Source organism: Rhodovulum iodosum (genome assembly GCF_041020385.1).
GTDB classification, from domain to species: domain Bacteria; phylum Pseudomonadota; class Alphaproteobacteria; order Rhodobacterales; family Rhodobacteraceae; genus Rhodovulum; species Rhodovulum iodosum.
This window is the reverse complement of sequence record NZ_JBEHHI010000002.1, coordinates 276,147-387,545: the sequence shown is the minus strand read 5'-3', so window position 1 is coordinate 387,545 and position 111,399 is coordinate 276,147. Positions and strand designations below refer to the sequence as shown.

The 111,399-nt window shown below is 68.0% G+C and carries 103 protein-coding genes, 1 tRNA gene and 1 pseudogene (2 of these 105 running past the window's edge); 64 read left to right on the top strand and 41 right to left on the bottom strand.

Annotated elements, in window-relative coordinates:
* Positions 1–942: the 3' portion of an Nramp family divalent metal transporter gene (locus tag Ga0609869_RS11010; protein ID WP_125407179.1), read on the top strand. It extends 348 nt beyond the left edge of the window; the window shows 942 of its 1,290 coding nt (coding positions 349–1,290); its start codon lies beyond the left edge, outside the window; it ends in the stop codon at positions 940–942.
* Positions 943–949: 7 nt separating this feature from the next.
* On the opposite strand, the gene Ga0609869_RS11005 is transcribed toward Ga0609869_RS11010, so the two are convergent.
* The gene (locus Ga0609869_RS11005) at positions 950–2,608 is read right to left on the bottom strand and encodes an NAD+ synthase (protein ID WP_125407177.1); all 1,659 of its coding nucleotides are present in this window, start codon (positions 2,606–2,608) and stop codon (positions 950–952) included.
* Between the two features lie 151 nt (positions 2,609–2,759).
* Between Ga0609869_RS11005 and Ga0609869_RS11000 the strand changes: the two genes are divergently transcribed.
* A complete protein-coding gene (locus tag Ga0609869_RS11000) occupies positions 2,760–4,208 on the top strand; it encodes an MORN repeat-containing protein (RefSeq protein ID WP_125407174.1) in 1,449 nt (482 codons plus the stop codon).
* Positions 4,209–4,739: 531 nt separating this feature from the next.
* Here the strand turns inward: Ga0609869_RS11000 and Ga0609869_RS10995 are convergent.
* The 3 genes from Ga0609869_RS10995 to Ga0609869_RS10985 all read right to left on the bottom strand — a co-directional run bounded on the left by Ga0609869_RS10995 (position 4,740) and on the right by Ga0609869_RS10985 (position 8,354).
* Positions 4,740–6,011: an NAD(P)/FAD-dependent oxidoreductase gene (locus tag Ga0609869_RS10995; RefSeq protein WP_125407171.1), complete on the bottom strand. Its 1,272-nt coding sequence runs from the start codon at positions 6,009–6,011 to the stop codon at positions 4,740–4,742.
* Positions 6,012–6,159: 148 nt separating this feature from the next.
* Positions 6,160–7,686, bottom strand: coding sequence for a cryptochrome/photolyase family protein (locus Ga0609869_RS10990; RefSeq protein WP_211336831.1), 1,527 nt, complete (start codon positions 7,684–7,686; stop codon positions 6,160–6,162).
* Positions 7,683–8,354 (bottom strand): SDR family oxidoreductase, encoded by a 672-nt coding sequence (locus Ga0609869_RS10985; protein ID WP_125407168.1) that lies wholly within the window; start codon positions 8,352–8,354, stop codon positions 7,683–7,685. The genes Ga0609869_RS10990 and Ga0609869_RS10985 overlap by 4 nt, the downstream gene beginning before the upstream one ends.
* 346 nt (positions 8,355–8,700) lie before the next feature.
* On the opposite strand from Ga0609869_RS10985, the gene Ga0609869_RS10980 reads away from it, so the two are divergent.
* The 7 genes from Ga0609869_RS10980 to Ga0609869_RS10950 all read left to right on the top strand — a co-directional run bounded on the left by Ga0609869_RS10980 (position 8,701) and on the right by Ga0609869_RS10950 (position 17,053).
* The gene (locus tag Ga0609869_RS10980) at positions 8,701–10,260 is read left to right on the top strand and encodes a 2-isopropylmalate synthase (protein ID WP_125407165.1); all 1,560 of its coding nucleotides are present in this window, start codon (positions 8,701–8,703) and stop codon (positions 10,258–10,260) included.
* Positions 10,261–10,526: 266 nt separating this feature from the next.
* Positions 10,527–11,564 (top strand): rod shape-determining protein, encoded by a 1,038-nt coding sequence (locus Ga0609869_RS10975; protein ID WP_125407162.1) that lies wholly within the window; start codon positions 10,527–10,529, stop codon positions 11,562–11,564.
* A gap of 34 nt (positions 11,565–11,598) precedes the next feature.
* Entirely contained in the window at positions 11,599–12,507 is a 909-nt protein-coding gene (gene mreC / locus Ga0609869_RS10970) for a rod shape-determining protein MreC (protein WP_125407159.1), read from the top strand.
* Complete coding sequence (locus Ga0609869_RS10965; protein WP_125407156.1) at positions 12,500–13,039, top strand: rod shape-determining protein MreD; 540 nt, start codon at positions 12,500–12,502, stop codon at positions 13,037–13,039. The genes mreC and Ga0609869_RS10965 overlap by 8 nt, the downstream gene beginning before the upstream one ends.
* A complete protein-coding gene (gene mrdA / locus Ga0609869_RS10960; RefSeq protein WP_125407154.1) occupies positions 13,036–14,982 on the top strand; it encodes a penicillin-binding protein 2 in 1,947 nt (648 codons plus the stop codon). The genes Ga0609869_RS10965 and mrdA overlap by 4 nt, the downstream gene beginning before the upstream one ends.
* The gene (gene rodA / locus Ga0609869_RS10955; RefSeq protein WP_125407152.1) at positions 14,979–16,124 is read left to right on the top strand and encodes a rod shape-determining protein RodA; all 1,146 of its coding nucleotides are present in this window, start codon (positions 14,979–14,981) and stop codon (positions 16,122–16,124) included. The genes mrdA and rodA overlap by 4 nt, the downstream gene beginning before the upstream one ends.
* Positions 16,121–17,053, top strand: coding sequence for a 2-hydroxyacid dehydrogenase (locus Ga0609869_RS10950; protein ID WP_125407150.1), 933 nt, complete (start codon positions 16,121–16,123; stop codon positions 17,051–17,053). The genes rodA and Ga0609869_RS10950 overlap by 4 nt, the downstream gene beginning before the upstream one ends.
* Positions 17,054–17,195: 142 nt before the next feature.
* Here Ga0609869_RS10950 and Ga0609869_RS10945 read toward each other — a convergent pair whose 3' ends face one another.
* The gene (locus tag Ga0609869_RS10945) at positions 17,196–17,975 is read right to left on the bottom strand and encodes an SseB family protein (protein ID WP_125407146.1); all 780 of its coding nucleotides are present in this window, start codon (positions 17,973–17,975) and stop codon (positions 17,196–17,198) included.
* Positions 17,972–18,580 carry a uracil-DNA glycosylase family protein gene (locus Ga0609869_RS10940; RefSeq protein ID WP_125407143.1) on the bottom strand — a complete coding sequence of 203 codons (609 nt, stop codon included), beginning with the start codon at positions 18,578–18,580 and terminating at the stop codon, positions 17,972–17,974. The genes Ga0609869_RS10945 and Ga0609869_RS10940 overlap by 4 nt, the downstream gene beginning before the upstream one ends.
* A 78-nt stretch (positions 18,581–18,658) precedes the next feature.
* On the opposite strand from Ga0609869_RS10940, the gene Ga0609869_RS10935 reads away from it, so the two are divergent.
* From Ga0609869_RS10935 to Ga0609869_RS10845, 19 genes are all read left to right on the top strand, one after another.
* On the top strand, positions 18,659–19,003 hold the full coding sequence (locus Ga0609869_RS10935; RefSeq protein WP_125407140.1) for an ArsR/SmtB family transcription factor: 345 nt from the start codon (positions 18,659–18,661) through the stop codon (positions 19,001–19,003).
* Positions 18,996–20,042, top strand: coding sequence for a permease (locus Ga0609869_RS10930; RefSeq protein WP_125407138.1), 1,047 nt, complete (start codon positions 18,996–18,998; stop codon positions 20,040–20,042). Before Ga0609869_RS10935 ends, Ga0609869_RS10930 begins: the two co-directional genes overlap by 8 nt.
* Before the next feature lie 79 nt (positions 20,043–20,121).
* Positions 20,122–21,399, top strand: coding sequence for a Na+/H+ antiporter NhaA (locus tag Ga0609869_RS10925; protein ID WP_125407135.1), 1,278 nt, complete (start codon positions 20,122–20,124; stop codon positions 21,397–21,399).
* Between the two features lie 208 nt (positions 21,400–21,607).
* Positions 21,608–22,261, top strand: a complete 654-nt coding sequence (locus Ga0609869_RS10920; protein ID WP_125407133.1) for an ABC transporter ATP-binding protein — start codon at positions 21,608–21,610, stop codon at positions 22,259–22,261.
* Complete coding sequence (locus Ga0609869_RS10915; RefSeq protein WP_125407130.1) at positions 22,245–23,936, top strand: KpsE/RkpR family capsule polysaccharide export protein; 1,692 nt, start codon at positions 22,245–22,247, stop codon at positions 23,934–23,936. The genes Ga0609869_RS10920 and Ga0609869_RS10915 overlap by 17 nt, the downstream gene beginning before the upstream one ends.
* A 1-nt stretch (position 23,937) precedes the next feature.
* A complete protein-coding gene (gene kdsA / locus Ga0609869_RS10910; RefSeq protein ID WP_125407127.1) occupies positions 23,938–24,771 on the top strand; it encodes a 3-deoxy-8-phosphooctulonate synthase in 834 nt (277 codons plus the stop codon).
* Positions 24,772–24,853: 82 nt separating this feature from the next.
* A tRNA-Gln gene (locus Ga0609869_RS10905) sits at positions 24,854–24,928 on the top strand.
* 286 nt (positions 24,929–25,214) lie between these two features.
* Complete coding sequence (locus Ga0609869_RS10900; RefSeq protein ID WP_211336830.1) at positions 25,215–27,890, top strand: cation-translocating P-type ATPase; 2,676 nt, start codon at positions 25,215–25,217, stop codon at positions 27,888–27,890.
* Between the two features lie 89 nt (positions 27,891–27,979).
* Complete coding sequence (locus Ga0609869_RS10895) at positions 27,980–28,444, top strand: YbhB/YbcL family Raf kinase inhibitor-like protein (RefSeq protein ID WP_125407123.1); 465 nt, start codon at positions 27,980–27,982, stop codon at positions 28,442–28,444.
* A 43-nt stretch (positions 28,445–28,487) separates the two neighbouring features.
* Positions 28,488–29,069 carry an HPF/RaiA family ribosome-associated protein gene (locus Ga0609869_RS10890; protein WP_125407121.1) on the top strand — a complete coding sequence of 194 codons (582 nt, stop codon included), beginning with the start codon at positions 28,488–28,490 and terminating at the stop codon, positions 29,067–29,069.
* 118 nt (positions 29,070–29,187) lie between these two features.
* Complete coding sequence (atpD, locus tag Ga0609869_RS10885; RefSeq protein ID WP_125407118.1) at positions 29,188–30,609, top strand: F0F1 ATP synthase subunit beta; 1,422 nt, start codon at positions 29,188–29,190, stop codon at positions 30,607–30,609.
* Complete coding sequence (locus Ga0609869_RS10880) at positions 30,606–30,995, top strand: F0F1 ATP synthase subunit epsilon (RefSeq protein WP_125407115.1); 390 nt, start codon at positions 30,606–30,608, stop codon at positions 30,993–30,995. The genes atpD and Ga0609869_RS10880 overlap by 4 nt, the downstream gene beginning before the upstream one ends.
* Complete coding sequence (locus Ga0609869_RS10875) at positions 30,992–31,285, top strand: AtpZ/AtpI family protein (RefSeq protein WP_125407112.1); 294 nt, start codon at positions 30,992–30,994, stop codon at positions 31,283–31,285. The genes Ga0609869_RS10880 and Ga0609869_RS10875 overlap by 4 nt, the downstream gene beginning before the upstream one ends.
* On the top strand, positions 31,278–31,568 hold the full coding sequence (locus tag Ga0609869_RS10870) for an N-ATPase subunit AtpR (RefSeq protein WP_125407109.1): 291 nt from the start codon (positions 31,278–31,280) through the stop codon (positions 31,566–31,568). Before Ga0609869_RS10875 ends, Ga0609869_RS10870 begins: the two co-directional genes overlap by 8 nt.
* Before the next feature lie 3 nt (positions 31,569–31,571).
* Positions 31,572–32,264: a F0F1 ATP synthase subunit A gene (locus Ga0609869_RS10865; protein WP_125407106.1), complete on the top strand. Its 693-nt coding sequence runs from the start codon at positions 31,572–31,574 to the stop codon at positions 32,262–32,264.
* A 1-nt stretch (position 32,265) separates the two neighbouring features.
* Positions 32,266–32,553 carry a F0F1 ATP synthase subunit C gene (locus Ga0609869_RS10860; protein WP_125407103.1) on the top strand — a complete coding sequence of 96 codons (288 nt, stop codon included), beginning with the start codon at positions 32,266–32,268 and terminating at the stop codon, positions 32,551–32,553.
* A gap of 5 nt (positions 32,554–32,558) precedes the next feature.
* Entirely contained in the window at positions 32,559–33,338 is a 780-nt protein-coding gene (locus Ga0609869_RS10855; RefSeq protein WP_125407101.1) for a F0F1 ATP synthase subunit delta, read from the top strand.
* A gap of 2 nt (positions 33,339–33,340) precedes the next feature.
* Positions 33,341–34,909, top strand: coding sequence for a F0F1 ATP synthase subunit alpha (locus tag Ga0609869_RS10850; protein ID WP_125407098.1), 1,569 nt, complete (start codon positions 33,341–33,343; stop codon positions 34,907–34,909).
* On the top strand, positions 34,896–35,786 hold the full coding sequence (locus Ga0609869_RS10845; RefSeq protein ID WP_125407095.1) for a F0F1 ATP synthase subunit gamma: 891 nt from the start codon (positions 34,896–34,898) through the stop codon (positions 35,784–35,786). Before Ga0609869_RS10850 ends, Ga0609869_RS10845 begins: the two co-directional genes overlap by 14 nt.
* Positions 35,787–36,062: 276 nt before the next feature.
* On the opposite strand, the gene Ga0609869_RS10840 is transcribed toward Ga0609869_RS10845, so the two are convergent.
* The 5 genes from Ga0609869_RS10840 to dctP form a co-directional block, all read right to left on the bottom strand.
* The gene (locus Ga0609869_RS10840) at positions 36,063–37,586 is read right to left on the bottom strand and encodes a malonate--CoA ligase (RefSeq protein WP_125407092.1); all 1,524 of its coding nucleotides are present in this window, start codon (positions 37,584–37,586) and stop codon (positions 36,063–36,065) included.
* Positions 37,587–37,598: 12 nt separating this feature from the next.
* Positions 37,599–38,846, bottom strand: a complete 1,248-nt coding sequence (locus tag Ga0609869_RS10835; RefSeq protein ID WP_125407379.1) for a malonyl-CoA decarboxylase — start codon at positions 38,844–38,846, stop codon at positions 37,599–37,601.
* Positions 38,843–40,159, bottom strand: coding sequence for a TRAP transporter large permease (locus Ga0609869_RS10830; RefSeq protein WP_125407089.1), 1,317 nt, complete (start codon positions 40,157–40,159; stop codon positions 38,843–38,845). The genes Ga0609869_RS10835 and Ga0609869_RS10830 overlap by 4 nt, the downstream gene beginning before the upstream one ends.
* Complete coding sequence (locus Ga0609869_RS10825; RefSeq protein ID WP_125407086.1) at positions 40,159–40,704, bottom strand: TRAP transporter small permease; 546 nt, start codon at positions 40,702–40,704, stop codon at positions 40,159–40,161. Before Ga0609869_RS10825 ends, Ga0609869_RS10830 begins: the two co-directional genes overlap by 1 nt.
* A gap of 65 nt (positions 40,705–40,769) precedes the next feature.
* Positions 40,770–41,756, bottom strand: coding sequence for a TRAP transporter substrate-binding protein DctP (gene dctP, locus Ga0609869_RS10820; protein ID WP_125407083.1), 987 nt, complete (start codon positions 41,754–41,756; stop codon positions 40,770–40,772).
* A 135-nt stretch (positions 41,757–41,891) separates the two neighbouring features.
* On the opposite strand from dctP, the gene Ga0609869_RS10815 reads away from it, so the two are divergent.
* The gene (locus Ga0609869_RS10815; RefSeq protein WP_125407081.1) at positions 41,892–42,548 is read left to right on the top strand and encodes a GntR family transcriptional regulator; all 657 of its coding nucleotides are present in this window, start codon (positions 41,892–41,894) and stop codon (positions 42,546–42,548) included.
* 201 nt (positions 42,549–42,749) lie between these two features.
* Here Ga0609869_RS10815 and speB read toward each other — a convergent pair whose 3' ends face one another.
* Positions 42,750–43,784, bottom strand: coding sequence for an agmatinase (gene speB, locus Ga0609869_RS10810; protein WP_125407078.1), 1,035 nt, complete (start codon positions 43,782–43,784; stop codon positions 42,750–42,752).
* The gene (locus Ga0609869_RS10805) at positions 43,781–44,317 is read right to left on the bottom strand and encodes a polysaccharide deacetylase family protein (protein WP_125407075.1); all 537 of its coding nucleotides are present in this window, start codon (positions 44,315–44,317) and stop codon (positions 43,781–43,783) included. The genes speB and Ga0609869_RS10805 overlap by 4 nt, the downstream gene beginning before the upstream one ends.
* Between Ga0609869_RS10805 and Ga0609869_RS10800 the strand changes: the two are divergent.
* Together Ga0609869_RS10800 and Ga0609869_RS10795 are read left to right on the top strand one after the other, a co-directional pair.
* Positions 44,309–44,818 (top strand): annotated as a pseudogene (locus Ga0609869_RS10800) (amidohydrolase family protein); the annotation flags it as partial. The gene Ga0609869_RS10805 and the pseudogene Ga0609869_RS10800 sit on opposite strands and share 9 nt — an antisense overlap.
* 188 nt (positions 44,819–45,006) lie before the next feature.
* Complete coding sequence (locus Ga0609869_RS10795) at positions 45,007–45,450, top strand: histidine phosphatase family protein (RefSeq protein ID WP_369022856.1); 444 nt, start codon at positions 45,007–45,009, stop codon at positions 45,448–45,450.
* 143 nt (positions 45,451–45,593) lie between these two features.
* Here Ga0609869_RS10795 and Ga0609869_RS10790 read toward each other — a convergent pair whose 3' ends face one another.
* From Ga0609869_RS10790 to Ga0609869_RS10740, 11 genes are all read right to left on the bottom strand, one after another.
* Positions 45,594–47,129: a UxaA family hydrolase gene (locus Ga0609869_RS10790; RefSeq protein WP_125407070.1), complete on the bottom strand. Its 1,536-nt coding sequence runs from the start codon at positions 47,127–47,129 to the stop codon at positions 45,594–45,596.
* An 80-nt stretch (positions 47,130–47,209) separates the two neighbouring features.
* The gene (locus Ga0609869_RS10785; protein WP_125407067.1) at positions 47,210–48,427 is read right to left on the bottom strand and encodes a mandelate racemase/muconate lactonizing enzyme family protein; all 1,218 of its coding nucleotides are present in this window, start codon (positions 48,425–48,427) and stop codon (positions 47,210–47,212) included.
* Positions 48,428–48,441: 14 nt separating this feature from the next.
* Positions 48,442–49,338, bottom strand: coding sequence for a dihydrodipicolinate synthase family protein (locus Ga0609869_RS10780; protein WP_125407064.1), 897 nt, complete (start codon positions 49,336–49,338; stop codon positions 48,442–48,444).
* A 43-nt stretch (positions 49,339–49,381) separates the two neighbouring features.
* The gene (gene araD, locus Ga0609869_RS10775; protein WP_125407061.1) at positions 49,382–51,115 is read right to left on the bottom strand and encodes an L-arabinonate dehydratase; all 1,734 of its coding nucleotides are present in this window, start codon (positions 51,113–51,115) and stop codon (positions 49,382–49,384) included.
* A gap of 14 nt (positions 51,116–51,129) precedes the next feature.
* Positions 51,130–51,252, bottom strand: coding sequence for a dihydroxy-acid dehydratase (locus tag Ga0609869_RS10770; protein ID WP_125407059.1), 123 nt, complete (start codon positions 51,250–51,252; stop codon positions 51,130–51,132).
* 13 nt (positions 51,253–51,265) lie between these two features.
* Positions 51,266–53,341, bottom strand: coding sequence for a TRAP transporter large permease subunit (locus Ga0609869_RS10765; protein WP_125407056.1), 2,076 nt, complete (start codon positions 53,339–53,341; stop codon positions 51,266–51,268).
* Between the two features lie 134 nt (positions 53,342–53,475).
* A complete protein-coding gene (locus Ga0609869_RS10760; protein WP_245972348.1) occupies positions 53,476–54,516 on the bottom strand; it encodes a TRAP transporter substrate-binding protein in 1,041 nt (346 codons plus the stop codon).
* 113 nt (positions 54,517–54,629) lie between these two features.
* Positions 54,630–56,033 (bottom strand): hypothetical protein, encoded by a 1,404-nt coding sequence (locus Ga0609869_RS10755; RefSeq protein ID WP_125407054.1) that lies wholly within the window; start codon positions 56,031–56,033, stop codon positions 54,630–54,632.
* Positions 56,034–56,037: 4 nt separating this feature from the next.
* Positions 56,038–56,994, bottom strand: a complete 957-nt coding sequence (locus Ga0609869_RS10750) for a 2-hydroxyacid dehydrogenase (protein ID WP_125407051.1) — start codon at positions 56,992–56,994, stop codon at positions 56,038–56,040.
* Positions 56,995–57,145: 151 nt separating this feature from the next.
* A complete protein-coding gene (locus tag Ga0609869_RS10745; protein ID WP_125407049.1) occupies positions 57,146–57,862 on the bottom strand; it encodes a ribonuclease activity regulator RraA in 717 nt (238 codons plus the stop codon).
* Positions 57,862–59,016 (bottom strand): L-talarate/galactarate dehydratase, encoded by a 1,155-nt coding sequence (locus Ga0609869_RS10740; RefSeq protein ID WP_245972346.1) that lies wholly within the window; start codon positions 59,014–59,016, stop codon positions 57,862–57,864. Before Ga0609869_RS10740 ends, Ga0609869_RS10745 begins: the two co-directional genes overlap by 1 nt.
* A gap of 114 nt (positions 59,017–59,130) precedes the next feature.
* Between Ga0609869_RS10740 and Ga0609869_RS10735 the strand changes: the two genes are divergently transcribed.
* The 12 genes from Ga0609869_RS10735 (at position 59,131) to Ga0609869_RS10680 (ending at position 70,714) form a co-directional block, all read left to right on the top strand.
* Positions 59,131–59,862, top strand: coding sequence for a GntR family transcriptional regulator (locus Ga0609869_RS10735; protein ID WP_125407046.1), 732 nt, complete (start codon positions 59,131–59,133; stop codon positions 59,860–59,862).
* 308 nt (positions 59,863–60,170) lie between these two features.
* Positions 60,171–61,277, top strand: a complete 1,107-nt coding sequence (locus Ga0609869_RS10730) for a 4Fe-4S dicluster domain-containing protein (protein ID WP_125407044.1) — start codon at positions 60,171–60,173, stop codon at positions 61,275–61,277.
* Positions 61,274–61,741, top strand: coding sequence for a cyclic nucleotide-binding domain-containing protein (locus Ga0609869_RS10725; protein ID WP_125407041.1), 468 nt, complete (start codon positions 61,274–61,276; stop codon positions 61,739–61,741). The genes Ga0609869_RS10730 and Ga0609869_RS10725 overlap by 4 nt, the downstream gene beginning before the upstream one ends.
* Positions 61,725–62,567, top strand: coding sequence for an FAD/NAD(P)-binding protein (locus tag Ga0609869_RS10720; protein ID WP_125407038.1), 843 nt, complete (start codon positions 61,725–61,727; stop codon positions 62,565–62,567). The genes Ga0609869_RS10725 and Ga0609869_RS10720 overlap by 17 nt, the downstream gene beginning before the upstream one ends.
* Positions 62,568–62,569: 2 nt before the next feature.
* The gene (locus Ga0609869_RS10715; RefSeq protein WP_211336828.1) at positions 62,570–63,337 is read left to right on the top strand and encodes an NADH-quinone oxidoreductase subunit B family protein; all 768 of its coding nucleotides are present in this window, start codon (positions 62,570–62,572) and stop codon (positions 63,335–63,337) included.
* A complete protein-coding gene (locus tag Ga0609869_RS10710) occupies positions 63,330–64,616 on the top strand; it encodes a Ni/Fe hydrogenase subunit alpha (protein ID WP_125407035.1) in 1,287 nt (428 codons plus the stop codon). Before Ga0609869_RS10715 ends, Ga0609869_RS10710 begins: the two co-directional genes overlap by 8 nt.
* On the top strand, positions 64,609–65,046 hold the full coding sequence (locus tag Ga0609869_RS10705; protein ID WP_170168849.1) for a hydrogenase maturation protease: 438 nt from the start codon (positions 64,609–64,611) through the stop codon (positions 65,044–65,046). Before Ga0609869_RS10710 ends, Ga0609869_RS10705 begins: the two co-directional genes overlap by 8 nt.
* 415 nt (positions 65,047–65,461) lie before the next feature.
* Positions 65,462–66,439, top strand: a complete 978-nt coding sequence (locus tag Ga0609869_RS10700) for a UDP-glucuronic acid decarboxylase family protein (RefSeq protein WP_125407030.1) — start codon at positions 65,462–65,464, stop codon at positions 66,437–66,439.
* The gene (gene galE / locus Ga0609869_RS10695; protein WP_125407027.1) at positions 66,439–67,437 is read left to right on the top strand and encodes a UDP-glucose 4-epimerase GalE; all 999 of its coding nucleotides are present in this window, start codon (positions 66,439–66,441) and stop codon (positions 67,435–67,437) included. The genes Ga0609869_RS10700 and galE overlap by 1 nt, the downstream gene beginning before the upstream one ends.
* Positions 67,421–69,289 carry a glycosyltransferase family 2 protein gene (locus Ga0609869_RS10690; protein WP_125407024.1) on the top strand — a complete coding sequence of 623 codons (1,869 nt, stop codon included), beginning with the start codon at positions 67,421–67,423 and terminating at the stop codon, positions 69,287–69,289. Before galE ends, Ga0609869_RS10690 begins: the two co-directional genes overlap by 17 nt.
* A gap of 1 nt (position 69,290) precedes the next feature.
* Entirely contained in the window at positions 69,291–70,199 is a 909-nt protein-coding gene (locus Ga0609869_RS10685; RefSeq protein WP_125407021.1) for a glycoside hydrolase family 26 protein, read from the top strand.
* 215 nt (positions 70,200–70,414) lie between these two features.
* On the top strand, positions 70,415–70,714 hold the full coding sequence (locus Ga0609869_RS10680) for a hypothetical protein (RefSeq protein ID WP_125407017.1): 300 nt from the start codon (positions 70,415–70,417) through the stop codon (positions 70,712–70,714).
* Positions 70,715–70,732: 18 nt separating this feature from the next.
* On the opposite strand, the gene Ga0609869_RS10675 is transcribed toward Ga0609869_RS10680, so the two are convergent.
* Positions 70,733–72,172: a tetratricopeptide repeat protein gene (locus tag Ga0609869_RS10675; protein WP_125407014.1), complete on the bottom strand. Its 1,440-nt coding sequence runs from the start codon at positions 72,170–72,172 to the stop codon at positions 70,733–70,735.
* A 269-nt stretch (positions 72,173–72,441) separates the two neighbouring features.
* On the opposite strand from Ga0609869_RS10675, the gene Ga0609869_RS10670 reads away from it, so the two are divergent.
* From Ga0609869_RS10670 to Ga0609869_RS10655, 4 genes are read left to right on the top strand one after another with little or no spacing between them, the layout of a single operon-like run.
* A complete protein-coding gene (locus Ga0609869_RS10670) occupies positions 72,442–73,434 on the top strand; it encodes a TRAP transporter substrate-binding protein (RefSeq protein ID WP_125407012.1) in 993 nt (330 codons plus the stop codon).
* A 58-nt stretch (positions 73,435–73,492) separates the two neighbouring features.
* Positions 73,493–73,990, top strand: coding sequence for a TRAP transporter small permease (locus Ga0609869_RS10665; RefSeq protein ID WP_125407009.1), 498 nt, complete (start codon positions 73,493–73,495; stop codon positions 73,988–73,990).
* A complete protein-coding gene (locus tag Ga0609869_RS10660) occupies positions 73,987–75,261 on the top strand; it encodes a TRAP transporter large permease (RefSeq protein WP_125407006.1) in 1,275 nt (424 codons plus the stop codon). Before Ga0609869_RS10665 ends, Ga0609869_RS10660 begins: the two co-directional genes overlap by 4 nt.
* Before the next feature lie 4 nt (positions 75,262–75,265).
* A complete protein-coding gene (locus Ga0609869_RS10655) occupies positions 75,266–76,132 on the top strand; it encodes an isocitrate lyase/PEP mutase family protein (protein ID WP_125407003.1) in 867 nt (288 codons plus the stop codon).
* A 32-nt stretch (positions 76,133–76,164) separates the two neighbouring features.
* Here Ga0609869_RS10655 and Ga0609869_RS10650 read toward each other — a convergent pair whose 3' ends face one another.
* From Ga0609869_RS10650 to Ga0609869_RS10640, 3 genes are all read right to left on the bottom strand, one after another.
* Positions 76,165–77,121, bottom strand: coding sequence for an NAD-dependent epimerase/dehydratase family protein (locus Ga0609869_RS10650; RefSeq protein WP_125407000.1), 957 nt, complete (start codon positions 77,119–77,121; stop codon positions 76,165–76,167).
* 274 nt (positions 77,122–77,395) lie between these two features.
* A complete protein-coding gene (locus Ga0609869_RS10645; protein WP_245972344.1) occupies positions 77,396–78,097 on the bottom strand; it encodes a GntR family transcriptional regulator in 702 nt (233 codons plus the stop codon).
* Positions 78,094–81,018 (bottom strand): FAD-binding and (Fe-S)-binding domain-containing protein, encoded by a 2,925-nt coding sequence (locus tag Ga0609869_RS10640; protein WP_245972342.1) that lies wholly within the window; start codon positions 81,016–81,018, stop codon positions 78,094–78,096. The genes Ga0609869_RS10645 and Ga0609869_RS10640 overlap by 4 nt, the downstream gene beginning before the upstream one ends.
* A gap of 165 nt (positions 81,019–81,183) precedes the next feature.
* Here Ga0609869_RS10640 and Ga0609869_RS10635 point away from each other — a divergent pair, with 165 nt between their 5' ends.
* The 10 genes from Ga0609869_RS10635 (at position 81,184) to Ga0609869_RS10590 (ending at position 90,306) form a co-directional block, all read left to right on the top strand.
* Positions 81,184–82,371, top strand: coding sequence for a pyridoxal-phosphate-dependent aminotransferase family protein (locus Ga0609869_RS10635; protein ID WP_125406995.1), 1,188 nt, complete (start codon positions 81,184–81,186; stop codon positions 82,369–82,371).
* 101 nt (positions 82,372–82,472) lie between these two features.
* Positions 82,473–83,456: a TRAP transporter substrate-binding protein gene (locus Ga0609869_RS10630; protein WP_211336827.1), complete on the top strand. Its 984-nt coding sequence runs from the start codon at positions 82,473–82,475 to the stop codon at positions 83,454–83,456.
* 212 nt (positions 83,457–83,668) lie between these two features.
* Positions 83,669–84,238: a TRAP transporter small permease gene (locus tag Ga0609869_RS10625; RefSeq protein WP_125406992.1), complete on the top strand. Its 570-nt coding sequence runs from the start codon at positions 83,669–83,671 to the stop codon at positions 84,236–84,238.
* Positions 84,238–85,518: a TRAP transporter large permease gene (locus Ga0609869_RS10620; RefSeq protein WP_125406990.1), complete on the top strand. Its 1,281-nt coding sequence runs from the start codon at positions 84,238–84,240 to the stop codon at positions 85,516–85,518. The genes Ga0609869_RS10625 and Ga0609869_RS10620 overlap by 1 nt, the downstream gene beginning before the upstream one ends.
* On the top strand, positions 85,515–86,291 hold the full coding sequence (locus Ga0609869_RS10615; protein ID WP_125406988.1) for an enoyl-CoA hydratase/isomerase family protein: 777 nt from the start codon (positions 85,515–85,517) through the stop codon (positions 86,289–86,291). Before Ga0609869_RS10620 ends, Ga0609869_RS10615 begins: the two co-directional genes overlap by 4 nt.
* Positions 86,288–87,541 carry a CaiB/BaiF CoA transferase family protein gene (locus Ga0609869_RS10610; RefSeq protein WP_245972340.1) on the top strand — a complete coding sequence of 418 codons (1,254 nt, stop codon included), beginning with the start codon at positions 86,288–86,290 and terminating at the stop codon, positions 87,539–87,541. The genes Ga0609869_RS10615 and Ga0609869_RS10610 overlap by 4 nt, the downstream gene beginning before the upstream one ends.
* Positions 87,538–88,341 (top strand): 2-keto-4-pentenoate hydratase, encoded by an 804-nt coding sequence (locus Ga0609869_RS10605; protein WP_125406982.1) that lies wholly within the window; start codon positions 87,538–87,540, stop codon positions 88,339–88,341. Before Ga0609869_RS10610 ends, Ga0609869_RS10605 begins: the two co-directional genes overlap by 4 nt.
* 200 nt (positions 88,342–88,541) lie before the next feature.
* Positions 88,542–88,955 (top strand): DUF7282 domain-containing protein, encoded by a 414-nt coding sequence (locus Ga0609869_RS10600; protein WP_125406979.1) that lies wholly within the window; start codon positions 88,542–88,544, stop codon positions 88,953–88,955.
* 122 nt (positions 88,956–89,077) lie between these two features.
* The gene (locus tag Ga0609869_RS10595) at positions 89,078–89,620 is read left to right on the top strand and encodes a sigma-70 family RNA polymerase sigma factor (protein WP_125406976.1); all 543 of its coding nucleotides are present in this window, start codon (positions 89,078–89,080) and stop codon (positions 89,618–89,620) included.
* A complete protein-coding gene (locus tag Ga0609869_RS10590) occupies positions 89,617–90,306 on the top strand; it encodes an anti-sigma factor (RefSeq protein WP_125406973.1) in 690 nt (229 codons plus the stop codon). Before Ga0609869_RS10595 ends, Ga0609869_RS10590 begins: the two co-directional genes overlap by 4 nt.
* 69 nt (positions 90,307–90,375) lie before the next feature.
* Here Ga0609869_RS10590 and Ga0609869_RS10585 read toward each other — a convergent pair whose 3' ends face one another.
* The 6 genes from Ga0609869_RS10585 to Ga0609869_RS10560 form a co-directional block, all read right to left on the bottom strand.
* Positions 90,376–92,175: a TRAP transporter permease gene (locus Ga0609869_RS10585; RefSeq protein WP_125406970.1), complete on the bottom strand. Its 1,800-nt coding sequence runs from the start codon at positions 92,173–92,175 to the stop codon at positions 90,376–90,378.
* Positions 92,176–92,238: 63 nt separating this feature from the next.
* Positions 92,239–93,189 carry a TAXI family TRAP transporter solute-binding subunit gene (locus tag Ga0609869_RS10580; protein ID WP_125406967.1) on the bottom strand — a complete coding sequence of 317 codons (951 nt, stop codon included), beginning with the start codon at positions 93,187–93,189 and terminating at the stop codon, positions 92,239–92,241.
* 450 nt (positions 93,190–93,639) lie between these two features.
* Positions 93,640–94,299 (bottom strand): hypothetical protein, encoded by a 660-nt coding sequence (locus Ga0609869_RS10575; RefSeq protein ID WP_125406964.1) that lies wholly within the window; start codon positions 94,297–94,299, stop codon positions 93,640–93,642.
* 3 nt (positions 94,300–94,302) lie between these two features.
* Entirely contained in the window at positions 94,303–95,703 is a 1,401-nt protein-coding gene (locus Ga0609869_RS10570) for a selenium-binding protein SBP56-related protein (protein ID WP_125406962.1), read from the bottom strand.
* Positions 95,704–96,222: 519 nt separating this feature from the next.
* Entirely contained in the window at positions 96,223–96,510 is a 288-nt protein-coding gene (locus Ga0609869_RS10565; RefSeq protein ID WP_125406958.1) for a sll1863 family stress response protein, read from the bottom strand.
* Between the two features lie 320 nt (positions 96,511–96,830).
* Positions 96,831–98,024, bottom strand: coding sequence for an MFS transporter (locus Ga0609869_RS10560; RefSeq protein ID WP_125406955.1), 1,194 nt, complete (start codon positions 98,022–98,024; stop codon positions 96,831–96,833).
* A 473-nt stretch (positions 98,025–98,497) separates the two neighbouring features.
* On the opposite strand from Ga0609869_RS10560, the gene Ga0609869_RS10555 reads away from it, so the two are divergent.
* A complete protein-coding gene (locus Ga0609869_RS10555) occupies positions 98,498–99,787 on the top strand; it encodes an MFS transporter (RefSeq protein ID WP_125406952.1) in 1,290 nt (429 codons plus the stop codon).
* Between the two features lie 248 nt (positions 99,788–100,035).
* On the opposite strand, the gene Ga0609869_RS10550 is transcribed toward Ga0609869_RS10555, so the two are convergent.
* On the bottom strand, positions 100,036–100,764 hold the full coding sequence (locus Ga0609869_RS10550) for an FkbM family methyltransferase (RefSeq protein ID WP_125406949.1): 729 nt from the start codon (positions 100,762–100,764) through the stop codon (positions 100,036–100,038).
* 245 nt (positions 100,765–101,009) lie between these two features.
* Between Ga0609869_RS10550 and Ga0609869_RS10545 the strand changes: the two genes are divergently transcribed.
* Both Ga0609869_RS10545 and Ga0609869_RS10540 read left to right on the top strand, forming a co-directional pair.
* Positions 101,010–101,465 (top strand): TolC family protein, encoded by a 456-nt coding sequence (locus Ga0609869_RS10545; protein WP_125406946.1) that lies wholly within the window; start codon positions 101,010–101,012, stop codon positions 101,463–101,465.
* A gap of 191 nt (positions 101,466–101,656) precedes the next feature.
* The gene (locus tag Ga0609869_RS10540; protein ID WP_125406943.1) at positions 101,657–102,862 is read left to right on the top strand and encodes a PQQ-dependent sugar dehydrogenase; all 1,206 of its coding nucleotides are present in this window, start codon (positions 101,657–101,659) and stop codon (positions 102,860–102,862) included.
* Between the two features lie 294 nt (positions 102,863–103,156).
* Here the strand turns inward: Ga0609869_RS10540 and Ga0609869_RS10535 are convergent, their stop codons facing one another.
* From Ga0609869_RS10535 to Ga0609869_RS10510, 6 genes are read right to left on the bottom strand one after another with little or no spacing between them, the layout of a single operon-like run.
* The gene (locus Ga0609869_RS10535) at positions 103,157–103,951 is read right to left on the bottom strand and encodes an HpcH/HpaI aldolase family protein (protein ID WP_125406941.1); all 795 of its coding nucleotides are present in this window, start codon (positions 103,949–103,951) and stop codon (positions 103,157–103,159) included.
* On the bottom strand, positions 103,948–104,730 hold the full coding sequence (locus Ga0609869_RS10530; protein ID WP_125406938.1) for an FAA hydrolase family protein: 783 nt from the start codon (positions 104,728–104,730) through the stop codon (positions 103,948–103,950). The genes Ga0609869_RS10535 and Ga0609869_RS10530 overlap by 4 nt, the downstream gene beginning before the upstream one ends.
* Before the next feature lies 1 nt (position 104,731).
* Complete coding sequence (locus Ga0609869_RS10525) at positions 104,732–106,243, bottom strand: tripartite tricarboxylate transporter permease (protein WP_245972337.1); 1,512 nt, start codon at positions 106,241–106,243, stop codon at positions 104,732–104,734.
* Positions 106,244–106,250: 7 nt separating this feature from the next.
* Positions 106,251–106,709 (bottom strand): tripartite tricarboxylate transporter TctB family protein, encoded by a 459-nt coding sequence (locus Ga0609869_RS10520; protein WP_125406935.1) that lies wholly within the window; start codon positions 106,707–106,709, stop codon positions 106,251–106,253.
* A gap of 27 nt (positions 106,710–106,736) precedes the next feature.
* A complete protein-coding gene (locus Ga0609869_RS10515; RefSeq protein ID WP_211336826.1) occupies positions 106,737–107,264 on the bottom strand; it encodes a GlcG/HbpS family heme-binding protein in 528 nt (175 codons plus the stop codon).
* A 32-nt stretch (positions 107,265–107,296) separates the two neighbouring features.
* Positions 107,297–108,289 carry a Bug family tripartite tricarboxylate transporter substrate binding protein gene (locus tag Ga0609869_RS10510; protein WP_125406930.1) on the bottom strand — a complete coding sequence of 331 codons (993 nt, stop codon included), beginning with the start codon at positions 108,287–108,289 and terminating at the stop codon, positions 107,297–107,299.
* A gap of 301 nt (positions 108,290–108,590) precedes the next feature.
* Between Ga0609869_RS10510 and Ga0609869_RS10505 the strand changes: the two genes are divergently transcribed.
* The 4 genes in view from Ga0609869_RS10505 to Ga0609869_RS10490 are tightly spaced (at most 31 nt apart) and all read left to right on the top strand, a layout consistent with a single transcriptional unit that may run on beyond the window.
* The gene (locus tag Ga0609869_RS10505) at positions 108,591–108,968 is read left to right on the top strand and encodes a carboxymuconolactone decarboxylase family protein (protein ID WP_211336825.1); all 378 of its coding nucleotides are present in this window, start codon (positions 108,591–108,593) and stop codon (positions 108,966–108,968) included.
* Positions 108,969–108,993: 25 nt separating this feature from the next.
* On the top strand, positions 108,994–109,938 hold the full coding sequence (locus Ga0609869_RS10500; RefSeq protein WP_170168847.1) for a Bug family tripartite tricarboxylate transporter substrate binding protein: 945 nt from the start codon (positions 108,994–108,996) through the stop codon (positions 109,936–109,938).
* 31 nt (positions 109,939–109,969) lie between these two features.
* Positions 109,970–110,476, top strand: a complete 507-nt coding sequence (locus Ga0609869_RS10495) for a tripartite tricarboxylate transporter TctB family protein (RefSeq protein ID WP_170168846.1) — start codon at positions 109,970–109,972, stop codon at positions 110,474–110,476.
* A gap of 12 nt (positions 110,477–110,488) precedes the next feature.
* Positions 110,489–111,399 carry the 5' portion of a tripartite tricarboxylate transporter permease gene (locus Ga0609869_RS10490; protein WP_125406922.1) on the top strand. 583 nt of this gene lie beyond the right edge of the window, so only the first 911 of its 1,494 coding nucleotides appear in the window; its start codon is at positions 110,489–110,491; its stop codon lies off the right edge, out of view.

Below are 111,399 nucleotides of genomic sequence, written 5' to 3'. Positions count from 1 at the left end.
GACCTGGCGGAATTCCTGGGCGGGGCGATCGGGCTGGCGCTGTTGTTCGACCTGCCATTGATCGTCGGCATGGCGATCACGGCCATCGTGACCTATGCCATTCTCATCCTGGAGCGGCAGGGATTTCGGCCCATCGAGCTGATCATCGGCGCGCTCGTCGGCGTGATCGGCCTGTGCTACCTGGCCGAGGTGATCATCGCGCCGGTCGACTGGCAGGCGGCCGGCCTGGGCATGCTGCAACCGGCCCTGCCCGACAGTGCGGCGCTGACCATCACCGTGGGGATCATCGGCGCGACGGTCATGCCCCACGCGATCTACCTGCATTCCGGCCTGACCCAGGCGCGCGCCGTGCTGCGCGACGACAACGACCGCCGCAAGGTGCTGAAATTCTCGAATACCGAGGTGGTTCTGGCGCTGTCCGTGGCGGGCATGGTCAACATGGCGATGGTGATGATGGCCGCCAGCGCCTTTCACCAGGGCCATTCCGAAGTGGCCGAAATCGAGACCGCCTATCACACGCTCACGCCACTGCTTGGGGCCGCCGCGGCGGGCATGTTCCTGGCCTCGCTCATCGCCTCGGGCATTTCCAGCTCGGTCGTCGGCACGATGGCCGGACAGATGATCATGCAGGGCTTTCTGCACGTCCGGGTGCCGATCTGGCTGCGCCGCCTCGTCACGATGCTGCCCGCCTTTGCCGTGGTGGCCGCGGGCGTCAACGCGACCCAGGCGCTGGTCTACAGCCAGGTGGTCCTGTCGATCGCGCTTCCGGTGCCGATGATCGCCCTGATCGTGTTTTCCGGCCGGCGCGACATCATGGGTGCGTTCACCGTCAACCCGGTCCTGCGCGTTCTGACCGTGATCGGCGCCTGCACCGTGCTGGGGCTGAATTTCGTTCTGCTGGCCGACACGTTCGGCGTGGCGGTCCCGTTCCTGGACGAATGACGCGCCCTCAGCCAGGATCGCGCCAGCGGTTGACGATGGGATAGCGCCGGTCCAGCCAGAACGCCCGGTCGGTCAGCCGCGCCCCGGGGGCCGACTGGAAGCGCTTGTACTCGCTGATATAGATCAGGTGCTCGACCTTCTTCACCATGTCCCGGTCGAACCCCTCCGCCACCAGTTCGGCCACCGATTTCTCGTCGTCGATCAGCCCCACGAGGATACCGTCCAACACGTCGTAGGGCGGCAGGCTGTCCTCGTCCTTCTGGTCGGCGCGCAGCTCGGCCGAGGGCGGCTTGTCGATCACGCGGGGCGGGATCACCTCGCCCGCCGGGCCCATCATCCAGTCGCGGTGGTTGGCGTTGCGCCAGCGGCAGGTCTGGAACACGCGGGTCTTGTAGAGATCCTTGATCGGGTTGTAGCCGCCGGCCATGTCGCCGTAGATCGTGGCATAGCCCACCGCCACCTCCGACTTGTTGCCGGTGGTCAAGAGCATCTCGCCGAACTTGTTGGAAAGTGCCATCAGGATCAGCCCGCGCAGGCGGGACTGGATGTTTTCCTCGGTCACGTCGGGGGCGGTCCCCTCGAACAAGGGCGCCAGCGCCTCGGTCACCGCGGCCCGCGCGCCCGAAATCGGCACCTCGTCCAGCCGGCAGCCCAACGCCTTGGCCACCGCCGCCGCATCCTCCAGCGAGTGTTCCGAGGTGTATTCCGAGGGCAGCATCACGCAGCGCACGTTTTCGGGGCCGATCGCATCGGCCGCGATGGCGGCGACCAGCGCGCTGTCGATCCCGCCCGACAGCCCCAGCAGAACCTTGGGAAAGCCGGTCTTGCCCAGGTAGTCGCGCAAGGCCGTGACCATCACCCGGTAATCCTGCTCCCACATGTCGGGCACCGCGGCCTTGGCGCCGGCCTCGGCGCGCCAGCCCTCTTGGGTGCGGGCGAAATCGACATGCGCGATGCCTTCGTCGAAGAGCGGCATCTGCAGCGCCAGCGCACCGCCGGGGTTCAGCACGAAAGACCCGCCGTCGAAGACCTGGTCGTCCTGCCCGCCCACGAGATTGAGATAGGCCAGCGGCAGCCCGGTCTCGACCGTGCGCGCCACCATCAGCGACAGCCGCGTGTCGAACTTGACCCGATGATAGGGCGACCCGTTGGGCACCAGCAAAATCTCGGCGCCGGTTTCGGCCAGCGCCTCGGCCACGTCCTCGAACCAGGCGTCCTCGCAGATCGGCGTGCCGATCCTGAGCGGCCCGACCGAATAGGGCCCATTGATCGGCCCGCTGTCATAGACGCGCTTTTCGTCGAAGACGCCGTCGTTGGGCAGGTGATGCTTGAACACCCGCGCCGTCACCTCGCCGTTCTGGCAGATGTAATAGGCATTGTAGAGATGGCCGTGGGCGGCAAAGGGCGCGCCGATCCCCAGCGCCGGGCCCTGCGCGCAGTCGCGCGCCAGGGCCTCGACATGCGCCATCGCGTCGGCGGTGAAGGCGGGCTTCATCACGATGTCCTGCACCTGGTAGCCCGTCAGGAACATCTCGGGCAGCGCGACCATGTCGGCGCCGGCGCGCCGGCCTTCGTCCCACGCGGCACGGGCGGCGCGGGCATTGTCTGCCAACGCCCCCATCGTGGGGTTGAGCTGGGCAAGTGTCAGGCGAAACCGCTCGGCCATGGGCGCTCCTTGTCTTGCTTGTGGTCTTAGCAGTTTGTCGGGCAAGGGAAAGACGCAAGGGCGCGAAAACCGTTGTAAGCGCGCGGAGGCTCAATTACGGTTTGCCCGCCTTCGGAACAAGCAGCAACAGGTGGGGCGGAACGTGGCGCGGATGCGAAAGGCCGAGTTTGCGATCAGGGGAGCGGCGCTGGCCGCGGCAATCGGGCTGGCCGGCGGGCCGGCCGCGGCGCAGGACCCCGGCGAGGTGATCACCAAGCAGTACGACGACGGCGGCATCTACGAGGGCACCTTCAAGGACGGCAAGCAACACGGGCGCGGCACATACCGGCTGCCCAACGGGTATGAATACACCGGCGACTGGGTCGACGGCGAGATCCGCGGCCAGGGCGTTGCGCGCTTTCCCGACGGTTCGGTCTACGAGGGCCAGTTCGCGGCCGGCAAGCCCGAGGGCAAGGGCAAGATCACCTTCGCCGACGGCGGCACCTACGAGGGCGACTGGACCGACGGCAAGATCACCGGCGAGGGTGTCGCGGTCTATGCCAACGGGGTGCGCTACGAAGGCCAGTTCCGCAACGCGCTGCACCACGGCACGGGCATGATGACCAGCCCCAACGGCTACAGCTACCAGGGCGACTGGGTCGACGGGGTGAAAGAGGGCGAAGGCCGGATCACCTATCCTGACGGCACCATCTACGAGGGCGGCATGGTCGGCGGCCAGCGCGACGGCCAGGGCACGCTCATCATGCCCGACGGGCTGGTCTATGCCGGCGCCTGGAAGGATGGCCAGATCAACGGGCTGGGCAAGCTGACCCAGACCAATGGCGACGTCTACGAGGGGCTCTTCGTCAACGGCGAGCGCCAGGGCGAGGGCAAGGTCACCTATGCCAACGGCGACACCTACGAGGGCGCCTTCGAGGCCGACAAGCGCCACGGCCAGGGCACCTTCCGCGGCACCGACGGCTATGTCTACGAGGGTGCCTGGGTGGCCGGCCGGATCGAGGGCGAAGGCACCGTGACCTATCCCGACGGGTCGGTCTACGAGGGCCAGTTCCGCGACGACCTGGCCGACGGCCGGGGCACGATCACCTATCCCGACGGCACCACCTACGAAGGCGACTGGGTGGCCGGCGTGATCGAGGGCGAAGGCATCGCCCGGCACGCCAACGGCGATGTCTACGAGGGCGAATTCAAGGACGCCAAGCAGCACGGCCAGGGCACGCTGACCAAGCCCGACGGCTATCGCTATACCGGCCAGTGGCAGGACAACGCCCCCCATGGCGAGGGCGAGGCGCGCTATGCCGACGGCTCGACCTATACCGGCCAGTTCGTGAACGGCGTGCGCGAGGGCCAGGGCCGGTACGAAGCGCCCGACGGGTTCAGCTACCAGGGCGCCTGGTCCGAGGGCCAGCCCGACGGGCGGGGCGTGGCGACCTATGCCAACGGCGATGTCTACGAGGGCATGTTCGCCGAAGGCAAACGCCAGGGCGAGGGCGTGATGCGCTACGCCACCGGCGAAGAGGACCGGGGCGTCTGGCAAAGCGGCGTGCTGACCACCCAGGAATCCGCAGAAGGCGACGAAGCCGAGAGCGCGACCGAGTGAGGGCGGCGCGGTCGCGCGGACCGTTCCACCCGGCCGGCCCGTAGCTGCGTTCGGGCGTTCACCCATGCGCGGAGCCGGGCCAACGCCGGCCCTTGGGATGGCGCCACGGCACGCCCGAGCGGCGCGCTTTATGGCGGCAAAGCCCCTCTAAGATCCGAACGTCGCACTGGCGTTACCAGAGCGCCAGCCCGCCGGAACGGGCCGGCGCCCTCGCGCGGCCCTTGAGGGCCGGGCCGCAATGCCGCTTTCGCGTACGGCGTCAACGATCATCCGATTGCGGGGCCGGAAACATGCCACAACTCCACGGGGTCCGGCGGGGAGTTCTGACCTCCGTAAGTCGTTGAAAGCACGCTCCAATTGTCAGAGGGCGCAAACGACCGTTTCTGCCTCGACAGAACACGTTGCTCATTACAGGCAGCAAGTCGACACGACTGCTTTTCCACCTTTGGAATAGAAACCGTGAAGCTCCGACAAAAGGTCCACCGCCACTCCGCCCGCCGGGCGCCCCATGGGCGCAGCGGCGGCGTCAGATCACGCCTTCAGCTTGGTGATCTTCAGCGTCTTCATGACGAATTTCTCGTAAAACGGCTCTGAGATACCGCTGCGCACCTTGCGCATGAAATACCACTCGAAGGCCAGCTTGGCCCAGTGCACCCAGCGCCCCTTGGACGCCCAGTTGACGTTGCGCGGCGGGTTCTGCGGCATCGCCAGAAACGCCGCGCCGCGGTCGCCGAAATCGGCCAGGCAGAGCGCGTTCCAGGTGGGTTCCTCGTAGGGTTCGCCGCCGGCGATGATCCGCGGCAGGTTGTGCGCCGTGGCCGTCACCATGCTCTCGATCATGAAGCCGGTCTTGGGCACGCCCGTGGGCACCGGGGTCGCCACCGGGGGCGCGATGGCGATGCACACGCCGATGGCGAAGATGTTGGGGTATTTCGGGTTGCGCTGGAATTCGTCGGTCAGGATGAAACCGCGCGGGTTCACCAGCCCCTCGATGCCCCTCACCGCCGGGATGCCGCGGAACGCGGGCAGCATCATCGCGTATTTGAACGGGATCTCGTGCGTCTTCTTCTCGCTGCCGTCCTCGTTCACCTCGGTGACATGGACGGCGTTCTCGTCGAACCGGTTCACCTTGGCGTTGGTGACCCAGTTGATGTCACGGTCGCGCATGATCGATTCCAGCAGGCCCTTGGTGTCGCCCACCCCGCCGAGGCCCAGATGCCCGATATAGGGCTCCGAGGTCACGAAGGTCATCGGCACCTTGTGGCGGATCTTGCGCTTGCGCAGGTCGGTGTCGATGGTCATCGCGTATTCGTAGGCCGGCCCGAAGCACGAGGCGCCCTGCACCGCGCCCACGACGATGGGGCCGGGGTTGGCGCAGAACGCCTCCCACTTGTCGCCCGACATCTCGGCGTGCTCGATCTGGCAGACCGAGGCGGTGTGCGCCTCGGGGCCGAATCCCTCGATCTCGTCAAAGGCAAGCTCGGGGCCGGTGGCGATGACGAGGTAATCGTAGGACACCTCCCTGCCGCTGGCCAGAATCACCTTGTTCTCCTCGGGCAGCAGTTTTTCGGCGCCGTCGCAGATAAAGCCGATGTCGCGCCGGGCCATGACGGGGGCAAGCTCGACCGTGATGTCGCTCTTCTTGCGCCAGCCGACACCGGCCCAGGGATTCGAGGGGGTGAACTGGAAATAGGGCTTGTTCGAGATCACGGTGATCCGGTCTCCGGCGCCCAGCGTTTCCTTCAACTCGTAGGCCTGAAGCGTGCCGCCCAGCCCCGCGCCCAGTACAACGACATGTGCCATGGATGTCTCCTCCGCAATCCTCGGCCCGTACCATGTCGGCCCTTTTCGGGCTCTCGGCGGGCACGCCGGCAATATATTCAATTTCCAGAATGGACCCTCGGCGCGCAAACACCAAGAAGTATTTTCACCCGGCCCGGTTTCAAGGGTTTCAGACGATTTTGCCCGCTGACAGCCGGTCGAGAACCGCCTCGGCCTCGCGCAGCACCGTGGCGCGGCGCTCGGCGTCCATCCGGTCCCAGGTGCGATAGATCTGCGCCATGCGCGGATTGCCCGAGAACCGCTCGCGGTGGCGGTCGAGGAAGGACCAGTAAAGCAGGTTGAACGGGCAGGCCCCCGGCCCGGTCTTGCGGCTGACCGTGTAGGCGCAGCCCCGGCAATAGTCCGACATGCGAGAGATATAGGCCCCCGACGACACGTAGGGCTTTGACGCGACGATGCCGCCATCGGCGAACTGGCTCATCCCCACCGTGTTGGGCGCCTCGACCCATTCGTAGGCGTCGGCATAGACCGCGAGGTACCATTCGTGCAGCGCGGTCGGATTGACGCCGGCCAGCAGGCCGAAATTGCCCGTCACCATCAGCCGCTGGATGTGATGGGCGTAGGCCTCATCCCGGGTCTGGGCGACCACGCGCGAGAGGCAGTTCATCTTCGTCTCCGCCCCCCAATAGAGGGCGGGCAGGCCGCGCTGGTGGTTCAGCGCATTGCGCCTCGGGTAGCCGGGCCCCTCGCGGAAATAGATGCCCCGCACGAATTCGCGCCAGCCGAGGATCTGGCGGATGAACCCCTCCACCGCGTTAAGCGGCGCGCGGCCCGCGCGATATTCCGCCTCGGCGCGCGCGCAGACGTCGCGCGCGTCCAGGAGCCCGACGTTGAGGTAGGGCGAGATCACCGCGTGATAGAGAAACCGATCGCCTGCAAGCATCGCGTCCTGGTAATCGCCGAACGCGGGCAGACCGTGTTTCAGGAAATGGGCAAACGCCGCCTCGGCCTGGGCGGCATCGGTGGCAAACCAGAACGGCCTGAGCGCGCCGAAATGCTCGGCAAAGCGGTCTTTCACGAGGTCCAGCACCTCCGCGACCGTCTCATCCGGCTCGAAATGCGGCGGGCCCTTGCGGAACAGGTCGTCCGCGGCGGGCTTGCGGTTCTCGTGGTCGTAGTTCCACTTGCCGCCCGCAGGCTTGTCCCCCTCCATCAAAAGCCCCGTTTCGCGCCGCATCTCGCGGTAGAAATATTCCATCCGCAGGCTCTTGCGCCCCTCGGCCCAATGGTCGAACCGGTCGCGGGAACAGAAAAACCGCGTGTCGGGGCAAAGCGTCACGTCGAGCGGCATCTCCTCCAGCGCCGCGATCAGCCGCCATTCGCCGGGCTCGGTGGCGATGACCTCGCGCGCGCCCTCCGCCGCGGCGCGGCGCTGCAATTCGCCGGTTATCGACTGGGCGTTGTCCCCGTCATCGAGCCGGGCATAGGCCACGCGCCAGCCATCGGCCTCCAGCAGGGCCGCGAACTTGCGCATCGCTGCAAAGACAAAGGCGATCTTCTTGGGGTGGTGGCGGACATAGGACGCCTCGTCCGTCACCTCGGCCATCACCACCAGGTCGCGCCCCTTGTCGGCCGCCTTGAGCGCCGAGAGATCGCGCGACAGCTGATCGCCCAGCACCAGGACCAGACGGCTCACCAGGGCACCGCCTGTCCGGCCCAGTCGAAAAAGCGCCCCGACTCTTCCGGCCCCAGCCCGTCGATCACCCCCAGCAGGTTCTCGGCGGCCACCTCGGGCGGCACCGTCTTGTGCCGCCCCGCGTAGGCCGCGGTAAAGGGCGTGGCCACCGTGCCCGGATGCAGCGCCACGCAGACGCAGTGACGGTGGCTGCGCCCAAGCTCGATCGCCGCCGTGTGCAGCCCCTGGTTCAGCGCCGCCTTGGCCATGCGGTAGGCATACCACCCCCCCAGCCCGTTATCGCCGATCGAGCCCACGCGCGCCGAGAGAACGGCGACAACCGCCCGCCTGTCGCGCGGGATCAGCCGCGCGGCATGTTTCAGCACCAGCAAGGGCCCCATCGCGTTGACCGCGAACTGCGCCGCCAGCGCCTCGGGCGTGACCTCCTTCAGCGCCTTCTCGGGCGGATGGCCCGCACCCTCCAGCGCCCCGGTCGCCACCACCACCAGGTCGAACGGCCCCTCCAGGGCCCCAAGCGCGCGCACCACGCTGGCCTCGTCGGTGACGTCCAGCCCGTCGCGCCGGCGCGACAGGCCGACCACGGCCCCCTGCCCCAGCCGCGCGCGCAAGGCGGCGGCCAGCGCCGCGCCGATCCCGCCGCTTTCTCCGATCACCAGCGCCCGTTCCATCGCCACCCCCTGGCTCGCGCAGTTAGGGCCCCGCGCCCACGCGCCCAGTTCTTCTGGCCGAAAATATCCCCGCCGGAGGCAAGAAAACTCCGTCTCGACGCCCGCCAGGGGCGCGAGCGAATGGGCGGCAAAACGCGCTTTCCCTTTGCGCGCACTGCCCTTATAGTGCCGGCTCATGGACCGCCACGGACATATCGCACCCTTGCCCGCGCCCCGCGGCGCGCGCGCCGTCGGCCTTCTGCTTCTTCTTAGCCGCCTCTGAGCGTGCCGTCCCGGCGCGACCGCTCAGAGGAATGTGCCCGCGCCCCTTCGCACCCAGGCTAAGACCCAGACAAAGAGACATCCCATGACCGACACATCCGAACAGGACCGCGTCCTGATCTTCGACACCACCTTGCGCGACGGCGAACAAAGCCCCGGCGCCACGATGACCCATGACGAAAAGCTGGAAATCGCCGCCATGCTCGACGAGATGGGCGTCGATATCATCGAGGCGGGGTTTCCAATCGCCTCGGAGGGCGATTTCGAGGCGGTACGCGACATCGCCAGGCAATCGCGCAATTCCGTGATCTGCGGGCTTTCGCGCGCGAACCCCAAGGATATCGACCGCGCGTGGGAGGCGGTAAAGCACAGCGCCCGCCCCCGCATCCACACCTTCATCGGCACCTCGCCCTTGCACCGGGACATCACCAAGCTGACCCAGGACGAGATGGCCGAGCGTATCCACGAGACCGTGACCCACGCCCGCAACCTCTGCGACAACGTGCAGTGGTCGCCGATGGACGCCACCCGGACCGAGCACGATTATCTCTGCCGGGTGGTCGAGATCGCGATCAAGGCCGGCGCCACCACGATCAACATCCCCGACACGGTGGGCTATACCGCGCCCCGCGAAAGCGCCGACCTGATCCGGATGCTGATCGAGAAGGTTCCCGGCGCCGACGAGATCGTGTTCGCCACCCATTGCCACAACGACCTCGGCATGGCGACCGCCAACGCGCTGGCCGCGGTCGAGGCGGGCGCGCGGCAGATCGAATGCACGATCAACGGGCTGGGCGAGCGTGCCGGCAACACCGCGCTGGAAGAGGTGGTAATGGCGCTCAAGGTGCGCCACGACATCATGCCCTACGACACCGGCATCGACACCACCAAGATCATGGGGCTGTCGCGCAAGGTCGCGGCGGTGTCGGGGTTCCCGGTGCAGTACAACAAGGCCATCGTCGGCAAGAACGCCTTCGCCCACGAATCCGGCATTCACCAGGACGGCGTTCTGAAAAACGCCGAGACCTTCGAGATCATGAAGCCGGAGGATATCGGGCTCTCGGCCACCAACCTGGTGATGGGCAAGCATTCGGGCCGCGCCGCGCTGCGCGCCAAGATGAAAGAGCTGGGCCACGACCTGGCCGACAACCAGCTCAACGACGTCTTCGTCCGGTTCAAGGCGCTGGCCGACCGCAAGAAGGAGGTCTACGACGACGACCTGCTCGCGCTGATGCGCGACAGCGCCGCCGACGAGGGCCACGGCCGGCTGCAGGTGAAATTCCTGCGGGTGATCTGCGGCACCGAGGCGCCGCAATCGGCCGACCTGACCCTGACCATCGACGGGGTCGACCACCAGGTCACCGCCACCGGGGACGGGCCGGTCGATGCCACCTTCAACGCGGTCAAGGCGCTGTTCCCGCATGGCGCGCATCTTAAACTCTACCAGGTGCACGCGGTCACCGGCGGCACCGACGCGCAGGCCACCGTCAGCGTGCGGATGGAGGAAGACGGCAAGATCGCCACCGGCCAGTCCTCGGACACCGACACGGTAGTGGCCTCGGCCAAGGCCTATGTGAACGCGCTGAACCGCCTGCTGGTGCGGCGCGAGAAGGGCAAGCCGGCAGAGGACCGCGCCGCGGTCTGAGCACCGCTCAGCATTTCGGCCAGGGCCGGGCGCAACGCGCCCGGCTTTTTACGTTTCAGGGGTGAATGTTCGAAAAGTATAATTCCTGGAAGTTATCTTGAGTAATGATGATCGCTTTTGCAGGATTATTACAAGAAGCGGAGACTCGCCAACCGCCTGATATTGTGCCCTTTACCGCGCCCCCGCCCAGCGCCTATAACCATCAGCGGCCTGATCGCCCCGAGTCGGGGTCCGGGCCCTGTGGCAATTTTGCAAGGCATCTCGATATGGCAGGATTTGGCGGTCTGTTCTCGTCCGACATGGCGATCGACCTCGGCACGGCGAACACGCTGGTCTACGTCAAGGGGCGCGGGATCATTCTCAACGAGCCCTCGGTGGTCGCCTTCCACGTCAAGGACGGGCGCAAGCAGGTGCTCGCGGTGGGCGAGGACGCCAAGCTGATGATCGGCCGGACGCCCGGCTCGATCGAGGCGATCCGGCCGATGCGCGAAGGCGTGATCGCCGATTTCGACGTCGCCGAAGAGATGATCAAGTACTTCATCCGCAAGGTCCACAAGCGCACCACCTTCACCAAGCCCAAGATCATCGTCTGCGTGCCCCACGGTGCCACCCCGGTCGAAAAACGCGCGATCCGCCAGTCGGTGCTGTCGGCCGGTGCCCGGCGCGCCGGGCTGATCGCCGAACCCATCGCCGCGGCGATCGGTGCAGGCATGCCGATCACCGACCCCACCGGCAGCATGGTCGTCGATATCGGCGGCGGCACCACCGAGGTGGCGGTCCTCAGCCTCGGCGACATCGTCTACGCGCGCTCGGTGCGCGTCGGCGGCGACCGGATGGACGAGGCGATCATCAACCACCTGCGCCGCCAGCAGAACCTTCTGATCGGCGATTCCACCGCCGAGCGGATCAAGACCTCGATCGGCACCGCGCGGATGCCCGATGACGGGCGCGGCGCCTCGATGCAGATCCGCGGCCGCGACCTCTTGAACGGCGTGCCGAAGGAGATCGAGATCAACCAGGCCCAGGTGGCCGAGGCGCTGGCCGAACCGGTGCAGCAGATCTGCGAGGCGGTGATGACCGCGCTCGAGGCCACGCCGCCCGACCTCGCCGCCGACATCGTGGACCGTGGCGTCATGCTGACGGGCGGCGGCGCGCTGCTGGGCGAGCTGGACCTCGCGCTGCGCGAACAGACCGGGCTGGCCATCTCGGTGGCCGACGAGTCGCTGAATTGTGTAGCGCTCGGCACCGGCAAGGCGCTGGAATATGAAAAACAGCTTCGGCATGTGATAGATTACGAAAGCTGAGGCTAGGCGGCCCTGCGCCTGAGGAAAGGCAGACGTGGCCACGGACAGAAACGCATCGCTCGACTACACCCGCCCGATCCGGCGTATCGTGATCGGCACGCTCGTTTTGTGCCTGATGGCGTTGTTCCTGCTCTGGCGGATCGACAGCCCGCGGGTCGAGCGGATGCGCGCGGCGCTGGTCGACCGGGTGGTGCCCAGCTTCGACTGGGCGCTGGTGCCGGTGACCAAGGTCGTTGGCATGGTCGAGGGCTTCCAGTCCTACGCGCGGATCTACGAGCAAAACCAGGAGCTGCGCCGCGAGCTGCGCCAGATGAAGGCGTGGAAAGAGGCCGCGCTTCAGCTGGAACAGGAAAACGCCAAGCTGCTGGACCTCAACAAGGTGCGCCTCGACCCGCAGCTGACCTATGTCACTGGCGTGGTGATGGCCGATAGCGGCTCGCCCTTCCGGCAGTCGGTGCTGCTGAACGTCGGCGCGCGGGACGGCATCGTCGATGGCTGGGCCACGACCGACGGTCTGGGGCTGGTGGGCCGCATATCGGGGGTGGGCGCGCGCACGTCGCGGGTGATCCTGCTGACCGATTCCAACTCGCGCATCCCGGTGACGATTCAGCCTTCGGGCCAGCGCGCGGTTCTGACCGGCGACAACTCCCCGGTTCCGCCCATCGAATTCGTCGAGACGCCCGAACTGGTGCGCCCGGGCGACCGGGTGGTTTCGTCCGGCGACGGCGGCGTGTTTCCGGCCGGATTGCTGGTGGGCCAGGTCGCGCTGGGCTCCGACCGCAGGCTCAGGGTGCGGCTGGCCGCCGATTACGAACGGCTGGAGTTCCTGCGCGTGCTGCGCAGCCATTCCAACGAGGTGATCGAGGACCCCGGCGCGCTGATCGCGCCCGCCCCGATCGGCCCGCCGGACCCGGCCATGGTGCAGGGGGCCGGCAATGGTTGACCCGCTGACGACGCGGCGCTGGCTTTATCGCGCCCTGTTCGCCGCGCTGGCCACGCTCTTGCTGTTCCTGCGGCTGCTGCCGCTCGACACGATGCCGCGCACCATCCCCGGCCCCGATCTGTTGATGTGCCTGATCTTCGCCTGGGTCCAGCGCCGGCCCGACTACATCCCATGCTGGCTGCTGGTCGGCGCGGTGCTGGTCTTCGACATGATGCTGATGCGCCCGCCGGGCGTGTGGACCGCGCTGGTGCTGCTGGGGGCCGAATTCCTGCGCTCGCGCCAGCAGGTCTCGGCCGAGATGCCGTTCGGGGTTGAATGGCTGATGGTCGGCGCGGTCACGGTCGTTGCGACGCTGGCCTACGGGACGATCCTGGCCATCGCCGTGGTCGACCATGCGAGCCTGGCCAAGTTGCTGGTGCAGGCCGTCACCACGCTTGCCGCCTATCCGCTGGTGGTGTTCCTGTCGGCCTTCGTACTGGGCGTGCGGCAGGCCAGCCTGGGCGAGATCACGCGGAGGGCCCCGGCGCGATGAGACGCACGCCCAAGGACACCGAGGAAAGCGCCCGCCGCATCTCGCGCCGCGGCGTCATTCTGGGCGGCACGCAGCTGGCCGTCATGGGCATACTGGCCTTCAGGATGCGTTTCATGCAGGTCGAACGCGCCGACCAGTTCCGCCTCCTGGCCGAGGAAAACCGGATCAACATCCGCCTGATCCCGCCGGCCCGCGGCCTGATCTTCGACCGTTACGGCGTGCCGCTGGCCGGCAACGAACAGAATTACCGCATCGTCGTGGTACGCGAGGATACCGGCGATGTGGACGAGGCGCTGGCCAAGCTCGCCCGCATCGTGCCGCTCGAGCCCGACGAGATCGAGCGCGCGCGCAAGGAAATCGCCCGGCGCAGCCCCTTCGTGCCGGTGACCGTGGTCGACCGGCTGAGCTGGGACGACGTGGCCCAGGTGGCCGTCAACGCCCCTGCCCTGCCCGGCGTGACGCCCGAGGTGGGGCTGTCGCGCGTCTACCCGCTGGGCTCTGATTTCGCCCATATCGTGGGCTATGTCGGCCCGGTCAGCGACTACGACCTGTCCAAGCTCGAAGACCCCGATCCGCTGTTGCAGATCCCGCGCTTCCAGATCGGCAAGACCGGCGTCGAGGCCAAGATGGAGGGCGACCTGCGCGGCAAGGCGGGCACCAAGCGCATCGAGGTCAACGCGGTGGGCCGGGTCATCCGCGAACTCGACCGGATCGACGGCCAGCCCGGATCGGACCTGCAACTGACCGTCGACGCGGGGCTGCAAAACTTCATGGAGGCGCGGATGGCGGGCGAAAGCGCCGCGGCGGTGGTGGTCGACACCATCGACGGCGACGTTCTCGGCATCGCCTCGGCCCCCAGTTTCGACCCCAACAAGTTCGTCCGCGGCATCTCGTTGGCCGATTACCGGGCGCTGACCGAAAACCCGTACCGGCCGCTGGCCAACAAGACCGTGCAGGGCGCCTACCCGCCGGGCTCGACCTTCAAGATGGTCACGGCGCTTGCCGCGCTGGAGGCCGGGGTGCTCAGCCCCGAGGAAACCGTCTGGTGCCCCGGCTTCAAGGAGGTCGGCGGGCGGCGCTTTCACTGCTGGAGGCGCGGCGGGCACGGCCATGTCAACCTGCACGAAAGCCTCCAGCAATCCTGCGACGTGTTCTATTATGATGTCGCCGAACGGGTGGGCATCGAAAAGATCACCGAGGTCGCCAACCGGCTGGGGCTGGGCATTCGCCACGATCTGCCGCTATCGGCGGTCAGCCAGGGGCTGACCCCCAACAAGGCCTGGAAGCGCGCCTACCGCGATGCCGAATGGGTGGTGGGCGACACGCTGAACGCGGCCATCGGACAGGGCTTCGTGCTGGCCTCGCCGCTGCAACTGGCGGTGATGACGGCGCGCATCGCCTCGGGGCGCAGCGTCACGCCGCGCCTGGTGAAATCCATCGACGGCATCGAACAGCCGTCGGGCGCGGGCGATCCGCTGGGCTTGAGCCCGGTGCACCTCGCGCGCATCCGGCGCGGCATGGACGCGGTCAGCAACAGCCGGCGCGGCACCGCCTACCGCTCGCGCGTGGTCGACCCCGGCCTTGCGATGGCCGGCAAGACCGGCACCAGCCAGGTACGCAGCATCACCGCCGCCGAACGCGCCGCGGGCGTGTTCCGCAACGAGGACCTGCCCTGGGAACGGCGCGACCACGCGCTTTTCGTCTGCTTCGCGCCCGTCGAAGCACCGCGCATCGCCGTGTCGGTGGTGGTCGAGCATGGCGGCGGCGGTTCGACGGCGGCCGCGCCCATCGCCCGCGACATCGCGCTGCGCGCGCTCCATGGCGATCTGCCGCCGCTCTCGGCCTATCCCGAGCGCCAGCGCTGGGAAGTGGAAGAGCGTTTCGACAAGCTGCCCCTGCGCCCCTCGGAGCCGCCGAAAAACACCGGGCGAAGCCGCGCATGAGCTATCTCGAATATACCGTCAAAACCGTCCCCACCGGCCTTCGCAAGGTGTTTTACCTCAACTGGGCGCTGGTGCTGTTGCTGACCGCCGTGGCCGGCGTGGGGTTTTTGATGCTCTACTCGGTCGCCGGCGGGTCGCTGACGCCCTGGGCCGAGCCGCAGATGAAACGCTTCGGGCTGGGCCTGGCCGTAATGTTCTTGGTCGCCTTCGTGCCGATCTGGTTCTGGCGCAACATGGCGGCGCTGGCCTACGGGCTGTCGGTGCTGCTGCTGGTGCTGGTCGAACTGATGGGCGCGGTCGGCATGGGCGCGCAACGCTGGATCGACCTCGGCTTCATCCGCCTGCAACCGTCGGAGTTGATGAAGATCACCCTGGTGATGATGCTGGCCGCCTATTACGACTGGCTCGATATCAAGAAGGTCTCGCGCCCGCTCTACGTGATCGTGCCGGTGGCGATCATCCTGCTGCCCACGGTGCTGGTGCTGAAGCAGCCCGACCTCGGCACCGCCCTTTTGCTGTTGATGGGCGGCGGCATCATGATTTTCCTGGCCGGCGTTCACTGGCTTTATTTCGGCGCATTGGCGGCGGTTGGGGGTGGGCTGGTGACCGCCGTCTTCACCTCGCGCGGCACCACCTGGCAGCTGTTGAAGGACTACCAGTATCGCCGCATCGACACCTTTCTCGACCCCGCCTCAGACCCGCTGGGGGCGGGCTATCACATCACCCAGTCGAAAATCGCGCTTGGCTCGGGCGGCTGGGCCGGCCGGGGCTTCATGCAGGGCACGCAGAGCCGGCTGAACTTCCTGCCCGAGAAACACACCGATTTCATCTTCACCACCCTGGCCGAGGAATTCGGCTTTCTCGGCTCGATATCGCTGCTGACGCTTTACGCGCTGATCGTCCTGTTCTGCATCGTCTCGGCGGTGAACAACAGCGACCGGTTTTCGTCGCTGCTGACACTTGGCATCGCGGCCACGTTCTTCCTGTTCTTCGCGCTCAACATGTCGATGGTGATGGGGCTGGCGCCGGTCGTCGGCGTGCCGCTGCCGCTGGTCTCTTACGGCGGCTCGGCGATGCTGGTGCTGATGGCGGCCTTCGGACTGGTGCAGAGCGCGCATATCCACCGTGCGAGGTCGAGATGAGCCTGACCGTGCTTTTTTCCGCCCCCGAGGCGTACTGGGAAAGATATCGGGAGACCCTGCCGCGGGCCTTTGCCGAGGCCGGGCTCGACGTGACGCTGACGCGCGCGGCGGCGCCCGAGACCGTCGACTTCATCGTCTTCGCGCCGAAAGGGCCGGTCTCGGATTTCGGGCCATATTCGAACTGCCGGGCGGTGCTCAGCCTCTGGGCGGGCGTGGAAACCATCGTCGGAAACGCGACGCTGACCCAGCCGCTCTGCCGGATGGTCGATTCGGGGCTGGAAGAGGGCATGGTCGAATGGGTGACGGGCCATGTGCTGCGCCACCATCTCGGGATCGACCGTCAGATCCTCAGCCAGGACGGGGTGTGGGCCCCGGTCGTGCCGCCGCTGGCGCGCGACCGCCGCGTCGCGATCCTCGGGCTCGGCGCGCTGGGGCGCGCCTGCGCCGAGGCGCTGGCCGCGCTGCGCTTTGACGTTATGGGCTGGAGCCGCACGCCGCGCGACGTGCCCGGCGTGGCCTGCCAGCATGGCGCGGCAGGGCTGCGCGCCGTGCTGGAGGCCGCCGAGATCGTCGTGCTGCTCTTGCCGCTCACGCCCGAGACCGACACCCTGATAAATGCCGAACGGCTGGACTGGCTGCCCGACGGCGCGGTGCTGATCAACCCCGGCCGCGGCGCGCTGATCGACGACGACGCGGTGCTGGCGGCCCTCGATGCGGGCCGGCTGGGCCATGCCACGCTCGACGTGTTCCGCACCGAGCCCCTGCCGCCCGAGCACCCTTTCTGGGCGCATCCCAAGGTGACGGTCACGCCCCATATCGCGTCCGAAACCCGCCCCGAGAGCGCCGCAAGGGTGATCGCCGAGAATATCCGCCGCTCGGTGGCGGGCGCGCCGCTGCTCTTTCTGGTGGACCGCGACCAGGGGTATTGAGCGCAAGGCCGCCCCCCGGCGCAGCGGGTTTTGCAAAACCGCCGCGGTTGGCCCGGCATCGGTAACGGCTGCGGTTGTTTGCACCTCGGCCCTGGCGGGCAACGCGGCGCGCCATGGGGACATGCCGGAGCAGGGCCGTGCGCTACCGCAGGCGCGGCGGGGCGTCGGGGTCGCGGTCCACAACCAACGCCTCGGGGCGCTCCGGTTCCGGCAGGTCGAAGCGCAGGCCGACCCGGCCCAGCGGCCCGGCCAGCGGGTCGTCGGGGCCGATGAAGGCCACGTCGAGCGCGCCGGTCTCGGCGCCGCTGAAGCCAAGCGCCTCGCCCACCGCCCGCGACAACACCGCCTCGGCCCCCGGCGCGGCGTCGACAAAGGCCAGCATATGCCCCGCCCGGCCGCCGGGATAGATCACGCCGGCCAGCCAGGCGTGGCGCGCCAGCCCCCCGGCCCGCGCCAGCCGCGCGTCGAGCGCGCGCAGCACCTGCTCGGGCACGTCGCTGGGCGGGCGCAGTTCCTCGGGGCGGGCCTCGACCGCCTCGGGCCGCGCGGCCAGCAGGCCGGCCAGCCAGTCGACCGCCCCCGACGGCAGCAGGATCGCGGCGTCCTGCCCGAGGTTGACGCCCAGCCCCAGCCCCTGCCCGGCCAGCATCGCCGCCAGATCGCGCCCCGGCAGCGCGGCGTAGGGCGCCGGCGCGCCGGTGAAGGCCGAAAGACGCTCTTCGGCGTCGAAGACCAGCACCACCGGCCCATCCTCCAACGCAAAGACCTGCGGCGCGATCTCGTCGCCCGCGGGCTCGGCCTCCAACAGCAGGAACAGCTCTGCCTCGGCCAGCCGCGCGTAAAAGGCCAGCCGTGCCGCGCCGTCCTCGGGCGCGGCGGCCATCGCACGGTGGGCCGCGTCCAGCACTGTCTCGTCGTTCATTCCAGGACCTCCCGCACCCGCGCCCTCAGCGCCGGCAGTACCTCTTGCTCGAACCAGGGGTGGCGCTTCAGCCACGCGGTGTTGCGCCACGACGGGTGCGGCAGCGGAAAGACCCGCGGCGCATGGGCGCGCCAGGCCGCCACCGTCTGCGTCACCCCGCCCCGTGCATCCGGGCCGAGATGCCATTTCTGGGCGTATCCGCCGATCAGCAGCGTCAGCGGCAGCTCGCCCAGATCGGCCATCACCCGGTCGTGCCATGTCTCGGCGCAGACCCGTGGCGGCGGCAGGTCGGACCCCTTGGCATCGTAGCCCGGAAAACAAAACGCCATGGGCAGCACCGCCACCCGCGAAAGGTCGTAGAACACCTCCGGCGCGATGCCCATCCAGCCCCGCAGCCGGTCGCCCGACGGGTCGAGAAAGGGTTTGCCCGCCTGGTGCACCCGCATCCCCGGCGCCTGCCCGGCCACCAGGACACGCGCGCCGGGCGCGAACCATGGCACCGGGCGGGGCGCGTGGGCAGTCGCCGTGCCGGCAAAGCGCGCGGCACAGAGCCGGCAGGCGGCGATCTCGGCGCTGAGGCCGGTCCGGGGCAACGGCGGGGTCATGCCCATCCTCTAGCGGCAGCCCGTCGCGGGTGCAAATTGCCACTTGCGAATCCTCTATATTTCGAGAACAATGAAAATATGAAGCATGACACGCCCTCCGGCCTCGCCCTTGCCCGCTATGCCTCGGCCTTCGCCGCGCTCGGTTCGGAGCAACGGCTGAGCGTGCTGCGCACCCTGGTGCGGGCCGGCCCCGGGGGCATCCCCATCGGGGTGCTTGGCGAACGCTCGGGCATCACCGGCTCGACCCTGACGCATCACATGAAGGCGCTGGCCCAGGCCGGGCTGGTGACCCAGGTGAAACAGGGCCGGTCGATCATCTGCGCCGCCGCGGCCTACCCGGAAATGAAGGCGCTCTCGGATTTCCTGCTGTCGGAATGCTGCGCCGACGCCTCTTCGCCCCACCAGGAGCACAGCCATGACTGACACCTCCCTGCCCACCCCGCGCCCGCTTGCCCTTTGGCGCTGGATCGACAAGGCGGTGCTGGCGATGATCGCGATCCCGCTGGTGCTGGCCGTGGCCGACCCGGCGCAGGTGGGCCCGACCATCGGCTTTGCCGCCGGCGCGCTGGCGCATACCGCGCCCTTCATCGTCTTCGCGGTGCTGGCCGTCGGGTATCTCAAGGCCACGGGCAGCGAGGCTCTGCTGGCCCGCGCCTTCGAGGGGCGCACGGCGCGGATGATCGTGCTGGCCGCGCTGCTAGGCGGGCTTTCGCCATTCTGCTCTTGCGAGGTGATCCCCTTCATCGCGGCGCTTCTGGCCGTGGGCGCGCCGCTGGCGGCGGTCATGGCCTTCTGGCTGTCCTCGCCGCTGATGGACCCGGCGATGTTCCTGATCACCGCGGGCACGCTGGGCGCACCGTTTGCCGTGGCCAAAACCGGGGCGGCGATCTCTATCGGGCTGCTGGGCGGCTTTGCCACCCACGCGCTGTCGCAAAGCGCGCTTTTCTCCGATCCGCTGCGGCCCAGGGGCGGCGGCTGTTCGTCCTCGGGCTGCGGCTGCGGCGACAAGCCGGCCTTTTCCGGCCGCCCGGCCTGGCAATTCTGGCACGAGGCCGAGCGCCGCCAGACGTTCCGCACGGCGGTGGTCGAAAATGCGCTCTTCCTCGGCAAATGGCTGGCGCTGGCCTACATGATCGAGGCGCTGATGCTGCACTACGTCCCGGCCGAGGCGGTGGCCTCGATCCTCGGCGGCGAGGGGCTGCGGCCCGTCCTGCTGGGCGCCGTGATCGGCGGGCCGGCCTATCTGAACGGCTATGCCGCGGTGCCGCTGGTCGACAGCCTGCTGCAACAGGGGATGAGCCCGGGCGCGGCGATGTCCTTCGTCATCGCGGGCGGCGTCAGCTGCATCCCGGCGGCCGTCGCCGTCTGGGCGCTGGTCAAGCCGCGGGTCTTTGCCGCCTATATCGGCTACGCGGTCGTCGGCTCGGTGCTGGCGGGGCTGGCCTGGGGCGCCTTCGCATGAGGCACCCGGCGCAGTTGCCCCATGCGGGCCGATCGACTATCCAACCGGGAAAAATGATGCCGGTTGGGGATGGTCGGGCATGTATCGGGTCTGGAATTTCGTTACCAATTACTCGCTGCTCCTGATCGGCGGGGCGGTGACGGCCCTGGTCTGGGTCAACATCCACCCCAATTCGTACCACGACGTTGTCGAGTTCGTGCTGCTCGACAATGCCATTATCGGCCACGCCCACGAGGTGAACGGCCAGATCTACCGCACCCTGACGCTCCACTACCTCGTCAATGACGTGCTGATGGCATTTTTCTTCGCCGTCGCCGCAAAGGAGGTGTGGGAGGCGGTGATCCTGCGAAACGGCGCGCTGCGCGGCAAGAAGGCCGCCACGCCGCTGATCGCCACGCTGGGCGGCATGGCCGGCCCGGTCGTCGTCTATCTGGGGCTCGCCGCGATCCTGGGCTCGGACACCTACGACGCCGTGGCCAAGGGCTGGGCGGTCCCCACGGCGACCGACATCGCCTTTTCCTATATCGTGGGGCGCATCGTGTTCGGCGCCGGGCACCCGGCGGTGCGGTTCCTGCTGTTGCTGGCCATCGCCGACGACGCGGCGGGCCTCTTCATCCTGGCGGTCTTTTACCCCTCGGGCGCGCTGGCACCGGTATGGCTGCTGCTGTCGGCGGGCGCCTCGGCGGCGGTGTTCGTCCTGTTCAACTGGCTGCCCCGGATACTGGACAGGGGCGACCAGGCGCGCCCGAATTCGAGCTGGGTACGCAAATACCTGTCCTTCTGGCCCTATCTCGCCGCCGGCGCGGCCAGTTGGTACGGCTTTCAGGAAAGCGGGCTGCACCCGGCGCTGGGCCTTTTGCCCGTGGTGCCGGCGATCCCCCATGCCGACCGGGCGTTCGGCATCTTCGCCGAGGCCGAGCAATACCTCACCGACCTTTTGAACCATATCCAGCGTTTGCTGAAACACCCGGTCGAGGTGATCCTGTTCTTCTTCGGCCTGCTCAACGCGGGGGTCGAGTTTTCGTCGATCGGCACGCCCACCTGGCTGGTTCTGGCGGGCCTGCTGATCGGCAAGCCCGCGGGCGTTCTGCTGTTCGGCTGGGTGGCGGCACGCCCGCTGCGGCTGGGCCTGCCCGTGGGAATGCGCATGGCCGATCTCTTCGTGGTGGGCTGCGTCGCCGCGATCGGCTTTACCGTGTCGATCTTCATCGCATCGGTCGCCTTCGACGGCAGCGCCACGATCGAGGGCATCCGGATACAGGATGCAGCCAAGATGGGCGCGCTCTTCAGCTTTGGCGCGGCGCTGATCGCCATCGCCGCCGGCCGGGCGGTCGGGGTGCGAAAACAGCGCGCCTGACCGGCCAATCGGCGGGCACCGGCGGGTGCAGCCTCGCCTCACTTCTTCGACAGCGCCATGTAATGGCCCGATTGTTGCCGGGAACGTTGTCAATCAGCCGTAGACGGCGACATAATATAGTCCCAATGGATGAATAGCCTGCCGACAATCGAAAAGTCCGCCCGACATCCCGGACGGGCGCGACCTGCGGCAGTATCGGGACCAGTGAATGCTCGAGTTCAGCGAAGTCAGTAAGTCCTTCTGGACCGGCAAGCAGCGCAAGATCATCCTCGACAGGGTGTCCTTTCGCGTCGAGCTCGGTCATTCGCTTGGCATTCTGGCGCCCAACGGCACCGGCAAGACGACGCTGATCAACATGATGGCGGGGCTGGAAAAACCCGACGAGGGCGAGATCACCCGCACCTGCCGCATCTCGTTCCCGCTGGGCTTCATGGGGGGCGTGGTCAACCGCCACACCGGCACCGAAAACGCCCGCTACATCGCGCGCCTCTACGGGCTCGACCCCGATTACGTCGAAGCGTTCGCGCGCTGGCTGTGCGGGATCGAGGAGTATTTCGACATGCCGGTCGGGACCTATTCGACAGGCATGCGCGCGCGCTTTACCTTTGCGCTGATGCTGGCGCTCGATTTCGACATCTACCTGATCGACGAGGGGATGCCGGCCACCACCGACGTGGAATTCAACCGCAAGGCCGGCGCGATCCTGCGCGAGCGGCTGGAGACGACCACGGTGGTGGTCGTTTCGCACCAGGCGGCCACGCTGGAAAAATTCTGTCGCTCGGCCGCAGTGCTGCGCGATGGACAGATTTTCATGTTCGACACTTTGGAAGAGGCGAAGCGGCTCTATGACTACCAAGCCTAAGGCCAAGAAATTCCGCATCCGCCGCAGCGCCGCGTTGAGCCAGGGCCGGTCGCGCGCCGCGCTGCCGCCCAAGGTCGAGGCGCCCCGGATCGCCGCGGCCGCGCCGGCCAACGCGGCTGCCGCACCCGAACCCGCCGCACCCCAAACCGCCGCGCGCGGCACCGCTGGGCCCGGCACCGCTGCGCCCGAGCCCACCGCGCCCGGCACCGCCGCAACCGCGGTCGCGCAGCAAACCGACCTGCGCACCGACGAGGCGATCGACGCGATCCGCAAGGAGGGGCTGACAGGCCGCCAGTTGCGCATGGCCCGCCGCATCGCGCACAAGCACGGGCTTGCCCCCACCTCGGACTACGACGCGGTGCGCCTCTTGCGCCGCCAGGGGGTGGACCCGTTCCAGCATTCGCAGATGCTCGAACTCGTCGTCGGCGAGGGCCCGCAGGACCGGCCGCAACAGCCGCAACTGCCCCGCACCCTGCCCGCGACGCGCCCCGTCAACCTGCCCTCGACCGAGGTGCAGGGCGAAGCCACCCGCCTAACCGAGATCCGCCGCATCCAGAAAGACCTCGCCCGCCGCCGGCGCCGCGCCATGGCGATGCTGACGCTGCGCCTGTTCGCCTTCGTGGCGCTGCCCACGATCCTGGCGGGTTACTACTATTTCTCCATGGCCACGCCGATGTACGCCACCAAGTCGGAATTCGTCATCCAGCAGGCCGACGCCCCCTCGGCCGGCGGCCTCGGCGGCATGTTCGCCGGCACCGGGCTGGCCGTGCAGCAGGACTCGATCGCGGTGCAAAGCTATCTGCAATCGCGCGACGCGATGCAGAGGCTCAACGCCGATCTCGGTTTCAAGGGCCATTTCACGCAGGAATTCATCGACCCGATCCAACGCCTGCCCGCCGACGCCAGCAGCGAAACCGCCTACAAGGTGTACCAGCGCAACGTGAAGATCGGCTACGATCCGACTGAGGGCATTCTGAAAATGGAGGTTGTGGCCGCCGACCCCGAGACCAGCCAGGCGTTTTCCAATGCGCTGATCTCTTACGCCGAGCAGCGGGTCGACGGGTTGACCCAGCGCCTGCGCGAAGACCAGATGGCCGGGGCGCGCGAGAGCTTCCGCGAGTCCGAACAAAAGGTCGAAGACGCGCAGCGGCGCGTGCTCGACCTTCAGGAAAGGCTCGGCGTGCTGGACCCCGCCACGGAAACCAGCGCGCTGATGGGCCAGATTTCCACCTTCGAAACCCAGCTGCGCGAAAAGCGGCTGCAACTCCAGCAGTTGCTCGACAACACGCGGCCCAACCAGGCCCGCGTGGCCGGTGTGCAGGGCGATATCCGCCGGCTTGAGGCGCTGGTATCCGAGCTGCGCTCCTCGATGACCGAAAGCGGCACGGGCGGCGAGTCGCTGGCGCGCGTCTCGGCCGAACTCAGGATCGCCGAGGCCGATCTTGCCAATCGGCAGCTCTTGCTGCAACAGGCGCTGCAACAGCTCGAAACCGCGCGGATCGAGGCCAACCGCCAGGTGCGCTACCTCTCGCTCGGCGTCACGCCGGTGGCCCCGGACGATCCCACCTATCCGCGCGCGTTCGAGAATACGGCACTGGCCTTCCTGATCTTCGGCGGGATATACCTGATGGTGTCGCTGACTGCCTCCATCCTGCGCGAACAGGTCTCTGCCTGACATGAAAGACGTACCCATCGGCGGGCTGACCGTCGGCAACGATCGCCCGCTCACCGTCATCGCCGGGCCCTGCCAGCTGGAAAGCGCAGAGCACGCGCTGACCATCGCGCGCGCGATGAAATCCGCCTGCGACGCGGCCGGCGCCGGCTATGTCTTCAAGGCCAGCTTCGACAAGGCCAACCGCACCTCGCTCTCGGGCAAGCGCGGGGTCGGCATGGCCGCCGGGCTGGAGATGCTGGACAGGGTGAAATCCGAGCTTGGCGTGCCGGTACTGACCGACATCCACGAGGCCGCCCAATGCGCGCCCGTGGCCGAAGTGGCCGATATCCTGCAGATCCCCGCCTTCCTGTGCCGACAGACCGACCTGTTGCTGGCCGCAGGCGCCACCAAGGCCGCGGTGAACGTGAAGAAGGGCCAGTTCCTCGCGCCGTGGGACATGGACAACGTGGTAGCCAAGCTGGAAACGACCGGCAATGCCCGGATCCTGCTGACCGAGCGCGGCACCTCGTTCGGCTACAACACCCTTGTGGCCGACATGCGCGCCCTGCCCCGGATGATGCAGACCGGCTGGCCGGTGGTGATGGACGCCACCCATTCGGTGCAGCAGCCCGGCGGCCAGGGCGGCGCCAGCGGCGGCCAGCGCGAATTCGCCCCGGTGATGGCGCGCGCCGCGGTCAGCCTCGGCATCGCCGCGGTCTTCATCGAAACCCACGAAGCGCCGGACACCGCCCCCTCGGACGGGCCCAACATGGTGCCGCTCGACCGGATGCCCGCCCTCGTGGCCTCGCTCATGGCCTTCGACCGGCTCGCCAAGACCGACCCGATCCGGCTGTGACAAGGCGCCCCCGCGGCACGCCTTTTTTTGCCATTTCGGTCTTGAAGCGCCGCGCCCGTCAGCGTATTTAGCTCGCCACCGTTGGGGTGTAGCCAAGTGGTAAGGCAGCGGTTTTTGGTACCGTGTATCGTAGGTTCGAATCCTACCACCCCAGCCATTTTTTCACTTATAAGATGTCGAAAACTGCAGGCGCCGCGCGCGGACTGCGGCATGCCGGACGTGATCCGCGGCACCGCCGACGCGCGTCTCGATGGATGTGGGAACGACGAAACTTGCTTCCGAATGACGCGGCGCGCCTTGGCTAAACCGGTCGTCTTCGAGTACCTCTCCGGCAGTCCGGGCGCATCCGGTCGCGGCTCGATTCCGATTAGGGCGCGCGGCATGGCCGGCGCGAGTACAGTGCGTGGGGGCGCCACCGCACGCCGGGACCGATAGGGGAACACGTGGCCAGGCTCATCGCGGACGCCCATGCACATGAGATCGACAAGGTCGCCGCAACGCTTCGGACGGACCTGCGATCGGGGCTCGCCCAGGCCGAGGCGGCTGCCCGTCTGCGCAAGCTCGGCCCGAACAAGCTGCGGCAGCAGCGCAAGAAGGGTCTGCTCACGATCCTGCTGCACCAGTTCGAGAGCTTCATCGTCTGGCTGTTGGCCGCGGCGGCCGCGATGTCGTTTTTCCTCGGGGATACGGTCGAGGGGCTGGCCATCGTCGTCGTCCTTCTGATCAACGGCGCGATCGGTTTTTCCACCGAGTTGCGCGCCGCGCGCTCGATGGAAGCGCTGTTGAAGATCGCCGAGGTGCGCACCCGCGTGCGCCGCGGCGACGCCGAGCGGATGGTCGACGCCCGCGAGTTGGTGCCGGGCGACATCGTGGTGCTGGAGGCGGGCGATGTGGTGACCGTCGATCTGCGGCTCACGCAAGCCTCGAATCTGCACTGCGACGAGTCGGTTCTCACCGGCGAGTCCGCGCCGGTGCCCAAGGGCTGCGCGCCCGGTCCCGCGGATGCTGCGCTCGGCGACCGCCCGGCGATGGCCTACAAGGGCACCGCGATCACCCGGGGCGCGGGCGAGGGCGTCGTCGTGGCCACCGGCATGGACAGCGAACTGGGCCGGATCAGCGACCTCGCACAAAGCGCCGAGGGCGCGGCCGCGCCGCTGGAACGCCGGCTCGACCGGCTGGGCCACAGGCTGGTCTGGCTGACGCTTGCGCTGGCGGCGGCGACCATGGCGCTGGGCGTGCTGCGCGGCCACGATTGGGCCGACATGTTCCAGACCGGCGTCGCGCTGGCGGTGGCGGCGGTGCCAGAGGGCCTGCCGGTCGTGGCGACGCTGAGCCTGGCGCGCGGCATGTGGCGCATGGCGCGGCGCAACGCATTGATCACCCGGCTGTCCTCGGTCGAGACGCTGGGGGCGACGACGCTGATCCTCACCGACAAGACCGGCACCCTGACCGAGAACCGCATGACAGCGGTGCGCTACCTGCTGGCCGGGGCGGATGTCGAGGCCACGCGCGACGACGGCAGGCTGCGGTTTACCGCCGATGGCACCGCCCCGACGCCGGACTCCGACGCGCGCCTGGCCTGGGCGCTGCGGATCGGGGCGCTGTGCAACAACGCGGCCCTCGGCGACGGGCCCCAGGCAGCGCCGGCCGGCGACCCGATGGAGGTTGCACTGCTGTCCGCCGCCGACGACGCCGGGATGTCGCGCGCGCGGCTGCTCGAACGTTGTGCCGAGGTGCGCGAGCATGCCTTCGACCCCGACCGCCAGATGATGGCGACGGTCCACGCCGCCGGCGAGGATCACGTCTATGCCGTGAAGGGCGCGCCCGAATCCGTGATCCCGCTTTGCCGGACCGAACTCGGCCCCGAGGGTCCACGCCCGCTGGGCGATGCGGGACGGGCCGACTGGGCGGCCCGCAATGCCGGGGCTGCAAAAGAGGGGTTGCGGCTGCTGGCGCTGGCATTCAAACGGGCACCGGGCGACGAGGACGACCCCTATGACGGCCTGACGCTTGTCGGCCTCGTCTGCCTGCTCGACCCGCTTCGCGGCACGGTGCGCGAGGCCATCGACGCCTGCCGGTCCGCCGGGGTCCGGGTGATCATGCTGACCGGCGACCACGCCGACACGGCGCAAACCATCGCACGCCATGCCGGGCTGGGCGACGGGGCGCTGAGGGTGATCGAGGGGCGAGAGCTGCGCGGCCTCGACCCCGCGGCGCCGGACGACGCGACCCGCGACCGCATCCTCGCTGCCGACGTTTTCGCCCGCGTCGACCCCGAGACCAAGCTGTCGCTGGTCAGGATCTACCAGGACGCGGGCCACGTTGTGGCGATGACCGGGGACGGCGTGAACGACGCGCCCGCCCTGAAAAAGGCCGATATCGGCATCGCCATGGGCCAGCGCGGCACGCAGGTCGCGCGCGAGGCCGCCGACATGGTGCTGAAGGACGACGCCTTCGGCACGATCATCGTGGCGATGCGCCAGGGCCGGGTGATCTTCGGCAATATCCGGGCCTTCGTGGTCTACCTGATGTCGTGCAACCTCAGCGAGGTCCTGGTGGTCGCGCTGGCGGTGGGCGCCGGCTTGCCCGCGCCGCTCCTGCCGCTTCAGATCCTCTTCCTGAACCTTGTCACCGACGTGTTCCCGGCCTTTGCCCTGGGACTGGGCCGCGGCGACGGAAAGATCATGCGCGCACCGCCGCGTGACCCGGAAGAGCAGATTGTCGACCGCCCGCGCTGGGTGCTGATCGGGGTACTTGGCGTGGCGATCACGCTGGCGACGCTGGGCGCCTTCGGCATCGCGCTGTTCGGCCTCGGCCTCGATGCAGGGCGGGCCGTGACGGTGGCCTTTCTGACGCTCGGGCTGGCGCAGCTTTGGAACGTCTTCAACATGCGCAGCCCAGCGGCCGATCCGATCCGGAACGACGTCACGGCCAACGCCTATGTCTGGGGCGCGCTGGCGTTTTGCCTGGGCCTGATCGCGCTTGCGCTGGTCTTGCCGGGCCTGTCGGCCCTGCTGTCGCTGCCGGCGCCGGGCGGCGCCGGACTGGGCGTGGCAATCGGCATGAGTTTCCTGCCCCTTGTCATGGGCCAGGTCTTTCTTGCCTGGACGAAGCGGTGAGAACATGCACGCCGGATTGATTCACGTCAACGACGCGGCGGCGGCCAGCATGTCCACTGCAAGTGAGCTGTCTGAGCGGGAGGTCAAACATGCTCATGCTCACAAGTCCCGACTTCAACCCCGGTGAGACGATCCCGGGTCGTTTCACCTGCGACGGTCAGAACGTTTCACCCGCTTTGCGCTGGACCGGCGTGCCCGAGGGCACGCGCGAGTTGCTGGTGGTCTGCACCGACCCCGACGCGCCGGGCGGCGTGTTCCACCACTGGGCGGCCTACGCGATCCCACCGGGCTGGCAATTCCTGCACGCCGGCTTCGGCCCCGAAACGCTGGAGCCGGGGTTTCGCCAGGCGCTGAACGATTTTGGTAAGCCGGGCTACGCCGGCCCCTGCCCGCCCAAGGGCGACGCCCCGCATTCCTACCATTTCCGGCTCAGCGCCCTGAGCGAGCATATCGTCTCGGCCGCACCCGGGGCCACCTGCCCGGAGGTCATCCGGCTGGCCGCGCCGAACGTGATCGAGTTTACCGAGATCGTGGGGCTTTACGGCCGCACCTGACCGCGCCGCAGACGCGCGAAAAGACAAAAAGAGGAGAAGGACCATGCAAGTCCCGCTGGAGCTGTCATTCACCGGCATCGACACGAGCGATTCGATCAAGGCGCTGGTTCAAGAAAAGGTCGATCACCTGGAAACCCTTTTCGACCGGATCACCAGTTGCCATGTCTACATCCGCGCGCCGCACCGCAGCCAGCGACAGGGCAACCTCTACGAGATCACCGTCGAGGTGCGGGTGCCCGGAGACGAATTGGTGGTGCACCATCGCCAGAACGACGCCGCCGCGCACCAACATCTGCCGGTGGCGGTGCGCCATGCCTTCGCCGCGATGGAACGAGAGGTGAAGCGCTGGAAGGACAAGGCCGGCGGCGACGTGAAGGTTCACGATGGGCCGCTGCAGGGCCGGATCGTCGAGATCCGCCATGACGAGGGCTTCGGACGCATCGCCGCGAATGACGGCCGGCTGGTCTATTTCCACCGCAACAGCGTGGTCGACGGGCGTTTCGAGGACCTCGCGCCGCGCGACACGGTAGATCTCGTGGTCCAGAGCGAGGAAAGCGAGATCGGTCCGCAGGCCAGCACGGTGCGCCCCGTCGGGGCGCTGAAATACGACCCGGAGGCGCGCTGAGGCCGCCGGCCCGGCCGGCGCGGCGCAAGGCCGTACCCGCTCGCGGCCGCGGAAATGAACCCTTGCGGGCCTGCCTGCGCGGCACGATCATCGAGACGGGTCAAGCGAGGGGCCGCCCATGACGGACGTCCAATGGACCGCATCGCCCGAGCCGGCAGAGGGGCCGACCGGCCGCATCACCGCCATCCGCGGCGCCGTGGTCGAGGTACGCTTTTCCGGCCCCGCCCCCGCAATCAACACGCGCCTGCTGGCCGGCCCCGAAGGCCGCTCGGTGATCGAAGTCGCCGACCTGATCGACGGCCACACCGCGCAGGGGCTGCTGCTGAACCCCGGCGCGCGGGTCGCCCTCGGCATGGCGGTGACCGACACGGGCGGGCCCTTGACCGCGCCTGTAGGTGCGGGCGTGCTGGGCCGGATGATCGACGTGTTCGGCGCGCCGCTCGACGGCAAGGGGCCGCTGAAGGACGTCGATTACCTGCCGATCCACCGCCCGCCCGTGCCCCTCACCCGCCGCCGGCCGGGCGGCGAGATCTTCCAGACCGGGATCAAGGCGATAGACCTGCTCTCCCCAATCGAACGCGGCGGCAAGGCCGGGCTCTTCGGCGGCGCCGGCGTGGGCAAGACCGTGCTGATCACCGAGATCATCCACAACATGGTGGCCGAATACGAGGGCGTGAGCCTGTTCTGCGGCATCGGCGAGCGGAGCCGCGAGGCCGAGGAGCTGTACCGCGAGATGCAGGCGACAGGCGTGCTGGAGGGGGCGGTGCTGGTCTTCGGCCAGATGAACGAAAGCCCCGGCGCGCGCTTTCGCGTCGCCCACACCGCGCTGACCATCGCAGAGCATTTCCGCGACGCACAGAACCGCGATGTGATGGTGCTGATCGACAACATCTTCCGCTTTGTCCAGGCGGGGGCAGAAGTGTCCGGGCTGCTCGGTCGCATCCCCTCGCGCGTGGGCTACCAGCCGACGCTGGCCTCCGAACTCGGCGCGCTGGAGGAACGCATCTGCAATACCGACGCCGGCGCGATTACCTCGATCCAGGCGGTTTACGTGCCCGCGGACGATTTCACCGACCCCGCGGCGACGCATGTCTTCTCGCACCTCTCGGCCTCGGTCGCGCTGTCGCGCAAACGGGCGAGCGAGGGCCTGTACCCGGCCATCGACCCGCTGAAATCGGCCTCGAAGATGCTGACGCCCGGCACCGTGTCCGACCGGCACTATCGCATCGCGCGCGAGGTGCGCCGGGTGTTGGCGGAATACGAGGCGCTCTCGGACATCATTGCGATGCTGGGCCTGGAAGAGCTGTCCGAGGCGGACCGCGCCACCGTCGCGCGGGCCCGGCGGCTGGAACGGTTTCTGACCCAGCCCTTCTTCACCACCGAGCAGTTCACCGGCCTCGGCGGTCGCTTCGTCCCGCTGGAAGAGACCCTGACCGGGTGCGCGCGTATCCTGTCGGGCGAAATGTCGGGCCTGCCCGAAAGCGCGTTCTACATGGTGGGCGCCATCGACGAAGTCGGCAAAAGGACAGAGGCGGCATGAGGCTGACAGTTCTCACCCCCGATGAGAGGATGTTCGACGCCCCGGTTGCCAAGGTGCTGGCCGAGGCCACGAACGGCGCTTTCGCCCTCCTGCCCCGCCATATCGACATGACCGCCCCGCTGCAGCCCGGCGTGCTGAGCTATGTGACCGCCGAGGGCGAAACCGGCCATTTCGGCATCGACGAGGGCATCCTCGTGAAATGCGGCGCAGATGTTTCGGTCGCCGTGCGCCGGGCGGTGCGCGGCCGCGACATGGCCGAGATCCGCCGCCGCGTCGCGCACGAGTTCGTGGCCGTCGACGAGCAGGAGAAGGTGGCGCGCAGCGCACTGGCAAGGCTCGAAGCCGGGGTCGTCCGGCGCATGCTCGAACTGGAGCGGCAGAGATGAGCGACCAAAACGGGGACAAGGCCGCGGCCATCGCGCGCAAGGCCGCGCGAAAAGAGGCCGCCGAAAAGCGCGGCGAGGGGCGCGGGGTGTGGTTCGGCCTGGGCATGTTCGGGCTGGTGGGCTGGGCCGTGGCGGTGCCGACGCTTCTGGGCATTGCGCTGGGCGTCTGGCTGGACCGCGTCGCGCCGGCGGGATTTTCCTGGACCCTCGCGCTGCTGCTGGGCGGGGTCGCGCTGGGATGCCTCAACGCCTGGTGGTGGGTCAGCAAGGAGAGCCGCGGCGATGACTGAAGGATGGGGCCTTGTTGCGGCGCTGGCGCTTTCCCTCGCGTTGGGGGCGGCGTTCGGCGCGCTTTACCTATGGCTCGTGTGGCGCGCGGCGCGCGGGCTGACCGGCGCCGAGGGCGGCGCCGGGCGGCTGGTGCTGGGATACGCCGCTCGGATGGCGCTGGTGCTGGGGGCGCTGGCGCTGGCGCTCCGGGCCGGGGCGGGCGCGCCGCACCTGCTGGCGGGGGTCTTCGGGTTCACCCTTCTGCGGCAGGCGGTGCTGCGGGGAACGGCGCGAAAGGAATAACCCATGGAGATCAGCCCCGACGCCTGGATCATGTTCCATATCGGCCCCGTGCCGATCAACGCCACCATCGTTTTCACCTGGGGCGTGATGGCGTTGCTTACCCTCGCGGGGCTGCTGGTCCGCCTGCGGCTGTCGGCCAGCGGCGAACTGACGCGCGCCCAGAATTTCTGGGAGGCCGTCGTCGAGACGATCAGCGACCAGATCCGCCAGGTCAGCGGGCAGGAGTCGGGCCGGTACCTGCCCTTTGTCGGCACGATCTTCCTGTTCATCGCGGTCTGCAACGTGCTGGCCGTCGTGCCCGGTTTTCGCCCGCCCACCGGGTCACTGTCGACCACGACGGCGCTGGCGCTGTGCGTGCTGATCGCCGTGCCGCTCTTCGGGCTGGCCGAGCGCGGCGTGCTGGGCTACCTGGGAAGCTATGCCCGCCCGTCCCCGCTGATGGTGCCGTTCAACGTGATCGGGGAAATTTCGCGCACCATCGCGCTGGCGATCCGGCTTTACGGCAACGTGATGAGCGGCACCGTGATCGCGGGTATCCTGATCTCGATCGCGCCGTTCTTCTTCCCCGTGCTGATGCAGCTTCTGGGTCTGCTGACGGGGGTGATCCAGGCCTATATCTTTGCCATCCTCGCGATGGTCTACATCGCCTCGGCCACGCAGGCAGCGCCCGGGGCGGACACGTCGAAAGGAAACTGACATGGTGGACGCGACCCTGATCGGGCTGATCTCGATTTTCACCGCGGGGCTGACCATCGCCATCGGCTCCATCGGGCCGGCGCTCGGCGAGGCGCGGGCGGCGGCGCAGGCGCTGGCCTCGATCGCGCAGCAGCCCGACGAGGCGAACACCATCACCCGGACACTCTTCGTCAGCCTTGCGATGATCGAATCCACCGCGATCTACTGTTTCGTGGTGGCCATGATCCTGATCTTCGCCAACCCGTTCTGGGACGCCGCCATGCAGGCGGGGGCCGCCGGCGGGGGCTGAGCGCCATGCAGATCGACTGGATCACCGTCGCGGCGCAGATCGCCAACTTCCTGGTCCTGGTCTGGATCCTTCAGCGGCTGCTCTACCGCCCGGTGACGCGCGCCATGGCCCGGCGCAAGGCGGCGATCCGAGACCGGTTCGCCGAGGCCGAGCGGCGCGAGGCAGAGGCGGCGCAGCAGGCCGAACGCCTGCGGGCCGAACAGCAGGCGCTGCAGGACCGGCGCGACGCGTTTCTGCGAGAGGCCCAGCAAGACGCCCATGCCCTGCGCCAGCGGCTGGAGGCAGAGGCCCGCGACGCGGTGGCCGAGCGGCGGCAAGCCTGGGAAGACCAGCTCGACCGCGAACAGAGCGCCTTCCTCGACACGTTCAGCCGCGACGCCGCCGATCACGTCACGCGCCTGGCCCGGCGGGTGCTCAGCGATCTGGCCGGCGCGCGGCTGGAAGAGGCGATCGCCGACAGTTTCATCGCGCGGCTGCACGGGCTGCCGGAAAAGACGCGCGACGCGCTGCGCGCCGAGGCGCGGGCGGCGGACGGCGCGATGCGCGTGACCAGCGCCTTCGACCCGCCCGGCGCGATGCGCGCCCGCCTGAGCGAGGCGCTTCGCGCGACACTCCACCAGGACGCGCAGGTGGCATTCGTCCACGATCCCGGCCTGATCTGCGGGATACGGCTGAAGATCCGCGGTCAGACCCTGCAATGGAGCGTGGACGCCTATCTCGACGACCTGAACGACGCGCTCGCGGCGACGTTGCAGCGCGACGGCCCGGCCGAGGCGGCCGAATAGCCATGGGTGTGCTGGACAGGCTCGGCCGCGATGTGATGGACAGCCTCGACGCGGGGCTCGACGCGCACCGGCCCGCCCTTCGCAACGAGCAGATCGGCACCGTCACGCGGGTCGGTGCGGGCATTGCCGAGGTCGAAGGCTTCACCGAGCTTGACGCGGACGAGTTGATCGCCTTTCCCGGCGGGTTGATGGGCGCGGCTTCGGACATCGACGAGGACCGCACCGGCGTGATCCTGTTCGGCCCGGCCGAAACGCTGGCGGTCGGGGCCGAGGCGCGGCGCACGCGCCGGGTGATCGACGTGCCGGTGGGCCGGGCGATGCTGGGCCGGGTGGTCGACGGGCTGGGCCGCCCGCTGGACGATCGCGGCCCGGTCCGCGCCGCGACCCGCTGGCCGGTCGAGCGGCCTGCCCCGGCCATCCTGGACCGCGCACCGGTCGAGGTGCCGCTGGAGACCGGAATAAAGGCCGTCGACGCGGCCATTCCGGTCGGGCGCGGCCAGCGCGAACTGATCATCGGCGACCGGCAGACCGGCAAGACCGCCATCGCGGTCAGCGCGCTTCTCAACCACCAGGCGGGGCGCCCGGGCGGCGAGGGTCCGGCGGCCAGGCCGGGCCTGTGCGTCTATTGCGCGGTGGGGCAGCGGGCCTCGGCCGTGGCGCGCGTGATCGACCGGCTGCGCGGCGAGGGCGCGCTGGAACGCACCGTGGTCGTGGTCGCCGGCAGCGAGGACGCGCCGGGGCTGCAATTCGTGGCGCCCTATGCCGCGACCGCCATCGCCGAATGGTTCATGGCTCGTGGCGAGGACGTGCTGGTCGTCTATGACGATCTGACCCGCCATGCCCGCGCCTACCGCGAACTGTCGCTGCTCTTGCGCCGGCCGCCGGGGCGCGAGGCGTATCCGGGCGATATCTTCTACATCCATTCGCGCCTTCTGGAACGCGCCACGCATCTGCGGCCGGGCAAGGGCGGCGGCTCGCTGACCGCGCTGCCGATCATCGAGACCCAGGCGCAGAACATTTCGGCCTATATCCCGACCAACCTGATCTCGATCACCGACGGGCAGATCTACCTTTCGCCCGACCTGTTCGAGAAGGGGCAGTTGCCGGCCATCGACCTTGGCCGCTCGGTCAGTCGCGTGGGGGCCAAGGCGCAACTGCCCGCCTACCGCTCCGTGGCGGGTGATCTGCGCCTGTCCTTTGCCCAGTTCGAAGAGCTGGAGGTGTTCTCGCGCTTCGGCACGCGGCTGGACGAGGACACCAGGCTCAAGCTCGCCCGAGGCCGCCGCGTGCGCGAGGCGCTGAAACAGCGAGAAGACGCGCGGCCCGCCCCGGCCGACCAGATCGCCGTTCTGCTGGCCGCCACGCACGGCCTCATGGACGAGGTGCCGCTCGATCGCGTGGCAGAGGCCGAACGCGCGATCACCGAGGCGATCCGCGCACGCTTAGGCATGGTGTGCAACAAGATCGAGAGCGGCGCACCCTTCGACGAGGCTGAGCGCGAGGCCCTGATCACCACGCTGCGTTCGACGCTCGCCCGGCTGGAAACGGAGGCTGCCGATGGAGACGCTTGAGGTGCTCGGCCGCCGGATCTCGACGACGCGCGACCTGCAATCCATCGTGCGCACGATGAAGACCCTCTCGGCGGTCACCATCCGGCGCAGCGAACGCGCCGCTCAGGCGGTGCGCGCCTATGACGAGTCCATCGACCGCGGCCTGCAGATCGTCCTGCGCGACGCGCAGGTGGCCGCGTCCGCCATCGCCGCCTCGCAGGATGCCAGGGCGACCGGGCCAATGGGCCTGATCGTCCTGGGCTCGGACCACGGGCTGTGCGGGCGCTTCAACGACGTGGCCGTCGCCGCGGCGCTGGACGACATCGCCGCCAACGGGCGCGGCGACGTGCGCGTGGCCGCGGTTGGGGCGCGCGCGGCCGACCTGCTGACCGGCGCCGGCCACGCGCCGGCGGTGGTCTACGGCACCCCCGGTTCGGTGGCGGGGCTGCGCGCCACCACCGGGGCGCTGCTGGCCCTGGCCGACACCTGGCGCAGCGAGATGGGCATCGCCCGGCTGCGCATCGCCCACGCGGTGCAGACCGCCGAGGCCCCGGCGCGCCCTGTTGCGATGCCGCTGCTGCCCGTGTCGCCCGCCTATCTGCGGCACCAGGCCAGCCGCCCCTGGCCGTCGCGTCGCCTGCCCACCTATACCGAGGCACGCGAGGTGATGCTGGCCCGCCTGATCCGCGAGCATGTCTTCGTGCGCATCTACCGCGCGCTGGCCGAGGCGCAGACCTCGGAACACGCCTCGCGGCTGGCGGCCATGCAATCCGCCGAGCGCGGCATCCGCGATCACCTGGCCGAGATGGACGCGGCCTTCCGCCAGCGCCGGCAGGAACAGATCACGACCGAAATGCTGGACGTGGTGGCCGGGGCCGCCGCGCTGGCGCGCCGATGAATGGGGCATGGCCGATCGCGACCGGCGAACAGCATGAGCGCACCGTTTCCCGACTGCCGGACCGCCACGGCCGGACCTTTGCCGCCGAGTTGGGCCCGGCCGTCGCCCACCCGATGCGGCCGGCGGCGTTCGCGGAGCCTGCGCCGGGCTGCTGATGCCGGGGCGGCGCGACGTATTCCGGGTCTGGCCCCGGGCAGTGCTTTCGGAAGGTTGCGACGACCTGCCTGGCCCGGTCGAGACTGCCGACAAGAGCTCTTGTCGCCCTGCCCCGGTCCTTCAGCCGCCGACCGGAGCGAAGGTATCCGCGTAGGCCTCGCGCAAGAGGTTCTTTTGCACCTTCGCCATCGTGTTTCGCGGCAATTCGTCGACGACGATCAGCTTGCGCGGATGCTTGAACCGCGCCAGCGAGGCCGCCACCGCCTCGGAAATCGCGTCGAGGTCGGGCATCTCGCCGGGTTTGGGCACGATGATGCCCAGCACCGTTTCCCCGAAATCGGGATGCGGCACGCCGATCACCGCGCTCTCCAGCACGCCGGGCTGCTCGTCCAGCACGATCTCGACCTCCTTGGGGTAGATGTTGTAGCCGCCGGAAATGATCAGGTCCTTGTTACGGCCGACGATGTGGACATAGCCCTCTTCATCGATGCGGCCGAGATCGCCGGTGATGAAGAACCCGTCGTCGCGCAGCTCTTCGCGGGTCTTTTCGGGCATCTGCCAGTAACCCTTGAAGACATTGTCGCCGCGCACCTCGATCTGGCCGACCTCGCCCGGAGCCACGGTTTCGCCCGTCGCCGGATCGGTGATTTTCAGCTCCACCCCCGGCAGCGGGAAGCCCACGGTGCCCGCGCGGCGCTCTCCGTCATAGGGGTTTGAGGTGTTCATGTTGGTTTCGGTCATGCCGTAGCGTTCGAGGATGCGGTGGCCGGTGCGCTCTTCGAACTGCCGGTGGGTTTCGGCCAGAAGCGGCGCGCTGCCCGAGATGAAAAGACGCATATGGCTGGCCAGGTCGCGGGTAAAGCGGGCGTCGTCCAGAAGGCGGGTGTAAAAGGTCGGCACCCCCATCATGGCGGTCGCCCGCGGCATCCACCCGATGATGGCGTCGAGATCGAATTTCGGCAGGAAGACCATCGCCCCGCCGGCGGCGAGCGTCACGTTGGTGGCCACGAAGAGACCATGGGTGTGAAAGATCGGCAGCGCGTGCAGCAGCACGTCGTCGGCGGTGAACCGCCAGTATTCGACCAGCGTCTCGGCATTCGACAGCAGGTTCGTCTGGGTCAGCATGGCGCCTTTCGACCGGCCCGTCGTGCCCGAGGTGTAGAGAAGCGCCGCGAGGTCCTCCTCCGTCCGCTCCGCGGTGGCAAAGCTCGCCGGCATCCCGGCCATGTCGCCCGTCAACGAGCCCGACCCGTCGGCGTTCAGCGTCTTCAGCCCTGCGCCCAGCCGGTTGCAGACCGGGGCCAGCGCCGTCGCACCCGGCCCGTCGCAGACCACCAGCGCGGCGCCGCTGTTTTCGATGAAATAGGCCAGTTCGTCGACCGTGTAGCCTGTATTGAGCGGCAGGAACACCACGCCGGCCTGCACGCAGGCGGCGTAAAGCGCCAGCGCCTCGGGCGATTTCTGCACCTGCGCGGCCAGCCGGTCGCCGGGGCGCAGGCCGAGCCCGGTCAGCACATGCGCGAGGCGGGCCGCCATTTGCAGGAAGGCATCATGGGTGAGGACCGCGCCGTCGGGCAGGTGCAAAAACGGCGTGGGCTTGCCGGCATGCTTTCCGAAAAGGCGGTCGTAAAGCGGGTTCGCCATGGCTCGGGCTCCTTATGCGAGGGCTTTTTCGGCCGCCGCGCTCAGCGAGCGGACTTCGGACGACGCCGCGATTTCTCGTGTCGCGGCGAAACGTTCCTGGTTCTGCGAGACCTTGTTGATGTCGTAGAGATAGTTGACCATCACCCCGGCGGATTGCCGCAGACCCTTGTCGGAAATGTCGGCGCGGGCGTGGATCTGGTGCACCTGGGCCCCGTTGCCGAGATGGAACCGGGCCACCGGATCGCGCGGCAGGCCCTCGGGCTGGCGCGCCCCGATCAGGTAGCGGGCGGCGAGGGCGCGCATCGCCTCGTCATCGTTCGGGTCATAGCTGTGCGCCTCGGACTGGAGCCAGCGCAAGAGCCCCGGGATCGGCGACAGGGTGACGAAGGTCTTGAGGCCGGGAAATTCCAGCGAGAGGTCGGCGGCCACCTGCTTGATCAGCGAGTTGCCGAAGGAGATGCCGGCAAGCCCCGACTGGCAGTTGGTGATCGAGTAGAAGACGGCGGTGTTCGCATCTTCGCCCGCGATCTGCGTCCGCTCCTCGCTCAGCAGCCCCTGGACCGATCCGGGCACGCCGCGCGTCAGCGCCACCTGAACGAAGATCAGCGGCTCGTCCGGCATCGCGGGGTGGAAAAAGGCAAAACAGCGCCGGTCGGGCGGCTCCAGCCGGCGCCGCAGGTCGTCCCAGCTGTCGATGGCATGGACAGCCTCGTAGGCGATGATCTTTTCAAGGATATGGGCCGGGCTTTCCCAACTGATCGGGCGCAGCACCAGAAAGCCGCGGTTGAACCAGCTTGCAAAGAGATGACGGAAATCGAGATCGAGCGCCAAAAGCGCGTCGTCCTTCCGGCCCAGCCTGAGCAGGTCGGCGCGCATCGCCACCAGTGCCGAGGTCGCGCCGGGCACCTGGTTCAGCCGGCGGAACAGCTCTTGGCGCGGGGGCTCTGCGGCGGTCATGAAGGCGCGGTAGGTGGCCCGTGTCTGGGCGGCCTCGTAGGCGTCGAGCGCGGCGCGCACCTCGGGCGGCGAAATCGTCATCTCCTCGGCAAGGTAGCGAAAGAAGTCGAGCTTGGCCTCGTCGTCCATGTCCGCGTAGGTGTCGAGCATGGTCCGCGCCAGCGTCAGCCCCGAAATCTCGCCCGTCGCGCCGATCAGGTCGGTGGCCAGCTCCGGCATCGGCCGGGTGTCGGCCCGCCCCTGCCCGCCCGCGCGGTAGGTGCGCTGCAACAGCGTCGACAGCATGTCGGCCAAGAGCGTCACAGCCCCACCCCCATCACCGCGTTCGGCAGCCATGTCGCCAGCCCCGGAAACAGGCAGAGCAGCACGATGGCCAGCACCATGCAGGCGACGAAGGGCAGCGACCCCGTCAGGATCGTGCGCAACGAAATGTCCGGCGCGATCCCGTTGATGACGTAGAGGTTCAGGCCCACGGGCGGCGAGATCAGCCCGATCTCCATGTTGATCGTCAGCACCACGGCGAACCAGATCGGATCGAAACCGGCCGTGGTGATGATCGGCAAGAGGATCGGCGCGGCCATCAGGATCACCGCCACGGGCGGCAGGAAGAACCCTGCGATCAGCAGGAAGATATTGATCGCGCCCATCAGCACCCAGCGGTTCACGTCGAGCGTTCCGATCCATTCGGCAATCGACTGGGTGATGAAGAGCGAGGACAGCATGTAGGAAAACACGCCCGCCGCCGCGATGATGAAGAGGATCATCACCGATTCCTTGGTGCTGTCGCGCAGCACCACCCAGATCGCGCTGGGATGCCAGAGCTTGTAGATGATGATCGCGATCAGCAGGCACAACAGCGCGCCGACGGCGGCCGTCTCCGAGGGCGTGGCGACGCCGCCATACATCGCGTAGAGCACGCCCAGGATGATGATCAGAAAGGGCAGCACCCGCGGCAGGATCTGCACCTTCTCGCGCCAGGAATACTTCACGGCCGACAGCACCGCGGCATTGCCAGAGCGCCAGGTCGAATAAAGCGACCACGCCATGAACAGGATGACCAGCAGCAACCCCGGAATCACGCCGGCCAGAAACAGCCGTCCGATCGAGGTCTCGGTGGCGATGCCGTAGACGATCATCGTGACCGAGGGCGGGATCAGGATGCCCAGCGTGCCGCCCGCCGCGATCGAGCCTGCGGCCACCCCGTCGGGATAGCCGCGCTTGCGCATCTCGGGGATGCCCATCTTGCCGATGGCCGCGCAGGTGGCCGGGCTCGACCCCGACATCGCCGCGAAAAGGGCGCAGGCCCCGAGGTTGGAGATGACGAGGCCGCCGGGCACTCGGGTCAGCCAGCGTTCCAGCGCCTCGTAGAGGTCGGCCCCCGCGCGCGTCGAGGCGATGGCCGCCCCCATGATGATGAACATCGGGATCGAGAGCAGCGCGAAATTGTCGAGCTTGCCGAAGAAGATCTCCGGCATCAGCTCCAGCGAGCGCATCCCGTCGAAGACGATCAGAAAACCGGCCGAGACGATCAGCAGGCCGATGGCGACCGACACGCCGGAAAACAGCACCAGGATCGTGGCGAGGGCGACGAAGCCGCCAAGGACAAGCGGATCCATTACTTCTCCTCCAGACCGAAGGGCCTGTCGACCCCGAGAACGACGGCCACCAGGTCAGCGACAAGCTGGAGCAGCAGAAGGCCGAATCCGACCGGGAGCGCAAGGTAGGGTATCCAGAGCTTCACCCCCCAAACGGTATCGGACCGCCAGCCCCTGTCCCACGCGAAGTGCCAGAATTCGAACCCGTAATAGAACATCACGCCCACGATCAGGATCGAGACGGAAAGCGTGAGAACCGCGAGCGCGCGGCGCGCCGTGCGCCCCAGCGACAGCGGCACGAGATCGACATTCACGTGCCCGCGCAGGCGTTGAACGTAGGGCAGCCCGACCAGCGTCGCCGCGATCACGAGGTAGACGACCGCCTCGGTCTGCCAGATGGTGGAGCCGTTCAGCACGAACCGGATGAAGATCATCTGGCAGGTGATCAGCACGGCGGCCACGATCATCCCCGCGGAACACCATCCCGCCACGGTCGATATGGCAGCTACGGCGCGCAGAAAAGGGTTCTTGCCCGTAACCGCGACGGCAACGCTCTGGACCGTCATCGGGTCCTCCTTGTGGCTGGCTGGTCGTTGCGGGGCGGCGCGGGTGGCGCCGCCCCGGCCGCGCGTCATTCGACGTCGAGCGCGAGGTCCAGAAGCTGCTGGCCGTCGGGCGTTTCGTCGACGAAGGCCTTGTAGGAAGTTTCCTTGGCCAGGTCGCGCCAGGCGTTGAACTCTTCCTCGGTCATCGCCGCGATCTCGACGCCGGCCTCTTCGAAGACCCGGCGCGATTCCGCGTCTTCTTTCTTGGCCTCGTCGAGGTAGAAGGCCTGGGCCTTTTCGGCCGCGGCCAGAAGCGCGCTCTGCTGCGCTTCGTCGAGACCGTCGAAGGTGGACTTGTTCATCAGGAGCGGCTGGTACATGAACCACAGCGCGTAATCGCCCGCGGGCGTGTAGCACGACACCTGCTCGTAGATGCGGTAGCTGACGAAGGACGAGGACGAGGTGTTCGCCGCGTCCAGCACGCCGGTCTGCATCGCGTTGTAGATCTCGGACGACGCCATCGAGGCGATGGACGCACCCGCACCGGCCAGCATCTGCTCGAACGCCTTGCCGGCCGCGCGCATCTGCTTGCCCTCGACATCCTCGGGCGCGGTGATGCAGTCTTCCTTGCCGGCGAAGCCGCCCGCCAGGTAGCCGTGCACCAGGACCATGACGTCATCGTCGGCCATCTTGGCCTCGATCGCCTCCATGAACGGGCTTTCGTTCATGCGCGCCGCATGGTCGTGGTTCTTCACCAGGCCGGGCATCAGGGTCAGGTTGTAGGCCGGCTGTTGCCCGCCCGCGTAGGACAGCGGCAGCACGGTCATGTCGAGCTGACCGCGCGACAGCGGGGTATATTGCTCGCGCGCCTTGAACAGCGACTGGGTCGGAAAGATCCGGATGTCGAGATCGACATCCGCGGCGGCCACCTCGTCGGCCACGATCTTGGCGACCTGGTGGCGTACGTCCTTGTCGGACCATTGATGCGACAGGCGCAGGTCCGTTGCACCGGCGCTCAGCGCACCGGCCATAAGCGCCAGCGACGCGACGGCTGTTGTGATTTTCACGTTCATGAAGTCCTCCCATTGGCATTTCGGTCTTTTGCCGAGCCTCAGCGTGTTTCGCATCGGCTGTTTTTTAAGTCAACTTTTTTGTATACAAGACGTGTTTTCTTGCGCACAAAGAATGCCCCATGCTACAGGCGGTGCATGGCGCGCAAACGATCTGACATCATCGCGGACGAGCTGGAAAGCCTGATTTTCGACGGCACCTTCGCGGGCGGCGCGCGGCTGGACGAGGTCCAGCTCGCCACGCGGTTTTCGGTGTCGCGGACCCCGATCCGCGAAGCCCTGCAGCGCCTCACGATCTCGGGCCTGGTCGAGCAGATCCCCCGGCGGGGCGTGTTCGTGCGCCAGCCCGGCCTCGCCGAACTGGTCGAGATGTTCGAGGTGATGGCCGAGCTCGAGGCGGTCAGCGCAAGGCTTGCGGCCCGGCGCATCGCCGAGGACGCGCTCGACGACCTGCGGTCCACGAACCGGCGATGCCAGCTTGCCGTCGAGGCCCAGGACGCCGACGGATATTACCGCGAGAACGAAAGGTTTCACGCGATCGTTTATCGGCAGTCCGGCAATACGTTTCTGGAACAGGAATGCCTTCGGCTGCATCACCGCCTTCAGCCGTTTCGCCGTTTGCAGCTGCGCCTGCGTGGGCGGCTGCGGCAATCCATGGCCGAGCACGAGGCGATTGTCGACGCGCTGGAAGCGGGCGACGGCGAGGCGGCCGCGGCCGCGATCCGCAAGCATGTCGCCGTGCAGGGAGAGAAATTCCACTACCTGATGTCGACCTTGAAACCGGCCGCAGAGTAGCCCCGACGCCCCATCCTGGCCTCGGCGCTGGACGTGGCGTCGGGGGCTGCCGTCATTCCCGGAAAAGCGGCGAGGCTGGCATAGCAGGTCACCTCGAAACCTGCCCGGTTGCTGTCTTGTTCGCCGCTCCGCCCCCCCACCCCTGCAAAGCGGCGCGACGGCCCGACGCGCCGACGAGGCCCTGATACCGACCGGCGCGTCCTAATTTGGCCCGGTGCCCCCGAGGGCGCCGGCCTCTGGAATGGCGTCGCAGACGATGGTCTTGCGGCCATGCCGTCGTGCGGTCGCACCTGCGACGATACAAAGTATCTCGAATAGCAGCGAGGCGCCGATCCAGGCGGTCGTGCCCGACGGGTCGAAGGGCGGCGCGACCTCGACCAGATCGGCCGAGACGATATCGAGGCCGTCGAGCGTGCGCAGCATGTGTTGTGCCTCGTAGGCGGTGAAGCCCCCGATCTCGGGCGTGCCGGTGCCCGGCGCCAAGGCCGGGTCGATGGCATCAATATCGAAAGAAAGATGCACGCGCGTGCCGCCCACGATGTCCCGCGCTTCGGCCATCACGTCATCGGCGCCGCGCGCGCGGAACTCCTCGATCGAAACGATGCGAATGCCGTTCGCGGCGGCAAAGGCGCGGTCCTCGCCGTCATAGGTCGTGCCGCGGATGCCGATCTGGACCATCCGCGACGGGTCGAGCAGCCCCTCTTCCACCGCGCGGCGAAAGGGCGTGCCATGCGTGTAGCGCACGCCCCCGAAATAGCTGTCGAAGAGATCCGTATGCGCGTCGAAATGGACGAATCCGAGCGGGCCGTCCTTGGCCATGGCGCGCAGCAGGGGCAGGCTCATCAAATGGTCGCCGCCCATCATGACCGGCGCCACGCCGGCCGCGTCCAGGCGGGCGAACTGATCGGCGACGAGGGCCAGCGTGTGTTCAATATCGGTCAGGTTGACCGTGGCGTCGCCGAAATCGGCGCAGCGGGCGGTGTGGAACGGGGCGACGCGCGTGGCCTGGTTGACCATGCGGATCATGGTCGAGGCATCGCGCAAGGCCCGCGGCCCGTGGCGCGCGCCCGGGCGGTTCGTAGTGCCACTGTCCCACGGCACGCCGAGAAACCCGATCTCGGCCGCTTTGGGCGCGTCCAGCCGGCGCAGCGGCAGCCGCATGACCGAGGCGATGCCGGCGAAACGCGGCACCTCCAGCCCCGAGACGGGCAGGTAATCGGGATCGATGGGGATCATGGGTTCACCTCCGAGATGTCATCCACCCGCTGCAGATCGTGGTGGTCCCGGGCGTGGCGGGCGATCTGCTCCATCGGGGCGAGCCAAGTATCGCCCTCGGCAAGGACGTTTTCCAGCCATTGCTCCATTGCCGCCCAGCGGGCCAGCCGGTCGGTCAGGAACGGATGCAGCACCGGCATCCAGAACCCGCCGACCGCGCGCGTCGCATCGAATTCATCGGCAAACCCGCGAATGCCGTCCGCGAGCGCGCGGACCGGCATCAGGTATCCGATTTCCTCGAAATGGGCAAAGGGCGGCCAATCGTCGTTGCCCCAATGCGCCGGCAGCTCGATCAGCTCGCCCCCCGGCGCCGTCAGCAGATAGGGCATCTCGTCGGCCGTCAGGCGGCCGATCACGGCGGGCGTGGCGTTGTAGACCGGCGCGCGGTAGCCCCGCGGCTTGCGGCCGGTCATCCGCACATGGGCATCCATCGCCCTGAAAAAGAGCTCGGCCTCGCGCTCGTCCGAATGCCCCACGCGAAGGGATCGTCGCACGCGATGGACAATTTTTACGTCGCCAAGCTGATCCCGCTGATCGCAGAGGCCAGGGTCGCGGCCATTCCCACCCCGCCGACCAACATCACCCTCCAGGGCCGGATGGACAGCTACCCCAAGCGGCGCGGCCTGACCCGCGTGTCCGAACTGCGCGCGGCGGGGGTGACGGTGGCCTTGGGGCAGGATTGCGTGCGCGACCCGTGGTATCCGCTAGGCTCTGGCGACATGCTGGAGGTGGCCCATATGGGGCTGCACGTGGCGCTGATGACCGCGCCCGACGCGATGCGCGCCGCCCTCGACATGGTCACGCGCACGCCGGCCGAGATCATGGGGCGGGATTTCGGACTGGCACCGGGCAAGCGGGCGAGCCTCGTCATCCTGGACGCACCCGACCCGATCGAGGCACTGCGCCTCAGGCCGTCGCGGCTCTGGGTCATTTCGGGCGGCCGGGTCGTGTGTCGGGCACAGCCCGAAACCCGCGGTCTCGACGCCGGGTTCTGATCGCGGCCCATGGCCCTGAAGACCTGCCGCGCCTGTCCGCGCGGCCGCCTCGCGCGGCCACTGGACGTGCGCACCGCGCGGCATAGCTCTTCGGCATGCGACATTTCCTTTTTCTGCTTTGCCTTGTTCCCGGGCTTGCCTGGGCCGACGATTGGGACGCCCTCGCGCAGCCGGGGTCGATCGCGATCATGCGGCACGCCCTGGCCCCCGGCACCGGCGACCCGGCCGATTTCGACCTTCAGGATTGCGCGACACAGCGCAATCTCGACGCGCAGGGCCGCGCCCAGGCCCGCGCCGTCGGCGAGGGGTTTCGCGCGCGCGGGGTTTCTTTCGACGTGGTGCTGACAAGCCAGTGGTGCCGCACGCGCGAGACCGCCGAACTCCTCGACCTCGGCCCGGTCGTCGAAGCGCCGCCGCTCAACTCTTTTTTCGGCGATTTTTCCAGCCGAGACCGACAAACAGCCGAGACCCGCGAATTGATCGCGGCCACCGAAGGCCGCCTGATGCTGGTCACCCACCAGGTCAATATCGCCGCGCTGACCGGGCGAACGACCCGGTCGGGCGAGGTTCTGGTGATCGTGCCACGGGGCGGGCGCATCGACGTTCTGGGCAGCATCGCCATCGCGCCATAGCGTTCGCGCGGACATGCGCATGCCGACAACAGCGGCGGCACGCTGTTTCACGGGACCAACGGACCGAACCCCGGACCGTCCGCGACCTGCCCCACGCGGGGGCCGGACGCCACGTGGCCCGCGCTTTTCCGGCATGAGACCTGTCAGGCAAGCACGCCGATCTGCCAGGGGGCGAATTCTTCCTCGCCGACGCCCAGCGCCTCGGATTTCGATTGCGCGCCGCTTGCGACGGCGAGGATCGTGGCGAAGATCGCCTCTCCCATCTCGTCGAGCGTCATCTCACCGTCGACCACGGGGCCGCAATTGATGTCCATGTCGCCCTGCATCCGCTGAAACATCGGCGTATTGGTCGCCAGCTTGACCGTCGGCGCGGGGTAAGAGCCGAAACAGGACCCCCGCCCTGTCGTGAAGCAGATCAAATTCGCCCCGCCCGCGATCTGGCCGGTGGCCGAAACCGGGTCGTAGCCGGGCGTGTCCATGATCACGAGGCCCTTTTCCGTGACCGGGCAGGCATATCGATAGACCGCGTTGATGCCGGTCGATCCGCCCTTCTTGGAGCCGCCCAGCGCCTTTTCGATGATGTTGGCCAGCCCGCCGGCGTTGTTGCCCGGGCTGACGCGGCCGTTGATCTGGGTATCGCGCCCCTCGCTGTAGTCCAGCCACCAGCCGATGCGGTCGAGAAACGCCTGCCCGACCGCTTTTGATTTGGCGCGCGCGGTCAGGGTGTGTTCCACCCCGTAAAGTTCCGGCGTTTCAGACAGGATCGCCGTTCCGCCATGGCGCACGAGGATATCGACGGCCTTGCCAAGGGCTGGGTTGGCCGACAGCCCCGAAAACCCGTCCGACCCGCCGCATTGCAGGCCGATCGTCAGATGCTCGGCGCTGCATGCCGTGCGCGCGATGCGGTTGGCCTCTTCCAGCATCTCGCGGATGACGGCCTTGCCCTTTTCCACCGCGGCGCGCGTGCCGCCGATGTCCTGCATCGTCACCGTGCGCAGCATCTTGCCCGTCTCAAGGCCCTGCTCTTCGAAAAAGACGCCGAGATTGTTGCGCTCGCAGCCGAGCGAACAGACCAGCGCGCCCGCGATATTGGGATGGCGGATATAACCGGCAAGCGTGCGCCGCAGCAGGTCCATCGGTTCGCCCGTCATCTCCATGCCGCAGCCCTGCTGGTGGATGAAGGCCACCACGCCGTCGACATTCGGGTAATCGGCCAGGCGTTCGTCGTCGAAATAGGCGCTGATCTTGCGGGCCACGGTGGCCGCGCAGTTCACGGTGATGAAGATGCCGATATGGTTGCGCGTGCCCACGCGCCCGTCGCTGCGCCGGTACCCCATGAAGGTGGCCCGCTCATCGGGCGCCAGCAGATTGGGCGCGATGTAGTCCTCGGCAAAGCGGTAATCCTTCTGGAACGCGTCCATCAGCACGTTGTGGCTGTGAAGCCAGGTTCCCGGCACGATATCCGCGCCGGCAAAGCCGATGATGGTGTCGTATTTCTTCACCGCCTCGCCCTTGGCGATCGGACGGGTCGCGATCTTGTGGCCGAGGGGGATGTCCTGCAACGCGGTCACCCGCTCCGCCGCGATCTGCGTGCCCTTCGCAATATCCGCCCGCGCCACGACCACGTTGTCGGCGGCATCCAGGCGGATGGTCGGATTGGGGCTCGGTGTATCGGTCATCGTGATCCTATGGTCTGCAAGGTCGCGGGGGTTTGCGCCCCATCAATTGCGTCGCACCTTCTCTCACCGGCGATCCGGTCTCATCCATGCGCGCGCACGACGGCATCGGGCCGTTGTGCCACCGCGGGCGAAAGCGCCGTGCCGAGGCCGGGTGCCGTGGGGGCCTTGACCATGCCGTTTTCGATGACCGGCAGCTCCGTCACCAGCTCGCGGTACCAGGTCGAGAGCGTCGCGCGCACCACCTCCTGGTAGATCGCCGTGGGCGCGTGCAGCGCCAGGTGCAGCCCGGCCATCAGCGCGACCGGCCCGGTGCAATCGTGCGGCGCCAGCGGCTTGGCGTAAACCTCGGCCAGCGCCGCGATCTTGCGCGCCTCGGTCAGCCCCCCGCACCAGTCGATATCGACCATCACCACGTCGAGCGCCCCCGCCGCCAGCAGGTCGCGGAACCGAACCGCCCCGCCCAGGGTCTCGCTGCCGCAGATCGGCGTGGACGTGGCCCGGCGCAGGTCGGCCAGCGCGGCGGCGTCGTCCATCTTTCCGATCGGGTCTTCGGCCCAGAAGACGTTGTAGTCCTCCAGCGCGCGGCAGATGCGGGTCGCGGCATGGCTGCCCCAAAGGCTGTGCAACTCGCACATCACCTCGATATCGTCGCCGACCGCCTTGCGGATCTTCGCAAACGGCGCGAGCCCGGCCTTGAGATCGGGCAGCGAGATCATCTGCCCGCCGGTCGCCGCGGCGTAGATGTCGAAGGGCCAGATCTTCATCGCCCTGTACCCTTCCGAGACAAGGCTCTCGGCCAAGGCCCCGGCGTCCCGCATGAAGGCGAGCTGGTCGTCATAGGGGCCTTGCGACACGTCCCCCGCGCCGATCTGCCGGTTGCCCATCACCCGGCCGCCGCGCGTGCCGCCGCTGTTGTAGCTGTAGCCCGCGCAGGTGTTGTAGGCCGGTATTTCGAGGCGCGAGGCCCCGCCCAGCGCCTCATGCACCGGGATGCCGTGGCGCTGGCCGGCGAGATCCCACAGCGCCATGTCGATGGCCGCCGCGCCCCGCACCTCGGCGCTGGAGCTGTTAAAGCCCACGGTCGGCGTCAGCATGTGGCGCGCGATCGCCTCGATATGGCGGCTGTCGCGGCCCATCAGCCACGGTGCAAGCTGTTCGTGGATCACCGCCTCGATGGCCTGCGTGCCGCGAAACCCCTCGCCCAGACCGGTCAGCCCCTCGTCGGTGTCGATCTCGACCCAGATCAGGTTGGGCCGTTCGTCGATGCGTATGGTGCGGATGCAGGTGATCGCAGACATGGTCGGCCCTCAGTTCAAAACCCGTTGGCTTCAAGAAATGCCCGCAGGCGTGCGCCCTGCCCTTCGCTGAGCGGCCAGGCGCCGGGCGGGCGCACGGCGCCGCAATCCTGCCCGATCAGCGCCAGCGCCGCCTTGACGCCGGTCACGTTTGCGCCGCCCATCTCTTCGGCGCGGATATCCTCGAAGGTGCGCATCCCCGCGATCAGGCGGTTGGCCTCGCCGAAATCCCCCGTCCTCAGCGCGTCGCGGATGGCGACCGACCGCTCGGGCCAGACATTGATCAGACCCGAGGTGAAGCCCTGCGCCCCCACCGCGCAGAGCGGCGGCGCCCAGACCTCGGCCAGCCCCCCGACCCAGATCACCGACGGGTCCGACGCGGCGATGGCGCGGGCCAGCGTCATCGGGTTGGGCGTGGCCCATTTCACGCCGGCGACGCCCGCGATGCCGGTCAGCCGGGCGATGGCGTCGGGCCCCATCGCGTCGTTGCGCAGATACAGCATCGCGGGCAGCCCGTCGCCCGCATCGACCACGCGGCGCACGTATTCTTCGTACCCGCGCGGGGCGACAAAGGGGTCCGGCGTCTGGTGGATCATCAGTGCATCGGCCCCGGCGGCGCGGGCATGGCGCGCGGCGCGCCCGGCCTCGGCGATGCCGCGCCCGATGCCGGCGAAGACCGGCACCCGGCCGTCCACCCGGTCGACGATCGCGGCGCACATCGCCGCCGCCTCGGCCTCGTCCAGCGCGTAGAACTCGCCGGTGTTGCCGTTGGCCACCAGGATATCGACCCCGGCGCCGATGGCCCTGTCGATCACCGGGCCGAGGCGGGCGGGCGCGACGGCGCCGCCGGCGTCATAGGGGGTGACGAGGATACCGGAAATGCCGGTCAGGGCGGTGCGGATGTCATGGCTCATGCGGTGCCCTCCTGGCTGGGTTAGGTCGTCGCGGCCCCGCGCGTCAATGGATTTCCGGCTCGGGCGCCGGGCCGCCGTAATCGGTGCGCAGAAAGTCGAAATCGCAGCCCTTGTCGGCCTGTTCCACGTGGCGGGCGAACATCGCGCCATAGCCGCGCTCATAGCGCGGCGGCGGCGGCGTCCAGGCGGCGCGGCGGGCGGCGATTTCTTGCGCGCTGACCTCCATGTCGAGGCGGCGTCCGGGCACGTCGAGGGTGACGCTGTCGCCGGTTTTCAAGAGCGCCAGAGGCCCGCCGATATAGGCCTCGGGCGCCACATGCAGGATGCAGGCGCCGTAGCTGGTGCCCGACATGCGCGCATCCGACAGGCGCACCATGTCGCGGTGCCCCTGTTTCAGCAGCGCCCGTGGCATCGGCAGCATGCCCCATTCGGGCATCCCCGGCCCGCCCTGCGGACCGGCGTTCCTGAGCACCAGCACGGTGTCGGGCGTCATCGGGTGGTGCTCGTCGTCGACGATGGCCTTCAGCTCGTCATAGCTGTCGGCGACCAGCGCGGGGCCGGTATGGCTATAGAAATCGGGGGTCATCGCGGCGGGCTTGATCACCGCGCCATCGGGCGCAAGGTTGCCCTTCAGCACCGCGAGCGATCCCTCGTGATAGACCGGGTTCGAAAGCGGCCGGATCACATCGGGGTTGAAGTTCTGCGCCTCGTCCAGCCCCTCGCCGATGGGCCGTCCGGTCACGGTGATCGCGCCCAGATGCAGCTTGTCGCCCAGCTCTTTCATCAGGGCGCGCAAACCGCCGGCGTAGTAGAAATCCTCCATCAGGTAGCCCTGCCCCGAGGGGCGTACATTGGCGATGACCGGCGTGGTGCGGCCGATGGCGTCGAGATCGGCAAGCGTCAGGGCAATGCCGGCCCGGCGCGCCATGGCGATGAGGTGGATGATGGCGTTGGTGGAACAGCCCGTGGCCATGGCCACGGTCACGGCATTGCGCACCGCGGCCTCGGTCAGCACCTTGTCGGGCGTCAGGTCCTCCCACACCATCTCGACCGCGCGGCGGCCGCAGGCGGCGGCCATGCGCTGGTGGCCCGCATCCGGCGCAGGGATCGACGAGGCCCCGGGCAGGCAAAGGCCCAGCGCCTCGGCAATCGCGGTCATCGTGCTGGCGGTGCCCATCGTCATGCAATGCCCGTAAGAGCGCGCGATGCCGCCCTCCACGCCATGCCACTGTTCGTCGGTGATGGTGCCCGCGCGGCGCTCGTCCCAATACTTCCAGCCATCGGTGCCCGAGCCCAGCGCCTGACCCGCAAAATTGCCGCGCAGCATCGGCCCCGCCGGCATGTAAAGGAACGGCAGCCCGGCCGAGACCGCGCCCATCACCAGCGCCGGCGTGGACTTGTCGCAGCCGCCCATCAGCACCGCGCCGTCCACCGGGTGGGCGCGCAGCTGTTCCTCGACATCCATCGCCGCGAGGTTGCGGTAAAGCATCGAGGTGGGTTTGAGGAAACTCTCCGACAGCGAATGCGTCGGGATCTCCATCGGCATGCCGCCCGCCTGCAGGATGCCCTTCTTGATGAACTCCGCCCGGTCGCGGAAATGCATGTGGCAGGGCTGCGCCTCGGACCAGGTGTTGAGGATCGCGATGACCGGCTTGCCCTCCCAGTCCTCGCGGGACAGGCCCATCTGCATGGCGCGCGACCGGTGCCCGAACGAGCGCAGGTCGTCGGGGGCGAACCAGCGCGCCGAGCGAAGGTCCTGGGGGCGTTTCTTGGTCAAGGCCGGGCTCCTCGTCAGGAAATCGGGGTTGCTAAAACGAACATCAGGGCGGCGATGACCCCGGCCAGAACCAGCCCTCCGATCCAGGGCCAGGGGCCGTAGCCGTCGATGTCGTCTCGGGAGTCGCGTCCGATCATCTCGTCTGTCTCCTCAGTTCAGCAGTTCGGGCAGGAAAAGCGCGATCTGCGGGAAGAACATCACCAGCAAGAGCCCCGCGATCTGCAGACCGATGAAGGGCAGCACCGAGAGGAAGATTTCTTGCAGGGTCACATCCTTGGGCGCCACGGATTTCAGCCAGAAACAGGCCGGGCCGAAGGGCGGCGACAGGAAGTAGATCTGGATGTTCATCACGAACAGGATGCCGAACCAGATCTTCGCCTGATCCTCGGTCAGGCCCAGGTCGGGCGCCAGCGTCATCACCACCGGCGCGAAGACCGGCACGGTGATCAGCACGATGGCGATCCATTCCATGAAGGTGCCCAGCACCATCAGGATCAGCATCATCACCAGGATCGTGCCCAGCGCGCTGAGCCCGAGGTCGAGAAAGAGCGAGCGCATGAAATCGCCGCCGCCCACCAGATTGAAGATGCCCACGAAGCTGACCGCGCCCAGCACCAGCCAGATGATCGTGCCGACCGTGGTCATGGTGCCCAGACACGCGGCCGAGACCACGTCCCACTTGAACTTGTGGCGCACCGCGGCCACGAGCATCGCGCCGATGCAGCCCACCGCCGCGGCCTCGGTCACCGAGGCGACGCCGCCATAGATCGAGCCCATGACCGCGGCGATCAGCAGGATGCACAGGATCACCGCCGTCAGCCGCTCGCGCGAGAGCTTCTGCTCGGTCCCGGTCATCGCGGCCACCTCGGCAGCGGTCGGGGCCAGCGAATGGTCGAGGTTCACGCGGATCAGCACGTACCCGGCATAAAAGACCGCCAGCATGATGCCCGGAATCGCGCCGGCCATGAACAGATCGCCGATACCCACCTCGGCCGACAGGCCGTAGACGATCATGATGATCGAGGGCGGGATCAGCGTGGCCAGCGCGCCCGAGGCGCAGATCAGGCCGATGGTGATCTTCCGGTCATAGCCGAGGCGGAACATCTGCGGCAGCGCCACGAGGCCCAGCATCACAATCTCGCCGCCCATCACGCCCGACATGGCCGCGAGGATCACCGCGACCACGGTGGTCTGCACCGCCACGCCGCCGCGCAGGTTGCCGGCGAAGATCGACATCGCGTCGAACAGGTCCTCGGCGATGCCCGCGCGTTCGAGGATAGAGGCCATCAGCACGAAGAAGGGCACCGCGACGAGGCTGTAATGTTCCAAAAGCCCCACGGCGTTCGACGAGACCAGGAACAAGCCCCGCGGCCCGAAAAACGCCACTGCCATGATCACCGAGACGATCAGCGTCACGATGCCCAGCGGCATCCCCGTCATCATCAGCGCCACCAGCAGCAGCACCATGATGAGCGAGACCGTGCCGAGATCCATGTCGCGCATGTTCAGCGCCGCGGACGGGTCCAGCGCCTTGCCGATGTCCGAGACGAAACCGGAAAAGGCGTTGGCGATCGAGAAATCGAAGAAGTGCGCCAGAAAGCCCGAGACGAAGTAGACGATGAAATAGGCACCGACGAACTTGACCAGATGCTTCAGCCAGGCGGCCTGAACGTGGCGGTGCAGGTTCATCATCAGTTGCGCCAGGTACATGAAGGCGCCGATCACCATCAGCGATTTCATCATCATCGGCAGCGGCGAGTTGAAGGCCGATCCCGATTTCTCGACCCGCCCGATGCTGACATAGGCGCGGATCGTGGCGTCGGTCAGCAGCATGTAGAGCGCAACGACACCCACGATCATGGCGAAGAGATCCAGCCACCATCGCTGACGGGTGCTGGCCATGATGTGGAACACGGTGATTGCGATGTGACGCTTTTTCAGGGTGACATAGCCCGCCGACAGCATCCAGGCGGCGGCGACCATCACCATCACCGTCTCGAACGCCCAGTAGGTCGGCGCGTTCAGCAGGTAGCGCGAGAACACCTCGTAAAGCGTGGCGAGCGCGGCGATGAAATAGAAGACCGAGACGGCAATGCCCGTCAGGTGGCTGATATGTTCGACCACCGTGTAATCTGACCGGGGAAGGTCGGCGTCTTCGTGCAGGGGGTCCTGGGCACCGATGTCGATATCGGTATCGGCGAGCCTTGCCTCGTAGTCGCGCGTCATCGCTGTCGCTCCCCCTCGTCGCCCGGCCCGGCCGGGCGGGCGCAGCTATCCCCGGATTTCGTGTCAGGCCCCGCATGGCCCGGAGGCGCGCCCGCCGTCTTGGCGGGCGGGCGCGCCGTTGTCGGCCCGCTCGCCTAGAGCAAACCGGCCTCTTTCATGAACTTCACATGCGCGTCGTAGACCTCTTGCGCGAGGTCGGACTGGGCGGCGAAGTCGGACCAGGCCTCCTGCGCGATCGCCCGCAGCTTGTCGCGCTCTGCCTGGGGCCAGTCGATGATGGTCAACTCGCCGGCGGCCTTGTCGCGGGCCACGAGCTGACGGTCGAGCCGGTCGAAATACTGGCGCAGCCCGTTATAGGCGGCCAGATACCAGACCTCGAGCGCCACCTGCTCCTGCTCGGACAGCTCGTCCCACACCTGCTGGGACACGGTGAATTGCAGGATCGGGGTGGAGTGAATGCCGGGGAAGATCGGATACTTGGCGATCTTGTGCATCCCGTTGGCGTCGTTGTTGGCGTAGGCCGAGTTGTCGGCCGCGTCGATCACGCCCTTCTCAAGCGCGCCGTAGGTTTCCGAGCCCGACATCGACACGGGCGCCGCGCCCGCGCGCTTGAACACGTCGGCGGCCAGCCCCTCGGGCGAGCGGATCTTCAGGCCGGCCAGGTCCTCAACCCCGTTGACCGGCACCTTCGAGACGAAGGCCTCGCGCGCATAGGCGCCGCAGCCCACGACGTGCACCCCCTCGAAATGGGTGTCGAAAAGCTTTTGCAGCATCTCCTTGCCGCCGCCCTGGGCGCAGAAGGCCTGAATCTGGTCGGCGCTGTCATAGCCCGCGATCAGGTCGCCCATCAGTGCGAAGGCCGGGTCGACGCCCGCGAAATAGTTGATCGAGGTGAGGTCGCCGTCGAGGATGCCGACGCTGATCGCCTCGGCGGTCTCACGGCGCGGCACCACCGCGTCGACCGGCAACAGCTCGACGGTCAGCGCGCCGCCGGTCAGCGTCTCCAGCTTCGGAACCCATTCCTCGTTGAGATAAGCAAGCGACGCGTGGCTGGCGTTCGACGAGGTCTGGATCTTGAGCACCCGGTCCGCCGCCATGGCGCCCGTGGCAACGATTCCCATACCCGCCGCCAGCACTGCCGTCGTGGCGAGCCTGGCCATTGCATTGAATTTCATAGGTTCCTCCCGATTTCGGTTTTCCCTTGGGGATCCGTGACAGAATGCCGCCCCGCCCCAACTGATTGTCTAATATATTAGTGGAACTTTTCGCGCAAGCGTACTGCCGACCCTCAGGGCCGGATCGCGGCGAAGAACACGGCGAGCAGAGCCGCCGAAAGGACCGTGAACGCCACGTTCCAGCCCAGGGTGAGCCGCAAAGCCGGGATACCGCTGATCCGCTGGATCAGCAGCACCACCGTCGCAAAGGGCGAAAACGTCATCGACAGCGCCCAGCCGCAGGAAATGGCCAGCGCGATCAGCGTGGGGTCTGCAGGCATCTCGGTCAGCCCGCCGAACAGGCTGCCGAAAAAGATCGCCATCATGATCGGCGAGAAGGCCAGCAGGCTGAACAGGCTCAGCACCACCGGGATCGCCGCCAGCAACATCCAGTCGGGCATCGTGTCGAGATGCAGCGCCGCGACCAGCGCATCGCCCGGCACAACCCCTGCCCCCGCGCGGCCCAGAAAGCCCGACGCGGCCAGCGTCACCGCGATGGGGCCGCTGGCGGGGATCGTGTCGATCAGTATCTCGCGCAGCCGCGCCGCGGTGGCGCGGCGCCCGGTCGGGCCGATCCCGTTCTGGGCGACGAGCCAGCCCACCAGCATGATCGGGCACGACACCATCAGCCCGAAGACCACGCTTTCGCCCCTCAGTTCCGCGATGATCCAAGACAGACCCAAGAGCCACCCGCAGGACGCGGCGAAACGCGCGGCGGCCGCGGGCGGCATCGGCAGCGGCCGGATCGCGCCGGTGGGGCGGTACGCGCGAAAGCGCCAGCGTTCCTCGGCCCAGCCAAGCGCCAGGACCAGCGCGAAGACGACAAGGCCCCAGCCGATCCAGCGCAGACGGTCGACGCCGGGGATCAGCTCCATCAGCGCAAGCGGCGCCAGCGCGGTCGGCGACCAGATCACGCTCCACGCAAAGCCGCGCAGCATGGCGCTGATCTGCCGCCGCTCGCGGATGGCGTCGCGCCCGTCGGTCGTGTTGGCCCGGGCGATGCCCCGCTGGATCAGCGGCACCAGGAAGGACACGACCCCGATGTTGAAGATCACCGCCATGAAGGCCGTGCCCGAATAGAGCGCGGCATAGCGGCGCCCGGCGGGCTGACGGGTCAGAAAGGCGCCCAGTTCCCCCACCGAGGGCGAGGTCACCGCCGCCTCGCGCAAGAGCGCCAGCAGCAATATGAACACCATCAAAAACCCCGCCTGATCAAGCGCCGCGGTCAGGATCTCGACCCGGTCCTCGCGCGTGGCCCAGACGACCGCGGCGATGACCAGGCTGAGCGCCAGCAGGTAGAACTCGCGCAGCCGCAGCCGCGGCGCGGTGCAAAAAAGCGTCGCCGCCACCGCACCCCAGGCCAGATGCCAAAGCGCGTCCGAGGCGAACAATCGTGCCGCCAGCACCAGCGCCATCGTGGCCAGCAGGGTGGCCGCGATGGCCTTGTTCCAGAGATCGCGCGGCGAGCGTGCGGACATGCGCCTAACCGGTCACAAGATCGCGCGGGTCGATCTCGCGCCCCGCCGCATGGGCGATGAGATTGGCCGACCAGTGCCGCACCAGACGCTCGAAATTTTCCCGCGTGCCGCCGCCGATATGGGGCGTCAGCACCGTGTTCGGGGCGTTCAGCAGCGGATGGCCGGCCGGCAGCGGCTCGGGCTCGAACGTGTCGAGCCCGGCGCCGCCCAGATGGCCCGTTTCCAGCGCCGCCAGCAGCGCCGCCTGATCCACCACCCCGCCGCGGGCCATGTTGATCAGCACCGTGCCCGGCCGCATCCGGGCGATGGTGGCGGCGTCAATCAGGTGGCGGGTCCGCGCGGTCAGCGGCAGGTGCAGGCTGAGGATATCGACCGCGCCGATCAACGCGTCGAACGGCACGAACCCCGGCGCGCCCTCGACCGGCCCCGAGGGCCGCGTATAGACCACGTCGCAATCGAACCCCGCCAGCCGCCGGGCGACCAGTTGCCCGGTTGCGCCATAGCCCACCAGCCCGACCCGCGCGCCGTTCAGGTCGCGGCCGCGGGCGTAAATGTCGGGCTCCATCCATGCGCCCGCGCGCATCCGCGCGTCGCCCACGCAGATACGCTTGAGCACGGCCAGCATCAGCCCGACGGTGTGGTCCGCCACGGTGGGTGCGTTCATCCCCGGGCTGCGCGCCACGAGGATGCCGCGGGAAGCCGCCTCGGCCACGGGGATGCCGTCGGTCCCGGTGCCCCACTGGTGGATCGCCTTCAGCCGCGGCGCGCTGTCCAGCAGCGCGGGCGTCATCTTGACCGACCGCACCACCGCATAATCGGCCTCGGCCAGCGCCGCCGCGCGGTCCGCCTCGCTGTTGCTGACGGGGTAGCGCATGTCGAGGCCCGGACCGACGATCCCGGCGACGGTGGCCCGAAGGTCGGGGCCGAAGGCCTCCAGAAGCGCGACCCGGGGCGCGGTCATCGGCGGCCCTTGGTCAGCTTGTGCAGCATCTCGATCTCCTCGCAGTCACAGCGCAGTAGACCCCCCGCTGCAGGGCTGCGCAAGCGGTCTCGGCTCCCGCCCCGCAGGCGTGTCCGACACCGCGCGCCTTGACCGCGGCCATCGCACGGGCTCAGCGGCCGTTGGCCTTGCGCCATTCCTCGAACCGGGCGAGGTTTTCGTCCCGCGTCGCGGGATAAAGGCCGATGATCGTCGCCCCGGCCCGGACCTCTTCGACAACGAAATCCTCGTAGGCGGTCATTTCCACCGCCTCGGCCGAGACCTCGTCGGCCAGATGGGCGGGGATGACGATGACATTGTCGGCGTCGCCGACCACGATATCGCCGGGAAACACCGCAACATCGCCGCAACCGATGGGAACGTCGATGTCGATCGCCTCGTGCAGGGTCAGGTTGGTGGGTGAGGACGGCCGGCTGTGATAGGCGGGAATGTCGAGCCCCGCGATGGTGGCCGCGTCACGAAACCCCCCGTCGCTGACCACCCCGGCCCCGCCGCGGACCATCAGCCGGGTAATCAGGATGTCGCCGGCACTGGCCGCGCGGGCATCCTTGCGGCTGTCCATCACCAGCACATGGCCCGGCGGGCAGGTCTCGATCGCCTTGCGCTGGGGGTGGTCGGGGTTGCGGAATTGCGACAGCTGGTTGCGGTCTTCCCGCGCGGGCATGTAGCGCAGGGTAAAGGCGGGCCCGACCATGTTGCGGCCCCTGTCGGCCAGCGGGCGCACGTCCTGGATCACCTGGTTGCGCAGGCCGCGCTTGAACAACGCCGTGGCCAGCGTCGCCACCGAGACGCCCATCAGCCGGTCGCGGATTTCGTCGTTGAATGCCATCAGGTTCCTCCCTCGGGCGGTGCGCCCAGCGTTGTCGTGGATACGGTGCGGGCGCGGGCCGCGTCGGACAGCGTCAGGCCGAAGCCGGGGCGGTCCGGCACCCAGATCCGCCCGTCGCGGATCTCCAGCCGCTCGTCGAACAGCTCTTCCAGCCAGTCGAAATACTCGACCCAGCCCTCGGTCGGATAGGCCGCGACCATCTGCAAATGCAGCTCCATCACGAAATGGGGCGCCAGCGTCAGGCGGTTGGCCCGCGCCAGCTCCATCACCCTCAGGAAGGGGGTGACACCGCCGATCCGCGGCGCATCGGGTTGCAGCACCCCTGCCCCGCCCGCGGCCACCAGCGCCGCGTGTTCGTCGAAGGAGGTCAGCATCTCGCCGGTGGCCACCGGCGTGACCAGCTCGCGCGCCAACGCCCCGTGGCCCGCGAAATCGCGCGCCTCCAGCGGCTCCTCGATGAAGGCGAGCCCCATATCGTCCACCCGCCGGCAAAAGGCGCGGGCCTCGGCGCGGGTCCATTGCTGGTTGGCGTCGATCATCAGCGCGGTGTCGGGGCCGATGGCGTCGCGCACCGCCTCGATCCGGCGCATGTCCTCGCGCCAGTCGGGCTGGCCGACCTTCATCTTGATCCCGCCGATGCCGCGCGCCACCGAGGCGCGCGCCGCGCCCCGCATCTCGTCGATCGAGGCCTCAAGGTACTGCCCGCCCGAATTGTAGACCCGCGCGCCCGCGCGCCACGCCCCCAGCAGCCGCGCCAGCGGCAGCCCGGCGCGGCGGGCCTTGAGATCCCACAGCGCGGTATCGAAAGCCGCCAGAACGTGATAGGCGGCCCCGCCCGCGCCCAGCGAAATCGTGCGCCAGGCCAGCATGTCCCATGCCGCCGGGATGTCGGCGGCAGGCCGGCCCAGCAGCATCGGCGCGATCTCTTCGGCCAGCGCGAACAGCGCCGGGCCGCCGGCGCGCAGCGTGTAGGTAAAGCCCGTGCCGGTCCGGCCTTCGGCATCCACGATCTCGGCACAGAGCAATTCGACAGATGTCAGCGGCACCTGCCGCCCGGTGGCGACCTTGGCGTCAGAGGCCGGCCGCCGCAACGGTTGGGAGACCTGCGAAAGCCTGATCCCCTCGATCCGGTCCTTCAAAACCCGCCCCCTCATCATCGAACCATTGCCGTAGCTTTCGAAAAGCTGATATATTAGAATTTATGTAATGGCAACTTGCCAAACCCGCGGCGGCGGTTAGGACTGCGCGAAAGATTTTCGGGGTTTTCGATGAACGACGACGCTCTGCTTCCCGACGTGTTGTCCCGTCTCGGCGGATCCGATGCCGATGCCGACAACGTGCCCCGGTCGGCGGCGGCACGCACGCTGGATTCGCTTCGTCGCCGGATCATTTCGCTGCAACTGCCGCCCGACACGGTGCTCAGCCGAACCGAACTCGCACGCGAATACGATGTCAGCCAGACCCCCGTCAGGGACGCGCTGCAGGTGCTCGAAAGCGAGGGGCTGGTCGATATCCAGCCGCAGTCGAGAACGGTCGTCACCCGCATCGACCCGGACCGCATCGCAGAGGCGCATTTCCTGCGCCGCGCCATCGAGGTCGAGGTGGTGCGCGAACTGGCCGCGACGATCACCCCCGCCCAGCTCGACAGACTCAAGATGATCGTCAGCCTGCAGGAAACGGTCATCGGACAGGACCGCCAGACCGGCACCTTCCAGGGGCTCGACGAAACCTTTCACCAGACCATGATCGCGGCCGCCGGGCATCCGGGGCTTCATACGATCATCCGCTCGCATTCGGGCCATCTCGACCGGTTGCGGCGGCTCGACATGTGGGACACCGACAAGCTGTCCCGGATCGTCAAGGAGCACAAAGAGATCGTCGCAATGCTGGAGGCGGGAGACGCCGACGGCGCCATCGGGGCGCTCCGGACGCATCTGGGCCAGACCATCAAGCGTATCGAGGCGCTGCGCGACAAGCACCCCGACTTTTTCAAGACCTAAACGGGCAGCGCTGCCCCCATCTTGGCACGATCCGCGCCCACGGCACAGGACGGGCTGATTGCACAAGGCAGACGGCCGATGCGATCAGACAGGCGCGCACGGATCGCAGCGAGGGCGGGCTGCCCTTTGACGCCACCGCTCGGTTCGCTGCGCGCAGAACGGGGCCGTCGACAGAAGACAGCTCACGCCTGATCCAGATCAACTCGTACAGGCGCTTGGGCCGATACACTTCGGTGGCGGGTATGCTGCCGCTTGTGCGGGGGGGCGTGCCCGATTGGCGAAATCGCACCGGCGGGGAGGACGCCTGGATGGACTTCGCAACCGACAGTGCCGTGACGATCGATGGACCGCAGCAGGTTGTGCGCCTGCTGCGCGAGGATGGCTGGCGTGTCATCGCCGCGGTCGAGCGTGACGGCGCGCTGGTAACACGCGAAATTGCCTCGGCGGACGCGTTGCCGCGCGGCCGGGTCGATGAGTTGGGGCCCGGCCATTGCCGCCTGGTCGACGGGCCGCCCGGACGCTGGTTCGACCACGTGATCGGCCCCGGCGGTTGGAAGGAGTGGCTATTCCCGCCGCGCGAAAAGCTGTGGTCGGCGCAGCGAGAGGGACAGGCCGTCACCTTTGACGACGCCCCCCAGCCCTGGCCGAAAACCGCGTTCTTCGGCGTGCGGCCCTGCGATCTGGCCGCCATCGCCCGGCAGGACAGGGTGTTTTCCACCGGCCCCGGCGACCCTGCCTATGCGCACCGCCGCGCCGCCGTGCTGATCGTGGCCGTCAATTGCGCCCGTGCCGCCCCCACCTGCTTTTGCGCCTCGATGGGCACCGGGCCGCGGGCCGAGCAGGGCTTTGACCTTGCGCTGAGCGAGCTTGACGGGCGCTTCGTCGTCGAGACCGGCAGCACGGCGGGTGCGGCGCTGGCCGCGCGTCTGGATGCAATCCCGGCGACCGAGGACGATCTTGCCGCGGCTGCCGCGATGTCCCGCCGGACCGCCGAAACCCAGACAAGGCACATGCCCGCCGGCATCGCCGGGACATTGCGCAGCGCGCCCGAGCACCCGGCCTGGGACGACGTGGCCGCACGCTGCCTGGCCTGCGCCAATTGCACGCTGGCCTGCCCCACCTGCTTTTGTTCCGACGTCGAGGACGTGACCGACCTGACGGGAGATCATGCCGAGCGGTGGCGGCACTGGGACAGCTGCTTTTCGCCAGAGTTCAGCCTGGTGGGCGGCGGCGCAGTGCGCGCATCGACCCGCGCGCGCTATCGCCAGTGGATGACCCACAAGCTGTCGAGCTGGCACGACCAGTTCGGCGAATCCGGCTGCGTCGGCTGCGGGCGCTGCATCGCCTGGTGCCCGGTCGGGATCGACATCACCCAAGAGGCCCGCGCGCTTTCGACCGAGGAGACCCCCGCATGACCCTGCGCACGATCCGCGAGCTTCTGGCCGAGCATCCCCTCTTTGCCCGTTTCGATGGGGCCACGCTGGACGAATTGGCGGGCTGTGCCCGGACCGAGCAGTTCGACTCGGGCGCGCTGGTCCTGCGCGAGGGAGAGACGGCCGACAAGGTGTTCCTGCTGCGCGCCGGCGACGTGGCGGTCGAGATGGCGACGCCGGGCCAGCCGCCGATGATCATGGAAACCCTGCATCCGGGCGATCTGCTGGGGGTTAGCTGGCTCGTCGCGCCCTACCGGCACATGGCCGATGCGCGGGCTCTGTCAAATGTGCGGGCGCTCAGCCTCGACGCCGCCTGCCTGCGCGAGAAATGCGACGCGATCCCGGCGGTTGGCTATGCCTTTTTCAGGGCCTGGGCCCCCCATGTGGCGCAGCGGATGCGCGCCCAACGGATGCGGCTGCTCGATCTCTATGGCAGCGGGGGCTGAGGCGATGGACGGCGCTGCACCCATGCTGCCGGTCCGCTGCCGCGTCGCCTCCGCGCAGGCCGAGGGTGCCGATGTCGCAACGCTGACGCTGGAGCCCGTGGCAGGCGCCCTGTCCGGGGGCGCGCCCGGACAATTCAACATGCTTTACGCCTTCGGCATCGGCGAGGCCGCGATCTCGCTCTCGGGTCACGACGAGGCCGGCCGTCCGATGCACACGATCCGCGCCGTGGGGGCCACCACACGGGCGCTGACGGCCATGGAAGCCGGAGCCGAGCTGGGGCTGCGCGGCCCGTTCGGCACCGGCTGGCCCGTGGCGGACCAGGCCGGGCGCCACCTTCTGGCGGTCGCCGGCGGTCTCGGCCTCGCTCCGCTGCGCCCGGCAATCCTGGCAGCCGCGGCGCAGCCGGGCGCCGTCTCGGTCGTCCACGGCGCAAGGTCGCCCGACACGCTGCTCTACGCGGGCGAGCTGTCCGCCTGGGCGGCGGAGGGCACGCCGGTCTACCTGACCGTCGATCATGCCGCGCCGGGCTGGACGGGGCGCGTGGGTACGGTGATCGGCTGCCTGCCCCCGGCGCTGGCGGGGCACGACCCGGCGGCGGTTTCGGCCTTCCTGTGCGGGCCCGAGGTAATGATGCGCGCCACCGCACAAGCGCTGAGCGATGCCGGCGTGCCGCCGGACCGCATCTGGCTGTCGATGGAGCGCAACATGAAATGCGGCATCGGGCTTTGCGGCCATTGCCAGTACGGCCCCGATTTCATCTGCCGCGACGGCCCGGTCCTGCGCTACGACCGGATCGCCGCCCGGCTGACCCTGCGGGAGATCTGACCATGGCACGCCCCACCCTCGCGGTCTGGAAATTCGCCTCCTGCGACGGCTGCCAGCTGAGCCTGCTCGATTGCGAGGACGAGCTTCTGGCCATCGCGGGGGCCATCGAGATCGCCCATTTCCCCGAGGCGAGCCGCAAGAGCGTCGCCGGGCCCTACGACCTGTCGCTGGTCGAGGGGTCGATCACCACGCCCGAGGATGCCGAGCGGATCAAGCATATCCGCGCGCAGTCGCACAGCTTGGTGGCGATCGGCGCCTGCGCCACCGCGGGCGGCATCCAGTCCCTGCGCAACTTCGCCGATCTCGACGGGATGGCCGCGGCCGTCTACCCGCGCCCGGACTATCTGGACGTGCTGGCCACCTCGACCCCGATCTCGGCGCATGTGCCGGTGGACATCGAACTCCACGGCTGCCCGATCTCGAAATACCAGCTTGTCGAGCTGGTCACGGCCGTCCTGGCCGGGCGCCGGCCGCGCCTGCCGAAATTCGCCCAGTGCGTCGAGTGCAAGGCGCATGGCACGGCCTGCGTGATGGTGGCCGAAGGCCAGCCCTGCCTCGGCCCCGTCACCCTTGCCGGCTGTGGCAACCTCTGCCCCAGGGTCGGGCGCGGCTGCTACGGCTGTTTCGGCCCGGTGGAGGGCGCCAATGTCGCCGCGATGACCGCGCGGTTCGCCGAGCTGGGCCTCGACGCGCGGCAGATCCGCGACGCGCTGCGCAGCTTCACCGCCGCCGCGCCTGCCTTTGCCGAAGGGGGACAGGGCAATGGCTGAACGCACCATCAAGGTCGATGCGCTGGCCCGCGTCGAGGGCGAAGGGGCGATCAAGCTGAAGATCGGCCCAAGCGGCGTCGAGGCGGCCGAGTTCCGCATCTTCGAGCCGCCGCGGTTTTTCGAGGCGCTCTTGCGCGGGCGCGACGCGGCCGACGCGCCCGACATCACCTCGCGCATCTGCGGCATCTGCCCAGTGGCCTATATCACCAGCGCCAACCAGGCGATGGAGGCGGCGCTGGGGGTGACGGTGACCCCCGAAATCGCCGCCCTGCGCCGGCTGCTATATTGCGGCGAGTGGATCCAGAGCCACGTGTTGCACGCGGCGATGCTGCACGCGCCCGATTTCCTGGGGCTGGAGGACGCGTTCGAAATCGCCCGCCTGCGCCCCGATCTGGTGAAAACCGCGCTGCGCCTGAAAAAGCTGGGCAACGAGTTGATGGAGGTGATCGGCGGCCGGGCGGTGCACCCGGTCAACACCCGCATCGGCGGGTTCTGGCGCGCGCCCGACCCCGAGCGTATCGCCGCGCTGATCCCCGAGCTGGAATGGGGCATCGGCGCGGCCCGCGACATGACGCTCGATTTCGCAGGGTTCGACTTTCCCCAGGACGAGGCCGATTACACCTTCGTCTCGCTGGTCCACCCCGAGACCTACCCGATCGAGCTGGGCCGCATCGGGTCGAACCGGGGGCTCGATATCGGTGTGGAGGCCTTTGCCGAGCATTTTGCCGAGGAACAGGTGGCGCGCTCGACCGCGCTCCATGCCCGCCACGGCGATGCACCCTACCTCGTCGGGCCGCTCGCGCGCTACGCCAACAATTTCGCGCGCCTCAGCGACAGTTGCCGCGACACCGCGGCGGCCGCGGGCCTCGGCCCGGTCGAGCGCAACCCGTTCCGGTCGATCCTCGTGCGGATGGTCGAGGTGCAATATGCCTGCGAAGAGGCGCTGCGGCTGGCCCGTGGCTACGTGCCGCCCGACCCGCCGGCGGTGGTGGCGCCGCGCCGCGCCGGCACGGGGCATGGCTGCACCGAGGCGCCGCGCGGCATCTGTCATCACAGCTACACGCTGGACGACGAGGGCCGCATCCTGAGCGCCGCCATCGTGCCGCCCACCTCGCAGAACCAGAAGCAGATCGAAGACGATCTCGCCCGCGTCGCGGGTCGCTTTCTCGATCTGGACGACGCTGCGCTGCAATGGCGGTGCGAACAGGCGATCCGCAACCACGACCCGTGCATCTCCTGCGCGACCCATGCGCTCAGACCGACCATCGAGCGTGTCTGAGGCGCCGCTTTTCATCGGCGTCGGCAACCCGTTCCGGCGCGATGACGGGGTCGGGCCCTGGGTGGCGGACGAACTGGCGCGGCGCGGCCACAGGGCACTGACCCATGGCGGCGACGGCGCGGGGCTGATCGAGCTTTTCCGGGGACGCGGGGCCGTCACGCTGATCGACGCGACCGAGACCGGCGCGGCGCCCGGAACGATCCTGACGCTCGATGCAGCCGCGGGCCCCGTGGGCGGCACGAGGTTCCGCCGCTCGACCCACAGCTTCGGCCTGGCCGAGGCGGTCGAAACCGCGCGGTTGCTGGGCCTTCTGCCGCCGCGGCTGTCGATCCTCGGCATCGAAGGCGCCGATTTCGCCCCCGGCGAGGGGCTGAGCCCGGCGGTGAGCACCGCGGCGAAAGCGGCGGTGGACCGGCTGGATGCAGGGTAAGCGACATCTGGACGTGGCGGGGCGCAACCCGTGCGCCCGACCCGACCGGATGACCCGGCCTTGGCCGCGTCAGACCGGCACGGACCGGACCTTGACGGGGCGGTGACGCGCAACCAGGCGGTTCGGACCTGCGTGGCCGGGCAACAGGCGACCGTTCCGGACCGCGACATAACTTCGGGCCGATCCCGACGAGAGGGCCACGGGCCCGCCCGAAAACCGGGTCCGGTCGGTCATGACTATTCGACCGAACCCAATGTTTCCTCGACATAAACGGCGGCGGCGGTGGCCAGTGCTGCCTCTCGCAAGCACCTTTCCAACGCCGTAAAAACACCCAAGTTCCTCCGCAAAACCGCTTGCGCGGCCCGCTATCCTGCTCGCATAGAAAAACAGGGCAGAAAAAAAACGGGGCAGTGAAATGAGCGGAAAGACAATCCTGGTGACGGGCGGGGCGGGTTTTCTGGGCTCGCACCTCTGCGACCGGCTGATCGAAGCCGGCAATCGCGTGATCTGCATCGACAGCCTGGTCACCGGCAGCAAGTCGAACGTCACCCAGCTGATGGGGCGCCGCAGCTTCGAATTCATCGAGCACGACATCATCGAGCCCCTGGCCTTCGGGGGCGAGATCGACCAGATCTACAACCTCGCCTGCCCGGCCTCGCCGATCAAATACGAGCTGGACCCTCTCCACACCTTCAAGACCAGCGTCTACGGCGCGATGAACATGCTGGAGATGGCCCGCGAAAAGAATGCCAAGATCCTTCAGGCCTCGACCTCCGAAGTCTATGGCGACCCCTCGGTGTCGCCCCAGCCGGAGCGTTATTTCGGCAACGTCAACACCGTCGGGCCGCGCTCGTGCTACGACGAGGGCAAGCGCGCCGCCGAGACGCTGTTTCACGACTTCCATGAGCGTTTCGGCGTCGAGACCAGGATCGCGCGCATCTTCAACACCTACGGCCCGCGCATGAGCCCCGATGACGGGCGCGTGGTGTCGAACTTCATCGTCCAGGCACTGACCGGGCAGGATCTGACCGTCTACGGCGACGGCGAACAGACGCGCTCGTTCTGCTATGTCGACGACCTGGTGGATGGCCTGTGCCGGCTGATGGCCTCGGGGCCCGAGACCTACATGCCGGTCAACATGGGCAATCCCGGCGAATTCACGGTGGGCGAACTGGCGCGGCTGGTGCTGGACAAGACCGGCGCGAGCCCGCGCATTGTCTATCGCGACCTGCCCCAGGACGACCCGCACCGGCGCAAGCCCGACATCACCTCTGCCCGCACCCGGCTGGGGTGGGAGCCGCGGGTGCCGCTGTCGGAGGGCCTGGACCGGACCATCGCCTATTTCGCCGCGCTTCTGACCCGCGCCGAAGAGACCGCCGAACGGGTTTCGTGATGTCGACGCCCGCGATCCTCGTGACCGGCGGTGCCGGGTTCATCGGCAGCCACACCTGCAAGGCGCTGGCGGGGGCGGGATATCTGCCGGTGACGCTGGACAACCTCTCGCGCGGCAATCGGCAGGACGTGCGCTGGGGCCCGTTCGTCGAGGCCGATACGCGCGACACCGCGCGCGTGGCCGCGGCCTTGCGGCAACATCGCGTGTCGGCGGTGATCCATTTCGCGGCCTACGCCTATGTGGGCGAATCCGTCGAGCAGCCGGAGATCTATTACGACGCCAACGTGGGCGGCCTTCTGTCGGTGCTGCGCGCCTGCCGCGAGGCGGGCGTGGACAAGGTGATCTTCTCCAGCAGTTGCGCGACCTACGGCATCCCCGACGCGGTGCCGATCTGCGAAGACGCGCCGCAGCGGCCGATCAACCCCTATGGCCGGACCAAGCTGATCGGCGAACAGGTGCTGATCGACTATGCCCGCGCCTACGGGATGCACCACGCGATCTTGCGCTATTTCAACGCCGCCGGCGCCGACCCGGCGGGCGAGCTGTCGGAAAAGCACGTCCCCGAGACGCATCTCATTCCGCTGGCGCTGATGGCCGCGGCGGGGCGCATTCCCCGGCTCGATGTCTACGGCACCGACTATCCGACGCCCGACGGCACATGCATCCGCGACTACATTCATGTCGCGGACCTTGCCGACGGGCACCGGCTGGCGCTGACCCACCTGCTGGGCGGCGGCGCCGATCTGGAACTGAACCTGGGCACCGGCCACGGCCAGTCGATCTTCGAGGTGCTGGACGCGGTCCGGCGCGTCACCGGGCGCAGCGTGCCCACGCGGCTCTGCCCAAGGCGCCCGGGCGATCCGCCCGCGCTGGTGGCCGATGCGGGCCGGGCGCGGCGGATGCTGGGCTTTGCCCCGCAGCATTCGGGTATAGAGACGATCGTGCGCCATGCCGCCCCCAGCTTCGGCGTGGAGAAACGCCATGAAGAGCGCGCTTGAGATCCTGAGCAAACCGCCGCCGGCGGCACGGGCCCATCTCACCCCGCTGCTCGGCCGCCGCCAGAAGGTGAAATACGCGCTGGCCATTGCGCTCTGGCTCGCGCTCATCGCCCATTTCTGGGCGTGGTGGTTGCAGCCCGCCCACAACATCGACCCGCTGCGCTACTGGCTGGTGACTGCCGTACTGGGATGGATCACCCTGCTGCAGCTCTATTTCCTGGCGATCTTCCCCCGCGCCAGCATCGCCGCCGATCCCGTCGCGGCGCTGGGCCGTCCGCGCGTGGCGATGATCGTCACCAAGACCCCGTCGGAGCCCTTCGCCGTGGTGCGGCGCACGCTTGAGGCGATGCTGGCCCAGGACTATCCCCACGACACCTGGCTGGCCGACGAGGACCCGGCGCCGGAAACGCTGAACTGGTGCGCCGCGCATGGCGTGAAGGTCACCACCCGCAAGGGGCGCGACGACTATCACCGCGCCGAATGGCCCCGCCGCACCCGCTGCAAGGAAGGCAACCTGGCGTTCTTCTACGACACGGTGGGCTATCGCGACTACGACTTCGTCGCCCAGTTCGACGCCGACCACACGCCCCGGCCGGGCTATCTGCGCGCCATCCTGCGGCCCTTCGCCGACTCGGCCGTGGGCTATGTCAGCGCACCCAGCATCTGCGCGCGCAATGCCGGGCAAAGCTGGGCGGCCCGCACGCGGCTTTATTCCGAGGCGATGTTTCACGGCGCGCTTCAGGCGGGCTATAGCCGCGGATGGGCACCGATGTGCATCGGGTCGCATTACGCGGTGCGCACAAGGGCGCTGAAGCAGGTCGGCGGGCTGGGGCCGGAACTGGCCGAGGACCATTCCACTTCGATGATCATGAACGCGGGCGGCTGGCGCGGCGTTCATGCCATCGACGCCATCGCCATCGGCGACGGGCCGGCCACGCTGGCCGACATGCTGACCCAGGAATTCCAGTGGTCGCGCAGCCTCGTCAGCCTGCTTTTGCGCTACACGCCGCGGTATTTCGGCGGGCTTTCGCCGCTGCTGAAGTTCCAGTTCCTGTTCTCGCAGCTCTGGTACCCGCTCTTCGCGGTCTTCATGCTGGTGGCCTTCGCCCTGCCGGTCTGGGCGGTTATGGCCGATGTGCGCTTCGCCGATGTCACCTATCCCGGGTTCCTGGCCCACAGCGTACCGCCGATGCTTGTGCTGGTGTGGATCGCTTTCCAGGTCCGGGCGGACGGGTTGTTCCGGCCGGCCGACGCCAGCGTAATAAGCTGGGAACGCGCGCTTTTCGTCTGCGCCCAGTGGCCCTGGGTGCTGTGGGGATGCGCGATGGCGGTGCGCGACCGGCTGGCGGGCGGTTTCGTCGATTTCCGCATCACCCCCAAGGGCGACGCGGCGGCGCGGGCCGAGCTGCCCTTCCCCGTGATCGCCCCTTACATCGTGCTGGCGCTGGCCGCGGGCCTGCCGGTCCTGCTGGTGGATGGCGTCGAGAACGCCGCTGGCTTCTACCTGCTCTCGCTCGTCAACGCCGCGCTCTACACGGCCCTCGTTGCGGCCGCGGTGATCCATCACCTGCGCGAAAACGATATTTCCATCCTCGCCCACCCGGCACGGCGCCTGCTGCAGGGCGCCACCGTCGCGGGGCTGGTGGCGCTGGTGCTGGCCGCCGGCGGGGCGCGGGGGATGCAGGGGTTGCATTATCTTTCGGCCGGGCTGGGCCCGTTCCAGTTCGTCGAGGCACGTTTCGTCGTCTCCGGCGCAGGCGCCGGGGAGCCGGGCACGCTTCAGTACGTTTTCGATTTCAGCGCAATCGCCGACCGGCTGGACAAGATCGGCGACCAAATCAGGAGGCCATGACATGACTGCGAAAAACACGCGCAACCAAGCCGACGCCCGCGCCGCTGCGGCGGCCCTTTCCATGCTGGCAGTCCTCGCGTCGCCGGCGCAGGCCGCGCCCGAGGGCGACAAGCCCTTCGGCGTCTACGACCCCGAGGGCGTCTTCGCCGATGACGCGGAGGTGACCATCGAGCACCTGTTCCTGCCCTGGGAGGACGTATTCCTGCCGAGCCTCATCGAGGCCGACGCCTACGCGCTGGAACGCGGCCGGTCGGTGCTGGCCACCATCGAGCCCTGGACCTGGAACCGCAGCGAGCGCAATACCCCCGAGGCGCTGAGGGCCGGCATCTCAAGCGGCGACTACGACAGGTACATGAGCTCGATCTGCGCGGTGCTGAACCTTTTCGAAAGCCCGGTCACCGTGCGCTGGGCGCAGGAGATGGAGGACGAGAGCGGCCAGTTCATCTGGTCGAACTGGGAACCCGCCACCTATATCGACGCCTACCGCCGGATGGTCGACATCTGCCGCGCCAACGCGCCCGACGTGAACTTCATGTGGTCGCCACTGGGCTATGAAAACCTCGCCGAGTACTATCCCGGCGACGATTATGTCGACATCGTCGGGCTGTCGGTTTTCGGCCTGCAGGCCTGGGAGCGCGGTATTCTCGGGCAGGAGCGAAGCTTTGCCGACATCCTGGGCCCGCGATACGAGCGGGTCGAGGGCTTCGGCAAGCCCGTCGTCGTGGCCGAACTGGGCTATGTGGGCGATGCCGATTACGTTGCGAAATGGGATTCCGAGGTGCGCCTCGACTATCCGCAATTCCCCAATGTCGTGGCCGTCGTCTATTTCAACCAGGTCGAGGTCTACCCGTGGCCCGACGGCTATGGCCGCCCGAACTGGAAGTTCGAGGCGCATGTAGTCGGCGACTGAGCCGGCCGCCGAAGGCCGGGGCGTGGCGGCCCCGGCCAGGCCGGAAACGGTGTGTTTCCAATCCGGGGTAGCGGCGGGGGCGATTCGACCACAAAATCGCCCGGAACCGAAAATAGCCTTTTTGCTGACATCGCGCGGCGCGCCGCCCGTCGCGGCCCAGGTGCCGCGAGCGGGGCGCAGCGCCGATGTGGTAACGTGAACGAAAGGCCATCGCCATGACCCAACGGATCTTCTCGTGCAACTCGACTTCACGGCGCGGCGGCGCCGCGCTCGCCCTTGTCTCGGCGCTTATGGTCGCGCCCGTGCCTGCAGCGGCCAAGGGCGAACTGCCGGCGGTGGCCGCGGGGTCGGCCTCGGTGGCGGACTGGCTGAGCCCCGACCGCGGCGCCAGGTCGAAGGCCGAGGCGGAGCGCAAGCGCAACCTTGCCCAGGCGCTGGACACCCGGCATGGGCGCGGCACCTATATCTGCTCGGCCAGCGGCTTCGGCCAGAAATCCCGCTGCTTCGCGCGGTAAGACCGTTTTCACCGCCGCCTAACGCGCCAGAAGCGCACCGATCACCTCGGGATGCATGACGCTGTCGCCGCAACGCGCGGTCTCTTTCAGCGTCATGCAGTCCTGCCAGAGCGCCCGCAAGGTCGGCCGCGTGGCCAGTCCGTTAAGCGCCCCGCGGTAGATGCCCCGCCGCTTCATGTCGGCCTGAAGCAGATAGACCGCGACATTCGGGTTGGCCGCGAACAGCGCTTTGCCAAACCAAACCGACTTGAGCTCGGGACGCTCGCCCAGCGCAGCGGCGATCCGTCCATAGGCGGACGGGCCGGTCGCCTCGGCCGCATCGACGGTAACCTCAAGCTGCGCGGCCTCGCGCGGCGTCAGCAGAACCGAGAACCGGTCGATATAGCCCCGCGCCCGGTCGGGCCGTTTGCGCACATTCAACCGGTTGCCGTCACGCACCAGCGCGATCAGGTATTTCAGCGCGGTGGCATTGCCCGATTCGGCGGCCTTTTCAAGGCGGGCGATCGTCCTGGGACCGCTGGCGCGCATGCTGATGCCCCACATCTGCCGCTCGGCCTCCAGCACCGCGATGCGCTCTTGCCCGGCGGCGCGCGCCTTTTCGGCGAAGGCGTCGAACTTGGCCCGAGATCGGGGTTGCAGGTAGCCGTACATCGCCCCCTCGGCCAGCACCGTCCAGGCCCGGCCCCGGCCCAGCCCGCCGGCGCGACGCAGATAGGCCTCGGCCTCGGCGGCACCGCGTTCGCCCCACATCATCCATTCGCCGTAGCGCTCCAGCCCAGCGCCATCGCCGCCCACGGCCGCCCGTTCGAAGAGCGCCAGCGCGCGGCCACGGTCGGCCGGCAGCCTGTCGCCGTAAAGCAGGAACGAGCCCAGCGCGACGGCAGCCCGGGAACCGCCCTTCGACACCGCCAGTTCCAGCATGGCGCGGCCGGCCTCGGTGTCCTGGTCCAGAACCCAGCCGCCCACCAGTTGCTCTCCGAGAACGCTCAGCGCCTCGACATCGCCCTGCCCTGCCGCCTGGCGCAGCAGGGCTTGCGCCCGCGCCGGGTCGGGGTCGACCGCGCCGCCCCACAGCAACGCCATGCCGAGGGTCGTCCGGGCCTGTGCAACGCCCGCCGACGCCGCGTCCTGCAGAAGGGCCACGGCCTTTTCGGGCTCGGCGGGCATGTAATAGCCGTCCAGCAGCATCTTGCCGAGGCTGGCCTTGGCCTGCGCGTCGCCCGATGCCGCGGCCGCCTCCAGAAGGCGCCGGCCAGCCCCGATATCCTGCCCAGCGCCCCCGATGCCGAAAACCAGCGCCTCGCCCAGCGTCCGCTGCGCCGCCAGTTCGCCTTGGCCGGCGGCGGCGCGCAGCCCCTGAAGGTCGAGCGACTGCGCGCCCGCCATCGGCACCGCCGCCAGCGCGACGCACGCGGCCCAAAGCGCACCGCGCCCCGCCGCCCAAACCTGCCGCCTCATGTCCGTCCCTCCCGATCTTGACGCGGAAATGGAATGATGCGCCGAAATCGTACCGGCGCGCAGGCCCCGGGGCCAGAGAGGACGTGGCGCAGCCCGGCGGTGAAGAGCGACAGCCGAACCGGCCGGTGGCGGCACGTCGAGTTGCGTATCATCGGTTTGCCTGCCCTGCCTGCCCGGGGATGGTTTCTTGCCAGAGACCTCTTGTTATCGCAGCCGCTTTCTGCATCCTTTCTAAACCAAAAAAGAAAAACTCCGGGAGGACTATACCGATGAAACACACCGTTCTGGGGGCGGTTTCGGCCGTCGCGCTGGCCATGGGCACCTTCGCCGCCGAGGCCGCCGAAACGACCCTGCGCATCACGCTTCAATTGCCGCTGAAATCGCATCTCGGGCAGAACCTCGCGCTGTTCAAGGACGAGGTCGAATCCGCCTCGAACGGCGATATCGCGGTGGAAATCTACGACTCGGCCCAGCTTTACAAGGATAACGAGGTGCCGCAGGCGGTTGGCTCCGGCTCGATCGAGATGGGCGTGGCCTCGCTGACCCGCTATGTCGGCGACATCCCGGCGGTCGACGTGTTCTATCAGCCGTTCCTGTTCGACACCGAGGAAAAGGTGCGCAAGGCCGTCTCGCCCGACAGCCCGATCCGCAGCCCCATCGACGCGGCGATCAAGGACACCGGGTCGACCGTGCTGTGGTGGCAGGCCTATGGCGGGGCGATCATGCTGTCGAATGGCGGCCCGATCAAATCGCCCGCCGACATGGAGGGCAAGAAGGTCCGCGTGTTCTCGAAAACGCTGGGCGATTTCGTCCAGGCCACGGGCGGCGCGCCGACCATCATCTCGGGCTCCGAGCAATACCTGGCCTACCAGCGCGGCACCGTCGATATCGGCATGACCGGTGTTTCGGGCGTGCAGTCGCGTTCGCTGTGGGAGGTGATGGACACGATCACGGTGACCAACCACGCCGATATCGAGTTCATCGTGGTGGTGAATACCGAGTTCTGGGACGGGCTGCCCGACGCGCACAAGGAGATCATCGAGGCCGCCGCGAAAAAGGCCGAGGACACCGTGCGCGAAGAGATGGCCGGCATCGAGGCCGCCGCCTATGCCGCGGCCGAGGAGAACGGGATGACCATCTACACGCCGACGGCCGACGAGATCGCCGCCTGGAAAGAGGCATCTCAGCCGGTCTACGACACCTTCCTCGAGCGCACCGGCGACACCGGGAAGGCAATGCTGGAGGCCGCCCGGGACTTCTGACCGACGCCCCGGCCCGCCGACCCCGTCGGCGGGCCGCCCTCCATTGGAAAGGGCGCCCATGCGTCTTCTGGATACCGTGGAACTCTACGCCGCACGGGTGGCGGCGGTGTTGCTTGCCGCGACCGGCGCGATGCTCAGCTACGAGGTCGTCGCGCGCTATTTCTTCACGGCGCCGACGATCTGGGCGGCCGAACTCAGCCAGCTTTGCCTGATCTGGGCCTGCCCCCTGGCCGCGCCCTGGGTGCTGTCGGCGCGGCGTCATATCCGCGTGACGGCACTGACGCAGCTCTTGCCGACCGGGCTGCGGCGGGGGCTGGAGGTCGCGGCGATGCTGGTCGTCGCGGGGTTCAGCGCGGTGGTGCTGTGGTTCGGCTATGCCATCTTCCACGACAGCTTTGAACGCGGCCGGACCACCGGCTCGATGCTGGACCTGCCCGCCTGGCTGCCCGAGGCGGCGATCCCGGCCGGCTTTGCCCTGCTGACCTTGTCGGCGCTGAAGAACGCGTTTTTCGCCGCGACCGGGCCGCTGCCCGATGACGGGGAGATGATCGAATGACCATCGCGATCATCCTCGCGCTTCTGTTCGGGCTGCTGCTGGCCGGCATTCCGGTGGCCTTCGCCCTTGGCGCGCTGGGGCTGGGCATGCTGTGGCTGGGCGGGTTCTCTCCGCTGATGGCGCCGCAGGCGGTCCTGTCCACGCTCGACGGCTTCATCCTGTTGGCGGTGCCGCTGTTCCTGCTGATGTCGAACGTCCTTTTGAAGGGCGGCGTGGGCCGCGATCTCTTTGCCGCGGTGCAGGCCTGGGTCGGGCACTGGCCCGGCGGCATGGCGGTCGCCACGATCCTGTCTTGCGGGATCTTCGCCGCGATCTCGGGCAGTTCGGTGGCGACGGCCGCCACCATCGGCACCGTCGCCGCGCCCGAGATGATCTCGCGCGGCTACCAGCGGCGCTTTGTCTATGGCCTTCTGGCCGCCGGCGGCACGCTGGGCATCCTGATCCCGCCGTCGATCCCGCTGATCATCTACGGGTTCGTCACCGAGGAATCCGTCATTTCGCTGTTCATGGCCGGCATCGGGCCGGGGCTGGCGCTGATCGCGCTGTTCATCGCCTATTCGGTGATCTACGCGAAGTTCTTCGGCGGGTACGATCCCGCGCCCAAGGCCAGCCGGGCCGAGCGCCTTGCCGCCACCTGGCGCGCGCTGCCCTCGCTGCTGCTGGCCGTCGTGGTGCTGGCGGGCATCTATTCCGGCGCCTTCACCCCTACCGAGGCCGCGGCCATCGGCTTTGCCGTGGCCCTGATCATCACCGGCCTGATCCTGCGCAGCCTGTCGCTGAAGGCGCTGTGGGAGGCGGTATGGGACTCGATGGTCACCACCGTGGCGATCCTGCTGATCATCGCGGGGGCCAAGGTCTTCGGCAAGGCGATCACGCTTTACCGCATCCCGCAGGAAATCTCGTCGATCCTCGCCGAAACCGTGTCCTCGCCGCTGAGCCTCGTCGTGCTGGTCTGCGTGGTGCTGCTCCTGATGGGGCTCGTCTTCGAGGCGCTGTCGATGATCCTGATCATGACGCCGGTGCTGCTGCCCGCGGCCATGGGAATGGGGTTCGATCCGATCTGGTTCGGCATCTTCATGGTGGTCATGGTGGAATGCGCCCTGATCACGCCGCCCGTGGGGCTGAACCTCTACGTCATCCAGTCGGTTACACGGTCGAGCCTGATCGACGTCTCGCTCGGCACGCTGCCGTTTCTCGCGCTGATGCTGTCGCTGGTGGCGCTGCTCTATCTCTGGCCCGACCTCGCCCTTTTCATCCCCTTCAAACTATAGGCCCATGACACCCGCACCCGACACGCTCCGCGCGCTTCTGGCCGAACCCGGCCTCATCACCATGCCCTGCTGTTTCGACCCGCTTTCGGCCAAGCTGATCGAACAGGCGGGCTTTCCGCTGACCTTCATGTCGGGCTTTGCCGCCGCGGCCGCGCGGCTGGGAATGCCCGACACGGGGCTGATGTCCTACGCCGAGGTGGCCGACCAGGGTCGCAACATCTGCAACGCGGTGTCGATCCCTGTGATCGGCGACGGCGACACCGGCTATGGCAACGCGGTCAACGTGAAGCGCACGGTGCAGGGCTTTGCCCAGGCGGGCTTTGCCGCGGTGATGATCGAGGACCAGGTGTCGCCCAAGCGCTGCGGCCACGTGGCGGGCAAGTCGGTGGTGGACCGCGACGAGGCCTTCGCGCGCATCCGCGCGGCGGCCGATGCGCGCGCCGAGGGGGCCGATATCCTGATCCTCGCCCGCACCGACGCCCGGCACGAACACGGGCTGGACGAGGCCATCGCGCGGGCGGCCCGCTTTGCAGAGCTCGGCGCCGATATCCTGTTCGTAGAAGCACCGCGGGACGAGGCCGAAATGGCCCGTGTCCCGGCCGAATTGCCCCGGCCCTGCATGGCCAATATCGTCGAGGGCGGGATGACCCCGGCGCTGCCGCCCGCCAAGCTGGAGGCGATGGGCTACCGGATCGCCGCCTATCCCCTGACATTGATGGCCGCAGCGATGCAGGCGATGGTCGAGGCGCTGGACGGGTTCCGCGCGGGCACGCCCGACGCGGCGCGTTTGATGGCGTTCGACGAGCTCAAGCGGCGGATCGGGTTCGACGCCTATTTCGACGAGGAAAAGAGATACGCGCCGAAGGACTGACCCCAGGGCGCGGTCCGCCGCCCGGCGCACCCTCAGATCGTCTGGGCAGACCGTTTGAAGGCTTCGAGGGTCTGGCGGATGCCGTCCGCCGGCGGCATCGACGGGTAGTCGCCAAGATGCGCGCGGATCGGCCCATCGCTGAGATCGGCCGGCACAGGCAGCGGCGTGCCGGTCGTGGTCACCCCGTGACCCGGCGCAAGCTCGGACAGGATCGCGAGCCCGTCCTCGACGGACATGCAGGTGCCGTTGAGGTCGAAAACAGGTGCGCCGTCGCCATCGCCTGCGATCGCGGCAATGAAGGCTGCCGCCGCCTCGCCCGCGTAAAGCCAACTGACCGGCCCGCCGAACGCGATCTCGAAAGGCTCGCCGCGCGCGGTATGGGCAAGGGCCGCGCTGAACCCCGAGGTCATGCCCTGGTCGCGCGCGACGCCATAAACGACATTCGGGCGGATGCCGATCGAGGGAACCTCCCAGTCGAGCCAGTAGACCTTCGCGGTGTATTCGTTGGCGAGCTTGTAGGCACCGTAAAGGGTCGAGATGACGGGCCCACCTGGCGGCATGCCGTAGACCGCGGTCGAGCTGGCGTAGGCGAGCCGCCGTAACCCGTGCCGGCGGGCGGTCTCCAGGATATTGATCGTGCCTTCCACGTTGACGCGCGCGCCGGCGGCGGGATCGGCCTTACAGAACGGCACCTGGAGGCCCGCCAGGTGGATGATCGCCGAGGCGCCGTGCCGGTCGCACACATCGTTCAGCCAGGCCGCGTCGGTGATGTCGCCCGCTTCCCATTCCAGGCCCTGCGCCGCCTCGTTGCCCATCACCAGCGCCGGCCTGCGCCGGTCATCGGCCAGGTCCAGCGCCACGAGCGGGACACCCGACCGGGCAAGTATCGCAACCGTCCATGCGCCGATGCACCCGCCCGCCCCGGTGACGAGCACCGGGCCGTCGATCTTGCCGGGGTCGATAAGGAATGGGTCCGTCAGGAAATTCATCGCAAGCGCTCCTCCCGTGAAGCCCCAACTGTGACCGGCGGCTTGGACGCCGTCCAGCATTTCTGCATGCTGCGGCTGTGGCCGGCAGAGCGCTTGTGCAGCGGAACCGTTCTTCTTGATGACATTGCCAAAGGCGATGTTGCGGTCTGTCGGCGCCGCGCGCTTCACGCCCGATCTTTGTCAAGCATCGCGGACGGCCGGGCAGCCCGTGCATCCGTTCCGGAACGGGCAAGAGCGCTCCCCATACTTGGGACGCCGCACCGCGCGGCCGCCCTCAGTCCGCCGGCCCGCCCCGGCCGGGCAGGATCGCCGCGAGCTTGCCCATCATGTGTGTCTTCAGCAACGCGGCCACCTCGTCGGCACGGCGCGCCGACAGCGCCTCTGCAATGCGTTCATGCTCGGCCAGGGCCTGCTCCCAGCGGCTGCGCGTCAGGTTGGCCTGATACCGCGCACGGTGGACCAGACCGGCGATGGTCGCGTGGCTGCGCATCAGGGTTTCGTTGCGAGACGCCACCAGGATCGCCTTGTGGATGGCCTGATTGATCTCGAAATAATGCGGCCGGTCCTGCCGTTCCAGCGAGGCGCGCAATTCCACCGTCAGCCGCACGATCTCGGCCAGTTCGGCGTCGGTGGCGCGCCGGGCGGCCTGTTCGCCGGCCAGCGCCTCGAGCGCGGCGAGCACCGGAAAGGCGTCGGCCAGTTCTTCTTCGGAGCGCTCGCTGATGATCGCGCCGCGGTTCGGGATCAGCTCGATCAACCCTTCCGAGGCCAGGATCTTCATCGCCTCCCGGATCGGGGTGCGCGACACGCCGAAACGCTCGGTCAACTCCTTCTCGCGGATCTTTTCGCCGCTCTTGATGGCGCCTTCCATGATCAGCTCGCGCAGGGCATCCGCCACCTGCACCGCCAGCGCCGGGCGCGAGAGCAACGCCACGCCCATATCGCCTGCCCCGCCGTTCGACATCGTGTCCATCATCCCGTTTCTCCGGTTTCCTCGGCGAGCATCCTGTCGAAGACCTGCGCAATGTGCAGCGCGGCCCGTCCCGTTCCGTCGGATATCTGGTGGCGGCAGGAGGTGCCGTTTGCAACGATCAGATCGTCGCCCCCCGCCGCGCGGATCGCGGGCAGCAGCGACGCCTCGCCCATGGCGCGCGACACCTCGATGGTCTCGGCGTCATAGCCGAAGGCGCCGGCCATGCCGCAGCATGAGGTCTCGATCACGTCCGCCTCGACCCCGGGCAGAAGCCCCAGCGCCGTGCCCATGTCGCCCATCGCGCCGGCCGCTTTCTGGTGGCAATGGCCATGCACGCGGACCCGCACGTCGCGGCGGGCCATCGGCAGCTTCAGCCGCCCGGCCTCGGCCTCGCGCGCCATGAATTCCTCGAACAGCAGCGCGTGTTCCGCCAGTTTGCCCGCATCGTCTCCCGGCAGCAGCGCCTTGAACTCGTCGCGCAGGGTCAAGAGGCAGGACGGCTCCAGCCCGATGACCGGGCGCCCTGCCGCTACATGGGGCATCAGCGCGTCGAGGGTGCGGCGCGCCTCGGCGCGGGCCTTGTCGATCATGCCGGCCGCGAGATAGGTCCGCCCGCAGCAAAGCGGCCGGTCGCCATCGGGCACGGCGCTCTTCACGGCATAGCCCGCGCGGCCCAGTACGCGCAGGGCGGCGCGCGGGATAGCGGGCTCGAACCAGCGGTTGAACGTGTCGCTGAAGAGGACCACCTCCCGCCCCCCGGTGGCGGGCGCGGCCGCGCCGATCTCGGCCTCGCGGAAGGCGTCCTTGCGGAACCGGGGCAAGGCGCGATCCGCCGACAGCCCGGTCAGCCGCTCGGCCAGTCGCGCCACCGCGGGCACGCGGTTTCTGAGCCCGATCAGCGGGTCGAGCGCAACGCCCAGCCGCCCGTAGCGCGGCAGTTCGGCAATCAGCCGGTCTTTCAGCGGATAGCCTTTGCGCTTGCCCCGCTGATACAGCACCTCGGTCTTCATCTTGGCCATGTCGACGCCCGTGGGGCATTCGCGCTGGCACGCCTTGCAGCCGACACACAGCTTCATCGTTTCGGCCATCTCGTCGTCGAACAGCGCATCGCGCCCAAGCTGGCCGGAAAGCGCCAGCCGCAGCGTGTTGGCCCGCCCGCGCGTCACGTCCTGCTCGTTGCGGGTCACGCGGTAGCTGGGGCACATCACGCCGCCCGCGAGTTTCCGGCACGCCCCGTTGTTGTTGCACATCTCGACCGCGCCCTGGAACCCGCCCGAGGCCCCCGCCCAGGCCGACCAGTCAAAGCCCGCGGACATGTCGTCGAAGCGGTAGCCGGGCGGGTAGCGCAAGAGGCTGCGGTCATCCATCCGGGGCGGCGCGACGATCTTGCCGGGGTTCAGTCGGTCCTCGGGGTCGAAGGTCTCCTTCACCTCCTCGAAGGCGCGCACGATGCGCGACCCGAACATCTTTTCATGAAATTCCGAGCGCACGATGCCGTCGCCATGTTCGCCGGAATGCGAGCCCTTGTAGTCTCGCACCATGTCGAACGCCTCTTCGGCGATGGCGCGCATGGCGTTGACATCCTTTTCAAGCCGCAGGTTCAGCACCGGGCGGACATGCAGGCACCCTTCCGAGGCATGGGCGTACCAGGTGCCCTCGGTGCCGTGCTTGTGGAACACCTCGGTCAGGCGGTCGGTGTAGTCGGCCAGGTGTTCCAAGGGCACCGCGGCATCCTCGACGAAGGACACCGGCTTTCCCGCGTCCTTCATCGACATCATGATGTTGAGGCCCGATTTGCGCAGTTCGCCGATCTCGGCGATCAGCGCCGCATCCCACACCTCGACAACGCCGCCCTCCTGCGTGCCCCCCTTGCCGAAGCCGTAGCCCAGATCGGCCATCGTGTCGTGCAGGCGGGCAACGCTTTCGGCGTTCTCCTCGGGGCCGTCGGCGAATTCGACGATCAACAGCGCCGCCGGGTCGCCCTTTACCACGGTCTCGATGGTGGGCACGAACATCGCAATCTGGCGCGCGAGGTTCAGCATGGTGCGGTCGACCAGTTCCACCTGCGTGGGGTTCAGCCGCACCAGGTGCTGCGCGGCCTCCATCGCATCGCGGAAGGTCGGAAAATGGCAGATGCCCTGCACGCGGTCCTTGGGCGGCAGCGGCGACAGCGCGATCTCGATGGCGGTCGACACCGCCAGGGTGCCCTCGGAGCCCACCAGAAGATGCGCCAGGTTGAGCGGCGCGGCGCCGGGCGCCAGCGCGTCGAGGTTGTAGCCCCCCACCCGGCGCTGCACCTTGGAAAAGCGGCGCGCGACCTCGTCGGCCTCGCGTGCGCCGAGCGCGGTCAGCCGCGCCAGCATGTCTTCGGGGACGCGGTTGCCGGCATGGGGGCCGAAATCGAACGGCGTGCCGTCGGCCAGAAGCCCCCGGATCGAGATCACGTTATCCCGCGTCGTGCCGTAGCGCAGCGACCGCGCCCCGCAGGAATTGTTGCCCACCATGCCGCCGATGGTGGCGCGGGAGGCGGTCGAAACATCGACCGGAAACCACAGCCCGTGGGGCTTGAGCTGCCGGTTCAACTCGTCCAGCACGATGCCGGGCTGCACCAGCGCGCGCCGCCCGTCCACGTCAAGCTCTATGATCCCGTTGAGGAATTTCGAGCAATCCAGGATCAGCCCGCTATTGATCGTCTGTCCGCATTGCGAGGTTCCGCCGCCCCGCATGGTGAGCGGCAGCCCGGTATCGCGCGCCGCATCCAACGCGCGGGCCACGTCGTCCTCGGTTCGCGGTACGGCCACTGCCGCGGGCATGATCTGGTAATGCGAGGCGTCGGTCGCGTATCGGCCACGGGAAAAGACGTCGAGCAGCAACTCGCCTTCGAAGTCGCGGCCCAGCCGCGCGCTCTGCGCCCCATCCAGCACGGCCGGCCCTCCCCTTCCGGTGCGAAAATTGTTCCTTGACATGAATAATGAATTCATAATTCAATTCCTGTCAACACATGGCGGGCGTCGGGAAACGCGCAGCCGGGCGCAGGCGAAAACGTCGCGCCGTTAAGAGGCCGAATGGCCGCACAGGGAGGATGAACGATGCCGGCAGGGCGCCATTTCCTGCAGATTCCGGGCCCGTCCAACGTGCCGGACCGCGTCTTGAGGGCGATGGATTTTCCGACCATCGACCACCGTGGCCCGCACTTCGCCGAGCTTGGCCGCACCGTGCTGGACGGCATGAGATGGGTTTTCCGCACCGAGGGACACGTGGTGATCTATCCCGCCTCGGGCACCGGGGCGTGGGAGGCGGCGCTGGTCAACACGCTGTCGCCCGGCGACACAGTGCTGATGTACGAAACCGGCCATTTCGCCACCCTCTGGAAAGAGCTGGCCCAGCGGCTGGGCCTGACCCCCGTTTTCATCGAGGGCAACTGGCGCGGCGGCGCCGACCCCGACGCCATCGAGGCGAAGCTGCACGAGGACACGGGCCACGAGATCAAGGCCGTGTGCGTCGTCCACAACGAAACCTCGACCGGCTCGGTCTCGCCCATCGCAGCTATCCGCAAGGCGATCGACGCCGCGGGGCACCCGGCACTCTTGATGGTCGACACGATTTCCAGCCTCGGCTCGCTCGACTACCGGCACGACGCCTGGGGCGTGGACGTGACCGTGTCGGGCTCGCAAAAGGGCCTGATGCTGCCGCCGGGCCTGTCGTTCAACGCCATCAGCGACAAGGCGCTGGCCGCATCGAAAACCGCCGAACTGCCGAAGTCGTACTGGGCCTGGGACGCGATGCAGAGCCCCAACGGCAAGGGCTATTTCCCCTACACGCCGGCGACCAACCTGCTTTACGGGTTGAAAGAGGCGCTGGCGATGCTGCGCGAGGAAGGCCTCGATAACGTCTTCGCCCGCCACGCCCGCCACGGCGCGGCCACACGGGCCGCGGTGCGCGCCTGGGGGCTGGAGCTGCTCTGCCAGGCGCCCGAGCAGTATTCCAACGTGCTGACCGCCGTGATGACGCCCGAGGGCCATTCGGCCGACGCGTTCCGGGCGGTAACTCTGGAGAATTACGATATGTCACTGGGCAACGGCCTGTCGAAGGTGGCGGACCGGGTATTCCGTATCGGCCATCTGGGCGATTTCAACGATCTCATGCTCTGTGCGACGCTGTCCGGCGTCGAGATGGGGCTGCGGGACGCGGGGGTGCCGCACCAGGCGGGCGGCGTGCAGGCCGCCATGGCGGTGCTGGGCCCGAGGGGCGCGGAAGACCGCGCCGCAGCGGAATGAGGTGAAGAGCTTTGCGGCCCAAACCCGCGCCAGACGGGACAAGGGCGCAGAACCGAGACGACACCATAGAACATGACGCCAAGTCCAAAGGGAGGATGGATATGACGAAATCGGGACTTCTTACCACCATCGCCGCCACGGCGCTGATGGCCGGTCAGGCTTTCGCCGCCGACATGACGCTGCGCTTCGGCCATGTCGGCAATCCGGGCTCGCTGTTTGAAGCGAGCGTGAACCACTTCGCCGAATGCGCGAACGGCAAGCTCGGCGACGCGGCCGAGGTGCAGACCTTCGGCGCCTCGCAGCTGGGCAAGGACCAGGAGCTGTTGCAGAAGCTGAAGCTGGGCCAGGTGCAGTTCGCCCTGCCCTCTTCGGTGATGTCCTCGGTCGATGACGTGTTCGGCATCTTCGAGATGCCCTATATCATCAAGGACCGCGACCACATGCGCCGCGTGCAGGCCGAGATGATGGACACCTTCGAGGCCGCCGCCAACGCGAACGGCTATACCATCGTCGGCCTCGCCGAGAACGGCTTTCGCCATATCACCAACAACGTCCGGCCGATCAACGTGCCCGCAGACCTCGAAGGCGTGAAACTGCGCACGCCGAACGGGGCCTGGCGGGTGAAGATGTTCCAGGAATACGGCGCGAACCCGACTCCGATGGCGTTTTCGGACGTGTTCACCGCGCTGCAGACCGGCGTGATCGACGGGCAGGAAAACCCCTACGCCCAGATCGCCTCGGCCAAGTTCCAGGAAGTGCAGAAATACCTGTCGATCACCGGCCACGTCTACACGCCGGCCTATATCCTGGCCTCGAAGTCCCATTTCGACAAACTGCCCGACAACGTGCGGGCGGGGCTGAGCGAATGCGCCGCCGAGACCCAGGATTTCACCTACGAGAAGGCCGCCGAGCTTGAAGTCGAGCTCTTGCAGGTCATCAAGGCCGCCGGCGTCGAGGTGAACGAGGCAGACAAGGACGCCTTCATCGAAGCGTCCAAGCCGATCTACGACGCCTTCGCCGCAGAGGTCGAAGGCGGCGGCGAGATGATCGAGGCCGTCCTCGGCCTCGGCGACACGTCGAGCTGACGCCAACAGCCCTGTCGGGGGTGCCCGAACCGGGCGCCCCCGCTCTCTATCGGGTGCCCCGGGCCGCGGGCCGCTTTCGGGCGGCAGGCGGCCCATTCGGGGCCTTTTGACAGTTTCCTTGCGCGATCCGGCGAGACAGCGATGACCGTTTTCACTTCAGTGGCCCCAAGGGTCGACGCCCCCATGCCCCGTCAGAAATGGACCTTGCGCCCATGCCCGCGCTGAGAGCGACTGCAAACCTGCTCGGGGTCGTCCTCGAATGGTTCACCGTCTTGCTGATGGTCCTGCTCACCGCGGTGGTGATCGTCGCGGTGCTTGCGCGTCTGATCGGCGAGAGCTTCTCGTGGTATGACGAGGTGGCCGCCATCATGCTGGCCTGGATCACCTATTACGGCTCTGCGCTGGCCGCGCTGAAGCGGCGGCATATCGGCTTTGACACGGTGCTGCTGGCGATGCCGCCGCGCATGCGCGGCGCGGCACTGGTGCTGGCCGAGCTGATCGTGCTGACCTTCTTCGTTCTGATGGCCAAGGCCGGATTCGAGGTGCTGGCGGTGCTTCAGGGCTCTTACCTCGTGTCGCTGACCTGGGTGCCGGTGCAACTCACCCAGTCGGTGATCCCGATCGGGGCCTGCCTTTTCATCATCTGCCAACTGCTGTCCCTGCCAGACTACTGGACAGCGACCCGGAAAGGCATCTCGCTGGAACATGCCGAGATCGAGGTCGAGGTCGAGCAGGAAATGCAGAAGGCGGCAATGACCCACGATTTCAAGGATAGCCGCTGATGATGATGCTGCTCATCTTCGTGCTGCTGGTGGCGATGATCTGCATCAACGTGCCGATCGCCATCGCCCTGGCCATGGCCGGTGTCATCGGGCTGGTGCTGACCGAGGGCGTGAGCTCGCTGGTGACGATCGCGCTGGACATGTACAACGGCGCGACCAAGTTCTCGCTGATCGCCATCCCGATGTTCGTGCTTGCGGGCGCGATCATGAACGCGGGCGGCATCACCGACCGGCTGATCAATTTCGTCTCGGCGCTGATCGGATTCGTGCGCGGCGGCCTGGCGATGGTCAATATCGGCGTATCGCTGTTCTTCGCCGAGATCTCGGGCAGCGCCGTGGCCGACGTGGCGGCGATGGGCTCGATCCTTATCCCGCAGATGAAGAAGCGCGGCTATTCCAAGGAACTGTCGGCGGCCGTGACCTCGTCCTCGGCCTCGCTGGCGATCATCATTCCGCCGTCGATCCCGATGATCCTCTACGCCGCCTCGGCCAACACCTCGGTCGAGCAGCTCTTCGTCGCCGGGGTGGTGCCCGGCCTGCTGGGCGCAGCCGGGCTGATGGGCGTCGCCTACATCTTTGCCAGACGCTACAACCTGCCGACCGAAGAGGCGTTCAACATGCCCCGGCTGCGCGAGACATTTGTCGATGCGCTGCCGGCCTTCACCCTGCCGGTGATCATCCTGGGCGGCATCTTCGGCGGGTTCGTCACCGCGACCGAGGCCGCCGGGCTGGCGGTGATCGCGGCGCTGGCGGTGTCGGCCTGGTACCGCAACCTCGACCTGGGGCACCTGCGGCGGGCGATGCTCGACGGCGGCATCCAGACCGCCGTGGTGATGCTGCTGGTCGCCGCCTCGGTGCTGATGGGCGGGTTCCTGACCCGCGCGCAGATCCCGCAGGAACTGGCCCAGGGCATTCTCGCGATCACCAACGAGCAATGGGCGATCCTGCTGATCCTGAACTTCTTCTTCCTGGTGATCGGGTTCTTCCTGCATTCGGCGGCGGCGATCATCCTGGTGGTGCCCATCGTCATCCCGCTGATCAATGCCGCCGGCATCGACCCGGTTCATTTCGGCCTGGTGGTCACGCTGAACCTCGCCATCGGGCAGCAGACCCCGCCGGTGGCCTCGGTGCTGATCACAAGCTGCGCGGTGGCCCGGGCCAACATCTGGGAGGTCTCCAAGGTCAACATCTGGTTCGTGGCGGTGCTGCTGGCGGTGCTGATGCTGTGCACCTACGTGCCCTCGGTGCCGCTCTTCCTGGTGGAGTATTTCTACAGATGACCGAGGACCTTCTGCACGAGATCCGGGGCGAGACGCTCTGGATCACCTTCAACCGCCCCGCGGCGCGCAACGCCTTCACATTCGCGATGTACGAACAGGTGGCGGCGCTCTGCTCCGGGGTGCCGACCGATGGCTCGGTCAAGGCGGTGGTGATGTCGGGTGCGGGCGGCAAGGCCTTCGCGGCGGGCACCGACATGTCCCAGTTCCGCGGCTTTGCGACAGCAGAGGATGCGCTGGCTTACGAGGCCGAAATCGCGCGGGTGCTGAGTGCGGTGGAAACCTGCCCGCTGCCGACGATCGCCGCGATCCACGGCGCCTGCACCGGCGGCGGCGCCTCGATTGCGGTCGCCTGCGACCTCAGGATCGCCAGCGCCAGCCTCAAGTTCGGCTTCCCAATCGCGCGCACGCTGGGCAATTGCCTGGCCGCGGAAAACCTCGCGCGGCTGAGCGAGTTGCTGGGCGCGGGCCGGGTGCGCGAGCTGATCTTTACCGCCCGCCTGATGGGTGCGGAAGAGGCGCAGGCCACCGGGCTGATCGGAGAGGTCTTGCCCGACGAGGCCGCGCTCATGGCCCGTGCCGAGGCGCTGGCCGCGACGCTGGGGCATATGGCGCCGCTGACGCTGCGCGCCACCAAGGAGGCGATGCGCCGCAACCGCGCGGCGGTGTCGGTCGACGACGCCGACCTGATCACGATGTGCTACATGAGCGAGGATTTTCGCCACGGCATGGAGGCCTTCCTCGCCAAGGAGCGCCCGACATGGAGGGGACGATGAGCCGGGGACCGCTTGACGGCATGAAGGTGGTGGAACTCGCCCATATCATGGCCGGCCCCGCCTGCGGGATGATGCTGGCCGACATGGGCGCCGACGTGGTGAAGGTGGAAAAGCCCGCCGGCGACGACAGCCGCCGCTTCGTGCCGCCCCGGGTCGAGGGCGAAAGCGCGGCCTACCTGATGATGAACCGCAACAAGCGGGGCATCGCGCTGAACCTCAAGGACCGCGACGGCGTCGAGGCGCTGCGCCGGCTGCTGGCCGAGGCCGACGTGGTGATCGAGAATTACCGCATGGGCACGATGGAAAAACTGGGTCTTGGCTATGAGGCGCTGCGCAAGATCAACCCACGCCTCGTCTATTGCGAGATTTCCGGTTTCGGGCGGACCGGGCCCTACGCCAGCCGCGGCGGGTTCGACCTGATCGCGCAAGGCATGTCGGGGCTGATGTCGATCACCGGCGAGGGGCCGGGCCGCCCGCCGGTCAAGCCCGGCGCGCCGATCACCGACATCACCGCCGGCATCCTGGGGGCCATGGGGTGCGCGGCGGCCTATGCGCACGCGCAGGCCACCGGCGAGGGACAGCGCGTCGATACCTCTCTGTTCGAGGCGGGCATCACGCTGACCTACTGGCAAAGCGCCATCGCCTTCGCCACCGGCCAGGCGCCCGGTCCGCTGGGCTCGGCCCATCCGCTCAACGCCCCCTACCAGGCGTTCCGCACCCGCGACGGCTGGATCAACGTGGGCGCGGCGAACCAGGCCAACTGGCTGCGCCTGCTGGACGTGATCGGCGCGCCAGAGCTGGACGACGACCCGCGCTTCGGCTCCAACCACGACCGGATGGTCAACCTCGACGCGCTGGTCACGGTGCTGAGCGAGCACCTTGAGACGCGCGAAACCGCCGACTGGCTGACGCGGATGGAGGCGGCGGGGTTGCCCGCGGGGCCGGTCCTGACGATCACCGAGATGCACGCCGACCCTCAGGCGCAGGCCCGCGACATGATCGTGACGACCGATCATCCCGCCGCCGGCGCGGTCAAATCCATCGGGCTGCCGGTAAAGTTCTCGGCCACGCCCGGCGTGATCGACCGCCCCGCCCCGCGCCTGGGCGAGCACGGACGCGAGATCCTGGCCGAGATCGGCTATGGCGGGGCCGAGATCGACCAGATGCTTGCCGGCGGCGCGCTGGTCATCGAAGAGGGCCTGGAGACCGCCGACCCCCGCCCCCGGCGCGAAGCCCGCGGGGCCACATGAGCGGCACAGGGGGCGTGTCGATGGCGCTGGGCACGGCGCTGGCGGATTTCGCCCGCGCCCTGATCGACGCGCGGTGCACGGGCGTGGCCGTGCCGGCCGACCACCCCGCCACGCGCGGGATGACCGAAGCGGATGCCTACGCGGTGCAGGCCCGCGTGGCCGAGGCGCTTGGCCCGGTCGGCGGGTTCAAGGTGGCCTGCAAGCCCGGCCAGCCGCAGATCATGGCGCCGATCCTGGCCCGCGATACCCATAATTCCCCTGCCCGGCTGGCCTGCCCCGCCGAAGAGCAGATCGGGATCGAGCTGGAAATCGGCTTTCGCGTGCTGTCCGAGCTGCCGCCGCCCGACGCCCCGGACCGCGACGCGCGGTTGGCCGGGTGCCTCGCGCTCGTCCCGGCGATCGAGATCGTGCGCACAAGGCTGTCGGGCACGCCCAGCCCCCTGGCCAAGCTTGCCGATAACCAGGTCAACGGCGCGCTGGTCGTCGGGCCCGAGACACGCGACTGGTACGGGCGCGACCTGTCGGGCGCCAGCGGGCACCTGCGGGCGGGCGACACGGTGCTGCTGGAGGGCCGCGGCGAGGTGCCGGGCGGCGATGCCTTCGCAAACTTCAAGGCGCTCGAGGCCATGCTGGGCACCCGTTTCGGCGGCCTTGTGCCCGGGCAGGTCGTAATCACCGGGTCGCTGAGCGGGTTGTCCTACATCGCCCCCGGCTGCGAAATTCGCGGCGCGCTGGACGGATGGGGCAAGGTGGCGCTGGACCTCGACCGCGAAGAGGCGCGCCGCAGCCCGCGCCCGTGATCCGCCGCGCGTCGGCGAGCATGCCTCTCGCCGCCGGGCGGATGGTCGGGGCACTGTCTTTGCAAGAGGTCGACGCTTTGCGTTTCGTCATCCGCCGATGGGGCCGCCGGCGCGGCCTCGGAACTTTTTATCCGACCCGCTGAAACTTCCTGCTTCTTCGCTTCGTGACTAGGGCACACAGCAACTCGAAGGAGTACGACATGAAACATGCAATTCTCGCAGCCCTCCTCACCGCCGCAGCCTCGGGCGCCTTTGCCGCGGGCCATGGCATGGCGCCCATGGTCGACGCGCGCGACCAGTCGGTCGCCAATGGCGTGGTGAGCGCGGAAAAGATCGTCGCGGGCGAAAACGGATGGCTGGTCGTGCATCGCACCGATGCCGACATGACCCCCGGCCCGGTCGTTGGCCACGCCCCGCTGCGCGAGGGCGAAAATTTCGACGTGGCGGCGATCCTGACCGAGGATGTCGCGCCGGGCGACAGGCTGATGCTGATGGTCCACGGCGAGGCCGGCGGCATGAAAACCGGGATCTTCGAATACACACTCGGGGCCAAGGAAGACGGGCCGATCCGTATCGATGACAAGCTGGTTATGAGTGTGATCAGCGCGCAGTAACCTGCGCCGTCTTCGCCCGAGGTCCCGCGTCCCCGGGTAACACCGGGGGCGCGGGTTCTTCTTTGCGCCCCGGGCGGGACAACGCGATTGACAGCGACACGGGCGATGCATCTGGTAAAGCCATGACCACGAGGGACGACATCGAGGCCATGATCGCCCGCGTGGCGCTGCGGGATCATTCCGCGTTCTCGTCGCTTTACGATGCAACCAGCGCGAAACTTTTCGGCGTCTGCCTGCGAGTGCTGAACAATCGCAGCGAAGCCGAAGAGGTCTTGCAGGACGTTTACGTCCGGGTCTGGAACAAGGCCGGCACCTATTCGGTCACCGGACACAGCCCGATGACCTGGCTGATCACAGTCGCGCGCAACCTCTCCATCGACAGGCTGCGCGCCCGCGAGACCCGGACCGGCGGCATCGACAGGGCCCTCGACATCGTTGACGACCGGCCCGGTCCGGAAGAGGTCGCCGTCGCGAGATCCGCACGCGCCGCGATCGACGACTGCCTGGACGAGCTCGACACCGCCCGCGCGGATGCCGTGAAGCGGGCCTATCTTGACGGTGACACCTACAAGGACCTGGCGCATCGCTACGATGTGCCGGTCAACACGATGCGAACCTGGCTGCGCCGCAGCCTGATAAAGCTCAGGGACTGTCTGACCCGATGACCGACCCGGACGACACATTCGGCGACGAGGCCCTCGCGGCCGAGTACGTTCTGCATCTGCTGGATGCCGACGAACGCCGGTCGTTCGAGGCGCGGCTGTCGCGCGATCAGGATCTGCGGGCGCTGGTTCACCGATGGGAAGCGCTGCTTGCCCAGCTCGGCGAGGACGTTCCCGACATCGCGCCGCCGCAGCGTGTCAAGACCGCGGTTCTCGATGCGGTGGGACCGCCCCGGAAAACAGGGCGTCGGTTCCTGCCCGGCTGGCCCGCCCTCTTGGGCGGCCTCGCCGTGGCGGGCCTTGCCGCGATCGTTCTGTTGACGAATGTACTCGGCGTCGGGCGGGATCTCGAGCCGGCATTTCGCGCCGAATTGAGCAGCGAGGACCAATCCGTCGTCCTTGTGGCGAGCGTCATTCCCGCAACGCATGAAATCATCGTCGAGCCAGTGGCCGGAACACCCCCGGCGGGACGGGTGTTCGAGCTTTGGCTCATCGCCGAAGGCGCCACCGCGCCGGTGTCGCTGGGGGTTCTCGAAAGCGACGGACCGACGCGCATCCGCGTTCCCGACGAGATCGCGCCCGGCGTCCGCACCGGCACCGTTGCGGTCTCGGACGAGCCGCCCGGCGGCTCGCCGACGGGCGTCCCGACCGGGTCGGTTCTGGCGACCGCGACGTTCGAGGACCTCTGAGCCGCGCAGGGTCGGGCCTTGCGCGGCGGAACAAGGCCCGCCTTCGGGCTGTCCCTCTCCGCGGCACGATCAGCTCAACACCACCCCCGAGAACACCACCGCCGCCCCGGACAGCACCAGAACGATGCGCAGCGCCAGCCGGTGCGCGGCGATCAGCCCGTAGGACAGCAGGCCCAGCCCCAGCGCCATGCGCAGCCCCGCCAGCACGGCGGCACCGGGCGCCGACGCGAGGGCCAGCACATCGGGGTTGGCCACCATGCCGAGCGGGATCACGTAAAGCCCCACGCCCAGCGCCATGGCGGTGACGGCGACCTTCAGCCAATTCTCCTCGATCATGCCGGCGGCGATGAAGACCGCGCCGCAGACCGGCGGCGTGATCGTCGACAAAAGCGCGAACCAGAAAACGAAGAGATGTGCCTGCAGCGGCTCCAGCCCAAGCTGGATCAGCGCCGGCCCGGCGACGGACACACAGATCACGTAAGCCGCGGTCGTCGGCACCTCCATGCCCAGCACCAGGCAGGCCAGCGCCGTCAGCAGCAGCGAGGGCCACAGCATCCCGCCCGAGCCCGACAGGATCAGCGAGGTCAGCTTGACCCCCAGCCCGGTGATCGACAGCACCCCGATCACGATCGAGGCGCAGAGGATGATCGAGGCGATCATCGACACCTGCCGCGCGGCGGTCAGGCAGGCGCGCTCCATCCGCTCGGCGGCCTCGGCGGGGACGATGCGCAGCCGGCGGTTGAACAACAGCAGCACCGCACCGGCCAAAATCGCCTGGCACGCCGCGTATTGCGCCGTCACGCCCGCCACGAACATGCCCCACAACAGCACCGAGAACGGCACGAGGAAAAAGAGCGAGGTCAGCACCACGTCGCGGGCGGCGGGCTGGTCCTCTGCGGCCAGCCCCTTCAGCTCGTAATGCCGGGCATACCCGTTGATGCCGACCCAGACGGTGAAGAAATACAAAAACGCCGGGATCAGCGCGGCGGCCATGATGCCGGTGTAGGGCACGCCGGTCAGTTCGACCATGACGAAGGCCCCCGCCCCCATCAGCGGCGGCATGATCTGCCCGCCCGACGAGGCCACCGCCTCGACCGCGCCGGCCAGCCGCCTTGGATAGCCCAGCCGGGCCATGGCCGGCAGCGTGATCGCGCCGGTCGAGGCGACGTTGGCCGAGGCCGAGCCCGAGATCGAGCCGAACAGCGCCGAGGAGATCAGCGATACCTTGGCCGCGCCCCCAGTCAGCCGCCCCGCCGCGGCGGCGGCCACGTTCATGAAACCCTGCCCCGCCTCGCCCGCGTTCAGCACCGCCCCGAAGATGACGAAAATCGCCACCACCCCGACCGAGACCGCCGTCAGGCTGCCCCAGATACCGCCTTCGGCAATCGTCAGGGTGCCGAGGAAACTGGCCAGCGGCGTCCCGGAATGGCCGAACTGGCCGGGGACATGCTGTCCGAAAAGGCCGTAGGCCAGCGCCAGCGCCGCGACGGTGGGCAGCGGCCAGCCGATGGCGCGGCGCGCGGCCTCCAGCACGGTCAGCAGCAGGATCGCGGCGATGCCGGTCTGAAACGGCCCTTCGAGAAACCCGTATTGATCCGAGAGGGCCCCGTGGTTCCACGCAACCCACCCCGCCGCGGCAACGCCCAGGGCGGTCCAGACCGCCCCGGTCGCCCGTCCCAGCGGCGTGCGCGCGGAAAAGATGAAGATCCACGGTAGCGCCAGCGCCATGTGCAGCGGGCGCGCGACGAGGTTGGGCACCAGTCCGGAAAAGATCAGGCCAAGGTGAAAACCGACCAGCACGACCGCGAGGGCGAGCCAGGCAAACCGCAACGGGCCCTTGGAATAGGCGTCTGTCTGGGGGGAGAGCATCGTACCTCACACGGAAAACGGCCGGGCACGCGGGCCCGGCCGATCAATCGCCGCTCGCGCGGATCACATCTGCGCGTCGGTCAGCGGGAACCCTGCCTCCTTGTAGTAACGCAGGGCGCCGGGGTGGATCTTGCCGGCGATGTTGGCCATCAGCCCCTCGTCGACACCGGCCCACCAGCGCGCGGCCTGGGCCATCTTCGCCTTCTCTTCCCAGAAGGACCGCGTCAACTGATAGGCGGTTTCGTCGTCCATCGCGGTGGTGGTGTAGGCCACCACCGGCAGCGAGGTGGTCACGATATCCGCCTCCTGCCCGGCATAGGTGCCTGCCGGGATGACCAGCCGCGCGCGCTTGGTCTCCTCGATCTGCTCGTCGGTGAGCGAGAGCACCGTAACGCCGGTGGAGGCCGCGGCCTCGATCACGTTCGGCGCCGGCCAGGAGCCTGCGGTGACGAACCCGTCGATCTGGCCGTTCTTCAGCGCCGGCACCGCGTTGGAAAGCTCGACATCGGCGATGTTCACCTTGCCCTCCAGGCCGAAGAGGCCGAGGTATTTTTCGCCCTCGCGCGCACCGAACGACCCCTTGCCCAGCAGGATGGTCTTGCCCTCCATGCCGGCGAACTCGTTCACGCCCGAGGCATCCGACATCACGAAATGCATGGTCAGCGACGGGATCGGGAACAGCGCGCGGATCTCGTCGAACTTCGGATCGCCCTTGCCTTCGAACATCGCCTTGCCGCCCTGGGCCAGCCCCACCAGCGCGGGCGGCGTGGTGAAGACGTAGTCGCCCCCGCGGGCGCGCACCTCCATAACGTTCTGGACGGAGCCCTGGCTTTCCTCGACGGTGACGATGATCTCGCCCCCCGAGCCCGCCTTCATCGCCTCGGCGATCTGCACACCCATCTGGTAATAGGACGAGGTCGACTTGGCCGATTTGTAGGTGACCCGCGTCTCGGCCATGGCTGGCATCGAGGCGATCGCAAAGGCCGCGATGGCCACCGAAACTCTCTTGAACATCCGTCTCTCCCGCTGCGTTCCTTGAGGCAAGAAGTTGAGCGATACGGCGCGCGCGCTGTCAAGGAGTCTCGTGGGCATCCTTGCCCAGCATTTCCGCGCATCGCAGTCACATGGCTGACAGGTACGGGCTTGGCTGTCTTGGGGCAACCTCTCGCCGGGCCAGGAGTGGCCGCGTGATGCGGGGCCGCAGTGGAGCGAACGGACACCGGGGGCAAGTTCGCCCCGCCGGGTATGGTGAGGAGGGCGAGAGCCGGTTGCGGAGCGGGCGGACCCGCATCGAGACGTCCCTGCTTCGCGCGAGCCGAAACCGGATTTGGAACACCGCCAGCAGGCGAATGATTCGGGGGCCGGTTCGCAGGCCGGGAAAGTGGGCAGATTTGGCCATCGTCCAACGCCGGAACGCAACCCGGCCCCCTTCAGGCCCCGCGACGCGACATACCCGTTCGGTTGTCAGTGGATGACCAGAAGTGAGATCACCCCGACGAGAACGAGACTCGAGGCCCATACCAGGTCGAGGTTGAACCAGCTTTTCGTCAGAAACCGCAATCCGAGCCAGTGATAGACCCCAACGGCGAACAGCCCGCCCGAAAGGGTCATGGCGAGTGTATGCACCACGGCAACCAACGAGGCGATGCCGACATTGCCCGCCATCAGGTCCGAAGCGGCTGCGTGCCCGGCATCGGTCTCTACCGTGCGGCATATACCCAGGTAGATCGGCACCAGCATCAAACCTGCGCCGTGGGCCATGGCCGCGAGGAACGACCAAAGCGCAAGCCGCGACGGCGGCACGCGCGCGAGAAACCGCGGATGCCGGCGATTGAAGATCAGGTAAGTCCCGAGTCCGATCAGCAGGACCGCCGCGCCGGTCTGTATCGCGCGTTGCCATTCGGCGAGAAACAGAAGCACCGAGAACGGAAAAAGGACCGCCACCATGGCGAGCAGATGCCCGACCGCCAGCGCCAGCAAAGCCCGGTAAAGGCTGCCGCGCGTCCGATCCATGAGGGCGGCCGACACCGCAAGCGGCCAGCCCATGCCGGGATTGACCCCATGGTAAATTCCCGACGCGACAACGGCCCACCAAAGGGCCGTTGCTGTATTCAGTCCATCCACGCGTCAGACGGAGGGATAGCAGAAACTGTCGGTCGAGCAGTCGCCGCCTTCGAGGCGGATCTGGTGGCTTCGATACCCCTTGGGGAACTCTATGTAGAAGTCCTTGTCCAGTTCCAGCCCGCCGTTCGCCCCGACATTGGCCATGACCATCTGACCGCCGTCATCATCGGGGTAAAACTGATTGTCCCAGGTCGAGTAGAGCGAGTTGGTCCAGTAGACGCGCTTGCCGTCCCGGCTGATTTCCACCATCTGCGGGCCGAAGGCGAACGGCTTTCCGTTGGGGTGTTTGGCGCCCCGGGCAATTCCGCCGATCTCGACCTTGCCGGCGAGTTTGGGTTTCATCGGGTCCGAGACATCGTATTGATGCATCTCGCCCAGCCCCCAACAGGCCACGTAGAGGTATTTGTCATCGAGGCTGAGATCGATGTCGGTCACGAGCGGCGGCACCGCCTCGAACCCTTGCAGAAGCGGCGGCAGGTTCTCGGCCTTTTCCGGTCGCGGATCGATGGTGATGGTCTTTCTGGCCTCGAACGTGCCGTCGGCCTTGCGCCACCAGGTGAAGATTGCGCCCTGCAGGTTTGTGGTGTCCACCACGACGCCGCAGAAGCCGTAATCCTTGGCCGGATCATGCGCAGGTCGGATTTCCAGCGCCATCTGGTGATTTTCGCCCAGATCTATGGTCTGGACGTTGCGACGCTCGCGCAGGTTCCAGAAATGGATCTTGTGACCGTACTTGTTCGAGAGCAGATCCTCTGCGACGAGGCCGTTTTCGAACTGCGGCGGCAGTCCCCATTCGGAACTGACCATGTAGTCCCGCGGCAGGTTCCACCAGAAATCGTAATGTTTGTCCTGCTGACCCCGGTCCATCTCGTAGCGGCCGAGAATGTCGAAGGATTCGCAATCCATGATGAAGATCCCCGGCGGGCCGTCGGTGCCATCCGCGCCGCCGCCGCCGAGCGTCGAGACATAGATCCCCTCGGGCCCGCAATGGATCGTGTGCGGGCGCGAGTAGCCGGTTTTGGCGAAAACTTCTTCGGGTTCGATGATCTTGTGGATCTTGGCCTTGAGCGGCTCTTTCACGTCAATCACGTAGATACGCGACGATCGGATACCCGGAACGATCAGGTAGCGCCGTTCGAGGAAAGCGTGCCCTGTCAGCGGCGAAAGCGCCGAGGAACAGGCATTCCAACCGAAATGGTGAAACTCGTCGCCCTTGTTGGGCATGATGAGTTGATGCACGATCTGGCCGTATGTGCCGGACTTGGGGTCAACGTCGATGACCGCAAGGCCATCGGGCTGCGAGCCGTCGGCACTAAGCATGAGCGTGAAAGCCAGCGTCTCCGCCGGGGCCTCCATGGCGAGTTTCGGGGTTGCATGAAATGTCGGATCGGGTCTCAGATTCATTGTCGGCTCCTCCCAGGCCTGCGGCACGCTTCTTGATTGAAATCCAGAAGTCTTGAAGTGCCCTCAGGGAAAGGTGCCACGGAAGTTCCATTTCGGTAAACAATTTGGTTTTCACATTCGGTGGGGCCGATCTGTGTCGCCGGCCACGGGCCAAGGCGGCACCGGGCGGTGAAACGACCCTCTGCCGGGTCATGTTACGGCGCTTTGGTCGATGCGGTCTTGGGGGACGGGGCGATCGAGGATGTCAGTGCGGCTGGCTCTTTGAGAACCGGTCTTCGCCGGGACGGTACGGCCTTCCCTATGCCGCGCCCATGCACCAAGCCCTCGGCGCCGCCTAGCGATAGCGGACGCCGAGCGTAAGGCATCACGTTGCGCCGGATGCATTCGGGACCGGCCGGGACCCCACCAACAGGTGCGATCTGGCTATGTCAGGACGCTAAACGGCGGCCCTGCCCCGCCCAAACACCGCAACGTGATACCTATGCGCTTAGACTCGCCTGCGCAGCCAAGGGCGTCTGGTCACTTGAACCGGGACCTGGCACTCTCGAAGGCGCCGGAGATACTGTCCCAGGCCCTGTCGAACCCGGCCTTCATGTCGCCCCAAGCGTCGTCACCGGCCTCGCGCAGCTCTTTCAGCTTTGCCTCGGCCTCGTCGCGCTTGCCACGCATTTCCTCAACCTGCTTCTGATACTCGATCTTGGCGTCGGCCTCGGCCTCGTCCGCCTTGGCCTTCATCTTGTCGATCTCGGCGTTCCACTGATCCAGCTTCGCCTTGGTCTTCTCGATATACTGGTCTTTATCGGACATGTTGGAACCTCGCTTTGATTGTAAGGGCGCACGACTGGGCCTGGCGCGAAGCGCCGGGTGAACCCGAAGGCCAAATCCCGCGCCGGGTCTCGCCGTGGGCGCCGCGGCCATAGGGCAACGGGCGCCTCGCACGATCTCTCCTTCGGACATCGTAACACCATAATGGCCACCGGCGCCACTTCACTCTGATCGAGAGCGATACCGAGGCGCCGCGGCGGTCACCGGACCGGGGCGGCGGCAAGAGCCGGCCCGCCTTTCCATCGGGCAGCGCGTGCTATGCCTGCGGGTGCGACCGATTGCCGATCTATCGCAGCGACGGGTCACGCCGGTTCCCGCCAGGCACCTCTCACGGGGCGCTCTTGCGCGTGGCGGTCCCTGAGAATGACCGCCGTGCCGGCCGGCAATGCGGCCGTCGCCAGAAACATCGCGGCCGCCCCGTAGGTATCGGACATGACGCCGGCCACGGCCGGCCCGACAGTGCTTCCGGCCGCTGTGGCCAGAAGCGCCGCGGTGAAACCCAGCGAAGGGATGGACGGGAAAAGCCTCTCCGACCAGAATGCCAGGACGGCGCTCGTCATCATCACATGCAAGCCCTGAAGGCCGGCCGAGGGCACCAGCCCGGCCCAGCGGCCCGGCAAGACCACGAGAAGCGCAACAGACAGCGCCCCGGATACCGTGAGAAAGCGCAAGAGCCACGGCAGGCCGATCGCATCCTTCACCCGTCCGGTGAGGAGCCCGGCCAGGCCGAAGAGGCCATAGCAGATGAACACGAGGGCCGGTGTCGCCGCGGCAGGGACGCCGGGAACGCCGCCGCGTGCCGCCATATAGTCGGCGGCAAAGGAGATGTAGATCGCCGAGGTCGCCCCATAGACGAAGGCAATGACGAAAAGCGGACGCGCCGCGCGATCCAGCAGATGGCGCGATTGCCGCGCCAATCGATCCGCCGGCGCCCGTTCGACGGGGCGCAGCGCCGCCCAATTGGCCAGGAGCGCAAGCGCACTCGCAACCGCGAAGAACGCCCAGCAGGCGCGCCAGGACAGTCCCGTGAGCGCCGCCCCGAGCGCTGCGAGGCCAGCGGTCACGACACCCACGCCGGTGCCCGTGCTGATCGTCGAGAGCGCCGTCGGGCGGTCGCGGTCCGGGACTTTCCGGTGCACCGCGTCGTTGAACGGTGTCCACGCGAAACCGGCGCTCGATGCGGTGAGGAAGACGCCGGTCGCCAGCACGGCCAGGCTCGGCGCCATGGCCACGGTCGCCATGCCCGCCGTGGCGACGCCCAGGCCGGCCATGATGGGAACGCCCGGCCCGCGCCGGTTGAGCAGGACCTGCGCGATCAGCAGGCCGATGAAGAAACCGAGAAAGCCGAGGCCGGAGATGAACCCGATGGTCGAACTCGACATCGAGAAGGCCGGCCTGAACTCGGAAACGAACAGCCCGAACCCCACGCGGCCGGGCCCGTACCCGATCGCGGTCGCCAGGAAACCGGCGGCGGAGAGGGTCTTGAAGTAGGTCATGGCGCGGCCCTCCTTCGTCGTACCGGAAATGAATTTGCAGGGGCGTTGGTTCCAAGACGGCGCGTCCGGGACGCGGCCTCGTGACCGGGCTGTGCCGCCGGCGCTGCCCGCCCCCCTCGATTCGGTCTCGCATCGCAACTTAGCAACCGCGGCAATGCCCGCAGCACGCCGCAGCCCGCGCAACCGGCCGAACGCGGACACTGCACCGCGCGCCAAGGGGGCCGGGTTGCCGTCGCAACCGGCGTTTTTCGCGTCTCATGGGCCGCGCGGTGTGCAGCGCGGGTTTCCAAACCCGCCAATAACGGCTGAACTCGGGCGGCCTTGGGTGGTACTGTTTCTCGATCCAAATGGCCAAGCATCGCGCAGCCATCGGCGGCATGGCGTCTGCGACGCTGCGGCCCCGCGGTCACGAGGCCCGCCTAGTGAAGGAAAGGCGACCGCCGCAATACGCTACGAGTCAGAGGACCGTTCTGATGTTGAAAGTCTTGTCCGGGGTATGGGCCCTTCTGGTCGGCATCGTTTTGATCATGCTGGGCAACGGCATGCATTTCACCCTGATCGGCCTGCGCGGCGGTATCGAGGGGTTTTCCGCCGCGGAACTGGCCGTGGTCACCTCGGGCTATTTCCTGGGCTTCCTGTCCGGTGCGCGCCTCACCCCGCTGATGATAAGGCGCGTGGGGCATGTGCGGGTCTTCGCGGCGCTGGGCAGCTTCATGTCGGCGGGGTTGATCGCCTTCACGCTGCTGGCCGAGCCCTGGGCCTGGACATTGCTTCGGGTGCTGGTGGGCTTTTGCATGTCCGGCATCTACGTCGCCGCCGAAAGCTGGCTCAACAACGCGGCCACCAACGAGACCCGCGGCAAGGTGCTGTCGGCCTACATGATGGCGCAGACGCTGGGCATCATCGGGGCGCAGGGGCTGCTGACGCTGGGCGATGCGGCGACCGCGGGGCTGTTCATTGGCGCCTCGATCCTGGTCTCTATCTCGTTTGCGCCGATCCTGCTCTCGGCGACCCCGGTCCCGGCGGTCGAGGTCGCGCGCCCGATGTCGCTGCGTGGCCTTTTCGTGGGCTCGCCGCTCGGCACGGTGGGGATCTTTCTTCTGGGCAGCATCTACGCCACGCAGGCGGGCATGGGCGCGGTCTTCGGCGCACAGATCGACATGACGGCATCGCAGATCGCGCTGTTCGTGGCGATGCTGTTCGCGGGTGCGCTGGTGCTGCAATACCCGATCGGCTGGCTGTCGGACCGGGTGGACCGGCGCAAGCTGGTCTTCGGCGCGGCCTTGCTGGGCATGACATCGTGCGGCCTGGGCTGGTTCGCGGGCATCGGCATGGGGTGGACCGGGGGCGTCGGGCTGTGGCCCTTGATGGCGGCCGCCTTTTTCGCCGGTGGGGTGACGACGCCGCTCTATGCGCTGCTCCTGGCCCATACGAACGATTTCCTGTCGGCCGAGGACATGCCGGCCGCGTCCGGCGGGCTGGTCTTCACCTTCGGGCTCGGTGCCATCCTGGGGCCGCTGGCAACCGGTTGGGCGATGCAGGGGCTCGGTCCCTTCGCGTTCTGGCCGGTTTTGGGTGTGACCTTCGCCTTGCTTGCGCTCTATGCGCTTTACCGCATGACCCAGCGCGCCGCCGTCCCGACGGAGGACACCGAAAGCTACCTCGGCGTGCTCCCCACCACCTCGACCGTTGCGGTCGAGGCGGCGGGCAACTGGGCCGCCGAACAGGCCGAGGCCGGCCAGCAGACGGACGATCCGTCCTGAGCGCGGCACAGGCCGCTTGCAGCCCGCGCCGCTGGCGAAGGGGCGCCGGCCAGCGATGCGAGTTGTGCGCCGGGTTTGGTTGCGCGGCGCACGACTGGCCGGCCGCCATGCGTCCCTCCGGGGGTTGCGGCAAGCCGAGCGGAAAGGAATGGGCCGGGCCGGAATGCGCGCAAGGGGCGGCTGGCGACGGCCGATCCCCGGCGCAGGGATCACCGGTTGACGCCCAAAACGATCAGGCTGTCGCAATCTCAGACCCGCCGTGCGTAGACATCGCCCGAATTCGCCGCGTCGGGCAGCGCTTCCATCACGGCGCAGATTTCCCGCGGCCCCAGCCATGCGTCATGGCGCAGCCTGTGCTCTTCGCCGAGGCTGAGATTGTATTCATACTGTCCAAGGACGCTCAGCCGCTCGATGCAGGCATGGGCGGCGCTGCGCTGGATCGTGGTGAACTCGAACGACAGCGCGGGCAACGCGGTGCCGAGGCCTTGCAGAACGGCGGGTTCATGCCCCTCGACGTCGATCTTGACGAAATCGGGGATGCCGTAGCGCGCGATCAGCGTATCGAGCGTGGTGACCGGAACGGTGATGCTGCGGTCCCAGACCTCGTCGCTCCAGCCCGCAGCACCGGCGGCCGCGGCGATGAAATCCGACGCCACGGTGGCGACGGTGGGGTTGCGCGTGTTGAGATGAAGCGCAATCGCGCCCTGCGCAGCGCCCGCAGCGATGGGCAAAAGCACCGCGTCGGGGTGGCGTCCGTGGATCAGGCGAAGGGCCCGGAAGACGTGCGGCTGCGGCTCCAGCGCGACGACGGATGCGCCTAGCCGCAGGAAACTCCCGGTCCGGTCGCCCACATGCGCCCCGATATCGAAGACCCGTGCACCGGGTGGGATGAAGGCGCGATGCAGCAGGTCCATGCGCGCGGTCCGGGCGGTGTCTCGATAGTAGATGTCCAGCGACCGGCCAATCGCTGCGGCCATCGGCGTCGGGTGTCGCGTCGTCGGTCGGGTCGCCTGATGCATTCCATCGGCCTCTCACGCATCGCCCGAAAAGGCGAGGCCTTTGCGCGCAGTTCAAAGACTGCCTGCAGGGCGCGGCTGCGGCAACCCAGCACGGGCAGGTTCAGCGAACCCACTGACGGCCATTGCGCGAGGCACGCAGCGTTTGGCCCGAGCGGTGCGAACCTGCACTTGAACGTGCTTTGTGTGACCAACACATCGCGTGAATGCATGTGCTGAAAAAACGCCTGCCCCCCGTTTCGTCTGTCATCGCGTTCGCCGCCCTGATCGCGGCGGCCGGGTGCGGCGAGACGCGTTCGGCAATCTCCGAGCCGGGCGTGCCGCCCGGGGCCGCGACAAACGCCCAGCCCGGCGCCACCGCGTACACCCGGCCCGAGGATTTGCCCGGATTTGTCGCCACCGGGCTTTACCCGTCGGCGAGCGGCGCGGCCGGCCGGGTGTCGATCGCGCAAGACAGCGTCGATTTTCTCAATGGCTATCTCACGCAGACACGGGCGCGCGCTGCACGGGGCGAGGTGACCGAAACCGACGTGGCGCTCGTCGAGGCGCGGCTCGCCGCCGCGGAAGCCAGACTGCTGGCCGCGACCGGCCAGCTGGAAATATCACTCGTGCGCTATCGCGGTCATGTCGGCGAGTCGTTTCCGCTCGACGCGACCCCTTGAGGCCACCGTTACCGCGTCGTCGCCAGATGGCGCCTTTTGGGTCGACCCCACCCGCAGCACCCAAGACCGCCCTTCCAGCGCGGCCCGATACCTTGACGGGCCCGACCCCAGGCCCCGCGAAGACGTGACTTGGTCTTTGCAGGAGTGAAACCACATTCAATGCAATGACAGACAATTCGAAAAGGTGCTGCATGATCAATACGTCCAGGACCCCCTTCCGCCCACTGGCCATCGCGGTCGTGACGGCAGCCCTTGCCGGCACGGCCCAGGGGCAGGACTTCAACGCGGCCCCGCCGAATGCCCCCGGTCAGACACCCGCCTTCGACGGGCAGACCCGCGCACCCGTCATCGACGAGCGGATGACCCTGACCCGCGAGGTCGTGGCGGATGGTCTGGAAAATCCCTGGGGCATGGACCAGTTGCCGGACGGCCGCTGGCTGGTCACCGAAAGGCCGGGCCGGATGCGCGTCGTCTCCGGTGACGGGCTGTCGCCGGCCATTGCCGGGCTGCCCGAGGTCGATGCCCGTGGACAGGGTGGCCTGCTGGATGTCTCCGTGCGGGACGATTTCGCCGAGACCCGCCGCGTCTGGTGGAGCTATGCCGAGCCGCGCGGGCGGGGCCGGAACGCCACCGCCGTGGCCACCGGGCGCCTGTCCGACGACGAGCGAACCATGACCGATGTCGAGGTGATCTTCCGCCAGGACCCCGCCTGGGCCTCGACGCTGCATTTCGGCTCGCGCCTGGTCTTCGACGACGCGGGCGCGCTTTTCGTGACGACCGGCGAGCGCTCGCGCCGTGAGCCGCGGAAACTGGCGCAGGATGTCTCGACCCACCTGGGCAAGGTGCTTCGGATCGACCCGATGGGCGGCCCGGCCGCAGGCAACCCGCAAATCGACGGCGGACGCCCCGAAATCTGGTCCTACGGCCATCGCAACCTTCAGGCGGCCGCGCTTGGCCCCGACGGGGCGCTCTGGACGGTCGAGCACGGCCCGCGCGGCGGGGATGAGCTGAACCGCCCGGACGCGGGCAAGAACTACGGCTGGCCGGTCATCACCTACGGGACCGAGTATAGCGGACGGCCCGTTGGCGACGGCCTAACCGAAAAAGCGGGCATGGAGCAGCCGGTCTACTACTGGGACCCGGTCATCGCGCCTAGCGGCATGGCCTTCTACGAGGGCGAGATGTTCGCCGATTGGCAGGGCGATGCGCTGATCGGCGGTCTTGCCGGACAAGCCCTCGTTCGCCTGACATTTCAGGACGGTCGCGTCTCCGGCGAGGCGAGATACCTGCAAGGCACGGCCCGCGTCCGCGACGTTGACGTTGCGCAGGACGGCGCGGTGGTGATCCTGACGGACAGCGAAAATGGCGCGCTGATCCGGCTGATGCCCGACGGGTGAGCGACCTTTCGCGATGGCAGGCGCGCCCGGCGCGGCCGGAAAAGATGCTGGCAGAGACCCCGCGCCCCACTCGCCAAGGACAGCGGCGGCGAGCCTATACGGGAAACGCATGCACGCCATTGCGGCCAGGCGGATGATCGCCGGGCCGGTTCTGAAGTGCCGGACCCGGCCCCGTTTCCCCGCCCGAGGGCAACTATCCCGCCCCTTGCCCATCCCGAAGGCGGGTGCCATTGACAGGCCCAGAGCGCCGGCCAACCCGCGCCGGCGCACCCTGCGCCCGCACCCAGAGCCCCGTCAGCCCGGGGTGTTTCCGGGCATCGCGTCCGTGAAGTGGTCAAGCCGCGCCTTGGCCGCGCGCAGCAGCAGCGACATGTCTATGCCGATGGCGACAAAGGAATATCCCCAGTCGAGATAGCGTTCCGCATCTTCCGCAGAGACCGCGAGTATACCGGCAGGCTTTTGAAGGTCGCGCAGCGTGTCGGCGGCGCCGCGTATGGCGTCCTGAACCTCGGCAGTGCCGGGCCGGCCCAGATGCCCCATCGAGGCGCCGAGGTCGGAGGGCCCGATGAAGACGCCATCGACGCCGGGCGTCAGGGCGATCTCCTCGATGCGTGACAAGGCAGCGGGCGTTTCGATCTGGACCAGCACGCAGGTTTGCGCGTTCGCCGTGGCGAAATAGTCGGGCGCGAGGCCGTAGCGGCTGGCGCGGGTCAGCCCCGCGACGCCGCGTATGCCCTGCGGCGGGTATTTCGCCGCGCGCACGGCAGCCGCGGCCTCTTCGGCGGATTGCACGAACGGCACCAGAAGGGTCTGTGCTCCGACATCCAGGGTTCGCTTGATCAATACCGGATCGTTCCACGGGGGCCGGGCGACCGCCTGTGACACGCCCGCGGCCGCGGCCTGAAGAAGCGGCTGCATCTGCGGCGGGTCGACCGGTGCATGTTCCATGTCGAACAGGAGCCAGTCGTAGCCGACAAGCGACAGAGCCTCGGCGGCGGCAGCGCTGCCCAGGCTCATCCACAGGCCAAGTTGCACCTCGCCTGCCAGGAGCCGCGACTTGAAACTGTTCTTCGGTGCCTGAACGGTCATGTGAACTGCACCGCGACAGAGCCCAGCGGGCCGAAATCGGCATGCAACGTATCGCCCTTGGCGGCCCAGACCGGACGCGTGAAGCTGCCCGACAGAACCATGTGCCCGGGCTCCAGCACCGTTCCCATGGGCCCAAGCTTGTTGGCCAGCCAGGCAATGGCCATCGCGGGGTGCCCGAGAACGCCGGCGGCAAGCCCGGTCTCCTCGATCTCGGAATTGCGATGGAATATGGCGCCGACCCACCTGAGGTCGATCTCGTCGGGCCGGACCGGCCGCCCCCCCAGAACCGTACCCGCCGCCGCACCGTTGTCGGCCACGGTGTCGAAGATCCGGCGCGGTTCGCCCACCCGCGCATCGATGATCTCGATCGAGGGCACCACCCATTCGGTCGCGCGCAGGACGTCGACCAGCCCGATGCCGGGGCCCTGCAGCGGCTCTTTCAGGATGAAGGTGAGTTCCGGCTCCACCCGCGGCACGCAGAACGACTCGAAGGGCACCTTCGCGCCGTCCTGCAGCACGAGATCGTCGAACATGTAGCCGTAATCCGGCTCGTCGATCTTTGAGGCGGCCTGCATCGCCTTGGAGGTCAGGCCGACCTTGTGGCCGACGATACGGACGCCTTGGGCCTCTTTCTGCTTGGCGACCATCGACGAAATGGCATAGCTGTCCTCGATCTCGATCTGCGGAAACATCTCGGACGGGCGTGTCCCCTGGACCTTCGTCCGGTGCGAATCCAGCAAGGAGTCGACGACCTGTCGGCGTTGTTCTTCTGTCAGCATCTCAATCTCCGGCTTGTGTCTTTGTGTTTGAAACGGGCGGTTTACGGCGTGCGGTCGCGGCGATCAGGACCACCGTCGCCACAAGGGCCGCAAGACTGATCGGGCTTTGCAGAAAGACCATCGGATCGCCGCGCCCGATGATCAGCGCCCGGCGCAGGTGTTCCTCGACCAGCGGGCCGAGGACGAGCCCGAGCAGAAGCGGTGCGGGCGGCAGGCGCAGCAGGCCCATGCCGTAGCCGATCACGCCGAAGACGACCACCAGGACGATATCGAACGGGTTGTTGCGCAGCGAAAAGACCCCGATGCAGATCAGCGCGAGGATCGCGGGGTAGAGCAGCCGGTAAGGCACGCGCAACACGTTCAGCCAAAGGCCGATCAGCGGGATGTTCAGAAGCAGAAGGATGACGTTGCCGATCCAGAAACTGGCGACCAGGCCCCAGAACAGGTCGGGCTCGTTGGTGATCAGCGAGGGGCCCGGCAGGATGCCGTGCAACATGAGCGCGCCCATCATGACAGCCATGACCGCGTCGCCGGGAATGCCCAGTGTCAGGGTCGGGATGAAGGCCGCCTGCACCGCGGCGTTGTTTGCCGCCTCGGGGGCCGTCACGCCCTCGATCATGCCGGTTCCGAATTGCTCGGGCGTGTCCGAGAGACGTTTTTCCGTCGCATAGGCCACGAAGGACGCGACCTGCGGGCCCAGCCCCGGCAGGATGCCCGTGACGACCCCCACCAAGGACCCGCGCCAGGTCGGCCCGATGCTGCGGCGCAGGTCTTCTCGCGTGGGCAGCATCGAACGCAGGGTTATGGTTTCCTGCGTGGGCCGCGGCGGCGCGCCGCCGGCCAGGTTCGACAGGATCTCAGCCACGCCGAAAAGCCCCATCACCACGATCACCAGGCTGAGGCCGTCGGCAAGGCTGAGCATCCCGAAGGTAAATCGGTAGCTGCCGGTCGTCATGTCGGTGCCCACGGTCCCGAGCAGAAGGCCGAATGCGACCATTGCCAGCCCTTTCAGCATCGACCCCGGCGCCAGGGTGGCGGCGGCGACGAGCGCCAGCAACATGATCGAAAAATACTCGGTCGAGCCGAATTCGCGGGCAAGGCTCGCCACCCCCGGCGCGACCAGCGTCATCAGCAGGATCGCGAACGACCCGCCCAGGAAAGAGACGATGGTTGTCACAAACAGCGCCACCCCCGCGCGGCCCGCCTTGGTCATCGGGTAACCGTCGAGCGCGGTCACCGCAGTGGACGCCGTGCCCGGCAGGTTCAGCAGGATCGACGCGACCGACCCGCCGTATTGCGCGCCGTAGAAGATGCCGGCCAGCATGATCATGCCGTGGGTCGGGTCGAGCGAGAAGGTGAACGGCAGCAGGATCGAGATCGTGGCCAGCGCACCGATCCCCGGAAGCACCCCGATGGCCATTCCGATGGTGGCGCCAAGCAGGCAGAAAGCCAGTGCCTCGGGGGCGAGCGCAACGGCGAAGCCGCCCGCGAGATCGGCCAAAATAGCGCTCACGGTCTGCTCATGGCCATGGCCAGACGGGCAGAGGCAGCGCGAAGATGCCGACGAAGACCACGCTCGTTGCGGCGGCCGTGGCAATCGCCAGAAGCGCGGTTTCCAGAGGCCGCAGCCGCCCCTGCCCGAAAGCCCCGATGAAGACCAGAAGCGCCGTCGCCGCGAAAAAGCCGACGCGCGGCGCCAGCCATGCCCAGGACAGGAGCGCACCGATCACCACCAGGATCGGTCTCAGCGCGGGGCGCTCGACCGTCGACTGGTCGTGCCAGCCGACCGCGGCGATGGCCAAGCCCAGCCCGCCGAGGATCGCCGCGTAGACGACCGGCAGGAATCCCGGGCCGATCCGGTCGACCGACCCGAACGCGTAGCCCGACGCCTCCAGGCCGGCCGCGGCCGCCACCGCCGCGACGACGATCCCGCACAGCGTTTCGCGCCGTCTCAGCCGCTGTGGGAACGCATGTGCCATTCGCCCCGATCCTTTCCGAGTGCCCGTCTACCCAAGCCGGTCACTCAGGCCGATCGTTTCATAGACCTCGCGGATATGATCGAGTGTCTCCTGCGGGATGATGTCGCTTTCCGGCTCGTGTCGCCAGCCCACTTTTTCCCGCGCATGGCGCCCCATGATCTCGTCCTGATCCGAGGTCGCGCCACTGATTCCGTAGGCGCCGATGATGTCGTCGCCGTCGAAGATCGGCGCCATCCCGCCCGAGGCCGCGACGCGGCCGCCGGTCAGGGCGGCCGCGTTGATCAGGAATTGCGGATTGCGCTGCTGGAACCATTTCTGGATCACCAGCCCGTCGGGAAAACGCGGGCTCATCGTGCGGAAGGCCGCGATCGTGTAGGCCTTGGCGATGGCGGTGTCGGCGGTGATGAACCCCGCCCCCACCATCCGCTCGACCGCGATCACGTGCCCTTCAGGGCCGACGATCGCGGTGGCGACGGGGGCGCCCATCTGGGTTGCCTTCTCTTCGACCGCATCGAAGAACGGGCGGCATTCCTTTGCTGAAAGCAGTCGCATCATCTGCAAGACCTCCGATCTGTTCCGCGCCCCGCTCAGTTGAGCGAGATGCCCGCCGCTTCGACCACGTCCGACCAATTGCCGACCTCGACGTCGATGTAACTGGCCATGTCCGCGGGCGAACCGCCCAAGGGCTGGATGCCGGCACTTGCCATACCGTCCCGCACCGCGTCGGTCTCCAGCGCCGTGTTCACCGCGTCGGCCAGCGCGTCGACGATGGCATCGGGCGTGCCGGCTGGGGCCACCAGGCCGAACCAGACCGACGTGTCGAACCCCTCGACGGCGGTTTCGGACACTGTCGGCAGGTCGGGGAACATGGCCGAGCGCTGCGACAGCGTCGAGGCGAGGCCCCGCAGGCTGCCATCTTCGATGCCCGAGGCGGCCGATGATTGCGGCGCGAATACCAGGTCGATGCGTCCGGCGGCCAGGTCGCGTACCGCGTCGCCCGAACCCTGGTAGGGAACATGGGTCATCTCGGCACCGACGGACGAGGCGAAAAGCTCTGCCGACAAATGCGGTGCCGTGCCGACCCCCGCCGAGCCATAAAGCAGCATCGGCTCGCCGGCCCGGGCCAGGGCGATCAGCTCTTCCATCGAGGTCGCTTTGACATCCGGGTGGACGGTCACGATCATCGGGACCGCGCCGACCAGTGCCACGGGCGCGAAATCGCCGGGAAAGTCGTAGGCCACGTCGCGCCCGAGCGCGGTGCCGATGGTGTTGGCCACCGTCGCCATCAGCAGCGTCTGTCCATCGGCATTGGCAGAGGCGACGGCCTGTGTCGCAATGCTGCTGGCGGCACCGGGGCGGTTCTCGACCAGAACGCGCTCCCCCAGGATTTCCGAAAGCTGGGCGGCCAGCAGCCGGCTGGCAACGTCGGTGGAACTGCCCGCCGAAAACCCGACAAGGATGGTAACCGGCCCGCTCGGGTAATCCTCTTGCGCCAGGGCCGGCGCGTGAAAGGCCGAAATCCCGAACGCGCAAGCAAGCCCGATGAGCGAACAACGACGAGTGATGGAGCGAAGCTGCATGATTGATCCTCCCTGTTCGGGGCCAGGCCCCGGTTCGTCCGAATTGACGAATGCGCGCCCGGCACGGGCACACCCCTCCAGCGCCTACAACACCGCCATTTCTGCGGTCCGGTCAAATGGGATCTTCGGAAGGGTTCATCCATTTTTTCGATACATCTGTGTCGATTTCCTGAGATTGGTTTCGCAGATTGGCTTTTTGGCAGGGCGGGTTCGGTTTTGCTAATACAACGCCCCGATTTTCCAATTTGACCTATCCTCGGAAATCCATCGTTTATGGGGGCATCCAGCAGGGGAGGTCCGGGTGGACGTCGAGGAGATTCTTGAGGGCTACGAGCGAATGATCGGCCGTGTGCCGCCGAAGGTCGCGGCGCGGATCGATCTGATGCGCGAACGGGACCCTGTGGCGCTGGACCGGCTGGAAACGCTCCGCGCGCAGTTCCTCGATCCCGACACTCTCGACCAGAAGACCGTGCAGCTCATCGCCTTCGCGATCCTACTGGTCCAGACCTCGAACGCGGCGGGCAACCATGCCCGTGCCGCGCTCAGGGCCGGGGCCACGCCGAAAGAGCTGATCGACACCGTCCACATTGCCTTCCTGTTCCGCGGGCTCGCGGCGGCCAACCATGCCGGAGAGATACTGGCCGACGTCTTTGCCGCGACAGAGCAGGCCGACCCCTGACATTCATCACTTGGGAGGATTATCCATGCGACTTCAACCGCTTCTGGCCGCCTGCGCGGTATCCCTGGCCGCGGTCTCGGCCACCCCTGCCAGCGCGCAGGACTACCCCGACGGGCCGCTGGAATTCATCGTGCCGTTTCCGCCGGGTGGGGCCAGCAACCTGATCGGCCGGGCCATCGCCTCGGCCATGTCCGAGGATCTGGGCGTCGAGATCACGGTGCTGAACCGGGCCGGCGCCGCCGGGACGGTGGGCGCGACGGAATTGTCCCGCGCCGAGGCGGACGGATACACCATCGGGATCCTGACCTCGACCCCGTTGCTGATGCGGCCCCACACGGCCGACCTGCCCTACGAGCTGTCCAGTTTCGAACTGATCTGCCGCGGCTTCGACAACCCGCTTATCCTGACGGTGGCCACGTCCTCGGGCATCACCACGCTGGAAGAGTTGATGGCCCTGGCCGAGAACGATCCTGCGGCCGTGCGCTTTTACAGCGAAGGGCCGGGTACGTTGCAGGACATCGCCATGAACGCGCTGCAAGAGGCCGGCGGCTTCGAGGCGCTTGGCGTGCCGATGACCGGCGAACAGACGGCGGTGCAGAACCTGTTGTCGGGTGTCATCAACGTGGCGCCGATCACTGCGGGCACCGCGCTCGGCAATCCCGACTTGCTGACCCCCATCGCCATCATGTCGCGCGAACGCGTCCCCAATCCGGACGTGCCGACGGTGGGCGAGGTGCTGGGCAGCCCCGTGATCTACAGCCTGACCGGTGCGATCGTGGCGCCCAAGGGCATCCCGGCCGACCGCTACGGCCGGCTGGTCGAAGCCTGCGCCACGGCGCAGGGCTCGGACAGCTTCAACGAGGTGCTGGGCCAGTACTCGATGCCCCCTGTCAGCGAGACCGGCGCCGGGTTCGCCGAGGCGCTGACCGGCGAGTATGACGCCATCGGCGCCTTCCTGTCCGATATGTAACATCGCACGCCCGCGGGCCCGGCCGGCGCCGATGCCGGCCGGGCCACAGATCAAGACCAGTGAGCGTTGCCGCAAAATGCCCCGCCTTCTGACAGCAACCAGTTTGTCCGCCGCCGCCTTCCTGATCTTTTGGGGGGCGATGTGGCTTTGGGCGGCAACCTCGTCGCTTGGCGGGCAAGGCGGTCAGCTGGCCTATGATCCGCTGTTCTATCCGCGCGCGCTCATCTTCCTGGGGCTGGTCCTGGCAGCCGCGGTGCTGATCTACGGTCTGTGGACGGGGGCGTCCGACCGATCGGGCCAGGACACACGGAGTGCCCTGATGGCGATGGGGCTTTCGGCCGGCTTCTTGCTGACGCTGAAGCCGCTCGGTTTCTTCCTGTCCTCGGCGATCTTCATGGCGGCATTCGCGTTGACGTTCGGCTACCGCCGGCCCCTGATCCTGGCTGCCACTTGGGTTGCCACCGCGGGCTTCGTCTGGCTCGCCTTCACCGAAGGTCTGCGGGCGCCGCTGCCCGGCTGGCCCGCGTTCCTGGACTGAGGGGCCCGCGCTATGGAAGCCCTGCTCGCCGGTGCCGCGCTGTTGGCCGATCCCATGGCGATCGCGGCGCTGGTCGGCGGCGTTCTGCTGGGCGTCGTGATCGGGGTGCTGCCCGGGCTCGGGCCCGCGGTCGGCGTCTCGCTCGCGCTGCCCCTGACCATCGGGATGGATCAGGTCCCGGCGATCACGCTGCTTCTGGGCATTTACGCCGGGTCGATCTACGGCGGGTCGGTCACGGCGATCCTGATCAACACGCCCGGCACGCCGTCCTCGGCGGCCAGTTGCCTCGACGGATATCCGATGGCCCGCAAGGGGCGCGTGGGCGAGGCGCTTGGCATCGCCGCGCTGGCGTCGGTCGCGGGCGGCATCCTGTCCCTGCTGATCCTGGCCTTCGCCGCCCCGACCATCGCGCAATGGGCGCTCAATTTCGGTCCGGCGGAGATGCTGGCGCTGGTCCTGTTCTCGCTGACCTGCATCGCCTCGGTCTCGGCGGGAAACCAGCTCAAGGGCCTCCTCGCCGCGCTGTTCGGGCTGTTCCTGGCCGTGGTCGGGCAGGACGTTTTCTCGGGCGAGGTTCGGTTTGATTTCGGCGTCTTCGAACTGGCCGCCGGCCTGTCGCTGGTGCCGCTGCTGGTCGGGCTCTTCGCGCTTTCCGAGGTGTTCTGGCGCATGGGCGATCCGGCGCGCTCGGCCGGGACCGGTGCCCTGCCGAGCGGCTTCGCCTTCCCGCGTCTCGGCATGGTTCGCCGTCTTGCCCCCACGATCCTCAAGAGCGGGGTGATCGGAACCCTGATCGGTGTCCTGCCCGGTGTCGGGCCGACCGCGGCCTCTTTCGTAAGCTATGCCGAAGCGCGGCGCGCATCGAAAACGCCCGAGGACTTCGGCAAGGGGGCGCCGGAAGGACTGGCCGCCAGCGAGGCGGC

What these genes read in the sequence shown, in the direction of transcription:
- Ga0609869_RS11005 (WP_125407177.1), bottom strand. Translation starts at nt 2,608, where the DNA reads ATGGCCGAGCGGTTTCGCCTGACACTTGCCCAGCTCAACCCCACGATG.
- Ga0609869_RS11000 (WP_125407174.1), top strand. Translation starts at nt 2,760, where the DNA reads ATGCGAAAGGCCGAGTTTGCGATCAGGGGAGCGGCGCTGGCCGCGGCA.
- Ga0609869_RS10995 (WP_125407171.1), bottom strand. Translation starts at nt 6,011, where the DNA reads ATGGCACATGTCGTTGTACTGGGCGCGGGGCTGGGCGGCACGCTTCAG.
- Ga0609869_RS10985 (WP_125407168.1), bottom strand. Translation starts at nt 8,354, where the DNA reads ATGGAACGGGCGCTGGTGATCGGAGAAAGCGGCGGGATCGGCGCGGCG.
- Ga0609869_RS10980 (WP_125407165.1), top strand. Translation starts at nt 8,701, where the DNA reads ATGACCGACACATCCGAACAGGACCGCGTCCTGATCTTCGACACCACC.
- Ga0609869_RS10975 (WP_125407162.1), top strand. Translation starts at nt 10,527, where the DNA reads ATGGCAGGATTTGGCGGTCTGTTCTCGTCCGACATGGCGATCGACCTC.
- Ga0609869_RS10965 (WP_125407156.1), top strand. Translation starts at nt 12,500, where the DNA reads ATGGTTGACCCGCTGACGACGCGGCGCTGGCTTTATCGCGCCCTGTTC.
- mrdA (WP_125407154.1), top strand. Translation starts at nt 13,036, where the DNA reads ATGAGACGCACGCCCAAGGACACCGAGGAAAGCGCCCGCCGCATCTCG.
- rodA (WP_125407152.1), top strand. Translation starts at nt 14,979, where the DNA reads ATGAGCTATCTCGAATATACCGTCAAAACCGTCCCCACCGGCCTTCGC.
- Ga0609869_RS10950 (WP_125407150.1), top strand. Translation starts at nt 16,121, where the DNA reads ATGAGCCTGACCGTGCTTTTTTCCGCCCCCGAGGCGTACTGGGAAAGA.
- Ga0609869_RS10945 (WP_125407146.1), bottom strand. Translation starts at nt 17,975, where the DNA reads ATGAACGACGAGACAGTGCTGGACGCGGCCCACCGTGCGATGGCCGCC.
- Ga0609869_RS10940 (WP_125407143.1), bottom strand. Translation starts at nt 18,580, where the DNA reads ATGACCCCGCCGTTGCCCCGGACCGGCCTCAGCGCCGAGATCGCCGCC.
- Ga0609869_RS10935 (WP_125407140.1), top strand. Translation starts at nt 18,659, where the DNA reads ATGAAGCATGACACGCCCTCCGGCCTCGCCCTTGCCCGCTATGCCTCG.
- Ga0609869_RS10930 (WP_125407138.1), top strand. Translation starts at nt 18,996, where the DNA reads ATGACTGACACCTCCCTGCCCACCCCGCGCCCGCTTGCCCTTTGGCGC.
- Ga0609869_RS10925 (WP_125407135.1), top strand. Translation starts at nt 20,122, where the DNA reads ATGTATCGGGTCTGGAATTTCGTTACCAATTACTCGCTGCTCCTGATC.
- Ga0609869_RS10920 (WP_125407133.1), top strand. Translation starts at nt 21,608, where the DNA reads ATGCTCGAGTTCAGCGAAGTCAGTAAGTCCTTCTGGACCGGCAAGCAG.
- Ga0609869_RS10915 (WP_125407130.1), top strand. Translation starts at nt 22,245, where the DNA reads ATGACTACCAAGCCTAAGGCCAAGAAATTCCGCATCCGCCGCAGCGCC.
- kdsA (WP_125407127.1), top strand. Translation starts at nt 23,938, where the DNA reads ATGAAAGACGTACCCATCGGCGGGCTGACCGTCGGCAACGATCGCCCG.
- Ga0609869_RS10895 (WP_125407123.1), top strand. Translation starts at nt 27,980, where the DNA reads ATGCTCATGCTCACAAGTCCCGACTTCAACCCCGGTGAGACGATCCCG.
- Ga0609869_RS10890 (WP_125407121.1), top strand. Translation starts at nt 28,488, where the DNA reads ATGCAAGTCCCGCTGGAGCTGTCATTCACCGGCATCGACACGAGCGAT.
- atpD (WP_125407118.1), top strand. Translation starts at nt 29,188, where the DNA reads ATGACGGACGTCCAATGGACCGCATCGCCCGAGCCGGCAGAGGGGCCG.
- Ga0609869_RS10880 (WP_125407115.1), top strand. Translation starts at nt 30,606, where the DNA reads ATGAGGCTGACAGTTCTCACCCCCGATGAGAGGATGTTCGACGCCCCG.
- Ga0609869_RS10875 (WP_125407112.1), top strand. Translation starts at nt 30,992, where the DNA reads ATGAGCGACCAAAACGGGGACAAGGCCGCGGCCATCGCGCGCAAGGCC.
- Ga0609869_RS10870 (WP_125407109.1), top strand. Translation starts at nt 31,278, where the DNA reads ATGACTGAAGGATGGGGCCTTGTTGCGGCGCTGGCGCTTTCCCTCGCG.
- Ga0609869_RS10865 (WP_125407106.1), top strand. Translation starts at nt 31,572, where the DNA reads ATGGAGATCAGCCCCGACGCCTGGATCATGTTCCATATCGGCCCCGTG.
- Ga0609869_RS10860 (WP_125407103.1), top strand. Translation starts at nt 32,266, where the DNA reads ATGGTGGACGCGACCCTGATCGGGCTGATCTCGATTTTCACCGCGGGG.
- Ga0609869_RS10855 (WP_125407101.1), top strand. Translation starts at nt 32,559, where the DNA reads ATGCAGATCGACTGGATCACCGTCGCGGCGCAGATCGCCAACTTCCTG.
- Ga0609869_RS10850 (WP_125407098.1), top strand. Translation starts at nt 33,341, where the DNA reads ATGGGTGTGCTGGACAGGCTCGGCCGCGATGTGATGGACAGCCTCGAC.
- Ga0609869_RS10845 (WP_125407095.1), top strand. Translation starts at nt 34,896, where the DNA reads ATGGAGACGCTTGAGGTGCTCGGCCGCCGGATCTCGACGACGCGCGAC.
- Ga0609869_RS10840 (WP_125407092.1), bottom strand. Translation starts at nt 37,586, where the DNA reads ATGGCGAACCCGCTTTACGACCGCCTTTTCGGAAAGCATGCCGGCAAG.
- Ga0609869_RS10830 (WP_125407089.1), bottom strand. Translation starts at nt 40,159, where the DNA reads ATGGATCCGCTTGTCCTTGGCGGCTTCGTCGCCCTCGCCACGATCCTG.
- Ga0609869_RS10825 (WP_125407086.1), bottom strand. Translation starts at nt 40,704, where the DNA reads ATGACGGTCCAGAGCGTTGCCGTCGCGGTTACGGGCAAGAACCCTTTT.
- dctP (WP_125407083.1), bottom strand. Translation starts at nt 41,756, where the DNA reads ATGAACGTGAAAATCACAACAGCCGTCGCGTCGCTGGCGCTTATGGCC.
- Ga0609869_RS10815 (WP_125407081.1), top strand. Translation starts at nt 41,892, where the DNA reads ATGGCGCGCAAACGATCTGACATCATCGCGGACGAGCTGGAAAGCCTG.
- speB (WP_125407078.1), bottom strand. Translation starts at nt 43,784, where the DNA reads ATGATCCCCATCGATCCCGATTACCTGCCCGTCTCGGGGCTGGAGGTG.
- Ga0609869_RS10795 (WP_369022856.1), top strand. Translation starts at nt 45,007, where the DNA reads ATGCGGCACGCCCTGGCCCCCGGCACCGGCGACCCGGCCGATTTCGAC.
- Ga0609869_RS10790 (WP_125407070.1), bottom strand. Translation starts at nt 47,129, where the DNA reads ATGACCGATACACCGAGCCCCAATCCGACCATCCGCCTGGATGCCGCC.
- Ga0609869_RS10785 (WP_125407067.1), bottom strand. Translation starts at nt 48,427, where the DNA reads ATGTCTGCGATCACCTGCATCCGCACCATACGCATCGACGAACGGCCC.
- Ga0609869_RS10780 (WP_125407064.1), bottom strand. Translation starts at nt 49,338, where the DNA reads ATGAGCCATGACATCCGCACCGCCCTGACCGGCATTTCCGGTATCCTC.
- Ga0609869_RS10770 (WP_125407059.1), bottom strand. Translation starts at nt 51,252, where the DNA reads ATGATCGGACGCGACTCCCGAGACGACATCGACGGCTACGGCCCCTGG.
- Ga0609869_RS10765 (WP_125407056.1), bottom strand. Translation starts at nt 53,341, where the DNA reads ATGACGCGCGACTACGAGGCAAGGCTCGCCGATACCGATATCGACATC.
- Ga0609869_RS10760 (WP_245972348.1), bottom strand. Translation starts at nt 54,516, where the DNA reads ATGAAATTCAATGCAATGGCCAGGCTCGCCACGACGGCAGTGCTGGCG.
- Ga0609869_RS10755 (WP_125407054.1), bottom strand. Translation starts at nt 56,033, where the DNA reads ATGTCCGCACGCTCGCCGCGCGATCTCTGGAACAAGGCCATCGCGGCC.
- Ga0609869_RS10750 (WP_125407051.1), bottom strand. Translation starts at nt 56,994, where the DNA reads ATGACCGCGCCCCGGGTCGCGCTTCTGGAGGCCTTCGGCCCCGACCTT.
- Ga0609869_RS10745 (WP_125407049.1), bottom strand. Translation starts at nt 57,862, where the DNA reads ATGGCATTCAACGACGAAATCCGCGACCGGCTGATGGGCGTCTCGGTG.
- Ga0609869_RS10740 (WP_245972346.1), bottom strand. Translation starts at nt 59,016, where the DNA reads ATGAGGGGGCGGGTTTTGAAGGACCGGATCGAGGGGATCAGGCTTTCG.
- Ga0609869_RS10735 (WP_125407046.1), top strand. Translation starts at nt 59,131, where the DNA reads ATGAACGACGACGCTCTGCTTCCCGACGTGTTGTCCCGTCTCGGCGGA.
- Ga0609869_RS10730 (WP_125407044.1), top strand. Translation starts at nt 60,171, where the DNA reads ATGGACTTCGCAACCGACAGTGCCGTGACGATCGATGGACCGCAGCAG.
- Ga0609869_RS10725 (WP_125407041.1), top strand. Translation starts at nt 61,274, where the DNA reads ATGACCCTGCGCACGATCCGCGAGCTTCTGGCCGAGCATCCCCTCTTT.
- Ga0609869_RS10720 (WP_125407038.1), top strand. Translation starts at nt 61,725, where the DNA reads ATGGCAGCGGGGGCTGAGGCGATGGACGGCGCTGCACCCATGCTGCCG.
- Ga0609869_RS10715 (WP_211336828.1), top strand. Translation starts at nt 62,570, where the DNA reads ATGGCACGCCCCACCCTCGCGGTCTGGAAATTCGCCTCCTGCGACGGC.
- Ga0609869_RS10710 (WP_125407035.1), top strand. Translation starts at nt 63,330, where the DNA reads ATGGCTGAACGCACCATCAAGGTCGATGCGCTGGCCCGCGTCGAGGGC.
- Ga0609869_RS10700 (WP_125407030.1), top strand. Translation starts at nt 65,462, where the DNA reads ATGAGCGGAAAGACAATCCTGGTGACGGGCGGGGCGGGTTTTCTGGGC.
- galE (WP_125407027.1), top strand. Translation starts at nt 66,439, where the DNA reads ATGTCGACGCCCGCGATCCTCGTGACCGGCGGTGCCGGGTTCATCGGC.
- Ga0609869_RS10690 (WP_125407024.1), top strand. Translation starts at nt 67,421, where the DNA reads ATGAAGAGCGCGCTTGAGATCCTGAGCAAACCGCCGCCGGCGGCACGG.
- Ga0609869_RS10685 (WP_125407021.1), top strand. Translation starts at nt 69,291, where the DNA reads ATGACTGCGAAAAACACGCGCAACCAAGCCGACGCCCGCGCCGCTGCG.
- Ga0609869_RS10680 (WP_125407017.1), top strand. Translation starts at nt 70,415, where the DNA reads ATGACCCAACGGATCTTCTCGTGCAACTCGACTTCACGGCGCGGCGGC.
- Ga0609869_RS10675 (WP_125407014.1), bottom strand. Translation starts at nt 72,172, where the DNA reads ATGAGGCGGCAGGTTTGGGCGGCGGGGCGCGGTGCGCTTTGGGCCGCG.
- Ga0609869_RS10670 (WP_125407012.1), top strand. Translation starts at nt 72,442, where the DNA reads ATGAAACACACCGTTCTGGGGGCGGTTTCGGCCGTCGCGCTGGCCATG.
- Ga0609869_RS10665 (WP_125407009.1), top strand. Translation starts at nt 73,493, where the DNA reads ATGCGTCTTCTGGATACCGTGGAACTCTACGCCGCACGGGTGGCGGCG.
- Ga0609869_RS10660 (WP_125407006.1), top strand. Translation starts at nt 73,987, where the DNA reads ATGACCATCGCGATCATCCTCGCGCTTCTGTTCGGGCTGCTGCTGGCC.
- Ga0609869_RS10655 (WP_125407003.1), top strand. Translation starts at nt 75,266, where the DNA reads ATGACACCCGCACCCGACACGCTCCGCGCGCTTCTGGCCGAACCCGGC.
- Ga0609869_RS10650 (WP_125407000.1), bottom strand. Translation starts at nt 77,121, where the DNA reads ATGAATTTCCTGACGGACCCATTCCTTATCGACCCCGGCAAGATCGAC.
- Ga0609869_RS10645 (WP_245972344.1), bottom strand. Translation starts at nt 78,097, where the DNA reads ATGATGGACACGATGTCGAACGGCGGGGCAGGCGATATGGGCGTGGCG.
- Ga0609869_RS10635 (WP_125406995.1), top strand. Translation starts at nt 81,184, where the DNA reads ATGCCGGCAGGGCGCCATTTCCTGCAGATTCCGGGCCCGTCCAACGTG.
- Ga0609869_RS10630 (WP_211336827.1), top strand. Translation starts at nt 82,473, where the DNA reads ATGACGAAATCGGGACTTCTTACCACCATCGCCGCCACGGCGCTGATG.
- Ga0609869_RS10625 (WP_125406992.1), top strand. Translation starts at nt 83,669, where the DNA reads ATGCCCGCGCTGAGAGCGACTGCAAACCTGCTCGGGGTCGTCCTCGAA.
- Ga0609869_RS10620 (WP_125406990.1), top strand. Translation starts at nt 84,238, where the DNA reads ATGATGATGCTGCTCATCTTCGTGCTGCTGGTGGCGATGATCTGCATC.
- Ga0609869_RS10615 (WP_125406988.1), top strand. Translation starts at nt 85,515, where the DNA reads ATGACCGAGGACCTTCTGCACGAGATCCGGGGCGAGACGCTCTGGATC.
- Ga0609869_RS10610 (WP_245972340.1), top strand. Translation starts at nt 86,288, where the DNA reads ATGAGCCGGGGACCGCTTGACGGCATGAAGGTGGTGGAACTCGCCCAT.
- Ga0609869_RS10605 (WP_125406982.1), top strand. Translation starts at nt 87,538, where the DNA reads ATGAGCGGCACAGGGGGCGTGTCGATGGCGCTGGGCACGGCGCTGGCG.
- Ga0609869_RS10600 (WP_125406979.1), top strand. Translation starts at nt 88,542, where the DNA reads ATGAAACATGCAATTCTCGCAGCCCTCCTCACCGCCGCAGCCTCGGGC.
- Ga0609869_RS10595 (WP_125406976.1), top strand. Translation starts at nt 89,078, where the DNA reads ATGACCACGAGGGACGACATCGAGGCCATGATCGCCCGCGTGGCGCTG.
- Ga0609869_RS10590 (WP_125406973.1), top strand. Translation starts at nt 89,617, where the DNA reads ATGACCGACCCGGACGACACATTCGGCGACGAGGCCCTCGCGGCCGAG.
- Ga0609869_RS10585 (WP_125406970.1), bottom strand. Translation starts at nt 92,175, where the DNA reads ATGCTCTCCCCCCAGACAGACGCCTATTCCAAGGGCCCGTTGCGGTTT.
- Ga0609869_RS10580 (WP_125406967.1), bottom strand. Translation starts at nt 93,189, where the DNA reads ATGTTCAAGAGAGTTTCGGTGGCCATCGCGGCCTTTGCGATCGCCTCG.
- Ga0609869_RS10570 (WP_125406962.1), bottom strand. Translation starts at nt 95,703, where the DNA reads ATGAATCTGAGACCCGATCCGACATTTCATGCAACCCCGAAACTCGCC.
- Ga0609869_RS10565 (WP_125406958.1), bottom strand. Translation starts at nt 96,510, where the DNA reads ATGTCCGATAAAGACCAGTATATCGAGAAGACCAAGGCGAAGCTGGAT.
- Ga0609869_RS10560 (WP_125406955.1), bottom strand. Translation starts at nt 98,024, where the DNA reads ATGACCTACTTCAAGACCCTCTCCGCCGCCGGTTTCCTGGCGACCGCG.
- Ga0609869_RS10555 (WP_125406952.1), top strand. Translation starts at nt 98,498, where the DNA reads ATGTTGAAAGTCTTGTCCGGGGTATGGGCCCTTCTGGTCGGCATCGTT.
- Ga0609869_RS10550 (WP_125406949.1), bottom strand. Translation starts at nt 100,764, where the DNA reads ATGGCCGCAGCGATTGGCCGGTCGCTGGACATCTACTATCGAGACACC.
- Ga0609869_RS10545 (WP_125406946.1), top strand. Translation starts at nt 101,010, where the DNA reads ATGCATGTGCTGAAAAAACGCCTGCCCCCCGTTTCGTCTGTCATCGCG.
- Ga0609869_RS10540 (WP_125406943.1), top strand. Translation starts at nt 101,657, where the DNA reads ATGATCAATACGTCCAGGACCCCCTTCCGCCCACTGGCCATCGCGGTC.
- Ga0609869_RS10535 (WP_125406941.1), bottom strand. Translation starts at nt 103,951, where the DNA reads ATGACCGTTCAGGCACCGAAGAACAGTTTCAAGTCGCGGCTCCTGGCA.
- Ga0609869_RS10530 (WP_125406938.1), bottom strand. Translation starts at nt 104,730, where the DNA reads ATGCTGACAGAAGAACAACGCCGACAGGTCGTCGACTCCTTGCTGGAT.
- Ga0609869_RS10520 (WP_125406935.1), bottom strand. Translation starts at nt 106,709, where the DNA reads ATGGCACATGCGTTCCCACAGCGGCTGAGACGGCGCGAAACGCTGTGC.
- Ga0609869_RS10515 (WP_211336826.1), bottom strand. Translation starts at nt 107,264, where the DNA reads ATGATGCGACTGCTTTCAGCAAAGGAATGCCGCCCGTTCTTCGATGCG.
- Ga0609869_RS10510 (WP_125406930.1), bottom strand. Translation starts at nt 108,289, where the DNA reads ATGCAGCTTCGCTCCATCACTCGTCGTTGTTCGCTCATCGGGCTTGCT.
- Ga0609869_RS10500 (WP_170168847.1), top strand. Translation starts at nt 108,994, where the DNA reads ATGCGACTTCAACCGCTTCTGGCCGCCTGCGCGGTATCCCTGGCCGCG.
- Ga0609869_RS10495 (WP_170168846.1), top strand. Translation starts at nt 109,970, where the DNA reads ATGCCGGCCGGGCCACAGATCAAGACCAGTGAGCGTTGCCGCAAAATG.